Genomic DNA, 112,074 nt, shown 5'->3' on the forward strand with positions numbered 1-112,074 from the left:
GTTGCCCTTGCCGAAGAAGGGGGCGGTGAAGTTGTCGGCGTCGGGGTAGTCGGGTACCCAGCCCTTGACGTACACGCCGTACTTGCCGGCTTCGATGTCCTTCTCGTACTGCTCGAACTCGACCGACTGCACGGTGGCGTCGAACAGGCCGCTGGCGTTGAGCTGTTCGGCGATCGCCTTGAGCTCCTGGTCGGTGGCGGGGCCGTAGCGGCTGGGGGTGGACCAGAGGGTGAGCTTCACCTTGTCGGTGATGCCGGCCTCGCGGAGCGCCTTCTTGGCCTTGGCGGCGTCGGGGCGGCCGCCGTAGGTGTCGAAGAAGGCGGTGTTGTGGCCGGCGATGCCCGCCGGGACGATCGAGTAGAGCGGCGTGGCGGTCGACTTGTAGACGTTCTGGACGAGTGCGTCGCGGTCGACGAGGTGGGCGATGGCCTTGCGGACGCCGAGCTTGCCGACGACGGGGTCGTTGACGTTGAAGACCAGGTGCTGGACTTCGGCGCTGGTGCCCTGGACGACCTCGATGCCCTGGTCTTCCGTGGCGGCGGAGGCTTCGAGGGAGGCGACGTCGTCGGCGGCGAGGCCACGGTAGGCGACGTCGATCTCGTTGTCGGCGAGGGCCTTGGAGAGGGCGGCGCGGTCGCCGCCGTAGAGCTTGAGGGTGACGCCGGCGTTCTTCGTCTCGGCGGTGCCCCGGTAGCCGGAGTTGACGGAGAAGACGGCCTCGGTGTCGGTGATGGACTCCAGCTTGTACGGGCCGGAGCCGACCGCCTTGCCGTCGGTGCGCAGGGCGTCCTCGGCGTACTCGCGGTGGTCGACGATGGAGCCGGCGCCCGAGGCTATCTTGCTGGGGAAGGTGGCGTCGGGGGTCTTGAGGCGGAAGACGACGGTCAGGTCGTCGGGGGTTTCGATGGAGTCGATCGTGGCGAGCAGCGGCGCCGGGCCGGAGGGGTCGGCGATCTTCAGCGCGCGGTCGAAGGAGAACTTGACGTCCTTCGAGGTCAGCGGGTTGCCGTTGGAGAACTCCAGGCCTTCGCGGAGGGTGCAGCGGTAGACCTTGCTGCCTCCCTGGAAGTCGCACTTCTCGGCGGCCTCCGGCGTGGGCTCGGTGCTGCCCTTGGGGAAGCTGAGCAGGGACTGGAAGACGTTGTTGAACAGCAGCCAGGAGCCGGGGTCGTAGCCGGCCGCGGGGTCGGTGCTGAGGACCTCGTCGGACATTCCGACGCGGACATTGTCCCCGGAGCTCGCGGAGCCTCCACCCTGCTCGGCGCCGCAGCCACTGAGCAGGGCGGCGGACAGCCCCGCGGCCAGGGGAGCCGTCAGCCACTTGTTGTGCTTCACAGAACGTGCCTCTTGATCTCTTGCCAGGCCGGCCGCGCGCCTGTGCGCGGCCGGTTGAAACGGAGCTGGTTGAGGGGTCAGGCGGTGCCGCGGCCGAGCTCCCACAGGAGCAGGTCCGAGGAGGTGTTCAGCGCCCATTCGACGCCGGTGACGTCGTCGCGGGCGGCGATGTACTGCTTGCCCTGCCACAGCGGCAGGACGGGCACGTCCTTGGCGACGATCTTCTGGATCTGCCCGAAGGTGGGGCCGGCGGCGGTGCGGTCGGCCGAGCGGCGCGACTGCGGGATCAACTGGTCGCGGACGACCTTGTTGACGTAGGGGGTGTTGAGGAAGTTGTCGGCGTCGAGGAAGGGGGCGACGTAGTTGTCCGGGTCCGGGAAGTCGGGGAACCAGCCCAGGCCGTAGACGGGGTAGTCGCCGCGCTTCTGCGCGGGACGGAACGTGGACCACTCGGCGCCCTGGACGGTGACGTCGAAGAGTCCGGTGGCGTTGAGCTGTCCGCGCAGCGCCTCGAACTCCTTCTTGGTGTCGGAGCCGTAGTGGTCGGTGGTGTAGTGCAGGGTCAGCTTCACCGGGGTGGTGATGCCGGCCTTGCGCAGGAGGCCGCGCGCCCTGGCGGTGCTGGGCTCTCCGTAGGTGTCGAAGAAGGCGGTGGAGTGGCCGGTGACGCTGGAGGGGATCAGCGAGTAGAGCGGCTGGGCGGTGGTGCCGTAGACCTCGCTGACGAGCCGGCCGCGGTCGACGACGGCGGCCATGGCCTGGCGGACCGCCTTGTCCCTGACGGAGGAGTCGGCGGTGTTGAAGGCGAGGTAGCGGATCTCCAGGCCGGGGACCTCGGTGAGCTCGATGCCCTCCTTGGGCTTCTCGGTGAGCTCCTTGACCTGGGCGAGCGACATGGCGCGGGTCATCATGTCGATGCGGCGCTCCTCGAGGGCCTTGTTCATGGCCTCGGCGTCGGCGAAGGAGCGCAGCTCGACCTTGTCGTTGCGCAGGGTGGCGTCGCCCTTGTACTTCTCGTTCCTGGTGAAGACGACCTTGGCGACGCGCTCGCCGTCGCGCTCGGCCTTCATCGTGTACGGGCCGGATCCGTCGACCTCGAAGCCCTCGCGGAGCTTGTCGGCGCTGTACTTGTCCTTGCTGAGGATGCCGGCGACCGGGGTGGAGAGCTTGTACGGGAAGGTCGCGTCGGGCGTCTTGAGGTGGAAGACGATCTCGCGCTCGTTCTTGGTCTCGACGGCGTCGATGTTGGCGAGGAGGGCGGCGGTTCCGTTGTCGGACTTGATGGTCAGCACGCGCTCGACGGAGAACTTGACGTCCTCGGCGGTGACGGGGGTGCCGTCGGCGAAGGTGAGCCCTTCGCGCAGAGTGCAGCGGTAGCTCTCGCTGGCCCGGTCGCTGAAGGCGCAGCTCTCGGCGGCGTCGGGTACGGGTTCGCCGCCGCCGCGCGGGACGTGCATCAGGGTCTGGACGGTCTGCCGGAGGATGTTCCAGGCGCCGGTGTCGTAGGCGAAGGCCGGGTCGAGGGGCGCGGGGGCCTCGCTGGTGGCGAGGAACTGGTCCGTGGTGCCGACGACGATGGCTCTGGTGTCGTCCGATCCGCCACAGGCGACTAGCAGGGGGGCGAGCAGGCCGGCCACGGCCGGCAGCACCAGAGTCTTGCGGTTCATCCTGGACGTTCTCCTCATCCGGCACTGGGATACAGCGGGTACGGACTGCGCCGCGGGCCGCCCGGTCGGGGCGGAGGATCGGGCCGGGATGGTGTGCGATCGGTCCTGTGTGCGCGGCGACTTGGGTGGGGCGCCGGGGCACACGGATGGTGCGGCGAAGTACTCGCGAAAGATTAGTGCGCGGCGCCGTATTGCCCGACCGCGGGCACCCGTACGAGTAATCGCACAGTGATCATGAATGCGGGGCGCTCGATAGTCATGCGCGGGTGCGTTTCGTACGCGATACGGCGAATCGGGACACACGGGGAGGGCGTAACCGCCGCGATCCGGACACCTGACGCGGACCGGCCACCCCCCGACCGGCACGCTGCGTGACCAAGGTCACGTGGCGCCTTTTCGATGGATGGCCGGTTCATTTCGCGGTCGAATGCGGACCGGAAAGGCAAGCTCAGAGAAAGCTCAAAGGCTCAAAGGATCAATGGCTCGAAGATCCGGGCCGTCGACGATTCACGGGCCGGAGATCAGCGTCCGCAGGAAGGGGACGTCCACGTCCTCCAGGGAGCGGACCACGACCCGGCCCGGGGAGGGCGCGATGGGCGCGACGGAGGGCACGGCGACCACCCGGCAGCCGGCCGCCTCGGCGGCCGCCACGCCCGTCGCGGTGTCCTCGATGACGGCGCACAGGGAGGGGTCGGCGCCGACCCCGTCGGCGGCGGTCAGGTAGGGCTCGGGGTCCGGCTTCGTGCGGACCACCTCGTCGCCTGCGACGCTGAGGGCGAAGCGGTCAGGGCCGAGGGAGGCCAGGATCCGGTCGATGATGCGCCGGTGGGAGGCGGAGACCAGGGCGGTCGGGATGTTGTGCCGGGCCAGTTCGGCGAGCAGCCGCTCGGCGCCGGGCATGAGCGGTACGCCTCGCTCGATGCGCTGCTCGAACTTCTCGTTCAGCAGCACCGTGAGTTCGGCGAGGGTGATGTCGGCGCCGGTGGCCTCGATGAGGTAGCCCGCGCTGCGGGTCATGGGGCCGCCGACGACGACGTCCCGCCAGGACTCGTCCAGCCGGTGCCCGAGCGCGGCGAAGGCCTCCACCTCCGCGTCCCACCAGAATCCCTCCGTGTCGACGAGGGTGCCGTCCATGTCGAGGAAGACCGCCTGCAGGGCGGAGCTTCCGTTGGTACGGAACAAGGACGCGGGGACCGTACTGGTCATCCGGCACACCTCCATGGAGGGACGAGAAGGCCGGCCTCTCTCCCCGGTACGGAGAAGGAGACCGGCCTGCACTGGGCCGACAAGTGTACGTCCCGATCGCCCGGGACGCCGGGATTTATCCCTGGTGTGTGCCGGACGCCTCAGCGCGCGTTGAAGTACTTCGCCTCGGGGTGGTGGATGACGATCGCGTCCGTGGACTGCTCCGGGTGGAGCTGGAACTCCTCGGAGAGCTGGACGCCGATCCGCTCGGGCCGGAGCAGGTCGGCGATCTTCGCCCGGTCCTCCAGGTCCGGGCAGGCGCCGTAGCCCAGGGAGAAGCGCGCGCCGCGGTACTTCAGCGCGAACATGTCCTCCACGTCGGCCGGGTCCTCGCCGGCGAAGCCGAGCTCGGCCCGCACGCGCGCGTGCCAGTACTCGGCGAGCGCCTCGGCCAGCTGCACGGACAGGCCGTGCAGCTCCAGGTAGTCGCGGTAGGAGTCGGACTCGAACAGCTTGGCGGTGGCCTCGCCGATCCGGGAGCCGACGGTGACGACCTGCAGGCCGACGACATCGGTCTCGCCGGACTCCTCCGGGCGGAAGAAGTCGGCCAGGCACAGACGCCTGCCGCGACGCTGGCGCGGGAAGGTGAAGCGGGTCCGCTCGTTCCCGGCCTCGTCGAGGATGATCAGGTCGTCGCCCTTGGAGACACAGGGGAAGTAGCCGTGGACGACGGCCGCCTCCAGCAGGTTCTCGGTGTGCAGCCGCTCCAGCCAGCCGCGCAGCCGCGGCCGGCCCTCGCTCTCCACCAGCTCCTCGTACGAGGGTCCGTCACCGGTTCGGTTCTGCTTGAGGCCCCACTGGCCCTTGAAGAGGGCGCCTTCGTCGAGCCAGCTCGCGTACTCCTTGAGCTGGATGCCCTTGACGACCCGGGTGCCCCAGAACGGCGGGGTGGGCACGGGGTTGTCGGTGGCGACGTCCGAGCGGCCGCCCGGCTCCGGCTCGTCGACCTCGAGGGCCGTGGCGCGCTGGGCGACCCGGCGCTGCTTGAGCTCCGGCAGCGCCGCCCCGGGCACACCGCGCTTGACGCCGATGAGGGCGTCCATGAGGCGCAGGCCCTCGAAGGCGTCACGGGCGTAGCGGACCTCGCCCTGATAGATCTCGTGGAGATCCTGCTCGACGTAGGCCCTGGTCAGGGCGGCGCCGCCGAGGATGACCGGGAAGTCTGCGGCCATGCCGCGCTGGTTCAGCTCTTCCAGGTTCTCCTTCATGATCACCGTGGACTTGACGAGCAGACCGGACATGCCGATCACGTCGGCCCGGTGCTCCTCGGCGGCGTCGAGGATCGCGGAGACGGGCTGCTTGATGCCCAGGTTCACGACGTTGTAGCCGTTGTTGGAGAGGATGATGTCGACGAGGTTCTTCCCGATGTCGTGGACATCGCCCCGGACGGTCGCGAGCACGATCGTGCCCTTGCCGTCGTCGTCGGTCTTCTCCATGTGCGGTTCGAGATAGGCCACGGCGGTCTTCATGACCTCGGCGGACTGGAGCACGAACGGCAGCTGCATCTGACCCGAGCCGAACAGCTCGCCCACGACCTTCATGCCCTCCAGGAGGGTGTCGTTGACGATGTCCAGGGCCGCACGGGTCGTGAGGGCCTCGTCGAGGTCGGCCTCCAGGCCGTTCTTCTCGCCGTCGATGATGCGTCGCTGGAGACGCTCGTCGAGCGGGAGGGCCATCAGCTCCTCGGCACGCCCCGCCTTCATCGACTTCATGTTGACGCCCTCGAACAGCGCCATCAGCTTCTGCAGCGGGTCGTAGCCCTCACTCCGCCGGTCGTAGATGAGGTCGAGGGCGGTGGTGACCTGCTCCTCGTCGAAGCGGGCGATCGGCAGGATCTTGCTCGCGTGCACGATCGCCGAGTCCAGACCCGCCTTCACACACTCGTCCAGGAAGACAGAGTTGAGCAGGACCCGGGCGGCCGGGTTGAGACCGAAGGAGATGTTCGACAGACCGAGCGTCGTCTGCACATTCGGGCGGCGGCGCTTGAGCTCGCGGATCGCCTCGATCGTCGCGATGCCGTCCTTGCGGGACTCCTCCTGCCCGGTGCAGATCGTGAAGGTGAGGCAGTCGATCAGGATGTCCGACTCGTCGATACCCCAGTTGCCGGTCAGGTCCTCGATCAGCCGCTCGGCGATGGCGACCTTGTGCTCGACGGTGCGGGCCTGGCCCTCCTCGTCGATGGTCAGCGCGATCAGCGCCGCCCCGTGCTCCTTCGCGAGCGCGGTGACCTTCGCGAAGCGGGACTCCGGGCCGTCGCCGTCCTCGTAGTTGACGGAGTTGATGACCGCCCGGCCGCCGAGCTTCTCCAGACCGGCCTGGATGACGGGCAGTTCGGTGGAGTCCAGCACGATCGGCAGCGTCGAGGCGGTCGCGAAACGGCCCGCCAGCTCCGCCATGTCCGCGACACCGTCACGTCCCACGTAGTCGACGCACAGATCCAGCATGTGCGCGCCCTCACGGATCTGGTCGCGGGCCATCTCCACGCAGTCGTCCCAGCGGCCCTCCAGCATCGCCTCACGGAACTTCTTCGAACCGTTGGCGTTCGTCCGCTCCCCGATCGCCATGTAGGCGGTGTCCTGGCGGAAGGGGACAGCCTGGTAGAGGGAGGCGGCGCCCGGCTCGGGGCGGGGGTCACGCGGTGTCGGGGCGAGGTCGCGGGTCCGCTCGACGACGGCCCGCAGGTGGGCGGGGGTCGTACCGCAGCAGCCGCCGATGAGGGACAGGCCGTAGTCCCGGACGAACGCCTCCTGGGAGTCGGCGAGGCCTTCGGGGCCGAGCGGGAAGTGCGCGCCGTCCTTGGTGAGGACGGGCAGGCCGGCGTTGGGCATGCACATCAGCGGCGTACGGGAGTGGCGGGCGAGATAGCGCAGGTGCTCGCTCATCTCGTCCGGGCCGGTCGAGCAGTTCAGGCCGATCAGGTCGATGCCCAGCGGTTCCAGGGCGGTCAGGGCGGCGCCGATCTCGGAGCCGAGCAGCATCACGCCGGTCGTCTCGAAGGCCAGGGAACAGATCAGCGGTACGTCGACACCGAGGGCGTCCATCGCCCGGCGCGCGCCGATCAGGCTCGACTTTGTCTGGAGCAGGTCCTGTGTGGTCTCCACGATCAGGGCGTCCGCACCACCGGCGAGCAGGCCCTCGGCGTTCCGCTGGTAGCCGTCGCGCAGCACGTCGTACGCGATGTGGCCGAGCGACGGCAGCTTGGTGCCGGGGCCGATCGAGCCCAGCACCCAGCGCTGCCGGCCGTCCTTGGCTCCGAACTCGTCGGCGACCTCGCGGGCGATGCGGGCGCCCGCCTCGGACAGCTCGAAGATCCGGTCCGCGATCTCGTACTCGTTCGCCGCCGAATGGTTCGCGCCGAAGGTGTTCGTCTCGACGCAGTCGACGCCGACGGCGAAGTACTCCTCGTGCACCGAACGGACGATGTCCGGGCGAGTGACGTTCAGGATCTCGTTGCAGCCTTCGAGGTTCTGGAAGTCCTCGAGGGTGGGGTCCTGTGACTGGAGCATGGTGCCCATGGCTCCGTCGGCCACGACCACGCGGGTCGCGAGTGCTTCGCGGAGGGTGGCGGCGCGGTTCCGGCTGTCGGCGGAAGGGGTTGGCGACGAGGCCATGGATGAGCTCCCTGGGATGCGACGGCTGTCGGCTTTGCACCTTCGGAGGAGGGTGCACGGGCCCAGAGTAACCGTGCGGGCGTCGGGGTGGACATGGCGTCCCAAGGGCCGGACGGCATTCTGTGTGCGGAGACTCCCGGTCACGCTCGTTCGTGAACGACACTGTTCAGGTAACGGGTGGTCGGCATCGACCGATAGTGTTCAGCATTGTCGAACAGCATGATCCACGAGATCCTGTCCGTAGGATCCACCGGAACCACCGGGATCATGGAGAGGGAGAAGGGCCGGGCGATGGCGAAGAACATCCAGTCGCTTGAACGAGCGGCGGCGATGCTGCGACTGCTCGCGGGCGGCGAGCGCCGGCTCGGCCTGTCCGACATCGCCTCCTCACTGGGCCTGGCCAAGGGGACGGCGCACGGCATCCTGCGCACGCTGCAGGCCGAGGGCTTCGTGGAGCAGGACGCCCCCTCGGGCCGCTACCAGCTGGGCGCGGAGCTGCTGCGCCTCGGCAACAGCTATCTGGACGTCCACGAGCTGCGGGCGCGGGCGCTGGTCTGGACGGACGACCTGGCGCGCTCCAGCGGGGAGAGCGTCCACCTGGGCGTGCTCCACCAGCAGGGCGTACTGATCGTGCACCACGTCTTCCGGCCGGACGACAGCCGTCAGGTCCTGGAGGTGGGGGCCATGCAGCCGCTGCACTCCACAGCCCTGGGCAAGGTGATCTCGGCGTACGACCCGGTGGCGCACAGCGAGGTCCTGGAGGTCCCGCGGGAGGGGTTCACGCCCCGCACGGTGACCGACCTGACGGAGTTCGAGTCCCTGCTCGACCTGACCCGCGCGCGCGGATGGGCCGCTGACGTGGAGGAGACCTGGGAGGGTGTGGCCTCGGTGGCGGCGCCGATCCACGACCGGCGCCGGATGCCGGTGGGCGCGGTGGCGATCACCGGCGCCGTGGAGCGGGTCTGCGACGACGGCGAGCTGCGCTCCGAGCTGATCGCGGCGGTACGGGACTGTGCCCGGGCCGTCTCCCGGGACCTGGGCGCCCGCCGCTTCTGACCGGACGCCTCCGAACGGCCGCTTCTGACCGGACGCCTCCGAACCCGCCCGCACCCCCTCGACGACCCGGCCCGGCGCCTCACGGCGGCCGGGCCTTCGTGTGTCCGGCGGCGCCCGCGCGACCCGTGGGTAACGATCGGGTCATGCGGAACGGTATCGGCCACAGAACCCTTGACGCGCTGTTAAGCCGGGGGCAAAACTTCCGTGCATCGGTCGGCATTGTCGAACACCTACCGGCAATACACGCTAGGGTATGGCACTGCCAAGGGCCGGCAACGCCCTTACACGAGGGCGCGGACCACCGGAGGGACCCGGGGTTCGCCTTCCCCTGGACGAAGGACAAAGGAGTCGCGGGTGTCCAGCTCCGACATCTTCATCGGCGAGATCATTGGTACCGCCGTACTCATCCTGCTCGGCGGCGGCGTGGTCGCCGCCGTTGTGCTCAAGCGCTCGAAGGCGCAGAACGCCGGCTGGCTCGCCATCACCTTCGGGTGGGGCTTCGCGGTCATGACGGCCGTGTACATGACGGGTACCCTCTCCGGCGCCCACCTCAACCCGGCGGTCACGGTCGGCATCGCGATCAAGGACGGGGACTGGAGCGACGTTCCGGTCTACTTCGCCGGCCAGCTGCTCGGTGCCATGATCGGCGCCGCCCTGGTCTGGATCGCCTACTACGGGCAGTTCCAGGCACACCTCACGGACCCGGAGATCCTCTCCGCGCCGCCGCACGAGGAGGGCATGGTCGACCAGAAGGCCGCCCCGAAGGCCGGGCCCGTGCTCGGCGTCTTCTCCACCGGCCCCGAGGTGCGCAACGTCTGGCAGAACCTGGCCACCGAGATCATCGGCACGGTCGTGCTGGTCCTCGCGGTGCTGACGCAGGGCCTCAACGACAGCGGCAAGGGCCTCGGCGTCATCGGCGCCCTGATCACGGCCTTCGTCGTGGTCTCCATCGGCCTCTCGCTCGGCGGCCCGACCGGCTACGCCATCAACCCGGCCCGCGACCTCGGTCCGCGCATCGTGCACGCTCTGCTGCCGCTGCCGAACAAGGGCGGCTCCGACTGGAGCTACGCCTGGATCCCGGTCGCCGGTCCGCTGATCGGTGGAGCCCTCGCGGCGGGTATCTACAACCTCGCGTTCGCCTGAGCCGTACAGCAGTAGTCGTAGCCGTACACCTGAGACCTCCTTGGAGCACTCCGTGACCGACGCACACACCAGCGGCCCGTTCATCGCCGCCATCGACCAGGGCACGACCTCGTCCCGCTGCATCGTCTTCGACAAGGACGGCCGGATCGTCTCGGTCGACCAGAAGGAGCACGCGCAGATCTTCCCGAAGCCGGGCTGGGTGGAGCACGACGCCGCCGAGATCTGGACCAACGTCCAGGAAGTCGTCGCCGGCGCCATCGAGAAGGGCGGCATCTCCGCCGCCGACGTCAAGGCCATCGGCATCACCAACCAGCGCGAGACCACCGTGCTCTGGGACAAGAACACCGGTGAGCCCGTCCACAACGCCCTCGTCTGGCAGGACACCCGCACCGACTCGCTCTGCAAGGAGCTGGGCCGCAACGTCGGCCAGGACCGCTTCCGCCGCGAGACCGGCCTGCCGCTCGCCTCGTACTTCGCCGGCCCCAAGGTCCGCTGGCTGCTCGACAACGTCGAGGGGCTGCGCGAGCGCGCCGAGCGCGGCGAGATCCTCTTCGGCACCATGGACTCCTGGGTCATCTGGAACCTCACCGGCGGCGTCGACGGCGGCCACCACGTCACCGACGTCACCAACGCCTCGCGCACCATGCTGATGAACCTGCACACCATGGAGTGGGACCAGAAGATCCTCGAGTCCATGGAGGTCCCGGCGGCCGTGCTGCCGGAGATCCGCTCCTCCGCCGAGGTGTACGGCCACGTCAAGGGCGGCGTCCTGGACGGCATCCCGGTCGCCTCCGCACTCGGCGACCAGCAGGCCGCCCTGTTCGGGCAGACGTGTTTCGCCGAGGGCGAGGCCAAGTCCACGTACGGCACCGGCACCTTCCTGCTGATGAACACCGGCGAGAAGATCATCAACTCGTACTCCGGGCTCATCACCACCGTCGGCTACAAGATCGGTGAAGACGCTCCGGTGTACGCCCTGGAGGGCTCCATCGCCGTCACCGGTTCGCTGGTGCAGTGGATGCGCGACCAGATGGGCCTGATCAAGTCCGCCGCCGAGATCGAGACCCTCGCGTCCTCGGTCGAGGACAACGGCGGCGCCTACTTCGTGCCGGCCTTCTCCGGCCTGTTCGCCCCGTACTGGCGCTCCGACGCCCGCGGTGTGATCGCCGGCCTCACCCGGTACGTCACCAAGGCGCACATCGCCCGCGCCGTGCTCGAGGCCACCGCCTGGCAGACCCGTGAGATCACCGACGCCATGACGAAGGACTCCGGCGTCGAGCTGACCGCGCTCAAGGTCGACGGCGGCATGACCTCCAACAACCTGCTGATGCAGACCCTCTCGGACTTCCTGGACGCGCCGGTGGTGCGTCCGATGGTCGCCGAGACCACCTGCCTCGGCGCCGCCTACGCCGCCGGCCTTGCCGTCGGCTTCTGGCCGGACACCGACGCCCTGCGCGCCAACTGGCGCCGGGCCGCCGAGTGGACCCCCCGCATGGACGCCGAGAAGCGTGACGCCGAGTACAAGAACTGGCTGAAGGCCGTCGAGCGTTCCATGGGCTGGCTCGAAGAAGAGAACTGACGAGGAGTTAGCGACATGACCACCCTGCGATGCGTCCCCGCTCTGGGGACGCGCCCGGCAGCCGGTTCCCTGCCGAGCCGTGCCGAGACCCGGGAACAGCTTTCCAAGGCGACGTACGACCTCCTGGTGATCGGCGGCGGCATCCTGGGCATCTCCACCGCCTGGCACGCCGCGCAGTCCGGTCTGCGGGTGGCCCTGGTGGACGCCGGCGACTTCGCCGGCGCCACCTCCTCCGCCTCCTCCAAGCTCCTCCACGGCGGTCTGCGCTACCTGCAGACCGGCGCGGTGAAGCTGGTCGCGGAGAACCACTTCGAGCGGCGTGCGGTCTCCCGTCAGGTGGCGCCGCACCTCGCCAACCCCCTCACCTTCTACCTGCCCGTCTACAAGGGCGGCCCGCACGGCGCGGCCAAGCTCGGAGCGGGCGTCTTCGCCTACTCCGCGCTCTCCGCCTTCGGTGACGGCGTCGGCCACCTGCTCAGCCCCGCCAAGGCCGCGCAGGACGTGCCGGAGCTGCGCACCGACAACCTGAAGGCCGTGGCCGTCTACGGCGACGACCAGATGAACGACGCCCGGATGGCGCTGATGACCGTCCGCGCCGCGGTCGCGGCCGGTGCCACGGTCCTCAACCACGCCGAGGTCACCGGCCTGCGCTTCACCAGGGGCCGGGTCACGGGCGCGGAGCTCAAGGACCGCACCAGCGGCGACGAGTTCGGCGTCACCGCCCGGCTCGTGCTCAACGCGACCGGGCCGTGGGTCGACCACCTGCGCAAGATGGAGGACCCGAACGCGGCCCCCTCCATCCGTCTCTCCAAGGGCGCGCACCTCGTCCTGAAGCGGACCTCCCCGTGGAAGGCGGCGCTGGCCACGCCGATCGACAAGTACCGCATCACCTTCGCCCTCCCCTGGGAGGACATGCTGCTCCTCGGCACCACCGACGAGGAGTACGAGGGTGATCCCGGCCAGGTCGAGGTCACCGAGAAGGACACCGCCCAGATCCTGGACGAGGCCGCCTTCTCCATCCGCGACCAGCAGCTGTCGCGCGATCTGATCACTTACGCCTTCGCGGGTCTGCGGGTGCTGCCGGGCGGCCCCGGCGACACCTCCAAGGCCAAGCGCGAGACGGTCGTCACCGAGGGCCGCGGCGGCATGCTGTCGGTGGCCGGCGGCAAGTGGACGACGTTCCGCCACATCGGCCGTACGGTGATGAGGAAGCTGGAGTCCCTGCCGGGCCACCCGCTCGGCGAGGACTACGAGTCGGTCTCGACGCTGCCGAAGCGGCTGCCGCTGCCCGGCATAGCCAACCCCGACGCGGTCGCGCACCGGCTCCTCGTCGACGGTCCCGCGCCCGGCCCGCGGATGGCCGCCGACACCGCCAAGCACCTGGCGACGCACTACGGTTCGCTCTCCTTCGACATCGCGCGGATGGCGAACGAGAACCCGGAGCTCGGCGAGCGCATCCACCCGGACGCCCCGGAGATCTGGGCCCAGGTGGCCTACGCCCGTGACTACGAGTGGGCCGAGACCGCCGACGACGTGCTGCGGCGGCGTACGACGCTCACGATCCGCGGTCTGGCGACGGACGAGATCCGCGGCAAGGTGGAGGACATGCTCACCCGCTGACGAGCGGTGGGCGGTAAGGAGTAAGCGGTAAGGGGCGGTCTCCCTGGAGGCCGCCCCTTACCGCGTACGCGCGTGCGATCGGGCGGGCCACGCGTCGGCCGCCCGTGTGCCGGGCCGATTTCCTGGGTAGTCGATCAAGGCCGCGAAGGCTCCCGGTGAGGTACGAGGGCTGCGGACGGGCCGCCGGAAAGCCGTAAGGTTGGTCCGTACGACAGGAACTTCGGAAGGAGGCACTGGGTGATCGAGCTCGAGGGCGTGCCCGAGCTGATCGACCCGGTCATGGTGGCGGCGTTCGAGGGCTGGAACGACGCCGGCGACGCCGCCTCCACCGCGGTCGCGCATCTGGACCGGGAATGGAAGGGCGAGGTGTTCGCGGCGCTCGACGCCGAGGACTACTACGACTTCCAGGTCAACCGGCCCACGGTGTGGCTGGACGGCGGCGTCCGGAAGATCACCTGGCCGACGACCAGACTGTCCGTGGTCAGGGTCGGCGGCGAGAAGCCGCGTGACCTGGTCCTGGTGCGCGGGATCGAGCCGTCGATGCGCTGGCGCTCGTTCTGCAACGAGATCCTGGGCTTCGCCCATGAGCTGGGCGTGGAGATGGTGGTGATCCTGGGCGCGCTGCTCGGCGACACCCCGCACACCCGGCCGGTCCCGGTCAGCGGTGTCACCTCCGATCCGGACCTGGCGCGGACGATGGATCTGGAGGAGACGCGCTACGAAGGCCCGACGGGCATCGTCGGCATCCTCCAGGAGGCGTGCACGCACGCGGGCGTGCCCGCGGTCAGCCTGTGGGCGGCGGTGCCGCACTACGTCTCGCAGCCGCCGAACCCCAAGGCCACGCTGGCGCTCCTGAACCGGCTCGAGGACCTCATCGGTCTGCGCATCCCGCTGGGCGAGCTGCCCGAGGACGCGCGGGCGTGGCAGCTGGGCGTGGACCAACTGGCCTCCGAGGACAGCGAGGTGGCGGAGTACGTCCAGACGCTGGAGGAGGCCCGGGACACGGCGGAGCTGCCGGAGGCCTCGGGTGAGGCGATCGCCCGGGAGTTCGAGCGCTATCTGCGGCGCCGTGAGCCCGGGCAGGGCCCCGGTCCCGGGCCGGGCCTCGCGACGGAGGGCGGCGACACCTCGTACCTGCGGGACACCTCCAGCGGCCGGACCCGCCCGCCGAAGCCGGAGCAGCCGGGCCCCGAGTCGGCGCCCGAGGCCGGTCCGGGGGCGCCGTCCGGGCGTTCGGGGCCCGAGGAACCGCCTCAGGAGGGCGACGACGCCGACGAGTAGGACGTACGGCGGCGAAGGACGTACGGAAGGGGGCCGCGCCCGGATCGGCGCGGCCCCCTTCCGCGTGCTCAGACCTTCCTCGTGCTTACACCTTCCGCGTGCTCACACCGCCTGTCGCACCGGTTCAGGAGCAGGCGAAGCGGGCCGCCGCCCAGTCCCCGTGGTCGCCGCTCTTGGAGCCGTTGGTGTCGGTGATCCGCAGACGGACATGGCGGGCGCCGGTGACGTCCACGTCGACGGGTACGGTCGCCGAGGCGCCGGTCAGCTTCGGCGAGGTCCACAGCACCTCGCCGTCGGCCTCCACCGAGAACGCCACCTCCCCGTAGCCGTTGATCTCGTCGTCGATGCCGACGTCGGCGGTGAACGCGGTGCAGCGGCCGCCGAGGTAGACCTCGATGTCGGAGTCGGCGTGGGCGCCGATCCCCTTCTCGTACGTCTTTCCGGCCAGGGTGAGGGTCCGGCCGTCGTTCGCGCCCGACTCGCCGTTGGAGCGGTCGCGTTCGGGCGGGCCCCAGCCGTTGGTGGACTTCAGCCAGACGAGGTCGCTCGCCCAGGACGCGGTGGCCGGCGGCTCGGGCATCACGCCGACGGCGAAGCGCTGGAGGGCGGTGCGGTCCTGTCCTGCGGAGCGGTGCCGGGCGGTCGCGGTGAGCGTGGCCTCCCCCGGCTCGGCCTCCTCGGCGGGGGTGACGGAGACCTCGACCCGCCGGGTGGTGCCGGCCGGGATGCGCTCGACGGGCGCGGCGGGGGTGACCTGCCAGCCCGCCGGGGCCGTCAGGGAGACCTCCACGCCGGTCGCGTCCCTGGTGCCCGCGGTGACGTCGACGGCGACGGTGCCGGGCGCTCCCGCGCCCAGCTCCTGTCCGGGGGCGACGGCGAGGGTGGCGGCGGCCCCGGGTACGGCTCCGCCGACCGCGCTGGTGTCCTTCAGGGTGAGCGTAAGGCCGCGGTCGGTGCGCTGGTCGGCCGTCTTGACCTTCACGACTCCGCCGCGGTCGTCACGGTCGTACCACCAGCCCTGTGTCGCGGCCTCGTAGGCGGACCGGGAGGTGAGCCGGGGCAGCTTCCGCTCGCCGAGCGTCACGCCGCTCGGCGCGTCCCCGGTGTGCACGGTGAACTGGTACGGCCGGGCGGTGGACTTGCCCGCGAACGTGCCCCTGCTCTCCCCGATCCGTACGGTCACGTCGCCCGCGCCCCGCCGCGGCGCCCGGACGTCGGCGCGCTGGGTGGCGTACTGGCCGGTGCGGTGGGCGCGGGTGACGCCGTCGTCCTCGTACAGCTCGAAGGACGAGGTGCCCTGCGGGTAGATGTCCCAGGCGAGCGGGGATCCGGGGGTGCGGTCGGCGTACGAGCGGATGCCGCCCGGCCACATCGGGACGGCGGCGCCGGCCCGGACGAACAGGGGCAGGGTGTCGAGCGGGGCGCTGTAGTCGTCGACGGTGACCGGGCCCTCGTAGGTGCGCCCGCTCCAGTAGTCGATCCAGGTGCCCTGGGGAAGGTAGATGCCATCACGCTCGACGGCGTCCTGGTGGACGGGGGCGACCAGGAATTCCTCGCCGCTGAGGAACTCGTACTTCGCGGCGTCGGTGGCGGCCTTGGGGTCGTCGGGGTACTCGAGGACGAGCGGCCGGGCGAGGCCCACGCCGGTCTTGGTGGCCCGGTGGACGTGCGAGTAGATGTAGGGCAGCAGCGCCTCGTGGAGCTTGAGGTAGTCGCGGTTGACCGAGGTGTACGGCTCGCCGTAGCGGAAGGGCTGCTTGTCGTTGGCCGCCCAGCCGTCCATGGTCATGGTGACGGGCAGGAACATCTTCCACTGCAGGTCACGGGTGTACGTCTTGGCGCTGCCGCCGAAGATGCCGTCGACGTCCCCGGTGGTGTAGGCGAGGCCGGACATGGAGGCGCCGGCGTAGGTCGGGATCTGCCAGCGGATGTACTCCCAGGTGCCGGCCTGGTCGCCGGACCACTGGACGCCGCAGCGCTGGGCGCCCGACCAGCTCTCGGGTGCCCAGGTGAAGCCGCGGGCGTCGCTGTTCGCCTCGATGCCGGCGTAGGCGTCCTTGCAGCCGTCGAGGGCGAACTTGTAGCCCGCGCCGACCCAGGCGACGTCGAGCTTGGCGACCCGCTGGCCCGCCTTGACCTGCTCGGCGAGGGTGTCGAGGCCGTCCTCGGTCCACAGGCCGAGCTGCATCTTGCGCTGCTGGAGGCCGGCGGCGGTCTCGGCGAGGTTCTCGTAGCCGCAGCCGTAGCCGTCGTTGACGAGCATCCAGCCGTTGGGCATGTCGTTCTGGACGTAGCCGTCGGCGACCTTCAGGGCGTCGAGGGTGTGGCGCTCGCCGCGGTTGGCGTTGTGGAGGTAGCAGTCGGCGTCGCCGATCTCCAGGCCGTAGACGGGTGGCAGGAACGGCTTGCCGGTGAGGGCGGTGTACTGGCCGATGACGTCCTTGAGGGCGTCGGAGCCGGAGCCGGCGAAGTAGTAGGCGTCGAAGCGCTGTTCGCGGGCGCTGGTGGTGACCGGCTCGCCGAAGACGTAGGTGCCGGGGGCGTAGGTGTTGCGGTAGACGCCGTAGCCGGCCGAGGAGAGGTAGAACGGGACGGAGTTGGGGTGGCCGCCGTCGTTCCAGTTGTAGTCGACGCCGACCTCGACGGTCTTGCCCCGGTGCGAGGTGTTGCCGCGTCCGTTCTGCATGCCGGCGCCGTAGAACTGTTCGTCGGCGCCCCGGGCGAGGGTCTGCGTGGTGCGGTCCTGATGCCAGGTCAGGCCCTTGGTCTCGGACCACAGCGGGGTGCCGTCGGCGCGGTACGCCTCGAACCGCAGGGGCGCCTTGTAGGCGCGCAGGGTCACCGCGGCGGAGGCGAGTTCGTAGCGGTCGCCGCGGTCGTACCAGCGGGTGGCGGGCGGCGGGCCCTGCGGCAGGACGATGTCCCGGCCCGTGGGGTCGGTGAACGTGCCGTCGGGGGCGAGTTCGATGCGGAAGGTCTCCGCCGTGACGAAGCTGACGCGGGCCCGGGCGGGGCCGGCGGTCAGCTCGTAGACGGAGCCTTCGGCGGTGAAGCCGGTGACGTCCCCGACGGTGGTCGGGGGCGGTTCGGCGGACTGGGCGCTTCCGGGTCCCGCGAAGACCGCGAGGAGCCCGAGCAGAGCGCCGGCGACTGCAGCTCTCGTGCGCATTCCTGATTGCATGGAGCCTCTTTAGCGCAGAAACAAGCATGAGCACAGGGGCAGAACGGAACCGCCCTCGGACTTCGCGGGGAAGTCCGAGGGCGGCCGCGTGAAAGGGGGTTGCGCGGAGGTGCTCGTTACAGCGCGACGCCGAGCAGTGCGTCGACGGCGCGGGAGACGAGGCCGGGCGCGGACTCGTCCTCGCCGCCCTCGGCGGTCTGCCGCTCGGCCCAGCGGTCGACCGCGGCGAGCGCGGCCGGCGCGTCGAGGTCGTCGGCGAGCGCCTCGCGGATCTCCTCGACGAGCGCGTCGGCGGACGGGCCGTCGGGACGGGAGACCGCGGCGCGCCAGCGGTCCAGGCGGGCCAGGGCGTCCTGGAGGACCTGGTCGGTCCACTCCCAGTCGGCGCGGTAGTGGTGGGAGAGCAGCGCGAGCCGGATGGCGGCCGGGTCGACGCCCTGGCGGCGGAGCGTGGAGACGAAGACCAGGTTGCCCTTGGACTTCGACATCTTCTGGCCGTGCAGGGCGACCATGCCGGCGTGGACGTACGCCTTGGCCATGGGGAACTCGCCGGTCAGCGCCTGGGCGTGGGAGGCGCCCATCTCGTGGTGCGGGAAGATCAGGTCGGAGCCGCCGCCCTGCACGTCGAAGCCCATGCCGAGGTGGTCGAGGGCGATGGCGACGCACTCGATGTGCCAGCCGGGGCGCCCCGGGCCGAGGCTTCCGCCGTCCCAGCTGGGCTCGCCGTCGCGGGCGGCCATCCACAGCATCGGGTCGAGCGGGTTCTTCTTGCCCGGACGGTCGGGGTCGCCGCCGCGCTCGGCGGAGAGGTGGCGCATCAGCTCGGTGTCGTAGTGCGACACCTGGCCGAAGTGCGGGTCGGCCTCGACGGAGAAGTAGATGTCGCCTTCCAGCTCGTAGGCCGCGCCGGAGTCCCGCAGCCGCTCGACGAGCGGCACGATGCCCGGTATGGCCTCGACCGCGCCGATGTAGTGCTGCGGGGGCAGCATCCGCAGGGCGGTCATGTCCTCGCGGAACAGGGCGGTCTCGCGCTCGGCGAGGCCGACCCAGTCGATCCCGTCGCGGATCGCCCGTTCGAGGAGAGGGTCGTCGACGTCGGTGACGTTCTGGACGTAGTGGACCTGCCGCTTGGTGTCGAGCCACACGCGCTGAACGAGGTCGAACGCGTTGTAGGTCGCCGCGTGACCCAGATGGGTCGCGTCGTACGGCGTGATGCCGCAGACGTAGATACGGGCGACGGGGCCGGGGGCGAGGGTCACTCGTCCGCCGGTCGCGGTGTCGTGGATCCGGAGGTCGCGGCCCTTGCCGGGCAGGGCGGGGACCTCAGAAGCGGGCCAGGCATGCATGACCTGAGCGTAACCGGACAGCTGTTCCGGATACGAACCGGATGCGGGATCTTGACCGAATAGGCGGTCTTGCGGGTCAGCGCCGTCCGTGCATACCCCCAGGGGGTGCGGGCGGTCGGCCGAGAGGTGGCCGGATCCCGACGGTCAGACCGACGCGAGCTCAGACCGGCGGCCAGGGGATGGCGGGCCACTGTCCGGAGGGCTCGGGGTGCCGTCCGGTCGTGCGCAGCCGGGTGACGCGGCCGCGCAGCGCGTCCACCTCGGCCGCCGTGAGCAGCTCCGCCAGCCGGGTGGTGAGCGGGGTGCCGGGCGCGAGGGAGGCGTCGAGCCGGTCCAGCACCTCGGTGGCCTCGGCGGGCAGCTCCTCGCCCGCCCAGCCCCACAGCAGGGTGCGCAGCTTGTCGTCCACGTTGAAGGTCACGCCGTGGTCGATGGCGTAGAGCCGCCCGTCCGGGGCGGGCAGCAGATGTCCGCCCTTGCGGTCGCCGTTGTTGATGACGGCGTCCAGGACGGCCAGGCGGCGCAGATCCGGGGTGTCGGCGTGGACGAGGAGCGCGGTGCGGTCCTCGCCGACCTGGGCCGGGCCGACGGCCTTCCAGCCCTCCCCCGCCTCCTCGTCCTCGGTGAGGGCGAGGAGGTTCACGCCGGGGTCGGCCTCGACCCACAGCTGGACCATGCCCTCGCCGTACGGTCCGTCGCGCAGCACGGTGGGCGGTACGAGCCCCCAGCCGGTCGCCTCGGAGAGTGCGTAGGCGGCGACCTCGCGCTGAGCGAGGGTGCCGTCGGGGAAGTCCCACAGCGGGCGCTCGCCCGCGACGGGCTTGTAGACGCAGAAGGCTTCCGCGCCCTCGTGGGCGACGGAGCAGTAGAGCACCGCGTTCGACGCCTCGCGGACCTGACCGCGGACGGTCAGCTCGCCCTTGGCGAGCAGGTCGACGACCGGAACGGACGGCGCGGTCGCCGCGCTGGGGGCGGTCGCCACATGCGGCGCCGTCGGCACGCTCGGCAGCTCCGTCATGCTCCCCGCCGGTATCCGTTCTGGCGCGGGCACACATGGCCCTCGGGGTCGAGCGGCAGGCTGCACAGCGGGCACGGCGGCCGGCCGGCGTTGACCACGTCGAGGGCGCGCTTGGCGAAGGCCCTGGCCTGGGCGCCGGTGAGGCGGACCCGCAGCATCGGCGGGCCGTTCTCCTCGTCCTGCAGCAGCCGCTCCTCGGCCTCGGCGAGGTCCTCCTCGGACTCCGCGTCGAGCTCCACGAGCGCCTGGGCCTCGACGATCATGCGCTGTTCCTCGCCGTCCCAGGCCAGCGCCATGGTGCCGACCCGGAACTCCTCCTCGACGGGGGCGTCGAGCGGCGCGGTGTCCGCGATGTCGGCGGGCGCGACCGCGGGGACGGGGGCGTTGCCGCCGGTGCGGCGCACGACCTCGTCGAGGAGTTCGTCGATGCGTTCGGCGAGCGCGGCGACCTGGGTCTTCTCCAGGGCCACACTGGTGACCCGGCCCGCCGCGGACGCCTGAAGGAAGAACGTACGGCGGCCAGGCAGCCCGACCGTGCCGGCCACGAAACGCTCCGGTGGGTCGTAGAGGAACACCTGACGGGACACGTCCCTGACTCCTTGAGTCTCGACAGTGGTGAAGGCCCGCGCTACAGCGGCCCGTCCACCCTACTGCGCGGATGGATCACGGTGCGCCCGCACCGCCCCCGACCTCCGCGGCCCCGCCGTTCCCGCCGTTCTCCCGGGCGGCGAGGGCGGCGAAGTCGCCGGTGTCGCCGAGGCGTACGAGGAAGGGACGCAGCCGTGTGTAGCGGATGACGGTGAGGGAGCAGGGGTCGACGTGGATGCGCTGGAAGAGGTCCAGGTGCATGCCGAGGGCGTCCGCGACGACCGACTTGATGATGTCGCCGTGCGAGCACATGGCGTAGACGGCGTCCTCGCCGTGCTCGGCCTCGATCCGGGCGTTCCAGTCCTGTACGGCGTCGACGGCCCGCGCCTGCATGGCGCGCATCGACTCGCCGCCGGGGAAGGCCGCGGCGGAGGCGTGGGTCTGGACGATCTCCATGAGCGGCTCGTCGTTGAGCTCGGCGAGCTTGCGGCCCGACCAGTCGCCGTAGTCGCACTCGCTGATCCGCTCGTCGGTGTGGAACGGCAGGCCGGGCCGGGCGTCGAGGAGCGGTCGCAGCGTCTCGAGGCAGCGCTGCAGCGGGCTGCTGACGACGGCGGCGAGCGGTACCCCGGCCAGCCGCCCGGGCAGCGCGGCGGCCTGGGCGGCTCCTCGTTCGTCGAGGGCGACTCCCGGGGTCCGTCCGGCGAGGACCCCTGAGGTGTTGGCGGTGGAGCGTCCGTGGCGGACGAGGATCAGCGTGGCCATGGCGGCAAGCGTAGGCGGCCGCACGCGCGCGTGGGGGCGGTCAGGGTCTACGGGTGCGGCCGGGCCTGTCCGAGCGGCGGGCGGCCGGCCGGCTGGGCCGGTCCGATTTCTCGTGTGCGTGGACCGGGCGGTCCGGGGAAGAATACGGCGCGTGATCGTGGACTCTGCCATCTACCGGGACGGGCGCCGTACGGACGGCCCCGCCGACCTGTCCGACGCCCTGGAGGAGGCGAGGGCGACCGGCGACGCGTTTCTGTGGGTCGGACTGCACGAGCCGACCGAGGACGAGTTCGACCATGTGACGGCCGAATTCGCGCTGCACCCGCTGGCCGTCGAGGACGCGCTCAAAGCCCATCAGCGCCCCAAGTTGGAGGTCTACGACGACTCCCTCTTCGTCGTCCTCAAGCCGGTGCTGTACGAGCCGGAGAGCGACCGGGTCTCCTCCGGCGAGGTCATGGTCTTCATGGGCGACTCGTTCGTGGTGACGGTCCGGCACGGCGAGGGCGCGCCGCTCGCGGCGGTACGGCGTCGGCTGGAGGCCGAGCCGGAGGTGCTGCGGCAGGGCCCGACGGCCGTGCTGTACGCGATCAGCGACGAGGTCGTGGACCACTACATCGACGTGGCGGCCGAGCTTCAGATCGACCTGGAGGAGCTGGAGGCCGAGGTGTTCGCCCCGGCCGGCGTGAGCGCGGGGAACACGGCGGCGCGGATCTACACGGCCAAGCGGCAGGTGCTGGAGTTCCGCCGGGCCAGCAGTCCGCTGTCGGCGCCGATGGAGCGGCTCGCGGCGGGGACCGTGCCGTTCGTGAACGAGGAGGCGAAACCGTTCTTCCGGGACGTCGCGGACCACCTGATCCGGGCCACCGAACAGGTGGAGGGCCTGGACCGGCTCCTCTCGGACGTGCTGTCGGCGCACCTGGCCCAGATGGGTGTGCGGCAGAACGACGACATGCGGAAGATCTCGGCGTGGGCGGCCATGGCAGCGGTCCCCACGATGGTCGCGGGGGTCTACGGCATGAATTTCGACCACATGCCGGAGCTGCGCTGGGCGTGGTCGTACCCGGCGGTGATCGCGCTGATGGCGGGGGCCGTACTGGGCCTGTACCGGCTCTTCAAGCGCCGGGGCTGGATGTGACGCGCTTGCGCCCCTGAGCGGAGGCCGGGGTCAGAAAGCGGGGGCCGCGGTCGGGGGGCCGCCGAGCGCGTCGCGCCGCTCGGGCATCTTGAGGTCGACCATCCTGCGCCAGCCGCCCGCCCGCTCGTACGCGTACATGGCGTGGATCCCCGCCGCCAACGCGAGCGACTTGACCCTGGGCCAGCGCAGGATGCGGCCCATGTGGCTCATCACGGCGAGGCTGACGTCACGGTAGACCTGGATCTCGGCGAGCGCGGACTCGCGCAGGGTGCGCTGGATGAGCGGGCCGTGTCCGGCGTACGCGAGGCGCAGCAGTTCCTCGTGACAGTAGGCGAGGTGGTTCTCCTCGTCGTTGTCGATCATGCGGATGGCCTTGCCCAGCTCGGGGTGGTCCCCGAAGTGCTTGACCAGCATGTCCATCTGATCGGCCGCCCGCTGCTCCGTGACCCGGCTGTGCGCGAGGTAGACGATGATGTCCCGCTCGCTGAGGGGTTCGTCGCGCCGGAGTTTGTCGTGGGCGAGACCGATCCCGCGCCGTTCGAGGAGCATGGTGTAGTCGGTGTCGGGCGGCACGGGGACGGGTTCGACTCCGCGCTTCTTCATCAACGCGTTGAAGATCCGGCCGTGCTTGTCCTCGTCGGCACCGTGCCGGGTGATCTTGGGCGCCAGGTCTTGCATGCCCGGGGCGACGAGCGCAGCGATCCGGCCGTTCTCCCAGCCGCCCTGGGTCTCGCCGCTGGCGGCGATGGAGCAGAAGAGCCGGAAGGACTCGTCGTTGTCGATGATCTCCTGGAACAGGCTCTTGGCCGAGAGCATTGCAGCCACCACCTCCACGCGGCCGTCCGCACACCGCACGCCGCAGAGCACGAGTGAAGTGCGGCACGGCCCCGTGGGCAAGACGACAGTCCGCCGACTCCGCCGAAAGAGTGAGCCCGGCGTCCGTAACCGCCGAGCCGCGTGGAGCGTTGTGCTGCGTGACGGCCGTGGCGGGGAAGACCCCCGAGCCCCCACCACGGCCGCAGGCTTTTCTCCGCTACGCCAGACCGGCCCGCTCCAGGGCCTCCGTGCCCGCCCGCAGCGCCGCCACCCGCTCGTCCAGGGTGAAGCCGGCCGGGGCGAGGGTCAGCGTGGTGACACCCGCCTCGGCGTAGGCCTTCATCCGGTCGGCGATCCGGTCGACGGAGCCGAGCAGGGTCGTCTGGTCGATCAGCTGCCGCGGTACGGCCGCCGCTGCGCCGGTCTTGTCGCCGGACAGGTACTTGTCCTGGATCTCGGCGGCTTCCTTCTCGTATCCCATGCGCCGGGCGAGCTGGTTGTAGAAGTTCTGCTTACGGCTGCCCATGCCGCCGACGTACAGCGCGGTGTACGGGCGGAAGAGGTCGGCGAGGGCGCCGATGTCGTCGCCGAGGGCGATCGGCAGGGTCGGGTGGACATCGAAGCCCTCCATGGTCAGCCCGGCCTTCTCACGGCCGGCCCGCAGCGGGCGCAGCGCCGTCTCCTCCAGGTGCTCGGCGGAGGGGAAGATCAGCAGCGCGCCGTCGGCGATCTCGCCGGTCTGCTCCAGGTTCTTCGGGCCGATCGCGGCGATGTAGAGCGGGATGTGCTCGCGCTGCGGGTGGACGGTGAGCTTGATGGGCTTGCCCGGGCCGTCCGGCAGCGGGAGCGTCCAGTGCTCGCCCTCGTAGGTGAGGCGCTCTCGGGACATGGCCTTGCGGACGATCTCGACGTATTCGCGGGTGCGGGCCAGCGGCTTGTCGAACTTGACGCCGTACCAGCCCTCGGAGACCTGCGGTCCTGAGACGCCGAGGCCGAGGCGGAAGCGGCCGCCGGAGAGCGAGTCGAGGGTGGCGGCGGTCATCGCCGTCATGGCGGGCTGGCGCGCCGGGATCTGCATGATCGCGGAGCCGACGTCGATCCGCTCGGTCTTGGCGGCCACCCAGGAGAGCACCGTGGGGGCGTCGGAGCCGTAGGCCTCGGCGGCCCAGCAGACGTCGTATCCGAGGCGGTCCGCCTCCTGCGCGACGGCGAGGTTGTCGCCGTCCATTCCGGCGCCCCAGTAGCCGAGGTTGATGCCGAGCCGCATATCCGCACCCTCTTTACTGATCAGTAACGTCCCTTGGGCCGGACTCTAGCGCGCGGGTGCGGGATCCGTCAGGGGCACGTTGTCCACAGGCTCTCTCCGCGTGGGGTCTTGGCCAGTAATCTCGCGCCCATGGAGCAGAGGCATCTCGGACGTACCGGCCTGCGCGTGTCCCGCATCGGGCTCGGCACCCTCACCTGGGGCCGGGACACCGACGAGCACGACGCCGCCGAGCAGTTGAAGGCGTTCTGGGAAGCGGGCGGCACGCTGGTCGACACCGCGGACGTGTACGGCGGCGGCGAGGCGGAGTATCTGCTGGGGCAGCTCGTCGAGCGGCTGGTGCCGCGCCGGGATCTGGTCATCTCCACGAAGGCGGGCAGCGTGCCGGACCCCGACCGGCGGACGGACGGCTCGCGCGGCCATCTCCTGGCGGCGCTCGACGCCTCCCTGGAGCGTCTCGGCACCGACCACGTGGACCTGTGGCAACTGCACGCCTTCGATCCGTACACACCTCTGGAGGAGTCTCTCCAGGCCCTGGACATCGCGGTGAGCACCGGACGGGCCCGCTATGTGGGGGTGTCGAACTTCTGCGGGTGGCAGCTGGCGAAGGCGGGGACCTGGCAGCTCGGCACGGCGGGCGGGGCGCGGACCCGGCTGGCGGCGACGCAGATGGAGTACTCCCTGCTGCAGCGCGGCATCGAGCGGGAGGTCCTGCCCGCCGCGCTCGACCTGGGAATAGGCCTGTTGCCCTCCTCGCCGCTGGGCCGCGGGGTGCTGACGGGGAAGTACCGGCACGGTACGCCGACGGACTCGCGGGGCGGCTCGGAGACCATGGCGCCCTTCGTGGAGCCGTATCTGGACGAGGCCGCGAGCCGGATCGTGGACGCGGTGACGACGGCCGCGGACGGCCTGGCGACGACCCCGCTCCAGGTGGCGCTCGCGTGGGTGCGGGACCGGCCGGGGGTGGTCGCCCCGATCGTCGGCGCGCGTACCGCGCAGCAGCTCACGGCCGCGTTGTCAGTGGAGAGCCTTAGTCTTCCTGACGAGATCTGTCGGGCGCTCGACGATGTGTCGGCGCCCGTGCACCGCTATCCGGATCAGGACTGGAGCACCCTGTGACCGAGCCTTCCCGGGAGACCACTCCCGAGGCCGCCGAGCCCGTGCGGGGCGAGAACGACGAGGCCCTCGTGGAGCCGGCCGCCGCGGGACCGGTGGCGGACGAGGCGACGCCGGAGACGGCCGAAGGGGACGCTCCACCGGCCGCCACGGAGGCGGACGCCGATACGGACGGGGACGCGGACCCCGACGCGGACGCCCCCGCCGACGGGGGCACCGACGTGTCACCGGTCGGTGAGGCGAGTGACGGGGGCGCCGCCGGGGCGCCCGCCGCCGACGCGAGCGGCGATGAGGCGGCGAAGGCCGCCGAGCTCTCCGAGGCGCAGGCCGAGCTGGTCGCGCAGCGTGAGCTGCGGGCCCGGATCGAGCAGCGCAAGGCCGAGAAGGAAGCCCCCATCGAGGCGGGCACCAAGCTCAGCGGCACGGCGGCCGACCTGCTCGCGGCGGTACGGGCCGTGGAGAGCGGTACGACGTCGGGCACCGCGTTCTTCGAGACGCCCGAGCCCCCGCGCCGGCCCGCGCCGGCGCCGGTCACCGCGCCGGTCACGCCGGTGCGTCCACCGGCTGGGGCACCGACCGCGGGGCCCGAGACGCTGACGGCCGTGCGCGAGGTCCTCGCGAGCGGCGGGGCGCCCGAGACGCTGGCGGGGCCGGTCGCGGCCACGCTCGGCGAGAGCGCCGCCCAGGCGCTGCGCGAGGACCCCTGGCGGCTGCTCTCGGTCGCCGGGGTGCAGCCCGAGCACGCGGACGCGTTCGCCCGGGCGCTGCTCGGCCCGGAGTGCGGCCCCGGCGATCCACGCCGCGCCGTCGCGCTGGTGACCTGGCTCCTCGAACGGGCCGCGGTGAAGGGGCACACGGCCCTCGAGGACGCGGCCGTCCGGTCCGGGCTCGCCAAGCTGTCGGTCCCGGATCCGGACGAGGCGGTCAAGGAGGCGGTCTCCGAGGGCGCGGTGCTGGTCTTCCAGGAGGAGACCGAGGAAGGCGCGGAAGACCTCGAAGCCGACGAGACGGCTGAGGGCGCCGAGGGGGCCGAGGCGGAGGAGTCCCGGCCGGAGGGGCCCGACACCGGCCTGGACGTTCCCGTGCTGCTCGGGCTCGACCGGTACGCCCTCGCCGAGGAGAGCCTGGCCGACGGCCTGGCCCGGCTGGTCAAGACCGTCTCTCCCGAGGTCTGGGAGGGGCCGGAGCTGGTCCGGGCCGCCGGCGCGCACGGCCTGGTTCTGCACACCGGTGGCGAGGCGGCCCGCAGCGAGCCGGTGGCGCTCGCCGAGGCCGCCCGCGACCGGGGCCTGAGAGTGGCGATCGCTGCGCACAGCGAGAACGGCGTCCGCCGCCTCGGTGCCCCGGCGCTCACGGTCGCCGCCCTGCTCTCCGGGGCGGCGGGCCCCGGCCGCGACGAGGAGGGCGCTCTCGCCCTCGACCTACTGGTCGTCCTCGACGCGCCGCAGCTGGACGTCGAGAGCGCCGCGATGCTCGTGGAGTCGCTGCCCGACGGCTGCCGTCTGGTCCTTAGCGGCGACCCCGCCGTCCTCGGTTCCGCGGGCGCGGGCCGGGTCTTCGGCGATCTGCTGGCGGCCCGGGTGTGCCCCCAGATCGCGTCCCGCGTCCCCGACCCCGGCCCGATCGGGGAGCTCGTCTCGGGGATCGGCATCGGCGAGCTGAACCAGGTCGAGGCCCCCGGCAAGGAGGTCGTGATCGTCCCGGCCCGGGACGCGGGCGAGGCCGTCCACCGCACGGTCCAGCTGGTCGCCGACTCCGTCCCCCGGGCGATCGGCGTGCCGTCCGAGCGGACGCAGGTGATCACGGTCGGCCACGGCGGCTCGGCCGGCACCCGCGCGCTGAACGCGGCCCTGAAGGAACGGCTCAACCCCGGCCCCGGCCGCTTCGGCGGCTTCGACCCGGGCGACCGGGTGGCGTACGTACCGGCGCCGGGACGGACGGTGACCGGGACGGTCCTCTCGGCCGACGCGGAGGGGCTGCGCCTGGAGTGCGAGGGCGAGAAGCTCCTCGTACCGAAGGAGCGGGTCGAGGCGGCGCTGCGGCACGGCTGGGCGCTGACCGCGCACCAGGCGGCCGGGATGCGGTGGCCCGCTGCGGTCGTCGTCCTGCCGGGCGACGCGGCCCAGGGCCTGAGCCGGGCCTGGGTCTACACGGCCTTCGGCCGCGGCGAGCGCCATCTGTCGGTGGTCCACGGCGTGGACCAGGCGCTGCCCCGGGCGGTGGCCGAGGGGGTCGCCGAGGAGCGTACGACCCGGCTGCGACCGCTTCTGGAAGCACTGCTGGCCGCCGCGGAGGACTGACGGCGGAGGACTGACGTAAGAGGGCGCAGGGGGGCAAGAGGGAGGGCGGGGCGCCACGCACGGTGCCCCGCCCTCCCCCGTCAGCCCCGTACTCCCGGCCGAGGCGTACCCCGGGTCCGTCAGGCCTCCTGCTCCTCCAGGTCGTCGTCCAGCTCGTCGTCGAAGACCGCGCTCACGTCGAAGCGGCAGACGATCCGCTCGGGGTCGGCCTGCTCGAAGGGCGCGTTCAGCCACTCCCCCGGCTCCGGCAGGTCCTCGGCCGCGGAGACCCAGAGCGTGGAGTCGCCCTCCTCCAGGCCGAACTCCTTGTGCCGGGAGGCGATTTCGTCCGGTTCGTACTCGCCGAAGAGCACACCCAGCGCCGCGTGCGTGCTGGCCCCGACCACGGCGGCGGACTCCGCGCGCTCCTCGCCGCCCTCCACGTCGGCGATGCGCTGGGCCTGGGCGAGCAGGCGCTCGGGTTCCACCACTGCGTAGTCGCGACGGATCAGCACGCTGAGGGCGTGCGGCTCCTCGGGCCCGGTGTACGGCGGCAGGGAGTCGTCGGCGCCCGGGATCTCGAAGGGGGTGACCTCGTCGTACCGGTCGTAGAGCCGCTCGTCGTACGCCTCGGCCGCCGCGGCGAGGGCATTGAAGGCTTCGTAGACGGCCGGGTCGTCGTCCCCGGTGCGGCGTTCGACCGCCTCGAGGTGACGGTCCAGTGCGGCCTTGACCGCCTCGGCGGCGGCACGTACCTCGGCAGCCGTGGGCTGCGCAGCATCAGACATAGGACAGACGCTATCCGTACCTGGCCCGTGCCCGCACAATAGATGCGATGCCGGAATACGAATTTGTCGACGTGTACGTGCCGCGCGGCGTCTCCCGCAAGGAGGCGACGCGGCTCCTGACCGACCATGCCGAGTACGGACACTGGGAGTTGGACCGTCTCACCCTCCACCGGGACGGCAGCCGGAGGGTGCGCCTGCGCAGGCGCATCATTCGTCAGGTCCGCGCCACCTGGTGACAGGAAAGGGGCCCCGCCGTGCGGGGCCCCTGTGCGTCGCGCCTGCGTCCTAGGTCGTGTCCGGAAAGTCTCGCCTGGTGCGCGACGCCCTGCACGCACGCTCGCCGCGTTGTCGTCGGTCGCCATGGCTCCGCCATTGTCTCCCTCCTCCGCCTTGCGATCGCACGCACCGGACGCCGCGCACCCCGCCCTCCGGGCGGACGGCGATACTTTCCGGACACTCCCTAGGCGGACCGGCGGGCGCGGCGGTAGATCACGGAACCGGCGAGCAGCAGCCCCGCGCCGGCCGGGATGATCATCCCGAGCGGGCCTGAGCCGGTCTCCGCGAGCTCCTCGGTGGCGTCCGACTCCGCGATGGTGTCGGTGTCCGGCTGGTTCGGCCCCTGCGGGGTGGCGGGGCCGCCCGGGTGCTCGCTTCCGCCGCCCGGGCTGACCGGCGTCCCGGGGGTTCCGGGGTTCTCCGGCGTCCCCGGGTTGCCCGGGTTCTCCGGATTGCCGGGGTTGCTCGGGTTACCGGGGTTGCCCGGCTGCTCCGGGTGGCCCGGGTGCGTCGGCTCGATGCCGTTGTCGCACTCGTTGCCGAACGTCGGGTTGATGGCGCCGACGCCCGTGACGCTGTTCCCGCACACGTTCACGGGGACGTGGACCGGCGCCTGCACGTTGTTGCCCGATCCGATACCGGGCGAGTCGCTCGTGGACCCCTCGGCCGACGAACCGCCGCCGCCCGGCTCCGAGACGTTGGCGCACTTGTTGCCGAACGACGGATTGATCAACCCGACGACACTGACGGTGTTTCCGCAGATGTTCACCGGGGCGTGCACCGGCGCCTGGACGGAGTTTCCGGACGCGATGCCCGGAGAGTTCGAGGCCGTACCGTTCGCACCCGCTTCGGCGTGCGCGTACCCGCCCCCGAGGGCGATGACGCCGCCCGCGGCCGCAACGGTGATCAGTCCCTTACGCGTGACCTGTCGCATAGCTTGTCCTGCCTTCTGGGCTTCTTGCCTTCTCGGCTTCAGAAGAGGGCCTCCGGGCACGGTGCCCGGGGCGGAAATGCCCACCGGCCCCGGAGTGCATGGCACGCACTCCGGGGCCGGCCGGGGCTCAGACCCTCACGGGTCGAGGCACAACGTCAGGCGTTGACGCAGGTGTTGCCGAAGGCGGGGTTCAGCAGCCCGATCACGTTGACCGTGTTGCCGCAGACGTTCACAGGGAGATGAATCGGCACCTGGATGACGTTGCCGGAGACCGCGCCGGGGGAATCGAGGGCGGCACCCTGGGCACCCGTGTTGGCAACGGCCATGCCCGCACCCGCGAGAACGAGACCGCCAGTGGCAGCCGCAGCAGCGACGACCTTCTTGATCATTATTCCTCCTTGTTGGCAATGCGGTCCTAACCGCGGACCGCATCACCTGTAACGAGAAGGAAGTTATGGGGCTACGAACCGATGAGTGCATTCACTCTTTCCGGTCACATGCGCACGCGTGGGCGATTACCGGAACGGGCGAAATCAGGACGCGTCGATGAACCGGTCGAGGACCCGGACGCCGAACTTCAGGCCGTCCACCGGCACCCGCTCGTCCACTCCGTGGAACATCCCGGCGAAGTCGAGCTCCGGCGGAAGCTTCAGCGGGGCGAAGCCGAAGCAGCGGATGCCGAGGTCGTCGAACGACTTGGCGTCGGTGCCGCCGGAGAGCATGTACGGCACGGCCCGGGCGATCGGGTCCTCGGCCTTGAGGGCCAGCTGCATCGCGTCGACGAGGTCGCCGTCGAAGCTGGTCTCCAGGGCCTTGTCCCCGTGCACGTCCTCCCGCTTGACCCGCGGGCCGAGGATGCGGTCGAGATCGGCCAGGAACTCCTCCTCGTAACCGGGCAGGAACCGTCCGTCGACATGCGCGGTGGCCTGCCCGGGGATGACGTTCACCTTGTACCCGGCGCCGAGCATGGTGGGGGCGGCCGAGTTACGGAGCGTGGCGCCGATCATCTTGGCGATGCCGCCGAGCTTGGCGAGGGTGGCGTCCATGTCCTCGGGGTCGAGGGGGGTGCCGAGCGCGTCCGAGAGTTCGTCCAGGAAGGACCGTACGGTCTTGGTCATCCGTACCGGCCACTGGTGGCGGCCGAGGCGGCCCACGGCCTCGCAGAGCTCCGTGATCGCGTTGTCCTTGTTGGTCATGGAACCGTGACCGGCCGTGCCCTCGACCGTCAGACGCATCCAGTGCATGCCCTTCTGGGCCGTCTCGACGAGGTAGAGCCGCAGGTTCTCGTTGACGGTGAAGGAGAAGCCGCCGACCTCCCCGATCGCCTCGGTGACGCCCTCGAACAGGTCCCGGTGCTTGTCGACCAGGTGCCGGGCGCCGTAGGTGCCGCCGGCCTCCTCGTCGGCGAGGAAGGCGAGGACGATGTCCCGCGGGGGCTTGCGGCCGCTGCGCAGCCGGTCCCGTACGACCGCGAGGGTCATCGCGTCCATGTCCTTCATGTCGACCGCGCCCCGGCCCCAGACGCAGCCGTCGGCGACCTCACCGGAGAAGGGGTGGTGGGTCCAGTCCTCGGCGTTGGCCGGGACGACGTCGGTGTGCCCGTGGATGAGCAGCGCCGGCCGGGACGGGTCCTCTCCCTCGATACGGGCGACGGTGGAGGCCCGGCCCTTGTGCGACTCGATGATCTTCGGCTCGAGTCCGACCTCCGCGAGCTTCTCGGCGACGTACTCCGCCGCCGCGCGCTCGCCGGGGCCGGAGTGGTCGCCGTAGTTGCTGGTGTCGATGCGGATGAGGTCACGACAGAGGTCCACGACCTCGTCCTCGCCCGTGACGCTCCGGGCCGTGTTCGACTCGCTCACGCTGCTTCCTCCCACTACGTGCCCCACGTGATTGCTGGTGCTCGCCCCATCCTCCCGCGCCCGGCCCCCGAGACCCAAGGGCGCCCGTCGGCGGACATGCGGCCGTCACACGGTTCTCACCCCGGGGAGGGTGGTGATCGGCCACTCCGAATGTTTGCTATGGTTTTCCACGTCGGAACGGCCCAGCGGGCCAGGAAGACAGACACCTTGTCCGGGTGGCGGAATGGCAGACGCGCTAGCTTGAGGTGCTAGTGCCCTTTATCGGGCGTGGGGGTTCAAGTCCCCCCTCGGACACCAGCGAAAGACCCCACATCACGTGGGGTCTTTCTTGTTTTGAGTGCTCCTGACGGCGGTGGAACCGGTGAGACGCAGAACGAAGGCCGTGGCCGCTCCCCTGCCGCAGCGGGAGGGGGTGGATCCGGTGATGGTGCGGTTGCCCGGGGATCCGGGGCGGGTGTGGGGGACCGTCGGGGAGCATCTGCGGGCGCGGTTCGGGGGTGCGATCGGGGTCGGGCGGGTCGAGGAGATGTTGCGGGACGGCCGGTTCGTGGGGGTGGACGGGCCGGTGAGCGGGGGTGAGCCGTACGCCGCCGGGATGCGGGTGTGGTTCCACCGGGACTTTCCGCCGGAGGAGCGGGTGCCGTTCGAGATCGGGGTCGTGTACCGCGACGAGCGGATCGTGGTCGCCGACAAGCCGCACTTCATGGCGACGATGCCGCGGGGGCGGCATGTGACCGAGACCGCGCTCGCCCGGCTGCGGCGGGAGCTGGGGATGGCGGAGTTGCAGCCGGCGCACCGGCTCGACCGGATGACGGCCGGCCTGGTGCTGTTCGTCGTGCGGCCGCGGGACCGGGGGGCGTACCAGACGCTGTTCCGGGACCGGCTGGTGCGCAAGGAGTACGAGGCGGTGGCGGCGTACGATCCGGGGCTCGCGCTGCCGGTGACCGTGCGCAGCCGGATCGTGAAGGAGCGCGGGGTGATGGCCGCCCGGGAGGAGCCGGGTGAGCCGAACAGCGAGAGCCGGATCGAGCTGGTGGAGCACCGGGGCCCTCTGGGGCGGTACCGGCTGCTGCCGGCGACCGGGCAGACCCATCAGCTGCGGGTCCACATGAACGCCCTGGGGCTGCCGATCCTGAACGATCCGCTCTATCCCGTGGTCCGTGAGGACGGGCCGGAGGACTTCGGCCGTCCGCTGCAACTTCTCGCGCGGAGGCTGGAGTTCACCGACCCGGTCACGGGTGAGGGGATGCGTTTCGAGAGCCGGCTGCGCCTCAGTGGCCTCGGGTGAGCCACTCCTGAAGGTGGGGGGCCTCCGCGCCGATGGTCGTGGAGTCGCCGTGTCCGGTGCGGACGACCGTCTCCGGCGGGAGGGTGAGGAGGCGGTCGCGGATCGAGTCGATGATCGTCGGGAAGTGGGAGAAGGACCGGCCCGTCGCGCCGGGGCCGCCCTGGAAGAGGGTGTCGCCCGTGAAGACGGTGCCGAGGTCGGGGGCGTAGAGGCTGACCGCGCCGGGGGCGTGGCCGGGGGTGTGGAGGACCTGGAGGTCCGTGCCGGCGATGGTCAGGATCTGGCCGTCGGTGAGTTCCCCGTCCGGGGTGTGGTCGGGGTGGGTCTGCTTCCAGAGCGGCTGGTCGTCGGCGTGCAGCAGGATGCGGGCGCCGGTGGCGGCGGCGAGGGCCGGCGCGGCGTCGATGTGGTCGTTGTGGGCGTGGGTGCAGACGATCGCGCGGAGGGTGCGGCCGTCGAGGGCGGCGAGGATGGCCGGGGCGTCATGGGCGGCGTCGATGACGATCGCCTCCGAGTCGTCGCCGACGATCCAGACGTTGTTGTCGACGTCCCAGGTGCCGCCGTCGAGCGAGAAGGTGCCGGAGGTGACGAGGTGTTCGATGCGGGCGGTCATCAGAGGACCACCACCGAGCGCAGGACTTCGCCCTCGTGCATGCGGGCGAAGGCCTTCTCGACGTCGCCGAGCCCGATGGTCTCGGTGACGAACGCGCCGAGGTCGATGCGGCCCTGCTGGTGCAGGTCGACGAGCATGGGGAAGTCCCGGGAGGGCAGGCAGTCGCCGTACCAGGAGGACTTGAGCGCGCCGCCGCGTCCGAAGACGTCGAGGAGCGGGAGTTCGAGCGTCATCTCGGGGGTGGGCACGCCGACGAGGACGACGGTGCCTGCGAGGTCGCGGGCGTAGAAGGCCTGCTTGTACGTCTCCGGGCGGCCGACCGCCTCGATGACGACATCGGCGCCGAAGCCGCCGGTGAGCTCGCGGATCGCGTCGACGGGGTCGGTGGAGCGGGAGTTGACGGCGTGGGTGGCGCCCATCGTCCGGGCGGTCTCCAGTTTGCGGTCGTCGATGTCGACGGCGATGATCCGGGCGGCCCCCGCCAGGCGGGAGCCCACGATCGCCGCGTCGCCGACGCCGCCGCAGCCGATGACGGCGACGGTGTCGCCGCGGCCGACGTTTCCGGTGTTGAGGGCGGCGCCGATGCCCGCCATGACGCCGCAGCCGAGGAGTCCGGCGACCTCGGGGGCGACGGACGGGTCGACCTTGGTGCACTGGCCCGCGGCGACCAGGGTCTTCTCGGCGAAGGCGCCGATGCCGAGGGCCGGAGAGAGTTCCTGTCCGGTGGCGGCCAGGGTCATCCGCTGCCGCGCGTTGTGGGTGTCGAAGCAGTACCAGGGGCGGCCGCGCAGACAGGCCCGGCAGGCGCCGCACACGGCGCGCCAGTTGAGGATCACGAAGTCGCCGGGGGCGACGTCGGTGACGTCGGCGCCGACCGCCTCGACGACGCCCGCCGCCTCGTGGCCGAGGAGAAAGGGGAAGTCGTCGTTGATGCCGCCCTGTTTGTAGTGGAGGTCGGTGTGGCAGACCCCGCACGCCTGGATCCGCACGACGGCTTCGCCCGGGCCCGGGTCGGGGATCACGATCGTCTCGACCCGGGCGGGCTCGTTCCTGCCGGGGGCGATGACCCCCTGGACTTGCTGCGGCATGGCAGACACCCCTTCGCTGTAAGGCTCTTGGGTATCACTATCTCCTGACACAGCGCGAGACCCCCGCAGAGCGCGCCTGCGGGGGTCTCGTCACCCGTGGGGGGTGCGGAGGCGGATTCAGCCCTTGTACGCGGCCGCGGTCGCGCGGACCCGCTTGCGGACCAGGAACCAGCCGCCGACCAGCATCAGGGCGATGAGCGGGAGGCAGTTCACCGTGGTACGGCTGATGCCGCCGTCCATCCACATCAGGACCAGGACCGAGCCGAGGAAGACCAGCGTGACGATCTGGGTGTACGGGGCCCAGGGCAGCCGGTAGCCGGGGCGGGTGACCCGGCCGTCCTTGGAGCGGTTCACGAACAGCAGCGAGCAGACCATGATCATGGCCCAGGTGCCGATGATGCCGATGGAGGCGAAGTTCAGCACGAGCTCGAAGGCCTCGCCGGGCATGACGTAGTTCAGGCCGACGCCGAGGACACCGAAGGCGGCGGTCAGCAGGATGCCGCCGTAGGGGACGCCGCCCTTGTTCATGACGCCGGTGAACTTGGGCGCGGAGCCCGACAGCGACATGGAGCGCAGGATCCGGCCGGTCGAGTAGAGACCCGAGTTGAGGCTGGAGAGCGCGGCGGTGAGGACGACCAGGTTCATCACGCCGGCGGCGCCGGGGACGCCGAGCTTGTCGAAGACGGTGACGAAGGGGCTCTGGTCGCCGGAGTACGCGGTGTACGGGAGCAGCAGCGCGAGCAGGACGACGGAACCGACGTAGAAGAGGCCCACGCGCCACATGATCGAGTTGATCGCCTTCGGCATGATCTTCTCGGGGTTCTCGGTCTCACCGGCGGCGACGCCGCACAGCTCGACGGAGGCGTACGCGAAGACGACACCCTGGATCAGCAGCAGCATCGGCATGACACCGCTGGGGAAGATGCCGCCGTTGTCGCTGATGGTGGACAGGCCCGGGGTGTGGCCGCCGACGTCGTGCGAGGTGGCGATCAGGAAGATGCCGATCAGCATGAAGGCGACCAGGGCGCCCACCTTGATGATCGCGAACCAGAACTCCATCTCGCCGAAGTACTTCACGGAGATGAGGTTGGCGGCGAGGACGACCGCGAGGGCGATCAGCGCCAGGATCCACTGCGGGACGTCGCTGAACATGGCCCAGAAGTGGGCGTAGGTGGCGGCCGCGGTGATGTCGGCGATGGCGGTGGTCGACCAGTTCAGGAAGTACAGCCAGCCGGCCGTGTAGGCGCCCTTCTCGCCCATGAACTCACGGGCGTAGGAGACGAAGGCTCCCGAGGAGGGGCGGTACAGGACCAGCTCGCCCAGGGCCCGCACCACGAAGAAGGCGAAGACGCCGCAGACCGCGTAGGCGATGAAGAGGGACGGTCCGGCGTTCGCCATGCGGCCACCGGCGCCGAGGAAGAGTCCGGTGCCGATCGCGCCACCGATGGCGATCATGTTGATGTGCCGGGACTTCAGGTCCTTGCGGTACCCGGCGTCACCGGCGTCGACGTGGGGGGAGCCCGGCGCCACGGACGCCGGTGGCGTGGCGGACAGCGTGTCGGCCGCAGGGAAGGTGCGGTCACTCATGGAGTTGTTCGCCTTCGTGAGGGGGAGGGTCTGTGCGGTACCCGGCCGCGCGCGCGTGGAGGTCTTCCATCGCACGGCCAGCGGACATACTCACGGCAAGCGGGGTTCTGAGCAGTGGCCAATGTCACTGAACGCCCATATTTGAGCTACTTCTGAGGTTGCGCGGGGGTGTACGGGGGGTGGTCGGGCCCGGTCCGGGTGCTTACGGGGCGAGGACGTCCAGCTCCTTGAGGGCGCCGACCGCGATCTGACGGGTCAGCTCCTCCGCCCGTACCGCGTCCCTCTCCCGCACCGCCTCGGCGACCTGCACATGGAGGGTGACGGCGGCGGGGTCCGGGTCCTCGAACATCACCTGGTGGTGCGTACGGCCGGTGAGGACCTCGGCGACGACGTCGCCGAGGCGGGCGAACATCTCGTTGCCCGAGGCGTTGAGGACGACGCGGTGGAAGGCGATGTCGTGGACGAGGTACGCCTCCAGCTGCCGGCCGCGCGAGGTGGCGACCATGCCTAGGGCCTGCTCGGTGAGCTCGCGGCACTGCTCGGGGGTGGCGTGGACGGCGGCGAGACCGGCCGCGACCGGCTCGACCGCGGAGCGCAGGACGGTCAGCGAGCGCAGCTGGCGGGGGCGGTCGGCGCCGGCCAGGCGCCAGCGGATGACCTGGGGGTCGTAGACGTTCCAGCTGGCCGCCGGCAGCACAATCACGCCGACCCGGCGCCGGGACTCGACCAGGTGCATGGACTCCAGGACGCGGACGACCTCGCGGACGACCGTCCGGGAGACGTCGAAGCGCTGGGAGAGCTCGTCGGTCCGCAGCACGCTGCCGGGCGGGTACTCCCCCGCGGTGATCGCGAGGCCCAGGGTGGCGAGGACGTGCGGATGGAGCCCCTGGGCCGGTGTCGTCATGGGGTCAGCCTATGCGGGGACGAAGATCGGTAACAAAAAGTATGACTTTTATGTCACAGGCTCTTGAATACGTCGTACCCAATGGGTTTCATGAGCGCGACGGAATCGCGCGATCGCCGTCGCCATCGAGATCGAGATCGAGATCGAGATCGAGATCGAGATCGAGCCGATGTCGATGTCGATGGCGATGGCGATGTCACGTCATGTCATGTCGAAGAAGACAGCGAGGCAGCAGCCATGAGCACCACCCCTCGGACGGCACCGCCGGCCCCCCGGGTCGTCGTCGTGATGGGCGTCGCCGGCACCGGCAAGACGACCATCGGTCCGCTGGTCGCCGAGGCGCTCGGCGTGCCCTACGCCGAGGGCGACGACTTCCACCCGGCGGCGAACGTCGCCAAGATGTCGGCCGGCATCCCCCTGGACGACGCCGACCGCGGGCCCTGGCTCGACGCGATCGGGCGCTGGGCCCAGAGCCGGGCAGGACGCGGCGGTGTGGTGAGCAGCTCCGCGCTCAAGCGGATCTACCGGGACCGGCTGCGGGCGGCCGCCCCGGGCGTGGTCTTCCTCCATCTGACCGGTGACCGCGAGCTGATCGAGCGGCGGATGGCCGAGCGCAAGGGGCACTTCATGCCGACCGCGCTGCTCGACTCGCAGTTCGCCGCCTTGCAGCCGCTGCAGGACGACGAGGCCGGCGTGGCCGTCGACGTCTCCGGCACGCCCGAGGAGATCGCCGCACGGGCCGCCGCCGCGCTGGGCCGGCTCACCGGCTGATCCCGTACGCCCGTGCGCCCGTACGGCCGGGGGTCTTCAGGGCCCTTCGGATCCTTCGTAACGCCCGTAACGCCCGTAACGCCGATCTTCGTACCGCCGAGATTCGCACCTGTGCGGACCCCGACGTACGCGTTCCCCCTCCCGCCCCCACCCGTCGTCCCCTAAGGAACCCACCGTGACCAGTCTCAGCGTCGAGATGCTGGCAGCGGACGCCGTCGAGCCGATCACCTCGGCCGGCAACGCCCAGCTCGGCATCGCCGTGCTCGCGGGCATCGCCGTCATCGTCCTGCTCATCACCAAGTTCAAGCTGCACGCCTTCCTGGCCCTGACGATCGGGTCGCTCGCCCTGGGCGCGTTCGCCGGGGCGCCGCTCGCGGCGACCATCGACTCCTTCACCGCCGGGCTCGGCAAGACCGTCGCCGGCGTGGGCGTGCTGATCGCGCTGGGTGCGATCCTCGGCAAGCTGCTCGCCGACTCCGGCGGTGCGGACCAGATCGTGGACACGATCCTCGCCAAGGCGAGCGGCCGGGCGATGCCCTGGGCCATGGTGCTGATCGCCTCCGTCATCGGTCTGCCGCTCTTCTTCGAGGTCGGCATCGTGCTGCTGATCCCGGTGGTCCTCCTGGTGGCCAAGCGCGGCAACTACTCGCTGATGCGGATCGGCGTCCCCGCGCTCGCCGGTCTGTCGGTGATGCACGGACTGATCCCGCCGCACCCCGGCCCGCTCGTCGCCATCGACGCGCTGGGCGCGAACCTCGGCGTCACGCTCGCGCTGGGTGTCCTGGTCGCCATCCCGACGGTGATCATCGCCGGTCCGCTCTTCTCCCGGTACGCCGCCCGCTGGGTGGACATCCCGGCCCCGGAGAAGATGATCCCGGTGCGCCCCTCGGAGGACCTGGAGAGGCGTCCCGGCTTCGTGGCGACGGTCTCCACCGTGCTGCTGCCGGTCGTCCTGATGCTGATCAAGGCGCTGGTCGACATCGTCGTGGACAACCCGGACAACGGTCTGCAGAAGGTCACCGACGTCATAGGCTCGCCGCTGATCGCGCTGCTCGCGGCCGTCCTCGTCGGTCTGTTCACGCTGGGCCGCGCGGCCGGCTTCACCAAGCAGCGGCTCTCCTCGACCGTCGAGAAGTCCCTCGCCCCGATCGCCGGCGTGCTGATGATCGTCGGCGCGGGCGGCGGCTTCAAGCAGACCCTGATCGACGCCGGCGTGGGCCAGATGATCCTGGACTTCTCCAAGGACTGGTCGATCCCCGCCCTGCTGCTCGGCTGGCTGATCGCGGTGGCGATCCGGCTCGCGACGGGTTCGGCGACGGTGGCGACGATCTCGGCGGCCGGCCTGGTGGCCCCGCTCGCCGAGGGCATGGGGACGAGCGAGACGGCTCTGCTGGTGCTCGCGATCGGCGCCGGATCGCTCTTCTTCAGCCATGTGAACGACGCCGGGTTCTGGCTGGTGAAGGAGTACTTCGGGATGAACGTCGGCCAGACGATCAAGACCTGGTCGGTGATGGAGACGATCATCTCGGTCGTCGGCATCGTCTTCGTCCTGCTGCTGTCCCTGGTGTTGTAGGGGAGCGGGAAAACGTGCCGTGAGGGCCGGGCGTGGCTGACAGACTGTCGGCCATGACCGGCCCTCACGCGCTCAAACCGTTTCTGCTCGCCTTCCCCGGACCGCTGCGGGACCAGCTCGTCGCCGCGGTGCTCCGCGGCGAGAAGGTCTCCACGACCGGCCTGCTGGCCGAGTACGAGGTGGAGAGGGAGGAGTTGCCGGAGGTGGGCGAGCGCTCGGCGCTCATCGACTCGGACGGGCGCGAGGTCGCGGTCGTGGAGGTGACGGAGGTCCGGGTCCTGCCGCTCGGCGAGGTCGACCTCCAGCACGCGCTCGACGAGGGCGAGGGGTACGGGTCGGTCGCGCAGTGGCGAGCGGCCCATGAGCGCTTCTGGCACAGCGAGGAGATGCAGGAGGCGCTCGGCGACCCGCACTTCATCGTCGACGACTCGACGGTGGTGGTGGCGGAGCGCTTCCAGGTGGTGGAGAGGCTCGCCTGACGGGTCCGGGCGGCCGGGCTCGGCCGGGAGGCCTCCGGACACGACTAGGGCCCCGGCCTCCCCGAACCCCCGGCCGTCCCGGCCCCCTGACCCGTCAGGACACCGCCCGTGCCGCCGCGCGGCCCGCCGTGCGGCCGGAGAAGAGGCAGCCGCCGAGGAAGGTGCCCTCCAGGGAGCGGTAGCCGTGGACGCCGCCGCCGCCGAAGCCGGCTGCTTCGCCTGCCGCGTATACGCCGGGCAGGGGGTCGCCGGCCTCGGTCAGGACGCGGGAGGACAGGTCGGTCTCGAGGCCGCCGAGCGACTTACGCGTGAGGATGTTCAGGCGTACGGCGATCAGCGGACCGGCCTTGGGGTCGAGGATCCGGTGCGGGGCGACCGTACGGATCAGTCTGTCGCCCAGGTAGCCGCGGGCGCCCCGGATCGCCGTGATCTGGAGGTCCTTGGTGAAGGGGTTGGCGATCTCGCGGTCCCGGGCGGTGATCTCGCGGCGCAGCCGCGCCTCGTCGATGAGCGGCTCGTCGGTCAGCGCGTTCATGCCCCGGACCAGCGCGGAGAGGTCCTTCTCGACGACGAAGTCCACGCCCTTGTCCATGAACGCCTTCACCGGGCCGGGCACGTCCGCCCGGGCCCGGCCGATGACGTCCCGGATCGACTTGCCGGTCAGGTCGGGGTTCTGCTCCGAGCCCGAGAGCGCGAACTCCTTGCCGATGATCCGCTGGTCGAGGACGAACCAGGTGTGGTCGTGGCCGGTCCGCATGATGTGTTCGAGGGTGCCGAGGGTGTCGAAGCCGGGGAAGAGGGGGACGGGCAGCCGTCTGCCGCGCGCGTCCAGCCAGAGCGAGGACGGGCCGGGCAGGATGCGGATGCCGTGCCGGGCCCAGATCGGGTTCCAGTTCTCGATGCCCTCGGTGTAGTGCCACATCCGGTCGCGGTTGATGTGGTGGGCCCCGGCCTCCTCCGCGATCCCGAGCATCAGCCCGTCGACGTGGGCGGGCACTCCGGAGAGCATCTTCGCGGGCGGGGTGCCGAGCCGGTCCGGCCACTGCGCGCGGACGAGGTCGTGGTTGCCGCCGATCCCGCCGGAGGTGACGATCACGGCCTGGGCCCGGTAGGCGAAGGCGCCCGTGACCTCGCGGCTGCTCGCGGTGCCGCGTTCGGCGGCGGAGGGTTCCAGGATCTCGCCGCTGACGGTGTCCACGGTCCCGGCCGTGCGGCCGAGGGCGGTCACCCGGTGCCGGAAGCGCAGCTGGACCCGGCCGGCGGCGACGCCCTCGCGGACCAGGCGTTCGAAGGGGGCGACGAGGCCGGGGCCGGTGCCCCAGGTGATGTGGAAGCGGGGCACCGAGTTGCCGTGCCCGTTCGCGTCGTACCCGCCGCGCTCGGCCCAGCCGACGACGGGGAAGAACCGCACCCCGCGCGCGTGCAGCCAGGACCGCTTCTCGCCGGCCGCGAAGTCGACGTACGCCTCGGCCCAGCGCCGCGGCCAGTGGTCCTCCGCGCGGTCGAAGCCGGCGGTGCCGAGCCAGTCCTGGAGGGCGAGGTCGTGGCTGTCCTTGATCCGCATCCGGCGCTGCTCGGGCGAGTCGACGAGGAAGAGTCCGCCGAAGGACCAGTGCGCCTGGCCGCCGAGCGACTGTTCGGGCTCCTGGTCGAGGAGGATCACGCTCCGCCCGGCGTCGACCAGTTCGGCGGTGGCCACGAGCCCGGCGAGGCCGGCTCCGATCACGATCACATCAGCGTCGTACGACATGGACCGAATATTGGATACACGAATGTATCGAGTCAACCTTTCGGGGCGCCCTCAACCCCTCCCGTTTTCTAATGTCGAACATTAATGTGGGCGGATGGCACGGACCTCGGGACCCGAGACACGCGAGAAGCTGATCCGTGCGGCGGAGGAGATCTTCGCCGCGCAGGGCGTCCACGGCGCCCAGTTGCGCGACATCGTCGCGCTCGCGGGCCAGAGCAACCCCTCGGCCGTGCAGTACCACTTCGGCTCGCGCGCCGGACTGCTCGACGCGGTGATGGCCGGCCGCCAACGCCGTACGGAACGGGTGTTGGGTCCTCTCGTCGCGACCGCACCGGACGACGTGCGCGCGCTGCTCGCCGCCCTGATCGGCGCGGAGGCGAGCGAGCTGCGCACCGAGCGCGGTCGGCGCTGCCTGCGGATCTCCGCCCAGCTCAGCCACGAGAGCGGGGTCCGCGGCCGTACGCCCCGTCCGACGCTCGACGGCACCGTCTACTGGCGGCTGATCGAGCGGGTCGAGGCCTGCCTGACCCGGGCCGGGCTGCCGGAGCCGTTGCGGCTCGAACGGCTGGACCTCGTGCTCACCGTCGTCGGCGCCGCGATGGCCGACCGGGCCCGGCAGTACCTCGACGGCACTCCCCCGCTCACGAGCGAGGCGCTCTTCCTCGCCGACCTCGTCGAGACCACGACGGCTCTGCTCCGGGCACCCGCGCCCCACCGAGACGACCCCGCATGCCGAAAGGACCCCACATGAACGACCTCACCGGCAAGACCGTCCTCGTCACCGGAGGCGCCCGCGGCCTTGGCGCCGAGGCCGCCCGGCAGGCCGTCGCCGCCGGCGCGAACGTCGTGATCACCGACGTCCTGGACGAGGAGGGCGGCGCCACCGCCGCCGAACTGGGCGAGCGGGCGCGCTTCCTGCGGCACGACGTGACCTCCGAGGAGGAGTGGGCCGCCGCCGTCGCGTACACGGTCGCCGAGTTCGGCGGGCTGCACGGACTGGTGAACAACGCCGGGATCGCCACCGGCGCGTTCCTGGAGACCGAGTCCGTCGAGCACTTCCGCAAGGTCCTCGACACCAATCTCACCGGTGTCTTCATCGGCATGAAGGCCGCGATCCCGGCGATGAAGGAGGCCGGCGGCGGCTCGATCGTCAACATCTCCTCGGCGGCAGGCCTGATGGGTCTGGCGCTGACCGCCGGCTACGGCGCCTCCAAGTGGGGTGTGCGGGGCCTGACGAAGATCGGCGCGGTGGAGCTGGGTACGGCGGGGATCCGGGTCAACTCGGTCCACCCGGGCATGACGTACACACCGATGACGGCGGCCGTCGGCATCGAGCGCGGCGCGGGCAAGTACCCGAACACGCCGATGGGGCGGGTCGGTGAGGCGCCCGAGATAGCGGGCGCGGTCGTGTTCCTGCTGTCGGACGCGGCCTCCTACATGACCGGCGCCGAACTGGCGGTGGACGGCGGCTGGACGACCGGTCCGACGGTGAAGTACGTCATGGGTGGGTGAGGTCGGTGAGGTCGGTGAGGTCGGTGAGGTCGGTGAGGCGGGTGGTTTGATGGCGGGGTGACCCAGCCCGCCGAAGAGATCCTGGACGTCGTCGACGAGAACGACGAGGTGATCGGACAGTCCCCGCGCGCCGAGGTGTACGCGCGGGGACTGATCCACCGCTGCGTCTTCGTCCTGGTACGAGACGCCGAGGACCGGATCTTCGTCCACCGCCGCACGCCGACGAAGCTGCTCTTCCCGTCCCTGTACGACATGTTCGTCGGCGGCGTGGTCGGCGCCGGCGAGTCGTACGACCGGGCCGCGCTGCGCGAGGCCGAGGAGGAGCTGGGCGTGAGCGGCCTGCCCGCCCCCGAGCCGCTCTTCCGCTTCCTGTACGACTCCGGGGGCGTGGCGGGGAAGTGGTGGTCGGCCGTCTACCAGGTGCGCTGCGTGCTGCCGGTGAACCCGCAGGCGGAGGAGGTCGCCTGGCACGCCTTCCTGCCCGAGGAGGAGCTGACGGCACGACTCGACGCATGGGACTGGGTGCCGGACGGCCTCGACGCGTACCGACGGCTGAGGGAGTACCGGGCGGGCTGAGTACGGGGCGGGCCGAGTACGGGGCGGGCTGATCACCCGGCGGATAGGGTGCCCGCGTGAGCGACTTCGTACAGAGCCTGCGGTTGTGGTTCGCGCCGCAGCGGATCCGGGACGAGGGCGAGACGCCCGACTACCGCTTCTCGCTGGCCAACGAGCGCACCTTCCTCGCCTGGATCCGGACCGCGCTCGCGCTGGTCGGCGGCGGGTTCGCCGTCGACCAGTTCCTGCCGGACCTGCGCTGGGGGGTACGGGTCGGACTCGCGCTTGCCCTGCTCGGGGCGGGTGTGCTGTGCGCGCTGCGCGCGGTGAACCACTGGGTGCGGTGCGAGCGGGCGATGCGGCACGGGGAGGACCTGCCGGTCTCGCGGTTCCCGACGGTGCTCAGCCTGGCCGTGGCCGTGGTGGCGCTGGCGATGGTGGTGGTCATCGTCTTCGGTTGGGCCGGCCGGTGACGCAGACCCGGGACCCGGGGCTGCAGCCGGAGCGGACCCGGCTCGCGTGGCGGCGTACGACGCTGACCTGCACGGTCGTGGCGATCCTCGCCGGGAAGCAGGCGATCGAGGACGACATCACGGCGGCGGGGGTGGCGGGCGCGTCCCTGTCGGCGCTGGTCTGGGTGGGGTTCCTGGCCGTCGGTCACCGCCGCATCCGGGCCCTGGAGTCGCCCCGGCCGACAGCGCTGTCGCACCGGGGTGCGCTGCTCGCGGCGGCCTGCACGGTCGCGCTGGCGGCGTTCGCCGTCGCGGTGGTGCTCTGAGACGGGCGTACGCGGGTACGGGCTTGTGGGCTTACGGGCCGATGGCGGCCTCCGGCGGTCCGGCGGACCGCCGGAGGCCGGCGCGGTGGGCGGAATCGATCAGGTCGGCCACTCCACCGTGACCACGACCTTGCCGTTCAGGCCGCCCTCCGCGTTGGCGCGCTGGGCCTCCGCCGCCTGGTCGAGCGGGAAGGTCTTCGCGACCTGGACGGACAGCACGCCCTCCTCGACCAGAGCGGCGAGCGCGGCCAGGCCGTCGGAGTCGGGGCGGACCCAGAAGTAGCGGCCGCCGAGGCCGATGACCTCGCCGTCGGCGATCGACGCCAGGCGTCCCTCGGGCGCCAGCACCTCCGGGGTGGCCTTGAGGAAGGGGCCGCCGACGGTGTCGAAGGCCGCGTCCACGCCCTGCGGGGCCAGGGCGCGGACCTGGGAGGCGAAGGTGTGCTCGTCGTAGAGCACCGGCTCGGCGCCGAGCTCCCTGATCCGGTCCTGGCCCCCCTCGCGCGCCGCGCCGATGACCCGGCAGCCGAGGTGGCGGGCGATCTGGACGGCCATGGAGCCGACCCCGCCGGCGGCCGCGTGCACCAGGACGGTCTCGCCCTCGCGGACGGCCAGGGCCTGGTGGAGCACCTGATAGGCCGTGAGACCGGCGAGCGGCAGGGCCGCGGACTCCTCGAACCCCAGGGTCCGGGGCTTGCGGGCGAGGGTGCGGACCGGGGCGGCGACGTACTCGGCGAAGGTCCCGTGGCAGAGGAAGTCCTCGCGGACGTAGCCCATGACCTCGTCGCCGACGGCGAACTCGGTGACGGAGACGCCGGGCTGGACGACGACCCCGGAGACGTCCCAGCCCGGGACGACTGGAAAGACGACGTCCATCATCCCGTCGAGGTACCCGGCCTGGGCCTTCCGGTCGACCGGGTTCACGGCGGCGGCGCGCACCTTCACGAGTACGTCGTCGGGGCCGACCTTCGGGTCGGGCCGCTCGCCGTACTCGAGTACCTCTGGTCCCCCGTACCGGCTGTAGCTGATCGCCTTCATACCCCGAACCATCGGTGTGCTCCGCACCCGTCGCAAGCCGGATTCACCCGACAGGGCGTCAGCCGCCCAGCGCCGAGGGCGGCGGCAGCAGGGTGCGCGGGTCGTGGCCGGAGTGCCACAGGCCGATGAGGAAGGCGGTGGTCGCCTCCAGCAGATCGGCGCGGGCGAGCGGTCCGGTGACGAGCGGCGCGTAGCCCATGTCCTCGGCCAGCGTGGCGACGAGGGCGAGGGCCCGCTCGTCGTCGCCGCAGAGCGGGACGGTGAGCGGCGCGGCCGAGGGGGCGGCCGACGGGGAGGTCGGCCGGCCGGTCGGCAGGTCGGCGGCGGCGGCGACGACCGGTGGGGTACGGCTCCAGACGGCGGGGGTGACGTGGTTGAACGCCTTCACCACCCGGGCGCCGGTGGCGGCGGCGATCCGGCGGGCCGCGCCGGGCCCTTCGCCGGTGGTGAGGGTGAACCCGGGCCCGATGGCGTTGGTGCAGTCGATCAGGATCCGGCCGCGCAGCTCGCCCACGGCGTCCAGTACGTCGAGGACGGCGTCGTACGGGAGGGCGAGCAGCGCCGCGTCGCCGAAGCGGGCCACCTCGGCGAGGGAGCCCGCACGAGCGCCGATCCGTCCGGCGAGCGCGCCTGCCCGCTCCGGGGCCCGGCCGCCGACGAGTATCTCGTGGCCGGCGCGGGCCCACTGCCCGCCGAGCGCCTCGGCCATGTCGCCCGTGCCGAGAATTCCGATCCTCATGTCCGCTCCCTGTGATGGTGTGGGGTGATGCGAACGACGTTAGGGAGGGCCATGGTTACCGAACGGTGTGTGAACGGTGTGAACGCCGGTGCGTGACCGTCTGCTCGCGGACTGCCGGGCCCGGCTCGGCTTCGATCTGCTCGCGAACACGTGGAACGCCGTGGTGCTGTACGCCTTGGCGGAAGGTCCGCGCCGGCCACGTGAACTGCGCTCCGGGATCGGTGGGATCAGCGCGAAGGTGCTCACCGAGACGCTGCGCCGCCTGGAGGGGTACGCCCTGGTCGAACGGCAGGTCTACGCCGAGTCGCCGCCGCGCGTCGAGTACGCGCTCACCGCTCTGGGCCGTACGCTGCTCGGCCCGATCGAGGCGCTGGGGCGCTGGTCGGCCGAGTACGGCGACGCGTTCGCCGACGCCCAGGGATGGAACGAGGACGAGCGGGGCGTTCGGGGCTAATCTGCCCTGCGATGGCGCCGGCGGCACCCCTCCCGTCGCTCGCCGTTCCGTCGCTCGCTGCTCTGTCGCTCGTCTCTGTCGCTCGTCGCTCCGTCCCGTCCGGGGGTCCCTTGTCCGTCACCGATCCGTACGTCGTCGCCCTCGCGCCGGGTGTCCATGCCTTCGTCCAGCCCGACGGCGGCTGGTGCCTGAACAACGCCGGGTTCGTCGGCGACGCGGGTGAGACCTTGCTGGTGGACACGGCCGCCACCGAGCGGCGGGCCCGGCTGCTGCGCGAGGCGGTGCTCGCCGAGGGGCTGCCGCTGCCGCGGACGATCGTCTCCACCCACCACCACGGCGACCACACCTACGGCAACGGGGTCTTCCTGCCCGAGGCGCGGATCGTCGGTCACGAGAACTGCCGGGCCGAGCAGCTCGCGGCCGGACGCCAGCTCCATCTGCTCTGGCCGCAGACCGACTTCGGCGACATCGAGGTGACCCCGCCGACCCTCACGTACCGCGAGCGGCTGACGCTGTACGTCGGTGAGGTGGAGGTACGCGTGCTGCATCCCGGGCCCGCGCACACCACGGGTGACTCGATCGTCCATCTGCCGGGCCAGGGCGTCGTGTTCACCGGGGATCTGGTCTTCCACGGCGGGACACCGTTCCTGCCGATGGGCTCGCTCGCCGGTTCGCTGCGGGCGCTCGACCTGCTGCGGTCGCTGGACGCCCCGACGGTGGTGCCGGGCCACGGCCCGGTCACCGACCCGTCGGCGTACGACGCGACGGAGCGGTATCTGCGCTGGGTCGCCGCTCTCGCCCGCGAGGGGTACGCCAAGGGTGAGCCTCCGCTGGAGGTGGCGCGCCGGGCTGACCTCGGGGAGTTCGCGGCCTGGCGGGAGGCCGAGCGCCTGGTGGCCAACCTGCACCGGGCCTACGCCGAGCTGGACGGGCTCCCGGAGGGCTCGGCCCTGGACGGGGTGACGGTCTTCGGCGACATGGCGGCGATGAACGGCGGGGCGCCGGTGCCCTGCCACGCCTGAGCCGCCCCGCTGAGCGAACCCGCTGAGCCACCCGGAGCCGCCCCGCCCGAGGGGCGGCCGGGCGGCTCCGGCTACCAGCGCGGCACCTCCGGCGTGCGCCACCCCGGGTCCGCCACGCGCATCGCCGCCGCGTCGTCGCGGTCCCGCATCGTGCCGTCGTCCTCCACCCAGCGGCGGTGCAGTGCCGCGAGCCGGTCGCGGTCCAGTTCGACGCCGAGACCGGGCGCGTCGGAGACGGTGAGCCGGCCGTCCTCGAAGGCGGGGCGGGTGGTGACGACGTCCTCGCTCTGCCAGGGGTGGTGGGTGTCGCAGGCGTGGTCGAGGTGGGGCAGGGTCGCGGCGACGTGGGTCATCGCGGCGAGGCTGATGCCGAGGTGGGTGTTGGAGTGCATGGAGAGCCCGACGCCGTACGTCCGGCAGAGCGCGGCGAGTTCGCGGGTGCGGTGCAGGCCGCCCCAGTAGTGGTGGTCGCAGAGCACGATCCGTACCGCGCCCCTGGCGAAGGCCTCCGGCACCTCCTCGAAGGCCGTCACGCACATGTTCGTCGCGAGCGGCACGTCGGCGCGGGCGGCGATCTCGGCCATGGCGTCCGTACCGCTCGCGGGGTCCTCCAGGTACTCCAGGACGTCCTTCAGCTCGCGCGCCACGGCCAGGGAGGTCTCGACGGACCAGGCGCCGTTCGGGTCGAGCCGGAGCGGCCGGCCGGGGAACTCCTCGGCCAGGGCGCGGATCGCGGCGATCTCCTGCTCGGGCGGGAAGACCCCTCCCTTGAGCTTGAAGGAGCGGAAGCCGTACGTACGGTCGAAGCGGCGGGCCTGTTCGACGATGCCGGCGGGGTCGAGCGCCGCTCCCCAGTCGTCGCCCTCGTCGGCCCGGCCGCCTTCCGGGTGGGCGTCCCAGCGGTAGAAGAGGTACGCGCTGTACTCGACCCGGTCGCGGACCTTGCCGCCCAGGAGGGCGTGGACGGGGAGGCCGAGGGTCTTGCCGAGGGCGTCCAGGCAGGCCACCTCGAAGGCGGAGACGACGGAGAGACGGAGCTTGTCCGCGGTCTGGACGCCGCGCAGGCCGCCCGCGTCCACCCGCCCGTCCACGGCCCGCGAGTCGCCGCACACCCGCTCGGCGAGCGAGAACAAGCCGTTCACGTCCGTGACCGGCCGCCCGGGCAGTGCCTCCGCGAGCGGCCGGGCGAGGGCCAGGTACTTCCCGTCGCCGTAGGTCTCCCCCAGACCCGTGACGCCTCCCCGCGTGACCACTTCGACCACGAGCCGTGGCGTGTACGGCTGGTGCACCCCCTGGGTGTTCAGGAGCGGTGGGTCGGAGATGAGGATCGGGGTCAGCCGGACGTCTTCGACGATCAACGCGGAATCCATATGTGAACCCTATTCAGGGGAGCGATCGGCGACCAGACCGCCGACAGCGCTTTTCCGGCGGGACCCTGGACGACATACCGACTGGTCGGTCATCATGAACGCCGACACGCCGCAGCCCCGGCTGCCGGACAGCCACCCGGAGGTACGCACGATGAGCTCAGCCCAGCCGCCAGGTCTCGACCTCGAGCAGGTGCGCGGATTCCTCGACCGCGAGCGGCCCGGGCTGGTGGGCGGCCCGCTCGACGCCCGGCTCATCGAGGGCGGCCGGTCGAACCTCACCTACGTCGTCACGGACGGCGCCGGCCGGTGGGTGGTCCGCAGGCCCCCGCTGGGCCACGTGCTGGCCACGGCGCACGACATGAAGCGCGAGCACCGCGTGATCAGCGCCCTGCACCGGACGGCCGTGCCCGTCCCCGAGCCGGTGCTGCTCTGCGAGGACGACACGGTGACCGGGGCGCCCTTCTACGTCATGGAGTTCGTCGCCGGCACCCCGTACCGCTCGGCCGAACAGCTCGCCCCGCTGGGCGCCGAGCGGACTCGCGAGGCCGTCCTCGGCCTGGTCGACACGCTCGTCGACCTGCACGCCGTGGACCCCGCCGAGGTCGGCCTCGCCGACTTCGGGCGGCCCGAGGGCTTCCTCGACCGGCAGCTGCGCCGCTGGGGCAAGCAGCTCGCGGCCTCCCGGGGCCGCGAGCTCGCGGGCATCGACGAGCTGCACGCCGCCCTCGGGCGGGCGCTCCCGGTCTCCCCCGCGGCCACCGTCGTCCACGGCGACTACCGCCTGGACAACGTCCTGATCGGCGAGGACGACCGCATCAAGGCCGTCCTGGACTGGGAGATGTCGACACTCGGCGACCCGCTGACCGACCTCGGCCTGCTGGCGATGTACAGCGCCAGGCTGGACGTCCCGCACTCCCCTGTCAGCACCACCGCCGCGGCCGCCGGCCATCCCACCCCCGCCGAGCTGATCGAGCGCTACGCCGCCCGCTCGGGCCGGGACGTCTCCTCCCTCTCCTGGTACACGGCCTTCGCGTGGTTCAAGCTCGCCGTGATCCTCGAGGGCATCCACTACCGCTACACCCTCGGACAGACCGTCGGCGCCGGCTTCGACCGCATCGGCGAACTGGTCCCCGTCTTCATCGAGCACGGCCTCACCACCCTCCAGGAAGGCTGAACCCCCATGGACTTCGGATTCGACGCGCGCACCGAGGAGCTGCGGGCGAAGCTGCTCGCCTTCATGGACGAGCACGTGTACCCCGCCGAGCCGGTCGCCGACGAACAGCGTGCGCTGCTCGCCTCCCCGTGGGACACCCCGCAGATCGTCGAGGACCTCAAGGCCGAGGCCAAGCGGCAGGGGCTGTGGAACCTCTTCCTGCCGGACGCGGAGTACGGAGCGGGCCTGACGAACCTCCAGTACGCGCCGCTGGCCGAGATCACCGGCCGCAGCCCGCACCTGGCGCCCACGGCCCTCAACTGCGCGGCGCCCGACACCGGCAACATGGAGGTGCTCGCGCAGTTCGGCGACGAGGCGCAGCGCAAGCAGTGGCTGGAGCCGCTCCTCGCGGGCGAGATCCGCTCGGCGTTCGCCATGACGGAGCCCGAGGTGGCCTCGTCGGACGCGACGAACATCGAGACCCGGATCGAGCGCGCCTCCGACGGCGCGGACGAGTACGTCGTCAACGGCCGCAAGTGGTACATCTCCGGGGCGATGAACCCCGACTGCAAGATCTTCATCGTGATGGGCAAGACCGACCCCGAGGGCGCGGACGTCCGCCGCCAGCAGTCGATGATCCTCGTCCCGCGCGACACCCCGGGGGTCGAGGTGCGGCGCGCGATGCGGGTGTACGGCTACGAGGACCACTCCCACGGCGGCCACGCCGAGGTGCTCTTCCACGACGTCCGCGTCCCGGCCTCGAACCTGATCGGCGAGGAGGGCGGCGGGTTCGCCATCGCGCAGGCCCGGCTCGGTCCCGGCCGGATCCACCACTGCATGCGGCTGATCGGCATGGCCGAGCGGGCGATCGAGCTGATGTGCCGCCGGGCCGTGTCCCGTACGGCCTTCGGCAAGCCGATCGCCCAGCAGGGGGTCGTGCAGAACTGGATCGCGGACGCCCGGGTGACGGTCGAGCAGCTGCGGCTCCTGGTCCTGAAGACGGCGTGGCTGATGGACACCGTCGGCAACCGCGGCGCGCACACGGAGATCCAGGCCATCAAGATCGCGACCCCGCGCGCGGTGGTGGACATCCTCGACCGGGCGGTCCAGGTGCACGGCGCCGGCGGCGTCTCGCAGGACTTCCCGCTGGCCGAGCTGTGGGCGGCGGCGCGGACCCTGAAGCTGGCGGACGGCCCCGACGAGGTGCACCAGCGGTCGCTGGCGCGGCGGGAGCTGAAGAAGTACCTGTAGCCGGGCGCGGGGCGGCCGGAGGGGAGCCGTGACGGCTCGCCTCCGGCCGGGGGTCGCTACGGTCGCAGCGCCCGCAGCAGCAGGTCGGCCAGCTGGTCGGCGACCTGCTGCGGGGTGAGCGGGCCGTCCGGGCGGTACCAGGTCGACAGGTGGTGGACGGAGCCGAAGTGGTAGTCGACCACCAGGTCGGCCGGGGTCGCCGAGGAGAACACGCCGGCCTGCTGGCCCTCCTCGATCAGGGCCCTGAAGCGCTCGTGGTAGCGCCGCCGCTCGGCCCGTACCTGCTTGTTCTTCTCCGGGCTGAGGTGGTGCATGGAGCGGAAGAAGATCGAGGCGTCGTCGAGGTTCTCGATCGTGGTCACGACGACGTCGGCGGCGGCGTCGCGCAGCCGCCGCTCGACCGGGGCGTCCGCGTCGGCGAAGGCGTCGAGCCGCTCCTGCTGGAGCCGGAGCACCCGGGAGTAGACCTCCTGCAGGAGGTCCTCCTTGGAGCCGAAGTAGTGGTAGAGCGCGCCCTTGGTGACGCCGGCCGCCTCCACGATCTCCTGGACGGAGGTGCGGTCGTAGCCCCGCTCCGCGAAGAGCCGGGTGGCGGCGGCCAGCAGCCTCTGGGGGACGGGGGTACCGCTCCCGTCCGTCGTCCTGGCCATGCGCCGCCGCCTTTCACTCGTGAGGGTTCTTACCGGTGGAAGAGGGTCCCTACCGGTGGGAACGGAGTTCCCGTCTGAGGATCTTCCCACTTGTCGTCTTGGGCAGCTCCGGCAGGATCTCGACCTCCCGCGGGTATTTGTACGCCGCGAGGCGCCGCTCGCAGTACGCGGAGAGCTCGACGGGCTCGACGACCGCTCCCGGGCGCAGGCTGACGTAGGCCTTCACCGTCTCCCCCCGGTAGGGGTCGGGGACGCCGACGACGGCGGCCTCGCGGACCGCCGGGTGGGTGTAGAGGACGTCCTCCACCTCCCGGGGCCAGACCTTGAAGCCGGAGGCGTTGATCATGTCCTTCTTGCGGTCGACGACGTAGAGCCAGCCGTCCTCGTCCATGAAGCCGATGTCGCCGGTCCGCAGCTCCCCGTCGGGGAAGGTCTGGGCGGTGGCCTCGGGCAGCCCCCAGTAGCCGGGGACGACCTGGGGGCCGCGCACGGCGATCTCGCCCTGCTCGCCGAAGGGGACCTCCGCGCCGGTCTCGTCGAGGATGCGGACGACCGTGTCGGGCCCGGGGACGCCCACCGACAGGGTGCCGGAGGCGGGATCGACCGGCGCCTCCTTCTCGGGCGGTACGGAGGCGCAGGGCGCCGTGCACTCGGTGAGGCCGTAGCCGTTGCGGATGTACGGGCCGAAGCCGGCGCGGAACTTCTCCACCAGGGCGGGCGGGACCGGGGCGCCTCCGGAGGAGATGACCCGGAACGAGGAGAAGTGGTCGCGGCCGGCCCCCGGGTGCGCGGCGAGTGCCATGAACGCGGTGGACGGGCCGACGGTGTAGGCCGGGCGGTGCTCCAGGAAGGCGTCGAGGACGACGCCGGGATCGAAGCGGTAGGCGAGGACGAGGGTGCCGGCGTTGGCGAAGCAGGCGGACAGCTCGCAGACCAGGCCGGTGATGTGGAAGAGCGGGGCGAGCGCGAAGTAGCCGGCGCCCTCGGGGACCGGGTGTCCGGTGCGCTGGCGCTCGGCGTTGTGGATGATCCCCCGGTGCAGGTTGAGGGCGCCCTTGGGGGTGCCGCTGGTGCCGGAGGTGTAGCTGATCAGCGCCACGTCGTCGCCGTCGAGCTCGCGACCGAGGGGGGCGGGATGCCCGGCGCGGGCGACGGTGAGCAGGTCGTCGACCTCGGTGGGGACAGGCTCGAAACCGAGGACGCGGGGGTCGTCGCGGGTCTGGAGCTCGCGTTCGCAGGCGGTGAGCGCGACCCGGACGCGGGAGTCGGCGACGGTGTCGCGCAGGTACGCCTCCCAGGCCCGGTCGGAGCAGATCAGGGCGGCGGCGCCGGAGTCCCGCAGGGCGTGTCCGACCTCGGCCGACTTGTACATCGGGTTGAGCGGGACGACGGTCGCGCCGGCCTTCCAGGCGCCGAGCAGGGCGAGGACGAAGTGCGGGCTGTTCTGGAGCATGATCGCGACCCGGTCGCCGTGCTCGACGCCCCGGGCGGCGAGATGGCCGGCGACCGAGTCGGAGAGCGCGTCCGTCTCGCGGTAGTCGAGGCGGCCGTCGAAGTAGGCGAGCGCCGGGTGTTCGGGGGCGCGGGCGGCGGCGGCGCGGAAGGCGTGCAGCACGGTGGGCGGCGGGGCGATGGGCGCCCGCTGGGCCTCGGTGAGCTGGGCCAGCCAGGGCCTGGCGGCGTAGATCGACTCCCGTGTGGTCACGCGCCCGCCCCTTCCCACTTCCGCTGGATGTGGTTCATGTTGCCCAGCCACCGCTCGGGGTCGGTGGCGCGGGCGCGGTAGTAGTCGGCGACCTCGGGGTGCGACAGGACGAGGAAGCGGTCGGACGCGATGGCGTCGAAGAGGGAGTCGGCGACGTCCTCGGGTTCGATCGCGGTGGGGGCCAGGACGAGCTCGCCGGCCGATCCGGCGGCGGTCAGCATGTCCGTACGCACGCCCTGCGGGCAGATGGCGTGGACCTTGACCCCGCGGTGGCGGTAGGTGAGGGAGAGCCATTCGGCGAAGGCGTACGCGCCGTGCTTGGAGACGCTGTAGGGCGCGGCGCCGACCATGGTGAGCAGGCCGGCGGCGGAGACGGTGGAGACGAAGCGGCCACTGCCGCGCTCCAGCCAGTCGGGCAGCAGCGCACGGGCCGCGCGGACGTGGGCCATGACGTTGACGTCCCAGGCGGCCGCCCAGACGGCCTCGTCGGCGAAGGCGTCGCCGGGCGAGGCGAGTCCGGCGTTGGCGCACCACACGTCGACGGTGCCGCCGAGGGCCTCGCGGGCCTCCTCGACGATCGCGGAGGCGTCTCCGGCCACGGCGGTGGCGCCGATCTCCTCGGCGACGGCCTTGGTACGACCGGGGTCCAGGTCGTTGACGACGACCCGCGCGCCCTCGGCGGCGAACCTGCGGGCCAGCGCGGCGCCGATCCCGCCTCCCGCGCCCGTGACGACCACTCCAGCGCCCTGCACCGTACTCATCGAGACCCGCCTCTCCGTGACGACCGTCCGGGCAGACTAACCAGTCGGTATGTCACAGGGGAAGCCCTCCGGCGCACGCCTCGTTCCCTGGGGGCGTCAGGAGCGCTAGCGTGCGGGCGCATGTCAGGGAAGGCGATCAAGGAGGTTTCCGTATGAACCCGTCCGACCCGTCCGACCCGTCCGACCCCTCCCACGCGTCCGACCCCTCCCACGCGTCCCGCGCGGCCGGTCTTTCGAGACGCGGTCTGCTGGCCGCCGGCGGCGCGCTCGGGGTGGGAGCCGTGACCGCGCCCACCGCCCTCGCCCACGACAAGCCGCCGCGTCCGGTCCGTACCGGTTTCGCACGGCTGGCCGCCGACGGATACGCGGCGCTCGCCGGGCAGCGGGTAGGCGTCGTCACCAACCCCACCGGGATCGCCTCCGACGTCCGGCACATCGTCGACGTCATGCACGCCGACGACCGGGTCGACCTGACGGCCGTCTTCGGCCCCGAGCACGGCTTCCGGGGGACGGCCCAGGCGGGCGGCTCCGAGGGCCGCCACGACGACCCGGCGACCGGACTCCCCGTCTACGACACGTACCTCAAGAGCGGGCAGCCGCTCGCCGACGTCTTCACCGCTTCGGGCGTGGACACGGTCGTCTTCGACATCCAGGACGTGGGCGCCCGTTTCTACACGTACATCTGGACACTCTACGACTGCATGGTCGCCGCTTCGCTGGCCGGGAAGCGGTTCGTGGTCCTGGACCGGCCGAACCCGGTGACCGGGCGGGCCGCGCTCGGCCCGGTCCTCGACCGCGCCTTCGCCACCTTCGTGGGCCGTGAGCCGATCGCGCAGGCGCACGGGATGACGGTGGCGGAGCTGGCCCGGCTGTTCAACGGCGAGTTCCTGGCGAGGCCGGTGGCCCTGGAGACGGTACGGATGTCGGGCTGGAAGCGATCGGACTTCTTCGACGCCACCGGGCTGCCGTGGGTGCCGCCGAGCCCCAACATGCCCACGCCCGACACCGCGCTCGTCTACTCCGGCACCTGCCTGTTCGAGGGCACCAACCTCTCCGAGGGGCGCGGCACCACCCGCCCCTTCGAACTGCTCGGCGCGGAGGGCATCGACCGGCGGTGGGCGGAGGCGGCGAACGCCCTCGAACTGCCCGGAGTGCGGTTCCGCGAGGCGTACTTCGCCCCGACCTTCTCCAAGTTCCAGGGCAGGACGGTCGGCGGCGTGCAGGTCCAGGTGCACGACCGGTCGGCCTTTGATCCCGTACGTACCGGCATCGGCCTCCTTGTCTGCGCCAAGCGGTCGTGGAGCGGCTTCGCCTGGCGCCCGGACCGCTGGATCGACAAGCTGACCGGTTCGACGCGGGTGCGGACACTGATCGACGCGGGCGCGGACACCGACGAGGTGGTGGGGGCCTGGGCCGAGGACCTGGGCGCCTTCCGTGCCGTGCGCGAGGAGTACCTGATGTACCGCTGACCGGTGGGGCTAACCCCCCGTACGGACGGGTGTGGGCAGGTTGGCGGGACGGGCGGGCCGGTCGGCAGGCTTGATCCATGACGAAGCTGACACGACATCGGTTACCGCTGGTGGGGACGGTCGTGGCGCTCTGCCTCGCCGCCCTCGCCCCCGCCGCACAGGCGGACCCCCCGGCGCTGGATCCCGCCCGTGAACTCGCCCGCACCGCCCGCCCCTTCGACGACCTGCGGGCGCTGGACCGGGTGGTCGGCCCGGCCAAGGTCGTCGGGATCGGCGAGGCGACGCACAGCTCGGCCGAGTTCTTCGAGGCCAAGCACCGGATCTTCGAGCACCTGGTCGAGAAGCGGGGGTTCACCACCTTCGCCCTGGAGGCCAACTGGTCCACGGGCGTGCTCATCGACGACTACGTCCGCTTCGGCAGGGGCGACATCCGGAAGATCATGCGCGAGGAGTTCCAGAACGCCTACGGCTTCTGGAACACCGAGGAGTACCTCGACCTGTTCACCTGGATGCGCCGGCACAACGTGCGCCATCCCGGGCATCCGGTGCGATTCATGGGCAACGACATCGGCTACGCCGGCGCCCACCTCTTCGACACCGTGACCGGGTACGTGGGCCGTACGTACCCGCGGCTGCTGCCCCGCTTCGAGGAGCTGTACCGCGCCTCGCGGCCGGTGGGCACGGTCGACGCCTGGATGAACGCCTATCTGGGCAAGCCGCGCGAGGAGCGGCGTCGGATGGCCTCGGAGGTCGGGCAGGCCCTGGCGCTGCTTGAGCGGCAGAAGCCCGGCACCGGCCCCGACCGCGAGGAGCACACCTGGATGGTCCAGCACGCGCGGGCCATCGCCCAGGTCGGCACGGAGTACGCCCACGACCTGACGGGCGACGGGGTGGCCGAGGCGATGCTCTACCGCGACCGGATCATGGCCGACAACACCGTGTGGTGGCAGCGGATGACGGGCGACCGGATGGTGCTGTCCGCGCACAACGGCCACGTCGGCTACGAGACGACCGAGCCGGACCACTACCCCCGCCTTCAGGGCGCCTTCCTGCGCGACGCGCTGGGACGCGACTACGTCAGCGTGGGCGCCTCCTTCGGGCGCGGCTCGTTCAACGCGCACGACACGGAGGCGGTGGGTGAGCCCGTCCGGCGCTTCACGGTCGGCCTGCCGGGCGAGGGCAGCAACGCCGAGACCCTGGACCGGGTGTCGCCGCGGCCGTTCCTGCTGGATGTGCGGACGGCGACCCCGGCGGCCAGGAACTGGCTGAACACGCACCGGCCCAGCTGGCTGATCGGTACCGCCTATCCGTGGCCGGGCAGTCGGGCACCCGTCCGCCTCGCCACGGCGTACGACGCCGTCCTGCACTTCCCGGAGGTCTCCGCGGCGCGTCTGCGCTGAAAGCCTGGCCGTCCCCCCGCGCCCGCAGGATGCTGTCGCGAGCAGAGCTTCCTCGACGCGGAGGGACGGGCAGTCCATGGCCGGGATGAGTGTGGAGCCGTACCGGGAGATCAGGTTCGACAAGGACGGCGACGGGGCGGCCGGGCAGCGCGAGGCGCTGTCGGCGATGGCCGGGCGGGGAGTCACGGATCTGGTGATGTTCGCCCACGGGTGGAACAACTCGCCGTCGGTCGCCGCCCGGCTGTACTCGGCGTTCTTCGCCCCGTTCCCCGGCCTGGTGCGGCCGGGCGTCCGGGTCGGGTACGTGGGGGTGGTCTGGCCCTCGATGATGTTCTCCGACGAGCCGATCCCCGACTTCGCGTCCGTGGCGGCCGTCCACCCGGGCAAGGAGACGGTGGTGGAGCGACTTGCCGTACTGCTGCGGGAACAGCCGGAGGACGAGGCCGCCTTCACCGAGTTCGGCGAGCTGCTGCGGGTGCTGACGGACACGAACGGATCGGCCGCCTTCACGGCGGGAGCGGAGGGCGCGGCGGCGGGCCTCGCGGAAGGGTCGGCGGGCCCGCCGGTGCCGGACTTCCTGCTCGGGGACCCGGTGGCGGTCTGCGCGATGTTCGCCGACGCGCTGGAGGAGGCGGCCGGCCCGGGAAGCGTGCCCACCCCCCGGGACGCGTTCGGCGGCAGCAGGCTCGGTCGGTACTGGAAGGGCGCGCGGGAGGCGCTGCGCCAGGCCACGTACTACACGATGAAGCGCCGGGCCGGAATCGTCGGCGAGCGCGGTCTCGGTCCGCTGCTCGGCGGGGTCGCCCGCTCCTCCCCCGGGCTGCGGATCCACCTCGTCGGGCACAGCATGGGCGCCCGGCTCGTCGCGTACGCGCTGCGCGGGTTGCCCGAGGGGGTGCGCACGGTCCGCTCGCTGACACTCCTTCAGGGCTCCTTCTCGCACTACGCCTTCGCGGCGAGCCTGCCGCACGAGCCGGGCAGGGGCGGCGCGCTGCGTGATCTGCAGCGGCGGGTCGACGGGCCCGTGGTCGGCTGCTACTCCCGGCACGACACCGCGCTCCGGGTGTTCTATCCGCTGGCGTCGCGACTCGCCCGGGACGCCGATTCGCTGCTCGGCAGCGACAAGCGGTGGGGCGCGATCGGCCACGACGGCATCCAGGCGGTGCCGGGCACGGCGGCGCTGACGCTGGCCGGGGCGCTGCGGGGCGGGATTCCGGCGGCGGGGTGCGTCAGCGTCGACGCGGCGGAGGTGGTGGGGGAGCACAGTGACATCTGTCATGCGCAATTGGCGCGGGTGGTGACCTCCGCCGGCCGGATCGGCCGCTGAGCCGCTGACCTCGGCGGACGGGGCGCTCGTCCGGGCGTGCGTCGCCCATCGGAGGTGTCTCGCGGGTCACTCGCGCCCCTTTGATGGCCCCCATCGAATTTTGGATGGAACACGACGGGGCAGTCGTTCGTCCATTCCATAACGTCCTTGACGCCGAAGTACAGCAGCGACGGAGGTGCGGAGCGATGGCGGGTTTCCGGAGTCTCGCGAGACAGGTACGTGATCCAGGGTGCGACACGGCGCTGCGGAGGTATTCGCTGCGCAAGTGCCTGGAGCGGTTCGCCCCTTACGGGCACCGCGCGACCTGGGACCACCTGTGCCGCAGGCACAGGTTCGGGCCCGAGGACCGGGAGCTCGATCCCCGGCGGCTGGTGGCCGCGCTGGAGGAGCTGGAGGAGGCGCGGGCGGTGTGGCTCGCGTACGAGAGGGAGTTCGCCGCCCGGCGCCGACGCGAGAAGCATGAGGGGCTGCGCAGGCCCGGCGCGCTCGACGACTGGCACCGGCGGACGTGGGGCGGCAACGGAGTGGCGCGGTGCGACGATCCGGCGCTCCATCCGTCGGAGCCGCTGGCCGTGGTGCTGCGCCGGCTGATCGCGGCGCTGGAGTCGGGGCCCGGGGAGCGCTGTCCGGTCTGCTCGGGGCCCCGGATCGAGTGGCGGCCGGACCTGGAGGACGAGCCGTGGTTCGGGCCGGTGTGCGGGGACTGCGGCGTGGTGGTGCCGCGGGCGGTCCTGACCTCGGGGGCGCTGGCCCGGGCACGGGGAGAGGCGTTCCCGCGCCTGGCGTCGGTCGCCTGAGGCACGGAGGCGCGTCGTGCTCCAGGTCTGTCTGAACGGGCGGCGCGGCCCGGGGGATTCGGCGGCCGTGCCGATGTCGCCGGCCGCCATGGCGGAGGAGGCGGCGCGAGCGGTCGCGGCCGGGGCGACGGACGTGCACGTCCACCCCAGGACGCCGTGCGGGGGCGACACGCTCTCGCCCCGGGTGCTCGCGGAGACGCTGACGGCGGTCCGGGCGGCCGTGGACGTCCCGGTGGGGGTGACGACCGGTGCGTGGGCGGAGCCGGATCCGGTACGGCGGGTGGAGCGCGTCCGTGCCTGGACGGTCCTGCCGGACCATGCCTCGGTGAACTGGCACGAGCCGGGCGCCGAGGAGCTCGCGGCCGCGCTCCTGGACCGGGGCGTGGGGGTGGAGGCGGGGCTCTGGTCGGGTACGGAAGGCCCGGCGCGGTTTCTCCGTTCGCCGCTGGCCCCGCGGGTGCTGCGGATCCTGGCGGAGGTCACGGACCCGGACCCGGCCACGGCCGGGACGACCGCCCTGGACCTGCTGGCCACACTCGACGCGGCGCCCGCCGTACCGGTCCTTCTGCACGGTGAGGACGGCGGCGCGTGGCCGGTGGTACGCCTCGCCCGCCGCCTCGGTCTGTCGACCCGGATCGGTCTGGAGGACACGCTGCTCCTGCCGGACGGCAGTCCGGCGACCTCCAACGCATCGCTGGTCGCGGCGGCGGTCTCGGCGTGAGGAGCGACGCTAGCAGAGCGTAAATCCCCTGGCCCAAGGGATTTTCGGATGGGCACAGTGTCCGGCGACGAGAACGCCGTCCGAATCACCGGAGAGTTGATCATGTCGACGCTGCGCGTCACCGCCGAATCGCTGACCGTCCACGCCCATCCCAACGCCGACGCGCTCGAACTGGCGCAGGTGGGGCTCTATCGGGCCGTCGTCGCCAAGGGTGCGTACCGCAGCGGGGACATCGCCGTCTACATCCCGGAGCAGGCCGTGCTGCCCGCCGCGCTCGTCGACGAGCTGGGCCTTACGGGCCGGCTCGCCGGGAAGGCGTCGGACCGCGTCAAGGCGGTGCGGCTGCGGGGCGAGTTGTCGCAGGGGATCGTGTGCCGGCCGAAGGCGCTGGCGGACGTCGATCTGGCCGAGGCGGCCGCCGAGGGGACCGACTTCGCCGAGGTGCTGGGGATCACCAAGTGGGTGCCGCCCATACCGCCGACGATGAGCGGGGACGTGGAGGCGGCGCCCGACCTGCTGCCGTGGGTCGACATCGAGAACCTCCAGCGGTATCCGGGGATCTTCGAGCCCGGCGAGCCCGTCGTCCTGACGGAGAAGCTGCACGGCTCGGCCTGCCTGGTGACGTACCTCGCGGAGGACGGACGGGTCCAGGTCTCCTCCAAGGGCTTCGGCGCGAAGGGGCTGGCCCTCCGGGAGGACCCGCGCAATCTGTACTGGCGGGCCGTCCTCGGCCATGACGTCCCGGCGGTCGCGGCGCGCCTCGCCGCGCGCCTCGGCGCCCGCCGGGTCGGGCTGTTCGGCGAGGTGTACGGGGCCGGTGTGCAGGACCTCGGCTACGGCGCCGATGCCCGCGGCGAGACGCTGGGGTACGCCGTCTTCGACGTGTCGGCCGAGATCGACGGCGAGGTGCGGTGGCTGGACCCGGCCGAGGTCCTGGAGCCGGGCGAACTGCCGCTCGTACCGCGGCTGTTCACGGGGCCGTACGAGCCGGCGAAGGTGCTGGAGCTGGCGAGCGGCCGGGAGACCGTGTCCGGGCGCGAGCTGCATCTGCGCGAGGGCGTCGTGATCCGCCCGGTGACGGAGCGGTACAGCCCCGTGGTGGGCGGCCGCGCCATCGCCAAGGCGGTCAGTCCGGCGTATCTGACCCGCAAGGGCGGCACCGAGTACGAGTGATCCGGCGCGGGGGAGGGACATGAGAGGCCCCCCGCCCGCGCACAGTGACCGAGGGGCCCGTCCACGGGGGTGGCGGGCCCCTCTCTCCTGACGTGACGACGCCCCGTCAACCGCCCCGGCGCTCGGGCAGCAGCCGGGAGCCCGTCATCCGCTCGCCGATCACGTCGTCCGGGTTGGACAGGACGCAGGTCTCCAGCGACAGGCACCCGCAGCCGATGCAGTCCGTCAGATGGTCCCGCAGCCGCCCGAGCTGCTTGATCCGCTCGTCCAGCTCCGTTCGCCAGGCCTCCGAGAGCCGGGCCCAGTCCTCGTTGGTGGGCGTGCGCTCCTCGGGGAGTTCGGCGAGTGCGTCGCGGATGGTCGCGAGCGGGATGCCGACGCGCTGGGCCGCGCGGATGAAGGCCACGCGGCGCAGGATGTCCCTGCCGTAGCGGCGCTGGTTGCCGCTGGTGCGGCGGCTGGTGATCAGGCCCTTGGACTCGTAGAAGTGCAGGGCGGACACCGCGGCGCCGCTGCGCGCGGACAGCTGGCCGACGGTGAGTTCGTGGATGGTCTCTGGAATCTGCGGCACTCCTCGAACCCTACTGTCGGGCCCCGCCGACCCGTTGACACGGGCCCCGGTCCCCGTCAGACTAAGCAGTCGCTTAGATCGAGCGAAACCGGGTGAGAGGCAGGGAGCAGGGACATGGCTGAGCCGAGGATCTTCACATCCGCCGAGGAACTGCGCGCCGGGGTCGGCGAGCAGCTGGGCCACAGCGACTGGCTGGAGATCGACCAGAAGCGGATCGACCTGTTCGCCGACGCGACCGGCGATCACCAGTGGATCCACGTGGACCCGGAGCGGGCGGCCGCCGGGCCGTTCGGGAAGACCATCGCGCACGGCTATCTGACGCTGTCGCTGCTGCCGGCCCTGGTTCCGCAGGTCATGCGCGTCGAGGGCATGAAGATGGGCATCAACTACGGCACCGAGAAGGTCCGCTTCCCCTCCCCCGTCCCCGTCGGCTCGCGGCTGCGCGCGAGCGCGGTGCTGACGAAGGTCGAGGAGGCCGGCGGCGGCGTGCAGGTGACGGCGACCGTGACGGTGGAGCGCGAGGGCGGCGACAAGCCGGTCTGCGTCGCCGAGTCGGTCTCGCGCTACTACTTCTGAGCGCCGACCATCCGCAGCACGAGGTCGGCGTAGAGCGCGCCGACCTCGTCCGGCGTCCGGCGGCCCTGGGTGTTGAACCAGCGGGACACGTCGATGCAGAGCGAGAGGACCGCGACGGTGGTTCCGGCCACGTCCGGGACGTCGAACTCCCCGGACGCCACCCCCTCGTTGATGATCCCGCGCACGGCCGCGTCGGACTCGCGGCGCAGCGCCACGATCTCGGTGCGGTGCTCGGGGCCGAGCGCGTCGAGTTCGTACTGGACGACCCGCGCGGTCGTATGGCGCTCGGCGTGCCAGCGCACGAAGGACCGTACGGCGTCGGCGAGCCGCTCCCCCGCCGTGCCCTCGCCGGCGGCCGCGGCCCGGAGGATCTCCAGGGCCTTGTCGTGACCGATGCGACTGATCCGGTGGAGCAGCTCTTCCTTGGTCTTGTAGTGGATGTAGAGCGCCGCCGGGCTCATCCCCGCCCGGCCGGCGATGTCCCGGGTCGTGGTGGCGTGGTAGCCGCGCTCGGCGAACGCCTCGACGGCCGCGACAAGCAGCCGTCTGGCCGCCTCGGGCGTGACCTCGCCCCACGGCATGTCTTCCTCGCCGCCGGGCGTCTCCTCCGCCGCGTCCGCCGCGCTCATCGCTCGCCCCTTCTCCAGCCGTCAGGACGAACACCATACAACGAAGCTGAGCAAGCGCTTAGAGGCGCGGGGCGCGCACCGTCCGCGCTCAGAAGGCGGAGACGCCCGTCAGTGCCCGTCCGATGATCAGCTTCTGGATCTGGCTGGTGCCCTCGTAGAGCGTCATCACGCGGGCGTCGCGCAGCAGCTTCCCCACCGGGTACTCGTCGATGTAACCGTAGCCGCCGAAGACCTGCAGGGCGTTGTTGGCGGCCCGTACGGCGGCCTCGGAGGCGTACAGCTTGGCCTTCGAGGCGGCGGTGGCGAAGTCCTGGCCTCGGTCGATCAGGTCCGCGACCCGCCAGGTCAGCAGCCGGGCCGCGTCCACGTCGACGGCGATGTCGCTGATCAGCTCCTGTACGAGCTGGTACGAGGCGATGGGCTTGCCGAACTGCTCGCGCTCGCCCGCGTAGCGCACGGCCGCGTCGAGCGCCGCCTGCGCGATGCCGACACAGCCGGCGGCGACCGACATCCTGCCCTTGGCGAGGGCGGACATGGCGAGGGAGAAGCCCTTGCCCTCCGGCCCCATCATGGCGGCGGCGGGCACGCGTACATCCTGAAGGACCAGTTCGGCGGTCGCCTGGCCGCGCAGGCCGAGCTTGCCGTGGATGGTGCGGCGCGTGAGCCCCGGTGCGTCGGTGGGGACGAGGAAGGCGGAGACGCCCTTGTGGCCGGGGGCGTCGCCGGTCCGGGCGAAGAGCAGGACGACATCGGCCCAGGTGCCGTTGGTGATGAACATCTTCGAGCCGTTGATCACATACGCGTCCCCGTCCCGGACGGCCCGGGTGGTGAGGCTTCCGGCGTCGGACCCGGTGCCCGGTTCGGTGAGGCCGAAGCAGCCGACGGCGTCGCCGGAGGCGAGCCGGGGCAGCCACCGCCGCTTCTGGTCCTCGCTGCCCCAGGAGGCGATGGTCTTGGCGACCAGGCCGAGCGAGACGGAGACGATGCCGCGCACGGAGGAGTCGCCGCGCCCGAGCTCCTCGGTGACGAGGCAGTAGGAGAGGTGGTCGCCGCCCGATCCGCCGTACTCCTCCGGGATCGTGAGGCCGAGGAAGCCGACGGCACCGAGCTTCTTCACGATCGCCTTGTCGACGTTCTCGGCGCGGTCCCACTCCACGACGTGCGGGGCGACCTCGCGCGCGACGAACTCCTCGGCGAGCCGTCGCACGGCTTCCTGCTCCTCGCTCAGCTCCAGATTCACTGCGACACCGACCTTCGGACGACATTAAATTAGCACTGCTAGTTTCCAGTGCGCAGGCCTACTATGTGCGCCATGGCCCGACCGCGCAAGCCCCTCCTCAGCCGAGACCGGATCGTCGAGACGGCGAGCGCGCTCGTGGACGCGGAAGGGCTCGCCGCCGTCTCGACGCGGCGGCTCGCGGCCGAGCTCGGGGTCAGCGGGCCGTCCCTCTACAACCACTTCCGGACCAAGGACGAGATCCTCGACGCCGTGGCCGACGCGGTCAGCGCGAAGGTCGACCTGTCGATGTTCGAGGAGGGCGACGCGCGCGACTGGCGTACGGCGCTGCACGACTGGGCCGCCTCCTACCGCGCCGCCCTCGCCGACCACCCGAACATCGTCCCGGTCCTGGCCCAGGGGCCGGGCCGCCGCCCGGCGGGCCTTCGCGTGGCGGACGCCGTCTTCGGCGCGATGGTCCGCGCGGGCTGGCCCCCGGCCCAGGCCACCTACATCGGCGCCCTGATGCGGTACTTCGTCACCGGCTCGGCGCTGGGCTCCTTCGCCCGCGGCTTCGTCGACGACGAGACGGCCTACGACCCCGCCGACTATCCCCACCTCGGCCAGGCACACCTGCTGGCGGAGCACCGGCAGAAGGTCGACGAGGGCGCGTTCGACACGGGACTGCGGGCGCTGCTCGACGGGTTGGCGATGCAGTACGAGACGGAGGTACGGGGAGCGGTACGGGGGAAGTGGGCGCGGCAGGACTCGTAGCGGAGCAGTAGGGGCCGGCGGCGCGGGAGAGGTCCTCGGGGCAGGCGGGGGCCGTGGAGGACCGTTCGGCCGTCGCCGACACGTGCGTCCGGCACCCTGGTCCCATGGCACCCAGAGACCTCGCCGCCCTCGCCGCCCTCTTCGCCGACGAGACCCGCGCCGCCTTCCTCCTCGCCCTGCTCGACGGGCGGGCCTGGACCGCCGGGGAGCTGGCCCGGCACGCTGGCGTGGCTCCGTCGACCGCCAGTGAGCACCTGGGCAGGCTCGTCACCGGCGGGATCCTCGCCGAGGAGCGACAGGGCAGGCACCGTTACGTACGCCTCGCCGATCCCGGCATCGCGCACCTGGTCGAGGATCTCGCCGCCCGCGCCGAGCCCGCCGTCAAGGAGGCGCCGCGGGGCCTGCGGGCCGCGAGCGCGGGGCACGCCATGACGCGCGGGCGGACCTGCTACGACCACCTGGCGGGGCGGCTCGGCATCACGATCACCGAGGCGATGACCGTACGCGGACTGCTGCGCCAGGACACCGGGTTCGCGCTCACGGACGCGGGCGTCGCGTGGTTCGGGGAGCTGGGGATCGCCCTCGCGCCCACGGGCAGGCGGCCCGTCGCCCGGGGCTGCCTCGACTGGACCGAGCGCAGGCCGCACCTCGCGGGGATCGCGGGCGCCGCCCTGTGCCGGCACGCGATGGACGCCGGCTGGTGCGTACGGATCGGCTCCGAGCGGGCCGTGAAGGTGACGCCCGAAGGGGAGCGGGCCCTCCAGCGGGCGCTGGGCATCGAGCCGGCGATAATTCGGTGAGCGCCGAACAGTCCAGGGCCTACGGTCGCCCCATGAGCAACTCCCCCGCGAGCTCCCGGCTCGCCCTCGCCGCCGCCGGTGTCACCGTCGTCCTCTGGGCCTCCGCCTTCGTCTCGATCCGCAGCGCCGGAGCGGCCTACTCCCCCGGCGCCCTCGCCCTCGGGCGGCTGCTCGCCGGGGCGCTCGTCCTGGGGGCCGTCCTGCTGATCCGGCGCGAGGGGCTGCCGGCCCGAGGGGCCTGGCCCGGGATCCTGGTCTCCGGACTGCTCTGGTTCGGCGCGTACATGGTGGTGCTCAACTGGGGAGAGCAGGAGGTCGACGCGGGCACGGCGGCGATGGTCGTGAACATCGGACCGATCCTGATCGCCCTGCTCGGTGCCCGCTTCCTCGGAGAGAGGCTGCCGCCGCGACTGATCGCGGGCATGGGGGTGTCGTTCGCCGGAGCGGTGGCCGTGGGCCTGTCCATGTCGGGCGAGGGTCACGCCTCGGTCCTCGGCGTGGTGCTCTGTCTGCTCGCCGCCATCGCGTACGCCGGCGGTGTCGTCGCCCAGAAGCCCGCGCTCGCCCACGGGAGTGCCCTTCAGGTCACGACGTTCGGGTGCCTGGTCGGCACGGTGGCCTGTCTGCCGTTCGCCGGGCGGCTGATCGACGAGGCGGGCCGCGCCCCGCTCTCGGCGACCCTGAACATGGTCTACCTCGGGGTGTTCCCGACCGCGCTGGCCTTCACGACCTGGGCCTACGCCCTGGCCCGGACGACCGCGGGCCGGATGGGCGCGACGACGTACGCCGTGCCGGCCCTCGTGGTCGTCATGGCGTGGGTCCTCCTGGGCGAGCTGCCGGGGCTGCTGACGCTCGCGGGCGGTGCGCTGTGCCTCGCGGGCGTGGCCGTCTCGCGCTCCCGGCCGAAGCCGGTGAAGGCGACGGCCGAGACGGCTCCGGCTCCGGTCCTCGGGTCCCGCCGGACCCGAGGCCGAGGCTGAGGCTGAGGCCGGGATCCCGGACAAGGGCAAGGTCTAGAAGACCACCAGGGCCCGGCCGCCCTTGCCGGCGAGCATGTTGTCGAAGGCACCCGGAATGCCGTCCAGGGTGATCCGCTCGGTCACCAGGGTGCTCAGGTCGAGGCGGCCGGCCCGGATGTGCTCGGCGAGGACGGGCAGGTCCTTCGCCGGGTCGGAGTTGCCGTACACGCAGCCGGACAGGGTGCGGCCCCAGTGGAAGAGCTCCAGCGCGTGGAAGGAGACCTGCTGGTCCTTACCGCCGATGCCGACGACCGTGGTGCGGCCGCCGCGCCGGGTGGAGTCCCAGGCGGTACGGATGGTGACGGCGCGGCCGACGCACTCGACGGCCACGTCGGCGCCCTGGCCGCCGGTGAGCTTCCGGATCTCCCTGGCGGTGTTCTCGGACGCGACGACGTACTCGGTGGCTCCGGCGGCCCGGGCCAGCGCCTCCTTCTCGGGTGACACGTCGACCGCGACGATCGTCGAGGCGCCGGCGATCCGGGCGGCCTGGAGCGTGGCGAGGCCCACGCCCCCGACGCCGAAGACGGCGACGGATTCGCCCTGACGTACCCGCGCGGAGTGGTGGATCGCGCCCCAGCCGGTCAGGACGGCGCAGCCCAGCAGGGCGGCGTCGGTGAGCGGCACTCCGTCCGGCGCGGGCAGCACGCAGCCGGCCGCGACGACGGTCTCCTCGGCGAAGGCGCCGACGTTCAGGCCCGGGTGGAGCTCGGTGCCGTCCTCGGTCACGGCGTGCACGTTCGCCGCGCCCGTGAGGGCGTTGGCACAGAGCCAGATCTCGCCGATCGAGCAGGGGTGGCAGGTGCCGCAGGAAGGCGCCCAGTTGAGGACGACCGGGTCGCCGGGAGCGACATGGGTGACGCCCTCGCCGACGGAGAGGACCGTCCCGGCGCCCTCGTGGCCGAGGACGGCGGGGACGGGCAGGCGCATGGTCCCGTTGGAGAGGGACAGGTCGGAGTGGCAGACCCCGGCGGCGGCGAGGCGGATGCGGACCTGGCCGGGTCCGGGCTCGGGCAGTTCGATGCCGGCGATCTCCAGGGGGGAGCCGACGGCGGGCAGTATCGCGGCGCGGATCACGCTCACAACTCCTCGGGCGGTCAGAACTGGAGGGACTTGGTCTGGAGGTACTCGGCGAGGCCGTGCGCGCCCAATTCGCGTCCTACGCCCGACTGCTTGTAGCCGCCGAACGGAGCCAGCGGGTTGAACCGGCCGCCGTTGATGTCGACCTGGCCGGTGTCCATGCGGCGGGCGAAGGCGACGGCCGCCTCCGGCTCGCCCCAGACGGCGCCGGAGAGGCCGTAGACCGTCCCGTTGGCGATGGCGAGGGCGTCCTCCTCGTCCTCGTACCGCAGGATCGAGACGACCGGGCCGAAGATCTCCTCCTGGGCGATGGTCATCTGCGGGGTGACGTCGGCGAAGACGGTCGGCGACACGTAGTAGCCGGTCTCCAGCGGGGCCTCGGGGCCGCCGGCGACGAGCCGGGCGCCCTCCTCGACGCCCTTCTCGATGTAGCCGCGCACCCGCTGCTGCTGCCTGGCGTTGACGAGGGGGCCGACGCGCTCGCCGGGGACGTACTTGGCGACGGCCTCGGCGGCGAGCCGCACGGCCTCGTCGTACTGGTCGGTGTGGACCAGCATCCGGGTCCACGCGCTGCACGTCTGGCCCGAGTTGGACATGACGTTGGCGATGCCGACGGCGACCGCCTTGCCGAGGTCCGCGCCGGGCAGGATGACGTTCGCCGACTTGCCGCCGAGTTCCAGGGCGACCCGCTTGACGGCGCCCCCGGCGATGGCGCCGATGCGCCTGCCGACGGCGGTCGAGCCGGTGAAGGAGACGAGGTCGACGTCCTCGTGCTCGGCGAGCGCCTGCCCGGCGACCGGGCCGAGGCCGGTGACCAGGTTGAAGACTCCGGCCGGGACGCCGGCCGCGTGGACGGCCTCGGCGAAGAGCTGGGCGGTCAGCGGGGTGTCCTCGGCGGGCTTGAGGACGACGGTGCAGCCGGCGGCCAGGGCGGGGGCGACCTTGGCGACGATCTGGTGGAGCGGGTAGTTCCACGGGGTGATCGCGCCGACGACGCCGACGGGCTCGGCGTGGACGACGGAGTTGCCGACCTTCTCCTCGAAGGGGTGGGTCGCGGCGAGTTCGGCGTACGAGCCGGCGATGGCGATCGGCAGGCCGGTGTGGACGCCGGCGGCGAGCGGGGGCGGGGCACCGAGCTCGGCGGTGACCGTGGCGGCGATGTCCCCCGCGCGGGCGGCGAGGGCGTCGCGCACCGCTCCGATCAGCGCGGCTCGCTCGGCGGGCGGGGTGGCGGCCCAGGCGGGGAAGGCGGCGCGGGCGGCCCGTACGGCGGCGTCGATGTCCTCGGCGGTGCCGGCCGGGACATGGCCGATGACCTGCTCGTCGGCGGGGTTGATCACCGCGATGGTGTCGGAGGAGGCGGCCGGGCGCCACTCCCCGCCGATGTACATCCCGTCGTGGCACTTCATCCGCTGCTCCTTCATTACCGGCCGGTTCGTCGCGGGACCCAAACTAGCGCTGATAGTTTTCTGGCGCCAGGGCCTGCGACCGCCCGAGCCGCGCGGCTCAGAAGTCGGCGCGGGTCGGCTCGTCGAGCCGGGCCACGGACTCCTGCCCGAAGCCCCGCTCGTACGCCTCCCTGATCCGCTCGATCAGCGGGTCGCGGACCCTCGCCTCGGTCGCCGGGTAAAGAAGGATCAGCTCGTACGATCGCTCCCGCTCGATGGTGCCGTTCCGGTCCCGCCACTGTCCACGACCGTCCTGCACCGTCAGGCCGTCGGGGAAGTGCGGCGTCACCTCCGTGTCGACGAAGGCCATGAACTGCGGGTCGGTGACGTCGGGGCCGCCGTCCGGCCGCTCGGTCCCGAAGAAGAGCCGGGTCTCCACATACGCCGTGCCCCGGGCCTGCGTCACGGCGGCGGCGGTCTCCGGCGCCTGCTCCCCGAGCGTGGCGTACGCGGCGGGCGCGCCGAGGACGACGAGCAGCGCGGTGGCGGCGGTGACGAGTCGGGTGCGGGTGGCATGCGGGCGGGCGTGGGGCACGTACGTCTCCTCGGGGTGCGGCGGGCCGGCGTGCTGACCACCCCGGGGCGCGGCGGACATGACGGGGCGTCGGCTCGATCCGTACGGGCGAGGAAGGAGCCGCTCACGGGGGAGGGGCACGGAGGGACGCACTCCGTACGGTCCGCTCGCCGGGGCATGGGGGACCGGCTGGCCGGGCCGGTCGACCACCGGCGAGCGGGCCCGTACGGGCACCGAAGGTCCGGACGCGGCCCCGAGGAGGAGCGGGACCGGCTGTTCCGGGCGACGGCCGGACTGCTCGGAGAGGTGGCGACCGAGCGGCCCGTCATGGTGGCGCCGGACGACCTCCACGCGGGGGACGCGAGGCCGTTCCAACTCCTCAGCCATCTTCCGCGCCCGGCACCGGACTTGGGAAGCGGTTGGCGATATCTCGCCACCGTGAGGGAGGCGGGCGGAGAAACGCCCCGCCCGGCGGGCGCGCCGGGCGGGGCGACAGAACTCCGGTCGGACCGGTCAGATCTTCTCGGCGACGTCCGTGAGGTGGGCGAAGACGACGACGTTCGACTCGTAACCCGTCTTGCGGTCGAAGCTGCCACCGCAGGTGAGCAACCGCAGTTCGGGGCGGCCCGTGGAGCCGTACACCTCCTTGTCGGGGAACTCGGCCTTCGTGTACGTACGGACCTTGTCGACCGTGAAGACGGCGACGCGGCCGTCGGCGCGGGCGACCCGGACGGTGTTCCCCGGGTTGAGCGAGTTGAGGTTGAGGAAGATGGCGGGCCCGGAGCGGGTGTCGCGGTGGCCGACGACGACCGCCGTGCCGCGCTCGCCCGGCGCGGGCCCGCCCTCGTACCAGCCGACGACCCGGGGGTTGTCGACCGGCGGAGTGCCGAGCTGTCCCGACCGGTCCAGGCCCAGGCCCGTGACCGGCGCCTCGATGGTGATCGCCGGGATGGCCAGGCTGGTGGCGCGCGAACGCGCCAGCGGCGGGGGCGGCGGCTGGGACGTGGCCGGAGCCGGCCTCGGTCTCGGCTCGGACGTGGGCTTGGGCGGGGGCTTCGGCAGGGACGGAGGCGGGGGCGGAGGCGGCGGCGGGGGCGGCGGGGGCTTCGGCTCGGACGGAGGCGGCGCCTTCGGCGTCCCGTCGGGGTGCTGCCCGGGATCGACCGGGGCGGCGGCGGGCATCGCCGCCACCCCGTGCGCGTCCGGGGCGGCGGCGACCGGCGGGCCCGCCGGCTCCTCGTCCTGGGCCCACCAGATGCCGCCGACGACCAGGGACAGGGTCACCGCCACCGTCCGGGCGAGCCGGCGAAGGCGCCGCTGCCGGCGCGTGGAGCGGTACCTACGCGGCGCCATCGGTGCGGCGGCGCGACCGGCGGATGAGGATCAGTCCGGCCGTACCGGCGACGCCGGCGACGACGGCCGTCCCGATACCGAAGGCGGAGCTGTCGTCGCTCGCCAGCTCGGCACTGCCGCCGCCACCCGCTCCGACCGGGCCGTGAGGCGGCTTGCCGTTTCCGCCGTTGTCACCGTTCCCGCCGTTGCTGTTCCCGCCGTTCTCCTTTCCTCCGTTCTCGCCGTCGCCCTTCCCGCCGTTGCCGTTGTCCCCGTTCTCGCCGTTGCCGCCGTGCGACGGGTTGTTGAAGCCCTTGCAGTCGACCTTCAAGTCCTTGCTCTTCTTGGCCCCTGTCGCGCCTTCCCAGGTCCACTCGACCTTGTAGACGCCGTCGGGAAGCTCCAGGTCCGGCGTGAACCCGTTACCCGCGGAATCGATGCTGATGACGCCGGGCGGCACCACCAGGCCGCTCTTCGGCGGCTGCGGCGAGATCGTGTAGTTGAGCGCCCGCAGCCCGTCGAAGTTGAGGGCTGCGAGGTAGAAGGTGCAGACCTTGGGCTCGTTGTGCTGGTCGGTCTCACCGGTGCGGGGCGCCTCGTCGGGGCGGCCCGCGTGGTGGATCTTGAGGTCGCCGTCCTCGGGGGCTGCGACAGCGGCGGGCGCACCGGCCAGGGCCACGGCACCGAGGGCGAGGGTCGCGACGGCGGTGGACAGAAGGGGACGGACAGCCAGAGCGGTCATGCGGGGTTCCTCCAGTCATGAAGACGTCGGATGGATCAACCGATAATCTGACTATCAGTCATGACGTGAGTGCGGAGGGTGGTAGAAACGCCGCGACACCCTCCACATTCACTCCCCCGGCCGCCTGCCCGTCACCCTGGGCGACCGCGAACCTAGATGATCCCGAAGAGGATCCCCGCCGCCAGCACCACCAGCGAGGTGAGCGCGGCCCACTTCACCGTGAATTTCGTGTGGTCGCCGAACTCGACCTTCGCCATGCCGACGAGGACGTACACGGCCGGCACCAGCGGGCTCGACATGTGCAGGGCCTGGCCTACGAGCGAGGCGCGGGCGATCTCCAGCGGCGAGACGCCGTGGGCCGCGCCCGCCTCGGCCAGGACCGGCAGCACACCGAAGTAGAAGCCGTCGTTCGACATGAAGTACGTGAGCGGGAGGCTGAGCACGCCGGTGACCAGGGCCATGTGCGGGCCCATTCCCGCCGGGATCGCGTCCACGAGCCAGTCGGCCATGTGCTTGACCATCCCCGTACCGGTGAGGACGCCGGTGAACACCGCGGCGGCGAAGACCATGCCGGCGACGTTGAGGACGTTCTCCGCGTGGGAGGCGATCCGGGCCTTCTGCTCGGACATCTTCGGGTAGTTGACGGTGAGCGCGAGCGCGGCGCCGAGCAGGAAGAGGACGGGGATCGGCAGCAGTTCGAGGATCATCGCGGCGAGCAGCGCCACGGTCAGGCCCGCGTTGAACCAGTACAGCCTGGGCCTCAGCGTCGGCCGGTCCGGGTCGAGGCCCTGGAAGCCGCCGGCGTGGCTCACGTCGGCGCCCTCGGGCGACTCCGGCACGTCTGCGCCGGACGCGCCGGACGCGCCGGACGCCGCGGGGCGCTCCGTACCGCCGCCTGCACCGACACCGCCACCCGCCTTGACCAGGACGGTCTCCGTCTCCGGCGCCAGGATCTCGTCCAGGGTGAGGTAGCCGATGCGCTTGCGCTCGCGGCGGCCGAGGACGTACGCGAGGACGAAGACGAAGAGCAGGCCCACGGCGAGCGCCGGGATCATCGGGACGAAGATGTCGGCCGCGTCCAGTTTGAGCGCGGTCGCGGCGCGGGCGGTGGGACCGCCCCAGGGCAGGGTGTTCATGACACCGTTGGCCGTGGCGGCCACACCGGTCATGACGACCAGACTCATCCCGAGCCGCTTGTAGAGCGGATACATCGCCGAGACGGTGATCATGAAGGTGGTCGAGCCGTCGCCGTCGAGCGAGACGATCGCGGCGAGCACCGCCGTACCCACCACCACACGCACCGGGTCGGCCTTGCAGAAGCGCAGGATGCCCCGGACGATCGGGTCGAAGAGGCCGACGTCGATCATCACGCCGAAGTAGACGATGGCGAACATCAGCATCGCCGCGGTGGGCGCGAGCTTGCCGACGCCTTCGATGACGTAGTCGCCGAGCTGGGCGCCCTGTCCGACGAAGACGCAGAAGAGCGCCGGTATCAGCACGAGCGCCGCGATCGGCGACATCTTCTTCGTCATGATCAGGACCAGGAAGGTCGCGATCATGGCGAAGCCGAGGATGGTCAGCATCGAGGACACCTCACGTTCACCCTTGAACTCCCACCGGGGAGGCTCCCGCCAGAGCGGCGGTGGCGACGACGTTAGGTGCCCTCTTCAGCCGTTAACAAGGTGTTGACGCGTGAGCAATACGAGCAAAACACCAGGTCACAGAAGGGGTGACACGTCCACGGGGAAACCGTTGAGCACGGCGGTGCCGGAGAGCGGGTCGAGCCGGGAGCCGTCGAGGAGCTGGTTGACGTTGACTCCGGGGCGGGCGGCGGCGACCGTCAGACGGGTTCCCGGCCGGTCGTGACCCCAGCCGTGGGGAAGGCTCACCACACCGCTCCGTACGGCGTCGGTGATCTCCACCTCCACGTCCAGTTCGCCTCCGTCGGCCGAGATCCGGGCGGGCTTTCCGTCGGCGAGGCCGAGCCGGTCGGCGTCGTCCGGGTGGACCTGGAGGGTGCACCGGTTGGAACCGCCGTTCAGGGACGGGGCGTTGTGGAGCCAGCTGTTGTTGGAGCGCAGATGGCGGCGGCCGACGAGTACGAGCGCCTCGGGGCGGGTGTCCAGGGCGGCGCGCAGCCGGGGCAGATCGGCGGCCAAGGGGGCGGGGAGCAGTTCGACGCGCCCGCTGCGGGTCTTCAGGAGCTGGAGAAGGCGAGGCCTCAGCGGTCCCAGATCGACGCCGTGGGGCTGCTCGCGCAGGGCGTTGAGGGTGAGACCGTACGGACCGAGGCGCAGCATCAGGTCGAGGCGGCGCTCGGCGCCCGTCGCCCCGGTGAGGGCGGCGGCGAAGGCGCGGGGGTCGGCGCCGTGGGCCGGTGAGTGCTCCTGGGTGACGGCCTTGGCGAGGGTGGTGTCGATGGCGAGGTCGTCGACGGCCGAGGGCGGCGCGCCGTGCATGCCGGAGACGGCGAGGATCAGCCGGGCGTGGATCTCGCACTCGTCCATGCGTCCCTCTTCCAGAGGGACGGCGGCCGGGGTGAAGCGTGCCTGGTTGTGGACGGCGAAGCCGTTGAAGGCGAAGTCGAAGTGGGCGCTCTGGGAGGGCGGCGGCGGGGGCAGGACGACATCGGCGTGCCGGGTGGTCTCGTTGAGGTAGGGGTCGACGGCCACCATGAAGTCGAGGGTGTCCAGGGCCGCGTCGAGGCGCCGGCCGTCGGGGGCGGAGAGGACGGGGTTGCCGGCGATCGTGATCAGGGCGCGGACGCGGCCTTCGCCCTCGGTCTCGATCTCCTCGGCGAGGGCGGCCATGGGGAGCTCGCCCTTCGCCTCGGGGTGGCCGGAGACCCTGCTGGTCCAGCGGCCGAGGGCGAAGCCCTTGCCCGGGCCGGCGGGGCGGGGCGCGGGCGTGGTGGCGGAGAGCGGGAAGAGGGCGCCCCCGGGACGGTCCAGGTTGCCGGTGAGGACGTTGAGGACGTCGACGAGCCAGCTGGCGAGGGTGCCGTGGCTGACGGTGGAGCTGCCGATGCGTCCGTAGACGGCGGCCGAGGGGGCGGCGGCGAGTTCGCGGGCGACCGTACGGATGGTGGAGGCGTCCAGGTCGCAGGCGGCGGCCACGGCCTCGGGGGTGAACTCCCGTACCGCTTCACGTATCTCCTCCACGCCCTCGACGTGACCGTCGAGGGCGCCGAGATCGGTGAGGTCCTCGTCGAAGAGGGTGTGGGTGAGCGCGGCGAGGAAGAGGGCGTCGGCGCCGGGCCGGATGGGGAGGTGCCGGTCGGCGAGGCGCGCCGTACGGGTGCGGCGCGGGTCGACGACGGTGAGGGTGCCGCCGCGCTTGCGCAGCGCCTTGAGTCTGCCGGGGAAGTCGGGGGCGGTGCAGAGGCTTCCGTTGGACTCCAGCGGGTTGGCGCCGAGCATGAGCAGGTGCGCGGTGCGGTCCAGGTCCGGTACGGGGACGGCGAAGGGGTCGCCGAAGAGCAGCCCGCTGGAGACGTGCTTGGGCATCTGGTCGAGCGTGGAGGCGGTGAAGAGGTTACGGGTCCCCAGGGCACCGATCAGGAGGGGCGGGTAGAGAGCGCCGGCCATCGTGTGGACGTTCGGGTTGCCGAGGACGATGGCCACCGCGTTCGGACCGTGCTCCTCGACGAGGGGCCGGATCCGGGCGGCGACGGTGTCGAACGCCTCGGCCCAGGTGGCTTCCCGCAGTTCGCCGTCCTTGCGGATCAGGGGTGTCCTCAGCCGGTCGGGGTCGGAGTCGACCTCGCCGAAGGAGGCGCCTTTGGGGCAGATGAATCCCTGGCTGAAGACGTCGTCGCGGTCGCCTCGGGCGCCGGTGACCTGGGTGCCTTCGATGGTCAGGGTCAGCCCGCAGGTCGCTTCGCAGAGCGGGCAGATGCGCGGGGCGGTGGGCATGACGGCTCCCTGGGGCGGCGACGGAGGCACGCGGGCACCAGCGAGCATACCGACCGGTAGGCACGGTGGGGAGGGGCGTGGGGGTTACGCGCCGCCCGGGGCGGGCGGGCCTGCGGTTTCCCGGCTGACGGGCTTCGGGCACCGGGTTCCGGGTTCCGCGCTACGCCCCTTGTGGCTTACGGGCTCAGGGAGGGCGCCAGGTAGGCGTAGAGGAGCTCGCGGGTCTCGGCGACGAGGGCGGGGTCCCCGGCCGGTGCGGTACGGAAGGCGAGTTGGAGCAGCGCGTCGGCCGCCTCGACACCGACGAGGACCTTGCGGCGCAGGACGTCGTCGGCGGGGCGGTCGAGGTGGGTGGCGAGCAGACCGCAGAGGCGGTCGGCGACGAGGTCGTTGGGGTCGTCGTCGGCGCCTTCGCCGGCGGCGGGCGCGGGAACGCCGAAGTCGACGAGCGCGAAGCCGGGAACGGTGCGTTTCATGGCGATGTACTCGTCCAGGACGCTGTCGATCGCCCGGTACGCGTCGGGGCGCGGGGCCGCGGCGAGGCGAGCGGTGACGCGCTCGGCGTAGCGGTCGAGGTTGCGGTGGGCGAGGGCGGCGGCCATGGCGCGCTTGTTGCCGAAGAAGCGGTAGACGGAGCCGATGGGGACGCCCGCTCGGAGGGCGACGGCGCGGGTGCTCAGCCGCTCGTAGCCGCTCTCGTCGAGGAGTTCGGCGCAGGCGTCGAGGATGCGGGCGAGGCGCTCGGCGCTGCGCTGCTGGACGGGGGTGCGGCGGAGGGCGTGCCGGGCGACGGGGCGGGGCGGATCGGGCTGGGGCACGGGGACCATGATGCCGCTCCCGCCGGTTTTCGGGGGGTGCGGGGCGGGGGCGGGACGGTGACGGGTGGCGCCGAGGGCGGCGGTGAGCGCCGCGAGCACGGTTCGCCTCTGGAACCCCCCGTGCGCCCACCACGTCGAAGCGGAGCCCCGTTGACGCGAGCGGTCGCGGAATCCTACGGTCATGCATAGGATTCCATTGGGCTCAGGACAGGAGCGGGCGATGACCACGGACCACACGACGGCGCAGGCGAGAAAGACCGCGGAGGCGCTGACGTACCACACCGGATTCGGCAACGAGCACAGCTCGGAGGCCGTGCCGGGCGCCCTGCCGCACGGCCGCAACTCGCCGCAGCGCGCCCCGCTGGGCCTGTACGCCGAGCAGCTGAGCGGCAGCGCGTTCACCGAGCCGCGCGCCCACAACCGCCGCTCGTGGCTCTACCGCATCCGCCCTTCGGCCGCGCACCCGCCGTTCACCCGGATCGACAACGGCGCCGTCCGCTCCGCCCCCTTCACCGAGACCGTCCCGGACCCCAACCGGCTCCGCTGGAACCCCCTGCCGGACCCGGCGCCGGGCACCGACTGGCTCGGCGGCCTGTGGACCCTCGGCGGCAACGGTGACGCGACCCAGCGCACCGGCATGGCCGTGCACCTCTACCACGCCAACGCCTCCATGGAGCGGGTCTTCAGCGACGCCGACGGCGAACTGCTGATCGTCCCCGAGCGCGGCGGCCTCCTCCTCCGCACGGAGCTCGGCCTGCTCGCCGCCCGCCCCGGCGAGGTGGCCCTGATCCCGCGCGGAGTCCGCTTCCGCGTCGAGCTCCTGGACGAGAGCGCCCGGGGGTACGTCTGCGAGAACTACGGCGCGCCCTTCCAGCTGCCCGACCTCGGCCCGATCGGCGCCAACGGCCTGGCCAACGCGCGCGACTTCCGCGCCCCCGTCGCCGCGTACGAGGACGTCGAGGGCCCGGTCGAGGTCGTCAACAAGTACTGCGGCAACCTCTGGTCGGCGACGTACGGCCACTCCCCCCTCGACGTCGTCGCCTGGCACGGCAACCACACCCCGTACGTCTACGACCTGCACCGCTTCAACGTGATCGGGACGATCTCGTACGACCACCCGGACCCGTCGATCTTCACGGTCCTCACCTCGCCGTCCGACACCCCCGGCCTCGCGGGCGTCGACTTCGTGGTCTTCGCCCCGCGCTGGCTGGTCGGCGAGGACACCTTCCGCCCGCCGTACTTCCACCGCAACGTGATGAGCGAGTACATGGGCCTGATCGAGGGGGCCTACGACGCGAAGGCCGAGGGCTTCGTGCCGGGCGGCGGCTCGCTGCACAACATGATGTCCGCGCACGGACCGGACCGGGAGACCTTCGACCGCGCCAGCGCCGCCGAGCTGAAGCCGCAGAAGGTCGACGACGGTCTGGCGTTCATGTTCGAGACCCGCTGGCCCGTCACCGCCACCGGTCAGGCGGCGAACGCCGACCATCTGCAGAAGGGGTACGACGACGTGTGGCAGGGTCTTGAGCGCCACTTCCGGTCGTAGTACGGAGAACGCCGTGACCGCCTTCGCTCCCGACTCGCTGATCCTGAACCGCAAGCTGCCGCTCTGGTATCAGGTCTCGCAGTCGCTGCGCGCCTCGATACTGGGCCGCACGCCCGACGCCTCGCTGCGGCTGCCCACCGAGGAGCAGCTCGCCACGCACTACGGCGTCAGCGTGCTGACGATGCGCCAGGCCCTCAAGGAGTTGGAGGAGGAGGGCCTGATCAGCAGGCACCGGAGGCGGGGCACGTTCATCGAGCCCGGAGCCCGGCGGTCCGCCCCGCGCCGGCTGCTCGGCTCGATCGACGCGATCGTGGCCCAGCAGTCGGGCGAGCGGACGACCGTCCTCGGCCACGGCTCCGGGCCGGTGCCCGGCGAGCTGGCCGAGTACTTCCCGGACGAGACGGAGGTGGTCGCGTACCGCCGGCTGCGCTCCGACGGGGAGAGCGGGGAGCCCACGAACTGGGCGGAGAACGCGGTCCGGCCCGACATCGCGGCCGGACTGGACCCGGCCGATCTGGAGCGCTGGCCGATGACGAAGGTGCTGCGGGACGTCGTCGGGGTCCGGATCAGCCGGATCACGGACACGGTGGAGGCGCGGCTCGCGGACCCCGAGACGGCGGCGCTGCTCCAGGTGCCGCTGCTCTCGCCGATCCTGCACTACACCGGCGTGACCTACGACGCCGACAGCCGGGTGGTGGACGTGGCGCGCATCCGCTACCGCGGCGACCGGTTCTCCTTCTCGGTGACGGTGGAGGCCGACCGGTAACGGTGGTGGCTCGCCGGTGACGGTGGAGGCGCACTGAGGAGGCTCGTTAGCATGCGGGGCGTGACGACCGAAGACCCGCGGCCGGACGACGACGCGCCCCTCCTCGACGAGCTCATGCCGTGGTCCGTGGCGCCGCTGCGGCTCGGCAGGTCCTGGATCGTGGCTCCCGACGTCCGCACGCTGCGGATCCGCTGGGACCGCCTGATGAAGGCGGAGGGAGCCGAGCGTGAGGCGCTGTTCCGGTCCAGCCGGGCGCGTACGCCCAGGAGTTCGGTGGCCGCGCTGCCGGGGCAGCGGACCGGCACCGGCCGGTTCGCCCGCGAGTCCGGGCCGTGCCCCGATCCCGTACGGCTCGCACACGGGCCGTTCGACGAGCAGTGGCTGATCCCCGACCACCGGCTGATCGACAGCGCCCGGCCCGAGCTGTGGCGGGTGTGGGACGAGCAGCAGCTGTTCGCCGTCGAGCAGGGGTACGTGCCCGGTGCGGCCGGGCCCGCGCTGCTGGTGACCGCCGCGCTGCCCGACGGCCGGTCCCCGGCCGGACGCCCGGGCCGGATCCGTCCGCTGTTCCGGCGCCCCGGCGGCCTGGAGCCGAACCTCGCGCCGGGACTCACGGCCCTGCTGGGCGAGCGGTACGGACAGGAGGTCGCCGCCGAGGACGTGCTGGCGTGGGCCGTGGCCGCCGCCCGCCCCTCCCCCGCCGGCTGCCGGGTCCCGCTGCCGGCGGACCCGGTGCTGTGGTCCTCGGGCGTGGAGCTCGGCCGGTGGCTGACCGGCATCCAGCTGCGCGGAGCCCGGGGCGGGGAGCGGCCCCGGCTGCCCGGCGGCCGGCGCCCCTATGTGCGGGCGCCGATCCCGGCCCGGCCCCGGACCCTCTCGTACGACTCCGAGGAGGAGACGCTCGCCCTCGATGCGGGGAGGATCTCCCCCGTGCCCCGCGAGGCGTGGGAGTACCGCGTCGGCGGTGTGCGGATGCTCGAACAGTGGTTCACGCACCGGACCGCGCCCGCCGAGCCCGGCACCCTTGAGGCGACCGGCCCGGCGGCCTGGCCGCAGGAGTGGACCTCGGAGCTCCTGGAGCTGATCACCGTCCTCGCGCTCCTCGCCCAGCGCGAGCCGGAGCGGGCTCCGCTCGCCGAGGGCGCCCGGCTGACCCGTACCGCGCTGCGGGAGGCGGGCGTCCTGCCCGCCCCGGAGACCGCGCGGCGCCCCGCTTCCGTACTGGACCACCAGGAGGAGGGCCCGGAGGGCCAGTTCGCGCTCCTCTAGCCGTACGGTCCCCTCGGGCGCGGCGCACGGCCTGTTCCGTGAGAGCGGGTGAGAAGGGCCGCAGTGACAAGGGGGGTGCTCAGCGGGTAGGCAGGGCGGTCATGAGCACTCAGCCACTTCCTCTGGAAGGCGTCACGGTCGTGGCGGTCGAACAGGCCGTCGCCGCCCCCTTCGCCACCCGCCAGCTCGCCGACCTCGGCGCCCGGGTCGTCAAGATCGAGCGGCCGGACGGCGGGGACTTCGCCCGCGGCTACGACACGGCGGCCCGGGGTCTCGCCTCGCACTTCGTGTGGTGCAACCGCGGCAAGGAGTCGGTGGCCGTCGACCTCAAGGACGGGCGCGGGCGCGAGCTGGTCCACCGGCTGGTGGCCGGGGCCGACGTCTTCGTACAGAACCTGGCGCAGGGGGCGGCGGCCCGCCTCGGCCTGGACGCCGCCGGCCTCTGCGCCGCGCATCCACGTCTGATCGCGGTGGACATCTCGGGGTACGGGCCGGGCGGACCGTACGCGCACAGGCGGGCGTACGACATGCTCGTGCAGTGCGAGGCGGGGCTCGTGTCGGTGACCGGGACGGAGGAGCGGCCGGTCAAGTCGGGGATCCCCGCGGCCGACATCGCGGCGGGGATGTACGCGTACGCGGGTGTGCTGGCCGCGCTCGTGCGGAGGGGGACGACAGGGCGGGGCGGCCCCGTGGAGGTGTCGCTGCTGGACGCGCTGGCGGAGTGGATGGGGCATCCGCTGCACCATGTGATGCACGGGGGCACGGCTCCGGCGCGCACCGGTCTGGCGCACGCCGTCATCGCGCCGTACGACGCCTACCCGACGGCGGACGGAGGCATGGTGCTGCTGTCCGTCCAGAACGACCGCGAATGGCGGCGGCTCGCCGAACAGGTCCTGGGCCGGCCGGAGCTCGCGGACGATCCGGCCTTCGCCACCAACACGGCCCGGGTGGCGGGGCGCGCCGCGACGGACGCGGTGGTCGCGGCGGCCCTGGCACCGCTGACGGCGGCCGAGGCGCTGGTACGGCTGGACGCGGCGGGGGTCGCCTGCGCCCGGCTCAACACGGTCGCGGACCTCGCCGAACACCCGCAGCTCGGAGCACGCGACCGCTGGCGCTCGGTGGACTCGCCGGTGGGACCGCTGCGCTCCCTGCTCCCCCCGGTCACCTTCCCGGACGGCCCCGAACCCCGCATGGACCGGATCCCGGCCCTGGGTCAGGACACGGACGCGATCCTCGAGGAACTGGGCGTGCCGGCCCATGAGCGTGTTTCCCTGCGGGAGGCGGGAGTGATCGCCTGACGCTCCGGCGACGGCGCCCCCTGCCCCGGCGCGAGCCGTCCGACAGATGGCGCCGCCGGACGGGATGACGCCGTCGGGCGGGCGAACTGCCGGACACGGTGATGCCGCCGGACGGGGCGGTGACGCCGACTGGGTTGCAGCACGCCGGCCGGCCGCCGAGCCGGGCGGCTGCCCGAACGAGCCGGACGACTGGCCGAGCGGACCGGACGGAGGGTTACCGGGCCGGACGGTCGGCGGCCGGAGTGGCGGTCGTCGGGCCGGGCGCGCGGCTGTCATGGACGGCGCGGGCGGCGGGATGCGGCGGCGCCGGACGGGTGGGGACTGGTCCGGCGGAGCGTCGGCGGGCACGGTCGGGCCGAGCGAGGAGCGGGCGGGTGCGCGTGGCACGCGGGGGCCGGCCCGACCGGTTGGGTGGCGGTGGGCCCCCGGCTTAGCGGTGGCTGCCGAAGAGCGAGCGGCGCAGTCGGCGCAGAGGCGCGAAGAGCGAGACGCGCGCGCTCTTGCTGCGACGGCTGTGCGTGATGTCGCGCGACGTGAGTTCGCGCATCAGGAGCGTCGCCTCGGCCGCCTCGCGCTGCGGCACGGCAGGGCCGCCCAGCACCGCGAGATGGCGGTCGAGCCGCGAACTGGTCGCGCTGCTCCCGCACGTGATGGCAGGCACTCGCGGCCTGCTCCGCATTGCTATCTGTTCCATGACACTCCCCACCCTGACGAGGGCACCCGGCCCGGGCAGGTTAACCCTATCGCCCCGCTGTGACACCCGTGTATCCCGGCGGCAGGATTCACCGCACTCGTACGGGGGTTGACGACTACTGTCCGAATACGGCTGATTCCAGGGTGAGTTGGACACCGCTCGAACACCAGCCGAACCGCCACGAACCATCCTGCACATCAAGCGCTCCTCTGCGAAGATCTGACGGAGTGTGATCTCCACCACCAAGATCACCCGGGCTCGCGCCACGCGGAGTTCGAAGTGCCCGCGAGGGGGGCAGGAATGCCCCACCTGCCGGCGGCTGACGGGAGACGCGCCATGACCGTGATCGCGGGGCGGTACCGGCTCCTCGACGTCCTGGGCGAGGGCGGCATGGGCACCGTCTGGCGCGCCAGGGACGAGACGCTGGGCCGCGACGTCGCCGTCAAGGAGGTCCGCGCCCCGGCCGGCCTCCCCGCGGCGGACGAGCGCCGGCTCTACGCCCGCCTGGAGCGGGAGGCGTGGGCGGCCGCCCGGATCACCCACCGCAACGTGGTGACGGTCTACGACGTGGTCACGGAGGACGGCCGTCCCTGGATCGTGATGGAGCTGGTCCCCGGACTCACGCTCTCCGAGGTGCTGGACGCGGAGGGCCCGATGCCGCCGCGACGGGCCGCGCTGATCGGGGCCGACGTGCTGGCCGGGCTGCGCGCCGCGCACGAGGCGGGGGTCCTGCACCGCGACGTGAAGCCGGGCAACGTCCTGCTCGCCAACGACGGGCGGGCCGTCCTGACCGACTTCGGCATCGCCGCCGTGGAGGGCACCTCCCCGCTCACGATGACCGGAGAGCTGGTCGGCTCCCCCGAATTCCTGGCTCCCGAACGGGCGTTGGGCCGCACACCGGGTCCGCCGTCGGACCTGTGGTCGCTCGGAGTGCTGCTGTACGCGGCGGTGGAGGGCAACTCCCCCTTCCGACAGGACACTCCGCTGAGCACGCTGCGCGCCGTGGTGGACGAGGAGCTTCCGCCGCCGCGCAGAGCCGGGCCGCTGGCCCCGGTGATCGAGGGGCTGCTGCGGAAGGATCCGGTCGAGCGCCTGTCGGCCGCGGCGGCGGAGGAGGCCCTGCGGCTGGTGGGCGCGGGCGGGGCGCCGCGCTCGGGGCCGGTGTCGGCGGATCCGTACGGACCCGGCCGGCCGGCGGTGGCCCCGATCCCGCTCGGGCCCTCGGCTCCCGGGTCCGGCTCCGGCTCCGGCTCCGGGTCCGGCTCCGGGGCGACCTCGCCGCTGCCCGGTGCGTACGACGAGGACCGGCGGGAGCGCGCGGGGCGACGCGCCGTGACGGTGCTCGCCGTCGGGGTCGTCCTTCTGCTGCTGGCCGTGGGAGCGCTGACGTACGCCCTGCTGAGGGACGATGAGCCGGGCGGCGGCAGGGATCCCGGCGGCGGGCCCACGAGCGGCGCCCCCGCGACGGGCACCACCGGCACCACGAGCGGTCCACCCGCCACGGCCACCACCACGAGCGGTCCGACCCCGACCGCGACACGCACCACCACGGCGCCGCCGGCCCATACGGTCCTGGTGTACGTGAGGGCCGTGCGCGGCAGTTACTCGGGACCGTGCCCGCCGCCGGAGGCCGAGGCGCCCGCCTTCGCCGCCACGCTCACGGTGGGGCGCACGCCCGCCTCGGTGGAGTACCGCTGGGTCACGGAGAGCGGCGAGGGCCCGGACGACGACTGGCGGACCCTGGAGTTCGCGGCGGGCGGCCCTCAGGAGAAGCGGGTCGAGCTCACGCGGGCGGCGTACCGCGCGGGCGACACGCGTCGCGACCGGATCCGGATGGAGGTCCGGGCTCCGGTCGAGGCGCGCTCGAACTGGGTGGGCTTCTCGGTCACCTGTGAGCAGGCGACCCCGACGGGCGGGGCCACCTCCCCGGGTGGATCGCCTACGGCCGGATCGCCTACGCCACGGCCTTGAAACTGGGCAGGTAGCCACCGGACTGTCCGGCGGCGGTGGGGTGGTAGGACTCGCCGATGTTGCCCCAGTTGACGCTGTGGAGCCAGGACGCACCGGAGCAGATCTCGTGTCCGGTGAAGGCGGGGACGACGCTCCCGAAGGTGTAGCCGTGGTCGGCGGCGCGCTTGGCGGTGGCCGTGTTGAGGTGGTCGGAACCGCCGTTGATGGCACGGCGCTCGTTCTCGCTCAGCCCGGCGACGCAGCTGCCGCCGATCTTGTAGAAGCGGGGGTAGCCGAGGACGACGACCCGGGCGTTGGGAGCCTTGGATCTGATCGCCGAGTACACCGCGTCGAGCTTTCCGGGCAGCGTGGTGTCGACGTACGCCTTGGCCTGATTCACGCGCTCGATGCACGCGGCCTCCGACTGGAGGACACAGGTGGTCATGACGTCCGCGAATCCGGCGTCGTTGCCTCCGACGGTGATCGAGACCAGGTCGGTGGCGGCGGAGAGGGGTCCGAGCTGTCCGCTCGTCACATCACCCGTACGAGCGCCCGAGCAAGCGGTGAAAGCGAACGAGGAAGGCGAATTGGCGTTCGCCCACAGGACGGGGAAGGCGCGGGTGGAGCGCTTGCAGTTGCCGCTGGCGCTGTCGTAGTTCCCGGCGCCGACGCCGGAGGAGTACGAGTCACCGAGCGCCACGTAGTCGAGGGCGGCGGTTTCGGCTGCCTGAGCGGTTCCCGCCCCGGTGAGGGCGAGGACGGCGCCGAGCAGGAGCGAGGACGAGAAGGCCGCGAATCGGGACAGTTTCATGGAACCTCCCTGAAGCAGGATCTCTGCGTTACTAGGTAGTAGCAGCGGACCCCGCCTGCTGGAAGTGTCCATGCCAAGAAGATTTGGCGAGAACCTGCCGACGCTCCGTCAGGACAGGTCGATTTCCGGCCAGCTGATGGATCATCCGGCACCACAGCCTCGGCGGAAGAGGTATGCGGGCTCGTCCCCTTCAAAACACTGTGCACGCAATGCCCGATTGCCGGATCATGGTCGCCATGTCTGCCACCCCATCGGAGCCCGCCGCGCCGTCCGAACCGCAGCGGGCGCTGCCGATCCGGCTCAACGTCGACGACAGCGACTCGCCCGCCGACGTCGTCGACGCGCTCTTCCTCGGCCGCTTCACGACGGGCGAGCAGCCGCACTCGCAGAGCACCACCCTTGACCGGGTGAAGCCGGCCGCGACCCTGCTGCCGGCCGGGGCGAAGGTGCTGCGCGCGGCCAAGGACGACGACCGCAGCGCCGTGCTCGCCGAGGGCGAGGGCTGGACGCTGCTGATCTCCCGCTGGAACCGGGGCGCGGACGTCACCGTGACCGCGACGGGCCCGGAGCTCGCGGAGCGAGTCCTCAAGGAGGCGACGGACGGGGCGAAGGACGAACCCGAGCCGCAGCCGGAGAACGTGACGATGGGCTTCTGGTACGTGTCGCCCCGGCGCGGCCCGCACCGTACGACCCGTCAGATCAGCGCGGGCACGTGGGAGGAGATCCGGCCCAACTACACGGCGCCGGTCGCCGACGCGATGGACCGGCTGATGAAGGTCACCCCGGACGACATCGCGGGGCGGCTGCTCCTGCTCCACGGGCCGCCGGGGACGGGCAAGACGTCCGCGCTGCGCACGCTCGCCCGGTCCTGGCGCGACTGGTGCCAGGTGGACTGTGTCCTGGACCCGGAGCGGCTCTTCAACGACGTCGGCTATCTGATGGACATCGCGATCGGCGAGGACGAGGGCACGGCGAAGGGCCGGTGGCGGCTGCTGCTCCTGGAGGACTGCGACGAGCTGATCCGCGGCGAGGCGAAGCACACGGCGGGCCAGGCGCTGTCCCGGCTCCTGAACCTGACGGACGGGCTCCTCGGCCAGGGCCGCAACGTCCTCGTCGGCGTCACCACCAACGAGGACCTGGAGCGCCTCCACCCGGCGGTGGTCCGCCCGGGACGGTGCCTGGCGCGCATCGAGGTGGGCGGCCTGACGCGCAACGAGGCCGTGGCGTGGCTCGGCACGGAGGAGGGCGTCTCCCACGACGGGGCGACGCTGGCGGAGCTGTACGCGCTGCGCCGGGGCACGCAGGCCCCGGGCCTGCCGGAGCCCAGGACCCCGGACGCGGGCCTGTACCTGTAGCCGCCCTTCGCCTCAAGGCTCCGCGAGGCCGGAAACCCGCACGGGTCCGCACCGTAGCCCTTCGCACCGGCCGGACGACCGCGCAGGGCGGGGGGGGATCAGCTTCCGTACGCCGCCCGGAGGGCGTCGGTCACCGCCGCGGTCGCCGCCTCGCGGGTCAGGCCCAGGCGACGGGCCTCGCCCGCGTAGGCCGCCGCGGCCGTCGCGGCCAGGCGGGAGGCCGCGTCGCCCGCCGCCGCGACGAACGTGCCGTTGCGGCCGCGCGTCTCGATCACCCCGTCGGCCTCCAGCGACTTGTACGCCTTGGCGACCGTGTTCGCCGCGAGACCCAGCTCCTCCGCCAGGCCCCGTACCGTCGGAAGTTTGTAGCCGACCGGCAGGGCCCCGGAGCGGGCGCGCTCCGCGATCTGGGCGCGCAGCTGTTCGTACGGGGCGGTCGGGGAGTCCGTGTCCACGGTGATTCGCAATGTCACGGCTCCGATTCTGCCTCCGCTCCCCCCGCCCCCGCTCCCCCGACCTCCGCTCCCCCGGAAAATGAGAGGCGGCCCGGCACCGCCCGCACGTAGCGTGCGACAGCATGACTGTGATCGTCCGTGACGTACGGCCCGAGGACCCCGAGGACGCGGCGGGTTTCGCCCGGGTCCGGCGCGCCGCGCTCCCGTTCATGCTCGCAAGTCCCGAGCAGACGGCCTTCGACTGGGCCCACGCCCATCCCGACGCCCATGCGCGCCCGTTGGTCGCCGAGGTCGACGGGGAGATCGTCGGCACCTCGCAGCTCAGCATCGCGCACGAGGCGCCCGAGCCCGGAGTCGGCTCCGTCAACGTCTACGTGCACCCGGACAGGCGGGGCCTCGGCGCGGGGACGCTCCTGCTGCGCGCCTCCGAGGAGCACCTCGCGGAGCGCGGGGCGACGACGCTCTACAGCTGGGTTCTCGACGAGCCGGCGTTCCGGGACTTCGCCGCGCGCCGCGGCTACACGGCCCGCCGCCCCGCGCACTTCCTCCGCCTCGATCTGACGGCCGCCGCGCTGCCGCCGCTCCAGGAGGCGCCGGCCGGTGTGGAGCTGCGTACCGGCGCCGACTTCGCCGCCGATCCACGCCCGCTGTTCGCGCTCGACGCGCTGACCACGGCCGACGAACCGGGCGATGTCGGCGCCGAGCTGACGGACTACGAGCACTGGCTGGCGACCACCTGGAACCATCCGCTCTTCGACCGCGAGCTGACGATGGTCGCCGTCGTCGACGGCCGCCCGGCCGCGTTCAGCGCGGCCCAGACCGACGGGCGGGGCCGCTACTTCACGGGCATGACGGGCACCGCCCCGGAGTTCCGGGGGCGGGGCCTCGCCAAGCTCGCCAAGAACCACTCCCTGCACCGGGCGCGCGCCGCCGGCTGTACGGAGGCGTTCACCGGGAACGACGCCGGCAACGAGCCGATGCTGGCGATCAACACGTGGTTCGGCTACACGATCTGCGCCACGGAGGTACGTCATGTCCGCACGCTCGGTTGAGGTGAAGCTGGTGAAGGCGGGCCGGACGAAGATCCGCTACCCCGCCGAGGTCGTCGCCGACGACGGGACCCGGCTCACCGTCCGGGCCCCCTGGGCCGCCGAGGGGGTACGGGACTTCGGCTTCGTACGGTTCGAGCCGGGTGACGTCTTCGTCGAGCACTACTGGCGCGACCGGTGGTACGCGGTGAAGGAGGTCCGCTCCGCCGGCGGGGCGCTCAAGGGCTGGTACTGCGACATCACCCGGCCCGCGCGGGTCGACGGCTCCGAGGTGGCGGTCGAGGACCTGGACCTTGATCTGTGGGTGTCGGCGGACGGCAGTGAGGTGCTGCGGCTCGACGAGGACGAGTTCGAGGCGAGCGGCCTCGCGGTCGTCGACCCGGAGGCGGCCGCCCGCGCCGTCGTCGCCCTCGACGAGCTCGAACGCCTCGGCCGCGAGGGCCTGGTGGAGCTGCTGCGTCAGCCGGTCGCTCCTACCCGCTTGCGGTAATGGACGCGGTCGTACGGCCCCTCCACGCGCCGCTCCACGACCTCGTAGCCGTACCGCTCGTACAGCTTCTGGTTCTCCCACATCATCGCGTTGGTGAGAAGCCGCACCTCGGGCAGTCCGAGTGCGCGTGCGCGGGGTCGCCGACGACGAAGACCCGCCCCGCCGCCACGTTCGCCGCGTGGTCGTACTCCATCGGGGCCGGTACGAGGCCGATCCGTTCGATGTAGTGGTGGAAGGCCGCGTCGGTCACGGCCTTCACGGCGGGCACGTCGGTGGCAAGGGCGGGGCGGGGAACGCTGCTTGTCATGCCGGTACGTTACGGCGGCGGATGATCACCTTTCTCAGCAGGGGCCAGGCCAGCAGGAGCGCGATCACGGCGTACACGGTGACGGAGAACGGGGTGTTCACCAGGCCGGTCAGCGACCCGTCGCTGATCTGCAGGGCGCGGCGCAGCTGCTGTTCGGCGGCCGGGCCGAGGATGACTCCGATGACGGCGGGCAGGACCGGGAGTCCGTAGCGCCGCATGCCGAGGCCGATCAGGCCGATGATCAGCAGGATGACCAGGTCGAGCGCCTCGCCGCCCACCGCGTACGCGCCGACGGCGGCGAAGAAGAGGATGCCGGCGTAGAGGTAGGGGCGCGGGATCCGCAGCAGCTTGGCCCAGACGGGGGCGAGCGGCAGGTTCAGCGCGAGCAGCAGGACCATGCCGACGAAGAGTGAGGCGATCAGGCCCCAGACCAGGTCGGGTTCGCGCTCGAAGAGCAGCGGTCCGGGCTGGATGCCGTACTGCTGGAAGGCGGCGAGCATGACGGCCGCGACGGCGGTCGTCGGCAGGCCGAGCGTCAGCATGGAGACGAGGGTGCCGGCGGCGGAGGCGGAGGCGGCGGACTCGGGGCCGGCGACGCCCTCGATGGCGCCCTTGCCGAACTGCTCCTTGTGCTTCGAGAGCCGCTTCTCGGTGACGTACGAGAGGAAGGTCGGGATCTCCGCGCCGCCGGCCGGGATCGCGCCGAACGGGAAGCCGATGACGGGGCCGCGCAGCCAGGACTTCCAGGTGCGCCTCACGTCGTCCCTGCCGAGCCACGGCCGTCCGACCGGCAGTGCCTCGCCCGTCGTGCGGCGCAGGTGGGCGGCGACCCAGAGGGCTTCGCCGATCGCGAAGAGGCCGACCGCGACGATGACGACGTCGATGCCGTCGGCGAGCTGGAGCGAGCCGAAGGTGAGGCGCTGCTGGCCGGTCATCTGGTCGAGGCCGACGAGGCCGAGGGTGAGTCCGATGAGGAGCGATGCGAGGCCCCGGATGCGGGAGGAGCCGAGGACGGAGGTCACCGCGATGAAGGCGAGGACCATGATGGCGAAGTAGTCGGGTGCGCCGATGTCGACGGCGAGCGCGGCGACGGTCGGGGCGAGGGCGACGAGCAGCAGCGTGCCGATCATGCCGCCGGTGAAGTGGCCGATGGCGGCCGCCGCGAGCGCCTGCGCGCCGCGCCCGGCCTTGGCCATGGGGTTGCCTTCGATGGCGGCGACGACGGCGGCGCTCTCGCCGGGGGTGTTGAGCAGGATGGAGGTGGTGGAGCCGCCGAACATGGCTCCGTAGTAGATGCCGGCGAACATGATGAAGGCGCCGGTCGGTTCGAGGCCGTAGGTCACCGGGAGCAGCAGGGCGACGGCCATGGCGGGGCCGATGCCGGGCAGCACGCCGATGGCGGTGCCGAGGAGCACGCCGATGGCGGCCCACAGCAGGTTCATCGGGGTGAGGGCCGTACCGAAGCCGTCGATGAGCGAGTTGAGTGAGTCCATGGGTCAGAGCACTCCCATCAGCGGGCCGCCGGGCAGCGGGACTCCGAGCAGGTTGTCGAAGACGACGTAGGTGAGCAGGGAGAGGCCGGCCGCGATGAGGGGGTCGCGGTGGAGGTGGCGGCTGCCGAGCGCGTACGCCGCGCCCCAGAAGAGGAGGGCTCCGGCGACGGGGAAGCCGACGGGGCCGATGAGGACGGCGAAGGCGAGGAGGACGCCGGCCAGGAGGAGGACGGTGCGCCAGTCGCTCGGCTCGGAGAGGTCGACGTCCTCGCCGCCCTCGGCCTCGCCCCGGCCGCCGCGCAGGACGTCGATCGCGAGGAGGACGGCGACGACGAGGAGGCCGGCGCCGACGACGACCGGGACGGTCCTGGGGCCGACGGGGCCGCGCTGGGTGATGTCGACGGTCATGGTGAGGGCGTCGGTGAGGACGAGGACGCCGATGACGAGGAGCAGGAGGCCGACGCCGAGTTCGGAGTGCTCGCGCAGCCAGGACTTCCTCGCCGTCGCCGTCACCGTGGTCGCCGGCGTGTCTGCTGTCGTGTCTTCCGGCGTGTCTGCTGTCGTGTCTTCTGGCGTCGTCACAGTCCCAGCTCCTTCAGTACCGCGCCGACGCGCCGGTCCTGTTCGTCGAGGAAGGCGCCGAACTCCTCCCCGGCCAGGAAGGCGTCGTTCCAGCCGTTCTTCTTCAGCGACTCCCGCCACTGCGGGGAGTCGTGCAGCTTCCGCACCAGGACGACGAGCTTGTCGCGTTCGGCGTCCGAGAGGCCGGGCGGGGCGACGATCCCGCGCCAGTTGGTGAACTCGGTGTCGAGCCCGGCCTCGCGCAGGGTGGGGGCGTCGAGCCCGGGGACTCGCTTCGGGCCTGTGACGGCGAGCAGCCGCAGCTCGCCCGACTTGATCTGGTCGAGGTACTCGCCGACGCCGGAGACGCCGAAGGCGACCTTGTCGCCGAGGATGGAGGCGAGGAGTTCGCCGCCGCCGTCGAAGGGGATGTAGTTGACGCGCGACGGCGCGATCCCGGCGGCCTGGGCCATCAGCATCGGGGCGAGGTGGTCGGGCCCGCCGGGCGAGGAGCCGCCGCCGACGGGCAGCTTCCCGGGGTCCTTCTTCCAGGCCGCGAGAAGGTCCTGGATGGTCTTGTACGGGGAGTTCTTGCCGACCACGACGATGTCCTGCTCCTCGGTGAGCCGGGCGATCGGGGTGGTGTCGGCGAGGGTCTTCGGGGTCTTGTTGGTGTGGACGGCTCCGACGACGCCGAGGCCCATGGACATGGCGAGCCGGCCGTTGCCGTGCTCGCCGACGAGCCGGGTGAGGCCGACGGTGCCGCCGGCACCGGGCAGGTTGAAGACCTCGATGTCGGTGGTGAGACCGGCGTCCTCGGCGTTCTTGGCCGCGGTGCGGGCGGTGATGTCGTATCCGCCGCCGGGTGTGTTGGGAACCATGAACCGCAGGCCGGGGATCTGGGTGCCGGTGTCGGAGCCGCTGCCGGTGGAGAGCAGCGGCGGCCCCACCAGCACCAGCAGCGCCGCCCCGAGCAGGGCGAGGGGAGTGCGCAGACGCAACGGTGCCGCCTCTCGGTAGGTGAAGGGAAGTGGCCCACATGTTGCCTGCGCGTTAAGAAGCTGTCTCTCTTCCGCAATCAACGGACGTTGTGGTCCTTGTGGTCGCGACCTAGCGTGGCGGCGTGACGAAGGTGCTGGTGGTGGACGACGACTTCATGGTCGCGAAGCTGCACAGCCGTTATGTGTCGACCGTGGACGGTTTCTCCGTCGTCGGTGTCGCGCACAGCGGCGCCGAGGCGCTGCGCGCCGCCGACCTGTTGCGTCCCGATCTGGTCCTGCTCGACATCTTTCTTCCCGACATGGACGGGATCAGCGTGCTGCGGGAGCTGCGCGGGGCGGGCCTGGGGGTCGACGCGCTGTTCATCACGGCGGCGCGGGACGCGGGCATGATCCGCTCGGCGCTGCGCGCGGGGGCGCTGCACTATCTGATCAAGCCCTTCAACCAGGCGGCCCTGCAGGAGCAGCTGCGGCACGTGGCCTCGCTGCGCAGCCGGCTCGACGAGCTGGACGAGGCCCGCCAGGAGGACGTGGACCAGATCTTCGGCGCCCGCCCGCCCGGGTCCCGCGAGCTCCCCAAGGGCCTCGCGGCCCCGACGGCGGACCTGGTGGACGGCATCCTGCGGGCCCATCCGGAGGGCCTGTCGGCGACGGAGTGCGCGGAGGCGGGCTCCCTGTCCCGGGTGAGCGCCCGCCGCTATCTGGAGTACTTCGCGGAGACGGGCCGGGCGGAGATCACCCTGCGCTACGGGGGGACGGGACGCCCGGAACGGCGCTACCGGCGGCTCGGGGGCTGACTCCCGGTCGCGGGCTGACCGCCGGTCGAAGCCTTACGGGTCCCGGTCGTCGCCGGGCCAGGGTTCACGGCCGTACGGCTCACGGTCCGGCCGAGCGCGGTCACCGCGCGGGCGAAGTGGACGGCGTCGGCGATCGCCGCGCCGCCGGTGTCGTTGTTGAAGTACGCGTACACCTCGGCCTCGTCCGGCCAGGCGTCGGCGAGGCGTCCGGCCCAGGAGGCGAGCGCCTGCCGGCCGTAGCGCGGCGGCGGCTGGGCGAGGCCGGCGTGGAACCGTACGTACCCCCAGGACGCGGTCCGCCACAGCGGCGTCACCGGGCGCGACCAGCGGTCGGCCCAGCACAGCGCGCTGCCGTGCCGCTCGAGCACCGTGCGCAGCGCGCGTTCCGCCTCCCACCAGGAGGGGTGGCGCAGCTCCACGGCGACGCGGACGTGCGGCGGGAAGCAGCGCAGGCAGGCGTCCAGCGCCTCGACGTTCTCGCGGAACCGGCCGGACAGCTGGAGCAGCACGGGCCCGAGCCGGTCCCCGAGCCCGGCCGCGCGGTCGAGAAGCCGCTCCACCGGCTCCTCGGGGTCGTGCAGCTGCTTCAGATGCGTCAGGTAGCGGCTGGCCTTCACCGCCATGACGAAGCCCTCCGGCGTGCGGTCCCGCCAGGCCCGGAAGGTCTCGGTGGTGGGCAGCCGGTAGAAGGCGTTGTTGTTCTCGACGGTGGCGAAGGCCCGGGCGTACTCCTCCAGCCAGAGCCGCTGCGGGGTCGCGGGCGGGTAGAGCACCCCGCGCCAGTCCCGGTACTGCCACCCCGAGGTTCCGACGAGTACGGGCATGCTCCGGTCCACCTCTCGGGACGGCCGCGCCGATCTTTCTATTGTGCCGCTTAGCGGCTTCTTAAAGCGACCATAAGGATCGCCGTCGCCCCCTCTCCCCGGCCGGTTTCGCGGTTTTCGGCGGCTAGCTTGCTGAGCGACCCCACGTCCCCCCTCGAAGGAGTTGCTCACCATGACCGTTCGCCGCACGGCCTCCGCCGTACTCGCCCTCGGGGTGGCGCCGCTCGCGATGGCGGGTCTGGCCGCCGGGCCGGCCGTCGCGCACGGGTCGATGACGGATCCGGTGAGCCGGGTCTCGGCCTGTTACGCGGAGGGGCCGGAGAGCCCCGATTCGGCGGCGTGCAGGGCCGCGGTCGCGGCGAGCGGGGTGCAGGCGTTCTACGACTGGAACGCGGTGAACATCGCCAACGCCGCCGGGAAGCACCGCGAGCTGATCCCGGACGGCGAGCTGTGCAGCGCCGGCAACGACAAGTACCGGGGACTGGATCTGGCGCGCGGTGACTGGCCGACGAGCCGGCTCGACTCCGGGAAGCACACCTTCCGCTACAAGGGGACCGCTCCGCACCGGGGGTCCTTCGAGCTGTACGTCACCAAGGACGGCTACGACCCGTCGAAGCCGCTGACGTGGGCGGACCTGGAGGAGAAGCCGTTCGCCACGGTGACCGACCCCCGGATGGAGGGCGGTGACTACGTCTTCGACGGGACCGTGCCGAACAGGTCCGGCCGGCACCTGATCTACTCGATCTGGCAGCGCTCGGACTCCCCCGAGGCGTTCTACACCTGCTCCGACGTCGTCTTCGGCGCGGACAACGCGGGCGGCGGGGGCGCGTCTCCGGCTCCCACCGCGACGCCGCCGACCGACGGTCAGATCGAGGACGGCAGGGACGAGTCGTCCGTCGAGCACGGCGGGCACGGGGACGACAAGGCGGAGACCGGGGCGAAGGAGACCGCGGCGCCGGCGACGGCGTCCGCGACCACCGCGCCGACCGGGTCGGCGCCCTCCGCCGAGGCCACAGCGCCGGCGGCGCCGAACGAGCCCGCCGCCGCCGGCTCCGGAAGCGAGAGCCTCGCCGAGACCGGTGGCGACGCCGCGACCCCGTACCTCGCGATCGGCGGCGCCGCCGTGCTGGCGCTCGGTGCGGCCGTGCTCTTCGCGACGGTCCGCCGCAGGACGCTGCCCGGGTCGACGGGCCGCCACAGCCGCTAGCCGATCCGTCGGCCGTCGCGCCGGCCGATCCGCTAGTCGATCGCGGACAGGCAGGTGGTCGGGGTCGCGTGGGCCGGGTCGAGGGCGTTGGCCACCTCGTGGAACGTGACCCGGTCCACCGTCCCGATCGCCACGTGCTCCGAGAGGTTCAGCGCGCACTTGTCCTGGATGAGGACGTTGGTGACGTCGTCGCCGGAGAGGAACTGCGAGCGGTACGGGGTGACGACCTGGTCGTACTTGGTCGCGATGACCGTGTACGTGACGCCCGGCACCGTGTCCCCGCCCTCGTTGAGCTTGGTGAGGAACGGGGATCCCGCCACCTGGTCGGCGAGGCCGGGGGTCTTCTCACTGAGCAGCTCCGCCGCGCCGGGGAAGTACGGCAGCAGCTCGGTGAGGCCGAGGAGGGTGGTGCCGTGGTTGTCGGGGGCGATCCCGACGAGTGCGCGCACCTTCTCGGCCCCGCCGAGGAACTTGAGGTAGTACCGCGGCATCATGCCGCCCTGCGAGTGGCCGACGAGGTCGGCCTCGGCGGCTCCGGTGGCCGCGAGCACCCTGTCCACGTACGCGTCGAGCTGTTCGGCCGACTTGTCGATCGGGCCGAGGCCGTGGAAGAAGGGCACGTTCGGGAGCTGGCCGTAGTCGAGCGAGAAGACGCAGTACCCCCGGTCGACCAGGTAGGGAGCGAGGCCCAGCCAGTTGTCCCAGGAGTTCCCGAAGGTGCCGTGGACGAGGACGATCGGGCGGGGGTGGGCGGCGGAGGGCTTGCAGGAGAAGTCGTTCCAGCCCCGGCTCGGGGCGGTGGCAGTGGCGGCGGCGTCCTGGGCCGAGGCGGAGGCGGTGGGGGCGAGGGTGGCGGCGGCGGTCAGCAGGAGGACGGACAGCGCTCTGACGGCGCGTCGCTTCCAGGGCAGCATCGGGCGATCTCCTTGCGGCTCAAGGGGAGTCTGGGACGAACGAATGCAGTACGCCCTGCGGTCCGGACCACAAGTGGGGATGCGCTCCCGACAAGCTACGCACGGGTAGCGCGCACGGGGAAGTTACGCGTCGGTAAAATTTGACTTCTCGTCAATAAGGAGTAAGGGCAGGCCGGTCAGGCCGCCAGCGAGCCGGGCAGCACCGCTCGCGGGCCGAACTTCGCCCGCGCCCGGTCCGCCACCGCCTCGATCCGCCGGGCCTTCTCGTCCGCCGGGTCGAAGGTCAGCTGGTGCGCGGCCCCCTCCGCGGGCGTGAGCCCCTCGGCGCGCAGCGCGATCCCCCGCACCCGGGCCCGCTGCAGCCCGAACGACGCGTGGATCGCGTACGCGAGGGCGGTGAGCGCCGCCGTGTGCGCGGTCGGCTCGGGCAGCGTCCGGGTGCGGACGGTGGTGGACCGGTCCGCGTACCGCACGGTTACCGTCAGGGACCGGCACACCTGCTCCTCCGTCCGCATCCGGAGGCCCAGCTCCTCGGTGAGCGAGAGCAGCGCCCTGCGGTGGGCCGAGGGGTCCAGCTCGTCGCGGAGGAAGGAGCGTTCGGCCGCCATCGAGCGGGAGAGGGCGTTCGGGACGACCGGGGTGCGGTCGACGCCCCGCGCCCGCTCCGCCAGTTCGCGTCCGGTCTTCGCCCCGACCAGCCGCTGGAGGACGGCGAGCGGCGCGTCCGCGACCCGGCCGATGGAGTCGAGTCCGTACGCGCCGAGGGTACGGGCGGTGGTGCGGCCGACCCCGTCGAGGGCGTCGACCGGGCGGTCCCGCAGGAAGTCCGCCGGGTCGTCGACGACCAGGGTGGCGCCGGGGCGTGCCTCGCGGGCCGCCATCCGGGCCAGCATCGGGTTCGGTCCGGCTCCGACGACGCAGTCGACGCCGTACAGGGCGAGCGCCCTGACCCGTACCACCGAGGCCAGTTCCGTCGGGCTCCAGCCGAAGTAGCGCAGCGCGCCGCGCACGTCGGCGAGCAGGGTGTCGGGCAGAGCGGCCTCGACGACCGGGGTGAACTCGCCGAGCAGGTCCACCAGTCGCGGCAGCGACGGCTCGGCCCCTCCGCTTTCGAAAGGCGCGGGTTCAAGGCGGAACCGTACACAGAGGATCATCCCGCGCTCCCCGGACTGCTGTGCCAGAGCTTCCGCGACGGGGTCGCCGCGCCCTCGCCGGCCGGCTGGAGGTCGGCCCAGGGGTTCAGCTCGTACCCGGTCGACATCCTGATCCGGCGGCCGCCGTCACCGGCTCCGGAGGGCCCGGAGGGCAGGGGCGCCGCGAGCCGCTCCCCCACCGCCTCCAGGCCTCCGGTGGCCCGCAGTTCCACCAGGTCGGCGAGGTTCCAGGCCGCGGATCCGACCACGCTGAGGCTGCGCGGGCCGCGCCGCTGCACCACGCCCCGGACGAGCAGCAGCCAGGAGTGGAAGACGGTGTGGGCGCAGGCCTCGTGGGAGTCGTCGAAGAAGGCGAGGTCGACCAGGCCGGTGCCGTCGTCGAGGGTGGTGAAGATGACCCGCCTGCCGGAGCGGATCGGCGGGGTCTGGGTGGCCGCCTTGGCGCCGGCGACCAGGACGGTCTGCCCGTGCGGGGTCTCGCGCAGCCGCTTGGCCGAGACCACGCCGAGTTCGCGCAGGAAGGCGTGGTGGTCGCTCATGAGGTGGCGCGAGGCGTCCATGCCGAGGACGCCCAGCTCGGCGCTGAGCCGCTCCGACTCGTCGAGGTCGGGCAGCCCGACGGGCGCGGTCTTCCGGCCCTGGGCGAGCGGGAGTTGACCGCCGTAGGAGGCGGCTCCGCGCTGGAGGCGGTGGAGTTCGGTCAGGTGCAGCAGCAGATCGCGGCGGTTGGCACCGAAGGCGTCCAACGCGCCCACCTGCGCGAGCCGTTCGGCCACCGGCTTCCGCGGCCGGGCCCGCTCCCAGAAGTCGAGCAGCGAGGCGTAGGGCTGCTCCGCCTCGATCCGCGCGCTCTCCGCCTCGCTGATGCCGTGGACGTCGGCGAGGGCGAGCCGGAGCCCCCACACCCGAGGTTTCTCGGACACCAGTTCGATCCGATGAGCGGCCCCGGACCGGTTCACGTCCAACGGCAGCACGGGCACCCCGCGCCGCCGCGCGTCCGCGAGCAGCAGCCGCTTCGGGTACATCCCGGGGTCGTGGGTGAGCAGCCCGGCGTAGAAGGCCGCCGGGTGATGGGTCTTGAGCCAGGCCGACTGGTACGTCGGTACGGCGAAGGCCACCGCGTGCGCCTTGCAGAAGCCGTACGAGCCGAAGGCCTGCACGATCTCCCAGGTGCGGGCGATCGTCTCGGGGTCGTACCCCCGCTGTGCGGCCCGCTGAGCGAACCAGACCTTGATCCGCCCCTCCGACTCGGGGTACGACAGTCCGCGCCGCGCCTGGTCGGCCTCGCCCCGGCCGCAGCCGGTCATGATCCGTACGATCTCGATGATCTGCTCGTGGAAGACGACGACGCCGTACGTCTCCTTCAGCGCCTCCTCCAGGTCCGGGTGCGGGTAGCGGGCGGGGACCCGGCCGTGGCGCGCCTCGATGAACGGGCGGACCATGTCGGCCGCGACCGGTCCCGGGCGGAAGAGCGAGATGTCGACGACGAGGTCGTGGAAGGTGGCGGGCTGGAGCCGGCCGACCAGGTCGCGCTGGCCGGGCGACTCGATCTGGAAGCAGCCGAGGGTCTCGGTCGACTGGATGAGCCGGTACGTCTTCGGGTCGCCGGGCTCCACCTGCTTCGGGTCGTCGAGGTCCACCTTCTCGCCGGTCGCCCGCTCGATCTCGGCGACGGCGTGGGCCATCGCGGACTGCATCCGCACCCCGAGCACGTCGAGCTTGAGCAGTCCGAGGTCCTCCACGTCGTCCTTGTCGAACTGGGACATGGGGAATCCCTCGCCGCTGGTGGGCACGACGGGGGTACGGGTGAGCAGCGAGGCGTCCGAGAGCAGCACCCCGCACGGGTGCATGGCGATTCCGCGCGGCAGCTTGTCGAGGGCCTCGACCAGCTCCCAGAGCCTGCCGTACTTCTGCCGCTCGCCCGCGAGCGCGCGCAGTTCGGGCAGTTCGTCGAGGGCGGCGAGCGCGTCCCGGGCCCGGATGTGCGGGAAGGCCTTGGCGAGCCGGTCGATCTCGGCCGGGTCCATGGACAGGGCCGCGCCCACGTCCCGTATCGCGTGGCGCACCCGGTAGGTCTCGGGCATGGCGACGGTGGCCACCCGCTCGGTGCCGAAGCGGTCGATGATCGCCCGGTAGACCTCCAGGCGGCGGGCGGACTCGACGTCGATGTCGATGTCGGGCAGGGCGGTGCGGTTCTTGGAGAGGAAGCGTTCCATCAGCAGCCCGTTCCCGACCGGGTCGGCGTGGGCGATGCCGAGGAGGTGGTTGACGAGCGAGCCGGCGCCGGAGCCGCGCGCGGCCACCCTGATCCCCATCCGCTTCACGTCGTCCACGACCTGAGCCACCGTCAGAAAGTAGGTGGCGAAGCCGTGGTGGTCGATGATGTCGAGCTCGCGGTGCATCCGGTCCCAGTACACCCGCCGGTCGGAGCGCCTGTCGTACCCGCGCAGCACCATTCCGGCGGCGGCCCGGGAGGCCAGCACGCGCTGGGCGGTGCGGCGCTCGGCGCCGACGAGATACGGCTCGGGAAAATGGGCGGAGCCCATGCCGAGGTCGTCCTGGGGGTCGACCAGGCAGTCGGCGGCGACCGCCTGGGTCTGTTCGAGCAGCCGGTGCGCGGTGTCCCGGCGGAATCCGGCGGCCTCGACGATCCGCTCGGCGGCGGCCAGCATGTCACCGGCGTCCTTGAGCCAGGCCTCGCCGCTGTCGAGCTCCTTGCGGGGGTCGACGGGGACCAGGCGGCGGGCGGAATCGAGGACGTCGGCGACGGGGCCCTGGCCGGGGTCGGCGTAGCGGACGGCGTTGCCGAGGACCGGGCGGACGCCCTGCTCGGCGGCGAAGCCGACGGTACGGGCGGCGAGCCGCAGGGAGCCGGGGCCCGAGCCGGAGCGGCCGTGGTGGACGGCCTCCAGGCGCAGCGCGTCGCCGTACCGCTCGCGCCAGGGGACGAGCAGCCGGGCGGCCCGGTCGGGGCGGCCGGCGGCGAGGGCGCGGCCGACGTCGGAGGCGGGTCCGAGCAGCACGGTCAGGCCGTCGCCGTGGTTGGCCTCCCAGGGCAGCAGCGGGGAGCTGTCGGCCGTGCCGCCTCTCGCCGTCCCCGCGCCCTCGTCCCGGGCGTGGGCGGCGCTGATCATCCGGCAGAGCGCGGCCCAGCCCGCCCGGGAGCGGGCGAGGTAGACGACACGGGGCGCGGACTCGTCGACGAAGGCGCCACCGCGGACGGGGACGCGGCGCGCGGAGGTCCGGCCCGGACCGCTCTCACCGAGGCCGGATCCGAGCCCGGAGCCCGAGCCCGAGCCCGAGCCCGGGCCGGGGCCGGCCGGGTCGGTCGCGAGGTCGACGCCGAACAGGGGGCGTACCCCCGCCTCGGCGCACGCCTTCGCGAACCGGACCACGCCCGCGACCGTGTCCCGGTCGGTGAGGGCGAGGGCGTCCATGCCCCGCTCGGCGGCGCGCTCGGCCAGCCGCCCGGGGTGCGAGGCGCCGTAGCGCAGGGAGAAGCCCGACGCGGTGTGCAGATGCGTGAACCCCGGCATGCGCACCTCCCGCCTCGATTCGTACGTACGTTCCCACCCCCCTCTTCTTCACCATAGACCATTTCGAACGCCCGTACGATACGTCGGGCGCGCGCCTCCGCCTCATCCGTTCGGCCCCGGCCCACCTGCGGGAACACCTCCCGCCCCGGAGCGTGGGGGCATGAGTCTCGTCGAGGAACTGAAGAGCGCCGTCACCCCCCGAGCAGCCCTGCTCGTCGTCGGCGTGCTCGCCCTGCAGCTGCTGTTCATCGCCTCGTACGTCGGGGCGCTGCACAACCCGAAGCCGAAGGACGTGCCCTTCGGCGTGGTCGCTCCGCAGCAGGTCTCCGCCCAGCTCCTCGGGCGGCTGGAGAGACTCCCCGGCGATCCGCTCGCCCCCCGGACGGTCGCGGACGAGGCCGAGGCACGAAAACTGATCATGAACCGGGACCTCGACGGCGCCCTGGTGGTGAACCCCGGCGGGACCACCGACACCCTGCTCGTCGCCTCCGGCGGCGGAACGGTGCTCTCCTCCGCCCTGGAGACGCTCTTCACCCGGGTCGAGGCCGCCAACGGGCGCACGATCAGGACCGTCGACATCGCCCCGGCGTCGAGGCAGGACTTCGACGGTCTCTCGGCGTTCTACCTGGTCGTCGGCTGGTGCGTCGGCGGCTACATCTGCGCCGCGATCCTCGCCATCAGCGCCGGCTCCCGGCCCGCGAACCGCGAGCGCGCGATCATCCGGCTCGGGGTGCTGGCGCTCTACGCGGTCCTCGGCGGCCTCGGCGGCGCGATCGTCGTCGGCCCGATCCTGGGGGCGCTGCCCGGCAGCATCGCGGCCCTGTGGGGCCTGGGCGCCCTGGTCGTCTTCGCGGTCGGCGCGGCCACCCTGGCCCTGCAGTCGGTCTTCGGCATCGTGGGCATCGGCCTGGCGATCCTGCTGATCGTGATCGCGGGCAATCCGAGCGCGGGCGGCGCCTTCCCGCTGCCGATGCTGCCCCCGTTCTGGAACGCGATCGGCCCCGCCCTGCCGCCGGGCGCGGGCACCTGGGCGGCGCGCTCGATCGCCTACTTCAAGGGCAACGACCTCACCGGCTCCCTCCTTGTCCTGTCCGCCTGGGCCCTCGTCGGCAGCGTGGTCACGCTGGTGATGTCCTCCCTGAAGCGCACACCGGAGTCGGAGCGGACCGCCGGCGGCGGTGCGTGATCCGCTCGTGTCCACGCGCCGGGTCCCCCGGCCGCGGCGGCGGCCGGGGGACCTGACGTCCGCTCGGGTCACGGTGTGACGGAGGTACGGCCTGACGGCTAGTACACGCTGACCCCGTACGCGCTCAGCGCCTCGGTGACGGGCTGGAAGAAGGTCGTACCGCCCGAGGAGCAGTTGCCGCTGCCGCCGGAGGTGAGACCGATGGCACGGCTGCCGGAGTAGAGCGGGCCGCCGGAGTCGCCCGGCTCGGCGCACACATTGGTGCGGATCATGCCGTAGACGATGTCGCCGCCGCCGTAGTTGACCGTGGCGTTGAGGCCGGTGACGGAGCCGCTGTGGGTGCCGGTGGTGGAGCCGCGGCGCGTCACGGACATGCCGACGGTGGCGTTGGCGGCGCTGGTGATGTCCACGCTGCCGACGGTGCCGGGCTTGCTGACCGTGCTGTTGGTGTACCGGACGATGCCGTAGTCGTTGTTCGGGAAGCTGGATCCCGAGGTGGAGCCGAGGACGGTGGTCCGGCCGGAGTTGGAGTACCAGGTGCCCGCGCCGTCGGTGCAGTGCCCGGCGGTCAGGAAGTAGTAGGTGCCCGCGCTGTCACGGACGTTGAAGCCGAGGGAGCAGCGCCAGCTGGTGGCGTAGATGGCGTCTCCGCCGGAGATCAGCTTGTTGAACTTCCCGGGCGTCCGCTCGATGCGGATCGCGCCGGCGTTGGCGCCGGCCTGTCGCTTGATCTTGGCTATCTCGGCCTGCGACACGGTGGAGTCGGCGGTGACGACCAGGGTCTTGGTCGCCTGGTCGACGTGCCAGGCGGTGCCGGCCACATCGGCGGTCAGGACGGCGTCGCTCGCGGCGGAGAGCTGCGTCGCGCTGAACGTCCGGGCGGTGTCGGCGCTCGCGGTGGGGACGGCGAGCGCCGCGGCGGCGACGAGACCGGTGGTGACGGCGAGGAGACGGATCCGTCTCGTGGCGCTGCCGCGGGGGGTGGTGGGGGTGGTGCGCTTGATCCTCACTTCTCGTTCCTCCAGAGGGGAATCGGGGGTCCGCAGTGGGGTGTCGGACCCGTGAGGCGCGGCCGGGGGCCGGCGCTGTGGGGGAGTCTCGGGCCGCCCGGGCCGGCGCCGCAAGGGCGCCTTTCGGCCGTACGACGCTCAACTACCGGGCGCCCGAGGGTCATTGGGGTCAGTAGAGGCTGACGCGGTACTTGGCGAGCGCCTCGGGCACCGGCTGGTAGAAGGTCGTGCCGCCGGTGGAGCAGTTTCCGCTGCCGCCGGAGGTGATGCCGAGCGCCTTGGTGCCGTCGTAGAGCGCGCCGCCGGAGTCGCCCGGCTCGGCGCAGACGTTCGTCTGGATCATGCCGCGAACGGTGCCGCCGCCGGAGTAGTGCACCGTGGTGTCCAGACCGGTGACGGTGCCGCTGCGGGTGCCGGTGGTGGAGCCCGAGCGCTTGACGGGCTCACCGACGTAGGCGTCGGCGGCCGTGAAGCCTCCGGGGTGGCTCAGCGAGGCGTTGTCGTAGCGGACCAGGGCGTAGTCGTTGCCGGGGAAGCTGGACCCGGTGGTGGGGCCGATCAGCGTGGACTGGGCCGAGTTGGCGTACCAGGTCTTGACGACGTTGCCGCAGTGGCCGGCGGTGAGGAAGTAGTACGTGGAACCGCTCCGGACGTTGAAGCCGAGGGAGCAGCGGTAGCCGCTGCCGTAGATGGCGTCGCCGGGGCCGAGCAGGGGCTTGAAGACGCCGGGGGTGCGCTGGACGGTGAGCGCGCCGGCGTCGGCGCCCGCGGTGCGCCGGATCTTGGCGATGCCGGCGTCGGTGACGGTGGAGTCGGCGGTGACGACGACCCGGCCGGCGGCCCGGTCGACGTACCACGCGGTGCCTCCGACGTCGGCCTTGAGCACGGCGGCGTCGGCGCGGGCGAGCTGGGCGGCACCGGCGGGCCCGGGGGTGGGTGCCGCGTGGGCGCCGGGGAGTCCGAGGGCGGTGACGGCCGCCAGGCCGGCCGCGACGGCGAGCAGTCGGGTGCGCTTGATCCTCACTGGTCTCACGGGTCTCCTCATGGGAAAGCGGAGGGGCCCGTGGGTGGCGGGCCCGTGAGGCGCCATCAGGTGACGTGTTCCTGACATGCACCGCTGCGATAGTGGCCCCCGAATGCCGGACGCACAAGACCGCACACCGAACGGGCGCCGTACGACTCCATGGCCGTCGGCGCCCGTGCCGGAAGAAGCCCAGGTCAGCCCTGGACGACCCGCCGCTCCCCGGCCAGCACCGCGGTGTCGAGGGTGTTCCCGGGCGGCGGGAAGGGGCAGATGAAGTGGTCCACGAAGGCGCACGGCGGCAGCAGCGCGCGGTTGAAGTCGACCGTCACCGAGCCGTCCGCCGCCGGCGGGGCGGTGCGCAGGAAGCGGAAGCGGTAGCTGTCCCGGCCACTCGTGGCGTCCGCGAAGACCGCCCACAGCGTGCCGTCCTCCTCGACCGCCACCTGGAGGGTGTGCTCGACGCCGCGGAGTTCGAAGGAGAGTTCGCCGGACAGGCTCAGCCCGCGTTCCCTGCCGTCCGCGTTCTCCACCCGGACGACGCGGACCTCGTCGTACGGGCGGAAGGTGCCGGGCACCACCCAGCGCTCGTCGTACGGCGTGGCCTCGATGCCCCGGAAGTTCCGGCGCGCCGCGGACTCGGGGTCGAAGTCCCGTACCGCCCACTGCCCTTCGCGACGCAGCAGGACGAGCCGCCGCCCGGCCGACTCGGCCCGGGACTCGTGGATCGGGGGATGGTCGGCGGTCAGCCGGACGCTGCCCATCAGGGGCTTTCCGTCGACGGTGATCGCGTCCTCGGCGCCCGCCGTCAGGACCACCTCGTCGCCTTCCTCCCGCCACAGCCCGGGAACGGCCGGAATTCGACCCTCCGGGTGGTCCGAGAGCCAGTAGGTGCCGGTGAGGGAGAGCGGGCCGTACGACGAGGCGACCGCGGCCACACGCTGCTCGTGCCAGTGCTGCCAGTCCTGTTGCGCGTCCCGGGGCGCGTCCTGGGACGGGTCCCGCTGAGGTTCCGTGCTCATGGTGTTCCACCATTCCACACGGGCTCGGGAAGCCGGGGGTACGACCACGGCGTCGTGCCGGAGTACTCCGTACGGAAGACGCCGCGCTCCCGCGGGAGCGGGAACGAGGCGGCCGGATCGGACGGACCGTCAGCAGCCGTCGCAGGGGCAGCAGCAACCGCAGTCGCCGCCGCCGCAGTCGTCGCAGTCCCGGCAGCAGCCCTCGCGCTTCTTCCGGGACCAGGGGCCCTCGTACTCCTTCGCGCAGCAGATCTGGCAGGTGCAGAACAGCCAGGTGAAGGCGGCGCATCCGGCCAGGAAACCGCGCGGCTTGGGCTGCTGGGGGCCGCCACCACCGAACTGCGGGGGCAGCCCGCCCGGCCCACCGGGGCCTCCGGCCCCGCCGCCGTAAGGGACACCGGCCCCGCCGCCGTAGGGCCCGCCGTACGGGTTGCCGGGGGCGCCCCCGTACGGGTTGCCGCCCCCGTAGGGATTCTGGGATCCGTACGGCCCGGGGGCTCCGCCCTGGTACGGGTTGCCCTGCCCCGCCCCGGCCGCACCGTGCGCACCGAACGCACCGTGCGCGCACGTCGTCGTGCCGAACGCCCGGTCCACCGAGGCGCGCAACTCGTGCGCGAGCAGGACGTGGACCAGCTTGCCGTCGGCGAACTCGGCGTCCCGCAGCGCGAGCCGGATCCCGTGCAGCGCGTCGTCCGCCAGCCTGCGGGCCTCCGCCAGGGAGGTGCCCGTCGCGGTGAGCGGGTTCCACGCGCCCGACGCGGCGTCGGCCCCCTGGTCCTCGACGGCGTCCAGCAGATGCGCGAGCCGGCCGAAGAGCCGCCCCGCCTCGGCCAGCGGCGCCGCGTTCCCCGGCCGTCCCGCCAGGACCGCCGTGTGCGCGAAGGCGGCCGCCGTCGCCGTCTCGGTCGGCTCCGTCACGGCGAGGAGAGGCGTGCCGGGCCCGGCGAGCGCCTCGATCCCGGTCTGCCGGTCGACCGCGTCCACCAGGACCGCCGTGTCGAAGCCGAGCTCCCGCCCCGTGCGGGCGCCCGCCCGGTCCCAGGACCTGGCGACCCGGCGGGCCGCCGCGGCGACCGGGCGGCGGGCCAACAGCCCGTCCCCGTCGGCGACGTGGTCGCGTATCTTCGCGGAGGCGAGCACCAGCGACACCGTCGCGGCGAGGCGCGCGCCCTCCCCCCGGGCGACGGGCGCGGTCCGCATCTGACGCAGCGGGCAGGGGCCCGCCGTACGCCGTGTGCCGGAGACGACCCCGGCCTGAGCCTCCGTCAGAACCGAGACGATGAGGCCGTCGTAGTTGGTGACCACCCGGGCGAACTGCCCGTGATCGGCCCGAAGTGCCAGACAGAGTCCGCAGAGATGGGCCATCCACTCCGTCTTGAGACTGTCGGTCAGCCGGTGCGTGCAGGGCCTGACGATTCCGAACATGAAGACTCCCCCGTGAGTCGCGCGTACACCGTCACCGTGCCGGTGCCGCGCCGGGGCTTTCCGGTGCCCGCGCCGGCGGTGCGGCAGGCATCGTATCGAGCCCGTCGTTCACCCGTACGCCCCGACAGTCACCCTTCTGGCCCGACTTTCATATTTTAAGTTGCGCAATCCCTGGCGACCCCCCGTCAGGCCCCGCATACCGCAAGTTTCCTGACGAATCGCCAGAAACCCGCCCTCACGTTCTGCACCAGTACCGTCACGAAACCCTCGCGCGCCGACTATCCACTTGGCGCGCGATCCGCATCATGGACGACGATAGGGACATGCGGAACCACAAGTGACCGCGTTGAAAGGAGGCGTCCATGGGATCGGTGCGCAAGGCCAGTGCCTGGCTGGGACTCGTCGAGGACAGCGACGATCGTTACTACGACGACGAGTACGCCGAGGGTGCCGAGAACGGCGACGCCTGGGTGACGGACCCGCGCGTCCGGGTCGCGTCCGACTCGGCGCAGGAGCGGGGCCGCCGGATCGCGACCGTCTCCCCCGACGGCTTCCGCGACGCCCGGGGCATCGGCGAGCTCTTCCGGGACGGCGTCCCGGTCATCGTGAACCTCACCGCCATGGAGCCCTCCGACGCCAAGCGTGTGGTGGACTTCGCCGCCGGCCTCGCCTTCGGCCTGCGCGGATCGATCGAGCGGGTGGCGACGCGGGTCTTCCTGCTGACCCCGGCCGACACGCAGATCATCAGCGGAGACTCCGCGGGCCGTTCGCAGGACGGTTTCTTCAACCAGAGCTGACGCCGGGGGGCCGCGCGGCCGGCACCCCGCCGTCGTCGGACCGCGCGGCTCAGCGCGCCGGGCGCCCGTAGCCGGCCGGCTCGACCGACTCGCACGCGGCCTGGTCACGTCCGGCCGGGTCACGGGTGGACGGCTCCCGGGTGGCCGACCCGCGGGTGAGCGGCTCGCGCGAGGCCGGAAGGCGTACCGGTTCGGAGGGGGCGACCAGGTCTGCCGGATCCACCGGGCACTCCATCACGCGCGGCAGCCGCAGCGCCATCAGCGCACCGAGGAGCAGCAGGCCGGCGCTGACGAAGAGAGTCAGGTGCAGTCCGCCGACGAAGGCGTGCCGGGCCGCGTGGTAGAGCGCCCCGCCGGCCGCGCCGCCGAGCTGGTCGGCCACCTGGTACGCCTCGCCGAGCGAGTTCGCGGCGGCCTCGCCCGCGGCGGCCGGCACGCCGGGGACGGAGGAGAGACCGGGGGCGTACGCCGCGTTCATCACGCTGCCGAGCAGGGCGATGCCCATGCCGGCGCCGAGCTGGTACGAGGTCTCGCCGATGGCCGCGGCGCCGCCCGCGCTCTCCGGCGGGGCCTCGCTGAGCATCGACTCGTACGCGGCGAAGAGGGTGGTCTGCAGCCCGAAGCCGAGCAGCACGAAGCCGACGGTGAGCAGCAGCGGCCGGTCGTGCTGTCCCATGAACACCAGGAGCAGCACGGCGGCGGCGGTGAGCACGAAGCCCCAGCCGACCATCCGGCGGGGTCCGATCCGGCGCAGCGTGTACGAGCCGGTGGCGCCCGCCGCCATGGCGGCGAAGGTGAGCGGCAGCAGCCGGAGCCCGGTCTCCAGGGGCGTGAGGCCGAGGACCAGCTGGAGGTACTGGACCGCGATCAGCTCCAGGCCGACCAGGGCCAGCATGGCGAGGACGATGCAGCCGACGGAGGTGGTGAAGGCGGGGCGGGAGAAGAGCCGCATGTCGATCAGCGGCTGCGCCCGGCGCCTCTGCCGGCGCACGAAGACGATGAGCAGCGCGGCTCCGAGGAGCAGTGGTATCGCGGTCTGCGGGGCCAGTATGTTCTCGCCGGCGCCGATCCGCTTCACCCCGAGGACGACGCCGAGCACGCCGGCCGCGGCCATCAGCGCCCCGAGGACGTCCCAGGGGCCGTCGCCGCCGCCCTTGGACTCGGGGAGCAGCCAGCGGCCGAGCGGCAGGATCATCGCCATCAGCGGGATGTTGATCAGGAAGACGGAGCCCCACCAGTAGTGCTCGACCAGGAAGCCGCCGAGCACGGGGCCGGTGGCGGCGCCGACCGCGGCGACCGCCGTCCAGATGCCGATGGCGGTGGCCCGCTCGCGCCGGTCGGGGAAGACGGCCCGGAGGATCGAGAGGGTGGCGGGCATGATCATCGCGCCGCCGACGCCGAGCAGGGCGCGGGCCCCGATCAGTACCTCGGGGACGGTGGCGAGCGCGGCGACCGCGGAGGCGACGCCGAACAGGGCGTAGCCGAGGAGCAGCACCCGGCGCCGTCCCACCCGGTCGCCGAGCGTGCCGAAGAGGATCAGCAGCGAGGCGCAGATCAGCGGGTAGGCGTCGACGATCCAGAGCAGCGCGGTGGAGCTGGGGCGCAGGTCCTCGGTGAGGGAGGGCACGGCGACGTGGAGCACGGTCGCGTCCAGCGCGACCAGCAGCAGGCTGACGCAGAGGACGACTAGGACGACCCAGCGGTTGGCGCCGCCGCCGGCGGCGCGGAGCCGTGCCCCGGCCGTGATCGTCCGCTGCATGTACGTACCTCCCAGTGAAGCCCTCGCGCTCGGCGGGCACCGGCCGGGGGTCGCGCCCTCGGGGCGGCCCGGCATCGACGGGCGAGTGAGCCGTCAGCGTACGCGAGTCCAGGGCCCGAGCGCGTGGCGCAGCTCTCACCCCGGCGGACGACGGAGTGTGGCGTACGCCACTCCGTCCGCTCCGCGCGTCGCATGGAATTCCACCCGGACAACCGTTTGAAGCATTTCCGCGGCGTACAAACAGACTTCCGGAAAGTCACCCGCCGGCAATAGGGCTGAAGGTCATCGGATTCTCCGACAGACGCCATGAATAACTTCGGGACTGAGACCTGTTCCACATCACATCGTCATCACGAAGAGACCGGATCGACGTGGGTCGCTACTCACTCCCTGTAACGTCGATTGGGTGCGTACCGACATCTTTGCCCGGCTGGACCGGGAGCCGGAACCGCCGAAGATAGAGGTCCCGCGGATGACCCGCACGCGTCTCGCCCTCTTCGGCGGGACGCTGGCGTTCTATCTGGCCATCGTCGTGGCCGTGCTGCTCTCGACGTGGCTGGTGACCCTCGACTGGAAGATCATGCTCTTCCGGCCCTATCAGCAGTGGCCGGAGCTGCACGCCTTCCTCGACTACTACGTCGTCCTCGGCCAGCGCGGTCCTACGGCCGTGATGGTGGCGGCCTGGCTGGGCTGGCGCTCCTGGCGCCAGCACACCCTCCGGCCGCTGCTCACACTCGGCGCCGCGCTGCTCCTGCTCAACGTCACGGTCGGCGCGGTCAAGCTCGGACTGGGCCGTCTCGGTCCCCACTACGCGACGCGGATCGGCTCTGCCGAGCTCTTCGCGGGCGGCGATATATTTCCGTCGGGCCATACCGCGAACGCGGTCGTGACCTGGGGAATCCTGGCCTATCTGGCGACCACGCCGAGGGCCCGGCGCTATCTGTCGGCCCTCTCGGCCGTGGTCGCGCTCGGCGTCGGCCTCACCACGGTCTACCTCGGTACGCACTGGCTGAGCGATGTGCTGCTCGGCTGGGCCGCGGGGCTGCTGATCCTGCTCGCCCTGCCGTGGTGCGAGCCGCTGATCGGCCGCGCGGAGGCGATGATCCTCAGCCTGCGCGACCGGCTGCGCGAGCAGCTGCGGGCCCGCCGCCGGCTGGTGCCCTCGCTGCCCGTCGCGAGCGGCGGCCCCCGTCCGGTGCTGATCCCGCAGCCCCCGTTGGGGCCCGAGGAGCCGGTCCGGGAACCCGTCGGCGCCGGCAGCGGCCGGACTCCGTCCGTACGGAGCGAGGCCCGGCCGGGCTCGGAGGGCCGGCTGGCCGCGCCGCTCACCGCACCCCGCGCGCACTCCACGCACGCGACGCACGCCGGACACGGCGGGCACGCGGGGCACCCCGCGCACGCCGGGCACGGAACGCATGGAGTGCGCTCGGAGCGGACGCCGGTCACCCCGGCAGGCAGTCGCCGTCCGCCGCACTCGCGGCCGCTCACGGGCGGCTGAGCACCCCGGCACCACGACCCGCGAGGAAGGGCCCCGGCCATGCGGCCGGGGCCCTTCCCATGTCCGGACCGGCCGCTCGCCGCTCGCCGTCAGCCGAGCCAGCAGCGGGTGACGGTGCCGTCCTTCACCTCGAAGTTGATGCGCCCCTCCAGGTACTCCATCGTGATGATCGAGCCGGGCGGCAGCGACCGCACCACACGCCAGCCGCGATCCCTGGCCAGTTGCTCGGCGCGCCCCGAGGGCAGTCCCACATACGACTCATCGGAGGCGTCCTCGGGCGGTACGGAAGAGCTCGGCATCGGTGTCATGTGCTTCACGTTAGGCGGCCCCGGACGGTGACGGAAGCGGAGAGCGAAGAGATCTCCCAGCAAGCCCATGTACCTCACCGGTCACGCTTGTGTCACAGCTTCTCGACATATGTTTGGCGCGCGGACCGTCACCCGGAAGGGCAGTTTCCGGTCGAATCTCCAGCAATTCCCGGCCTCTTCCGGCGGTTCCGACAACCCCTATCGGAATTCCGTCGCGCGCACCACTCCGGGGAATTGACGGACATGGCACGACCGCCCGGCATTCACCATTCCCCCGCAGAACGCACACATACGTCAATCGCCCCGGCGCTCCCCAGGCCGGTCGGCCGCCCCCGCGGCACTCCGGTCCAGGGCGCGGGCCCGACGACCCGCGCGGCCTCGGTGATCGGGACATGGAGGCGGAGCGTCGCCTCCGCCGCGTAGGCGCGGGTCGAGACGCCCTGGGAGACGTAGGCGGCCAGATCCGGGGCGGGCGGCTCGCGGGGCGGGAAACGGGGGCCGTGCGGCGGTCGGGGCACGATCCGGTCGGCTCGGAACGTACGCCAGTCCGCGCGGTCCAGATCCCACGCCACCAGGTACCAGCGGTTCTCCGTGCAGACCAGGCGGTGCGGTTCGACCGTGCGACGGCTGGCGGCGCCGTCGTGGTCGCGGTAGGCGAAGCGGAGCCGCTCGCTGTCCCGGCAGGCGTTCGCCAGCTCGGTCAGGACCGCCGGGTCGACCCGGTCGCGAGGGGCGCGCAGCATCGGCACCGTGAAGGCGTTCAGGGTGCTCACCCGTCGCCGCAGCCGGCCCGGCAGCACCTGCTCCAGCTTGGCGAGCGCGCGTACGGAGCTCTCGCCGATGCCCTCCACACCGTGGCCGGCCGCCGTGCGCAGCCCCACCGCCACCGCGACGGCCTCCTCGTCGTCGAGCAGCAGCGGGGGCAGCTCCGCACCGGCGCTGAGCTGGTACCCGCCTCCGGTGCCGGGGCTGGCGTTGACCGGGTACCCCAGTTCGCGCAGCCGGTCGACGTCCCGCCGCACGGTCCTCGGCGTGACCCCGAGCCTCCCCCAGCCTTCGGCCGGGGGGACCCCCATCTCGCTTCGCTCGGCGAGGTCGGCCCCGGACCATTCGCGGTGGGCCTGGAGCAGTGAGAGCAGACGCAGCAGTCGTGCGGAGGTCTCCAACATGGCGCCGAGTCTGCCGGCGGTCGAGGACAGCTACGGTCCTCGATACCGCTCCCACCCCGGGCCGGCGCGGGGTCAGCGGAAGCGGCGCACCAGGACCCCGATCCGGCGCTTCAGTTCGTAGCCGGCGTCGACGGCGGACCCGACG

Annotated in this window: 99 protein-coding genes, 1 tRNA gene and 2 pseudogenes (2 of these 102 cut by a window edge); 46 read left to right on the plus strand and 56 right to left on the minus strand. The window is 72.3% G+C overall.

Features of this window, described 5'->3' with window-relative positions:
• From ACF06X_RS25725 to metH, 4 genes are all read right to left on the minus strand, one after another.
• Nucleotides 1–1,335, minus strand: partial view of an ABC transporter substrate-binding protein gene (locus tag ACF06X_RS25725; RefSeq protein ID WP_392289652.1) — the 5' portion only. 249 nt of this gene lie to the left of the window's left edge; 1,335 of the gene's 1,584 nt are visible here — the first part of the coding sequence; it begins with the start codon at nucleotides 1,333–1,335; its stop codon lies beyond the left edge, outside the window.
• Between the two features lie 77 nt (nucleotides 1,336–1,412).
• Complete coding sequence (locus tag ACF06X_RS25730) at nucleotides 1,413–3,002, minus strand: ABC transporter substrate-binding protein (RefSeq protein WP_392289653.1); 1,590 nt, start codon at nucleotides 3,000–3,002, stop codon at nucleotides 1,413–1,415.
• 507 nt (nucleotides 3,003–3,509) lie between these two features.
• On the minus strand, nucleotides 3,510–4,208 hold the full coding sequence (locus tag ACF06X_RS25735) for an HAD family hydrolase (RefSeq protein ID WP_392289654.1): 699 nt from the start codon (nucleotides 4,206–4,208) through the stop codon (nucleotides 3,510–3,512).
• A 140-nt stretch (nucleotides 4,209–4,348) separates the two neighbouring features.
• Nucleotides 4,349–7,858 (minus strand): methionine synthase, encoded by a 3,510-nt coding sequence (gene metH, locus ACF06X_RS25740; RefSeq protein WP_392289655.1) that lies wholly within the window; start codon nucleotides 7,856–7,858, stop codon nucleotides 4,349–4,351.
• 291 nt (nucleotides 7,859–8,149) lie between these two features.
• On the opposite strand from metH, the gene ACF06X_RS25745 reads away from it, so the two are divergent.
• The 5 genes from ACF06X_RS25745 (at nucleotide 8,150) to ACF06X_RS25765 (ending at nucleotide 14,537) form a co-directional block, all read left to right on the plus strand.
• Entirely contained in the window at nucleotides 8,150–8,914 is a 765-nt protein-coding gene (locus ACF06X_RS25745) for an IclR family transcriptional regulator (protein ID WP_392289787.1), read from the plus strand.
• A gap of 354 nt (nucleotides 8,915–9,268) precedes the next feature.
• Nucleotides 9,269–10,057 (plus strand): MIP/aquaporin family protein, encoded by a 789-nt coding sequence (locus ACF06X_RS25750; protein ID WP_392289656.1) that lies wholly within the window; start codon nucleotides 9,269–9,271, stop codon nucleotides 10,055–10,057.
• Between the two features lie 52 nt (nucleotides 10,058–10,109).
• Entirely contained in the window at nucleotides 10,110–11,636 is a 1,527-nt protein-coding gene (glpK, locus tag ACF06X_RS25755; RefSeq protein ID WP_392289657.1) for a glycerol kinase GlpK, read from the plus strand.
• 15 nt (nucleotides 11,637–11,651) lie between these two features.
• Nucleotides 11,652–13,256: an FAD-dependent oxidoreductase gene (locus ACF06X_RS25760; protein WP_392289658.1), complete on the plus strand. Its 1,605-nt coding sequence runs from the start codon at nucleotides 11,652–11,654 to the stop codon at nucleotides 13,254–13,256.
• A 237-nt stretch (nucleotides 13,257–13,493) separates the two neighbouring features.
• The gene (locus tag ACF06X_RS25765) at nucleotides 13,494–14,537 is read left to right on the plus strand and encodes a PAC2 family protein (RefSeq protein ID WP_392289659.1); all 1,044 of its coding nucleotides are present in this window, start codon (nucleotides 13,494–13,496) and stop codon (nucleotides 14,535–14,537) included.
• Nucleotides 14,538–14,661: 124 nt separating this feature from the next.
• On the opposite strand, the gene ACF06X_RS25770 is transcribed toward ACF06X_RS25765, so the two are convergent.
• From ACF06X_RS25770 to ACF06X_RS25790, 5 genes are all read right to left on the minus strand, one after another.
• Nucleotides 14,662–17,718 (minus strand): NPCBM/NEW2 domain-containing protein, encoded by a 3,057-nt coding sequence (locus tag ACF06X_RS25770; protein ID WP_392289660.1) that lies wholly within the window; start codon nucleotides 17,716–17,718, stop codon nucleotides 14,662–14,664.
• A 116-nt stretch (nucleotides 17,719–17,834) separates the two neighbouring features.
• Nucleotides 17,835–19,064 carry a cysteine--1-D-myo-inosityl 2-amino-2-deoxy-alpha-D-glucopyranoside ligase gene (gene mshC, locus ACF06X_RS25775; RefSeq protein ID WP_392289661.1) on the minus strand — a complete coding sequence of 410 codons (1,230 nt, stop codon included), beginning with the start codon at nucleotides 19,062–19,064 and terminating at the stop codon, nucleotides 17,835–17,837.
• Between the two features lie 160 nt (nucleotides 19,065–19,224).
• Nucleotides 19,225–20,115: an SCO1664 family protein gene (locus ACF06X_RS25780; protein ID WP_392289662.1), complete on the minus strand. Its 891-nt coding sequence runs from the start codon at nucleotides 20,113–20,115 to the stop codon at nucleotides 19,225–19,227.
• Nucleotides 20,079–20,669 carry a DUF3090 domain-containing protein gene (locus ACF06X_RS25785; RefSeq protein ID WP_215073599.1) on the minus strand — a complete coding sequence of 197 codons (591 nt, stop codon included), beginning with the start codon at nucleotides 20,667–20,669 and terminating at the stop codon, nucleotides 20,079–20,081. Before ACF06X_RS25785 ends, ACF06X_RS25780 begins: the two co-directional genes overlap by 37 nt.
• Before the next feature lie 76 nt (nucleotides 20,670–20,745).
• Complete coding sequence (locus ACF06X_RS25790; RefSeq protein WP_392289663.1) at nucleotides 20,746–21,435, minus strand: histidine phosphatase family protein; 690 nt, start codon at nucleotides 21,433–21,435, stop codon at nucleotides 20,746–20,748.
• A 142-nt stretch (nucleotides 21,436–21,577) separates the two neighbouring features.
• On the opposite strand from ACF06X_RS25790, the gene corA reads away from it, so the two are divergent.
• Nucleotides 21,578–22,570, plus strand: coding sequence for a magnesium/cobalt transporter CorA (corA, locus tag ACF06X_RS25795; protein WP_392289788.1), 993 nt, complete (start codon nucleotides 21,578–21,580; stop codon nucleotides 22,568–22,570).
• Between the two features lie 30 nt (nucleotides 22,571–22,600).
• Here the strand turns inward: corA and ACF06X_RS25800 are convergent, their stop codons facing one another.
• Nucleotides 22,601–23,386, minus strand: a complete 786-nt coding sequence (locus ACF06X_RS25800) for a ferritin-like domain-containing protein (protein ID WP_392289789.1) — start codon at nucleotides 23,384–23,386, stop codon at nucleotides 22,601–22,603.
• 217 nt (nucleotides 23,387–23,603) lie between these two features.
• Nucleotides 23,604–24,653 carry an LLM class F420-dependent oxidoreductase gene (locus tag ACF06X_RS25805; RefSeq protein ID WP_392289664.1) on the minus strand — a complete coding sequence of 350 codons (1,050 nt, stop codon included), beginning with the start codon at nucleotides 24,651–24,653 and terminating at the stop codon, nucleotides 23,604–23,606.
• Nucleotides 24,654–24,782: 129 nt separating this feature from the next.
• Between ACF06X_RS25805 and ACF06X_RS25810 the strand changes: the two genes are divergently transcribed.
• Together ACF06X_RS25810 and ACF06X_RS25815 are read left to right on the plus strand one after the other, a co-directional pair.
• Nucleotides 24,783–25,769, plus strand: a complete 987-nt coding sequence (locus ACF06X_RS25810) for an aldo/keto reductase (RefSeq protein ID WP_392289665.1) — start codon at nucleotides 24,783–24,785, stop codon at nucleotides 25,767–25,769.
• The gene (locus ACF06X_RS25815) at nucleotides 25,766–28,066 is read left to right on the plus strand and encodes a helix-hairpin-helix domain-containing protein (RefSeq protein WP_392289666.1); all 2,301 of its coding nucleotides are present in this window, start codon (nucleotides 25,766–25,768) and stop codon (nucleotides 28,064–28,066) included. The genes ACF06X_RS25810 and ACF06X_RS25815 overlap by 4 nt, the downstream gene beginning before the upstream one ends.
• Before the next feature lie 119 nt (nucleotides 28,067–28,185).
• On the opposite strand, the gene ACF06X_RS25820 is transcribed toward ACF06X_RS25815, so the two are convergent.
• A complete protein-coding gene (locus ACF06X_RS25820) occupies nucleotides 28,186–28,833 on the minus strand; it encodes a hypothetical protein (protein WP_392289667.1) in 648 nt (215 codons plus the stop codon).
• Between the two features lie 47 nt (nucleotides 28,834–28,880).
• On the opposite strand from ACF06X_RS25820, the gene ACF06X_RS25825 reads away from it, so the two are divergent.
• Nucleotides 28,881–29,069, plus strand: coding sequence for a DUF5703 family protein (locus ACF06X_RS25825; RefSeq protein WP_100106356.1), 189 nt, complete (start codon nucleotides 28,881–28,883; stop codon nucleotides 29,067–29,069).
• A gap of 224 nt (nucleotides 29,070–29,293) precedes the next feature.
• Here ACF06X_RS25825 and ACF06X_RS25830 read toward each other — a convergent pair whose 3' ends face one another.
• The 3 genes from ACF06X_RS25830 to ACF06X_RS25840 form a co-directional block, all read right to left on the minus strand.
• Nucleotides 29,294–30,043, minus strand: a complete 750-nt coding sequence (locus tag ACF06X_RS25830) for a chaplin family protein (protein WP_392289668.1) — start codon at nucleotides 30,041–30,043, stop codon at nucleotides 29,294–29,296.
• Between the two features lie 155 nt (nucleotides 30,044–30,198).
• Complete coding sequence (locus ACF06X_RS25835; protein ID WP_392289669.1) at nucleotides 30,199–30,432, minus strand: chaplin; 234 nt, start codon at nucleotides 30,430–30,432, stop codon at nucleotides 30,199–30,201.
• A 144-nt stretch (nucleotides 30,433–30,576) separates the two neighbouring features.
• Nucleotides 30,577–31,902 carry a M20/M25/M40 family metallo-hydrolase gene (locus ACF06X_RS25840; RefSeq protein WP_392289670.1) on the minus strand — a complete coding sequence of 442 codons (1,326 nt, stop codon included), beginning with the start codon at nucleotides 31,900–31,902 and terminating at the stop codon, nucleotides 30,577–30,579.
• Nucleotides 31,903–32,111: 209 nt separating this feature from the next.
• Here ACF06X_RS25840 and ACF06X_RS25845 point away from each other — a divergent pair.
• Nucleotides 32,112–32,199, plus strand: a tRNA-Leu gene (locus ACF06X_RS25845).
• 64 nt (nucleotides 32,200–32,263) lie between these two features.
• Nucleotides 32,264–33,190 (plus strand): RluA family pseudouridine synthase, encoded by a 927-nt coding sequence (locus ACF06X_RS25850; RefSeq protein ID WP_392289671.1) that lies wholly within the window; start codon nucleotides 32,264–32,266, stop codon nucleotides 33,188–33,190.
• Here ACF06X_RS25850 and ACF06X_RS25855 read toward each other — a convergent pair.
• The 4 genes from ACF06X_RS25855 to ACF06X_RS25870 form a co-directional block, all read right to left on the minus strand.
• Nucleotides 33,174–33,803 carry an MBL fold metallo-hydrolase gene (locus ACF06X_RS25855; protein WP_392289672.1) on the minus strand — a complete coding sequence of 210 codons (630 nt, stop codon included), beginning with the start codon at nucleotides 33,801–33,803 and terminating at the stop codon, nucleotides 33,174–33,176. The genes ACF06X_RS25850 and ACF06X_RS25855 overlap by 17 nt on opposite strands.
• The gene (locus ACF06X_RS25860; protein ID WP_392289673.1) at nucleotides 33,803–34,891 is read right to left on the minus strand and encodes an S-(hydroxymethyl)mycothiol dehydrogenase; all 1,089 of its coding nucleotides are present in this window, start codon (nucleotides 34,889–34,891) and stop codon (nucleotides 33,803–33,805) included. Before ACF06X_RS25860 ends, ACF06X_RS25855 begins: the two co-directional genes overlap by 1 nt.
• Before the next feature lie 117 nt (nucleotides 34,892–35,008).
• Nucleotides 35,009–36,478 carry an amino acid permease gene (locus ACF06X_RS25865; protein WP_392289674.1) on the minus strand — a complete coding sequence of 490 codons (1,470 nt, stop codon included), beginning with the start codon at nucleotides 36,476–36,478 and terminating at the stop codon, nucleotides 35,009–35,011.
• A gap of 202 nt (nucleotides 36,479–36,680) precedes the next feature.
• A complete protein-coding gene (locus ACF06X_RS25870) occupies nucleotides 36,681–37,382 on the minus strand; it encodes a FadR/GntR family transcriptional regulator (protein WP_392289675.1) in 702 nt (233 codons plus the stop codon).
• A gap of 237 nt (nucleotides 37,383–37,619) precedes the next feature.
• On the opposite strand from ACF06X_RS25870, the gene ACF06X_RS25875 reads away from it, so the two are divergent.
• The 3 genes from ACF06X_RS25875 (at nucleotide 37,620) to ACF06X_RS25885 (ending at nucleotide 40,205) form a co-directional block, all read left to right on the plus strand.
• A complete protein-coding gene (locus ACF06X_RS25875) occupies nucleotides 37,620–38,153 on the plus strand; it encodes a gluconokinase (RefSeq protein WP_392289676.1) in 534 nt (177 codons plus the stop codon).
• Nucleotides 38,154–38,328: 175 nt separating this feature from the next.
• Nucleotides 38,329–39,726 carry a GntP family permease gene (locus tag ACF06X_RS25880; RefSeq protein WP_392289677.1) on the plus strand — a complete coding sequence of 466 codons (1,398 nt, stop codon included), beginning with the start codon at nucleotides 38,329–38,331 and terminating at the stop codon, nucleotides 39,724–39,726.
• 53 nt (nucleotides 39,727–39,779) lie between these two features.
• On the plus strand, nucleotides 39,780–40,205 hold the full coding sequence (locus ACF06X_RS25885; protein ID WP_392289678.1) for an ASCH domain-containing protein: 426 nt from the start codon (nucleotides 39,780–39,782) through the stop codon (nucleotides 40,203–40,205).
• Between the two features lie 94 nt (nucleotides 40,206–40,299).
• Here the strand turns inward: ACF06X_RS25885 and ACF06X_RS25890 are convergent, their stop codons facing one another.
• Nucleotides 40,300–41,955: an FAD-binding dehydrogenase gene (locus ACF06X_RS25890; protein WP_392289679.1), complete on the minus strand. Its 1,656-nt coding sequence runs from the start codon at nucleotides 41,953–41,955 to the stop codon at nucleotides 40,300–40,302.
• Between the two features lie 94 nt (nucleotides 41,956–42,049).
• Between ACF06X_RS25890 and ACF06X_RS25895 the strand changes: the two genes are divergently transcribed.
• From ACF06X_RS25895 to ACF06X_RS25915, 5 genes are read left to right on the plus strand one after another with little or no spacing between them, the layout of a single operon-like run.
• Nucleotides 42,050–42,706, plus strand: coding sequence for a TetR family transcriptional regulator (locus tag ACF06X_RS25895; RefSeq protein WP_392289680.1), 657 nt, complete (start codon nucleotides 42,050–42,052; stop codon nucleotides 42,704–42,706).
• Nucleotides 42,703–43,467, plus strand: coding sequence for a glucose 1-dehydrogenase (locus ACF06X_RS25900; RefSeq protein ID WP_392289681.1), 765 nt, complete (start codon nucleotides 42,703–42,705; stop codon nucleotides 43,465–43,467). The genes ACF06X_RS25895 and ACF06X_RS25900 overlap by 4 nt, the downstream gene beginning before the upstream one ends.
• A 57-nt stretch (nucleotides 43,468–43,524) precedes the next feature.
• The gene (locus ACF06X_RS25905) at nucleotides 43,525–44,043 is read left to right on the plus strand and encodes an NUDIX hydrolase (protein ID WP_392289682.1); all 519 of its coding nucleotides are present in this window, start codon (nucleotides 43,525–43,527) and stop codon (nucleotides 44,041–44,043) included.
• 56 nt (nucleotides 44,044–44,099) lie between these two features.
• Nucleotides 44,100–44,495 (plus strand): YidH family protein, encoded by a 396-nt coding sequence (locus ACF06X_RS25910; protein WP_392289683.1) that lies wholly within the window; start codon nucleotides 44,100–44,102, stop codon nucleotides 44,493–44,495.
• Nucleotides 44,492–44,800: a DUF202 domain-containing protein gene (locus tag ACF06X_RS25915; RefSeq protein ID WP_392289684.1), complete on the plus strand. Its 309-nt coding sequence runs from the start codon at nucleotides 44,492–44,494 to the stop codon at nucleotides 44,798–44,800. Before ACF06X_RS25910 ends, ACF06X_RS25915 begins: the two co-directional genes overlap by 4 nt.
• Nucleotides 44,801–44,899: 99 nt before the next feature.
• Here ACF06X_RS25915 and ACF06X_RS25920 read toward each other — a convergent pair whose 3' ends face one another.
• Together ACF06X_RS25920 and ACF06X_RS25925 are read right to left on the minus strand one after the other, a co-directional pair.
• On the minus strand, nucleotides 44,900–45,838 hold the full coding sequence (locus ACF06X_RS25920; RefSeq protein WP_392289685.1) for an NADP-dependent oxidoreductase: 939 nt from the start codon (nucleotides 45,836–45,838) through the stop codon (nucleotides 44,900–44,902).
• Nucleotides 45,839–45,896: 58 nt separating this feature from the next.
• A complete protein-coding gene (locus ACF06X_RS25925; RefSeq protein WP_392289686.1) occupies nucleotides 45,897–46,577 on the minus strand; it encodes an NADPH-dependent F420 reductase in 681 nt (226 codons plus the stop codon).
• Between the two features lie 88 nt (nucleotides 46,578–46,665).
• On the opposite strand from ACF06X_RS25925, the gene ACF06X_RS25930 reads away from it, so the two are divergent.
• Entirely contained in the window at nucleotides 46,666–47,031 is a 366-nt protein-coding gene (locus tag ACF06X_RS25930) for a winged helix-turn-helix transcriptional regulator (protein ID WP_392289687.1), read from the plus strand.
• Between the two features lie 110 nt (nucleotides 47,032–47,141).
• On the plus strand, nucleotides 47,142–48,053 hold the full coding sequence (locus ACF06X_RS25935; protein ID WP_392289688.1) for an MBL fold metallo-hydrolase: 912 nt from the start codon (nucleotides 47,142–47,144) through the stop codon (nucleotides 48,051–48,053).
• A gap of 71 nt (nucleotides 48,054–48,124) precedes the next feature.
• Here ACF06X_RS25935 and ACF06X_RS25940 read toward each other — a convergent pair whose 3' ends face one another.
• A complete protein-coding gene (locus ACF06X_RS25940; RefSeq protein ID WP_392289689.1) occupies nucleotides 48,125–49,423 on the minus strand; it encodes a glucarate dehydratase family protein in 1,299 nt (432 codons plus the stop codon).
• A 151-nt stretch (nucleotides 49,424–49,574) separates the two neighbouring features.
• Here ACF06X_RS25940 and ACF06X_RS25945 point away from each other — a divergent pair, with 151 nt between their 5' ends.
• Nucleotides 49,575–50,597: a phosphotransferase family protein gene (locus ACF06X_RS25945; RefSeq protein WP_392289790.1), complete on the plus strand. Its 1,023-nt coding sequence runs from the start codon at nucleotides 49,575–49,577 to the stop codon at nucleotides 50,595–50,597.
• Between the two features lie 6 nt (nucleotides 50,598–50,603).
• The gene (locus tag ACF06X_RS25950) at nucleotides 50,604–51,827 is read left to right on the plus strand and encodes an acyl-CoA dehydrogenase family protein (RefSeq protein ID WP_392289690.1); all 1,224 of its coding nucleotides are present in this window, start codon (nucleotides 50,604–50,606) and stop codon (nucleotides 51,825–51,827) included.
• Nucleotides 51,828–51,883: 56 nt separating this feature from the next.
• Here the strand turns inward: ACF06X_RS25950 and ACF06X_RS25955 are convergent, their stop codons facing one another.
• The 3 genes from ACF06X_RS25955 to ACF06X_RS25965 are packed head-to-tail and all read right to left on the minus strand — an operon-like array spanning nucleotide 51,884 to nucleotide 54,943.
• Nucleotides 51,884–52,477: a TetR/AcrR family transcriptional regulator gene (locus tag ACF06X_RS25955; protein WP_392289691.1), complete on the minus strand. Its 594-nt coding sequence runs from the start codon at nucleotides 52,475–52,477 to the stop codon at nucleotides 51,884–51,886.
• A gap of 49 nt (nucleotides 52,478–52,526) precedes the next feature.
• Entirely contained in the window at nucleotides 52,527–54,182 is a 1,656-nt protein-coding gene (locus ACF06X_RS25960; RefSeq protein ID WP_392289692.1) for an AMP-binding protein, read from the minus strand.
• A complete protein-coding gene (locus tag ACF06X_RS25965; RefSeq protein ID WP_392289693.1) occupies nucleotides 54,179–54,943 on the minus strand; it encodes an SDR family oxidoreductase in 765 nt (254 codons plus the stop codon). Before ACF06X_RS25965 ends, ACF06X_RS25960 begins: the two co-directional genes overlap by 4 nt.
• A gap of 152 nt (nucleotides 54,944–55,095) precedes the next feature.
• Here ACF06X_RS25965 and ACF06X_RS25970 point away from each other — a divergent pair, with 152 nt between their 5' ends.
• From ACF06X_RS25970 to ACF06X_RS25995, 6 genes are all read left to right on the plus strand, one after another.
• Nucleotides 55,096–56,412 carry an exo-beta-N-acetylmuramidase NamZ domain-containing protein gene (locus tag ACF06X_RS25970; protein ID WP_392289694.1) on the plus strand — a complete coding sequence of 439 codons (1,317 nt, stop codon included), beginning with the start codon at nucleotides 55,096–55,098 and terminating at the stop codon, nucleotides 56,410–56,412.
• 77 nt (nucleotides 56,413–56,489) lie between these two features.
• Complete coding sequence (locus ACF06X_RS25975) at nucleotides 56,490–57,812, plus strand: erythromycin esterase family protein (protein ID WP_392289695.1); 1,323 nt, start codon at nucleotides 56,490–56,492, stop codon at nucleotides 57,810–57,812.
• A 76-nt stretch (nucleotides 57,813–57,888) separates the two neighbouring features.
• Nucleotides 57,889–59,139, plus strand: coding sequence for a serine-threonine protein kinase (locus tag ACF06X_RS25980; protein ID WP_392289696.1), 1,251 nt, complete (start codon nucleotides 57,889–57,891; stop codon nucleotides 59,137–59,139).
• A 185-nt stretch (nucleotides 59,140–59,324) separates the two neighbouring features.
• Nucleotides 59,325–59,936, plus strand: a complete 612-nt coding sequence (locus ACF06X_RS25985) for a hypothetical protein (RefSeq protein ID WP_392289697.1) — start codon at nucleotides 59,325–59,327, stop codon at nucleotides 59,934–59,936.
• Between the two features lie 16 nt (nucleotides 59,937–59,952).
• The gene (locus ACF06X_RS25990) at nucleotides 59,953–60,657 is read left to right on the plus strand and encodes a 3-keto-5-aminohexanoate cleavage protein (RefSeq protein ID WP_392289698.1); all 705 of its coding nucleotides are present in this window, start codon (nucleotides 59,953–59,955) and stop codon (nucleotides 60,655–60,657) included.
• 102 nt (nucleotides 60,658–60,759) lie between these two features.
• Complete coding sequence (locus ACF06X_RS25995; protein WP_392289791.1) at nucleotides 60,760–61,830, plus strand: RNA ligase (ATP); 1,071 nt, start codon at nucleotides 60,760–60,762, stop codon at nucleotides 61,828–61,830.
• 106 nt (nucleotides 61,831–61,936) lie between these two features.
• Here ACF06X_RS25995 and soxR read toward each other — a convergent pair whose 3' ends face one another.
• Entirely contained in the window at nucleotides 61,937–62,401 is a 465-nt protein-coding gene (gene soxR / locus ACF06X_RS26000) for a redox-sensitive transcriptional activator SoxR (RefSeq protein WP_392289699.1), read from the minus strand.
• A 114-nt stretch (nucleotides 62,402–62,515) separates the two neighbouring features.
• On the opposite strand from soxR, the gene ACF06X_RS26005 reads away from it, so the two are divergent.
• The gene (locus tag ACF06X_RS26005; protein WP_392289700.1) at nucleotides 62,516–62,977 is read left to right on the plus strand and encodes a MaoC family dehydratase; all 462 of its coding nucleotides are present in this window, start codon (nucleotides 62,516–62,518) and stop codon (nucleotides 62,975–62,977) included.
• Here ACF06X_RS26005 and ACF06X_RS26010 read toward each other — a convergent pair.
• Together ACF06X_RS26010 and ACF06X_RS26015 are read right to left on the minus strand one after the other, a co-directional pair.
• Complete coding sequence (locus ACF06X_RS26010; RefSeq protein WP_392289701.1) at nucleotides 62,968–63,606, minus strand: TetR/AcrR family transcriptional regulator; 639 nt, start codon at nucleotides 63,604–63,606, stop codon at nucleotides 62,968–62,970. The genes ACF06X_RS26005 and ACF06X_RS26010 overlap by 10 nt on opposite strands.
• A gap of 88 nt (nucleotides 63,607–63,694) precedes the next feature.
• The gene (locus tag ACF06X_RS26015; RefSeq protein ID WP_392289702.1) at nucleotides 63,695–64,846 is read right to left on the minus strand and encodes an acyl-CoA dehydrogenase family protein; all 1,152 of its coding nucleotides are present in this window, start codon (nucleotides 64,844–64,846) and stop codon (nucleotides 63,695–63,697) included.
• Nucleotides 64,847–64,918: 72 nt separating this feature from the next.
• Here ACF06X_RS26015 and ACF06X_RS26020 point away from each other — a divergent pair, with 72 nt between their 5' ends.
• The 3 genes from ACF06X_RS26020 to ACF06X_RS26030 all read left to right on the plus strand — a co-directional run bounded on the left by ACF06X_RS26020 (nucleotide 64,919) and on the right by ACF06X_RS26030 (nucleotide 67,376).
• On the plus strand, nucleotides 64,919–65,596 hold the full coding sequence (locus tag ACF06X_RS26020; RefSeq protein WP_392289703.1) for a TetR/AcrR family transcriptional regulator: 678 nt from the start codon (nucleotides 64,919–64,921) through the stop codon (nucleotides 65,594–65,596).
• A gap of 104 nt (nucleotides 65,597–65,700) precedes the next feature.
• On the plus strand, nucleotides 65,701–66,396 hold the full coding sequence (locus ACF06X_RS26025; protein ID WP_392289704.1) for an ArsR/SmtB family transcription factor: 696 nt from the start codon (nucleotides 65,701–65,703) through the stop codon (nucleotides 66,394–66,396).
• 32 nt (nucleotides 66,397–66,428) lie between these two features.
• Entirely contained in the window at nucleotides 66,429–67,376 is a 948-nt protein-coding gene (locus tag ACF06X_RS26030; RefSeq protein WP_392289705.1) for a DMT family transporter, read from the plus strand.
• A gap of 33 nt (nucleotides 67,377–67,409) precedes the next feature.
• Here the strand turns inward: ACF06X_RS26030 and ACF06X_RS26035 are convergent, their stop codons facing one another.
• The 8 genes from ACF06X_RS26035 to ACF06X_RS26070 all read right to left on the minus strand — a co-directional run bounded on the left by ACF06X_RS26035 (nucleotide 67,410) and on the right by ACF06X_RS26070 (nucleotide 77,269).
• Complete coding sequence (locus tag ACF06X_RS26035) at nucleotides 67,410–68,489, minus strand: Zn-dependent alcohol dehydrogenase (RefSeq protein WP_392289792.1); 1,080 nt, start codon at nucleotides 68,487–68,489, stop codon at nucleotides 67,410–67,412.
• 20 nt (nucleotides 68,490–68,509) lie between these two features.
• The gene (locus ACF06X_RS26040) at nucleotides 68,510–69,901 is read right to left on the minus strand and encodes an aldehyde dehydrogenase family protein (protein WP_392289706.1); all 1,392 of its coding nucleotides are present in this window, start codon (nucleotides 69,899–69,901) and stop codon (nucleotides 68,510–68,512) included.
• A gap of 97 nt (nucleotides 69,902–69,998) precedes the next feature.
• Nucleotides 69,999–70,535 carry a DUF3574 domain-containing protein gene (locus ACF06X_RS26045; protein WP_392289793.1) on the minus strand — a complete coding sequence of 179 codons (537 nt, stop codon included), beginning with the start codon at nucleotides 70,533–70,535 and terminating at the stop codon, nucleotides 69,999–70,001.
• Nucleotides 70,536–70,967: 432 nt separating this feature from the next.
• Nucleotides 70,968–71,738 carry a class F sortase gene (locus ACF06X_RS26050; RefSeq protein WP_392289707.1) on the minus strand — a complete coding sequence of 257 codons (771 nt, stop codon included), beginning with the start codon at nucleotides 71,736–71,738 and terminating at the stop codon, nucleotides 70,968–70,970.
• Nucleotides 71,739–71,793: 55 nt separating this feature from the next.
• Nucleotides 71,794–72,528 carry a hypothetical protein gene (locus ACF06X_RS26055; RefSeq protein WP_392289708.1) on the minus strand — a complete coding sequence of 245 codons (735 nt, stop codon included), beginning with the start codon at nucleotides 72,526–72,528 and terminating at the stop codon, nucleotides 71,794–71,796.
• Between the two features lie 152 nt (nucleotides 72,529–72,680).
• Nucleotides 72,681–74,111 (minus strand): CitMHS family transporter, encoded by a 1,431-nt coding sequence (locus tag ACF06X_RS26060; protein ID WP_392289709.1) that lies wholly within the window; start codon nucleotides 74,109–74,111, stop codon nucleotides 72,681–72,683.
• 135 nt (nucleotides 74,112–74,246) lie between these two features.
• The gene (locus tag ACF06X_RS26065; protein ID WP_392289710.1) at nucleotides 74,247–76,442 is read right to left on the minus strand and encodes a molybdopterin oxidoreductase family protein; all 2,196 of its coding nucleotides are present in this window, start codon (nucleotides 76,440–76,442) and stop codon (nucleotides 74,247–74,249) included.
• A gap of 176 nt (nucleotides 76,443–76,618) precedes the next feature.
• The gene (locus tag ACF06X_RS26070; protein ID WP_392289711.1) at nucleotides 76,619–77,269 is read right to left on the minus strand and encodes a TetR family transcriptional regulator; all 651 of its coding nucleotides are present in this window, start codon (nucleotides 77,267–77,269) and stop codon (nucleotides 76,619–76,621) included.
• Between the two features lie 211 nt (nucleotides 77,270–77,480).
• On the opposite strand from ACF06X_RS26070, the gene hmgA reads away from it, so the two are divergent.
• The 4 genes from hmgA (at nucleotide 77,481) to ACF06X_RS26090 (ending at nucleotide 82,139) form a co-directional block, all read left to right on the plus strand.
• Entirely contained in the window at nucleotides 77,481–78,806 is a 1,326-nt protein-coding gene (gene hmgA / locus ACF06X_RS26075) for a homogentisate 1,2-dioxygenase (RefSeq protein ID WP_392289712.1), read from the plus strand.
• Nucleotides 78,807–78,819: 13 nt separating this feature from the next.
• Nucleotides 78,820–79,572, plus strand: a complete 753-nt coding sequence (locus ACF06X_RS26080; RefSeq protein WP_392289713.1) for a GntR family transcriptional regulator — start codon at nucleotides 78,820–78,822, stop codon at nucleotides 79,570–79,572.
• A 51-nt stretch (nucleotides 79,573–79,623) separates the two neighbouring features.
• Nucleotides 79,624–80,841: a type ISP restriction/modification enzyme gene (locus ACF06X_RS26085; RefSeq protein WP_392289714.1), complete on the plus strand. Its 1,218-nt coding sequence runs from the start codon at nucleotides 79,624–79,626 to the stop codon at nucleotides 80,839–80,841.
• Between the two features lie 101 nt (nucleotides 80,842–80,942).
• Nucleotides 80,943–82,139, plus strand: a complete 1,197-nt coding sequence (locus ACF06X_RS26090; protein ID WP_392289715.1) for a CaiB/BaiF CoA transferase family protein — start codon at nucleotides 80,943–80,945, stop codon at nucleotides 82,137–82,139.
• Nucleotides 82,140–82,569: 430 nt separating this feature from the next.
• Here ACF06X_RS26090 and ACF06X_RS26095 read toward each other — a convergent pair whose 3' ends face one another.
• On the minus strand, nucleotides 82,570–82,833 hold the full coding sequence (locus tag ACF06X_RS26095) for a hypothetical protein (RefSeq protein WP_158985828.1): 264 nt from the start codon (nucleotides 82,831–82,833) through the stop codon (nucleotides 82,570–82,572).
• A 336-nt stretch (nucleotides 82,834–83,169) separates the two neighbouring features.
• On the opposite strand from ACF06X_RS26095, the gene ACF06X_RS26100 reads away from it, so the two are divergent.
• A complete protein-coding gene (locus tag ACF06X_RS26100) occupies nucleotides 83,170–84,804 on the plus strand; it encodes a serine/threonine-protein kinase (protein WP_392289716.1) in 1,635 nt (544 codons plus the stop codon).
• Here the strand turns inward: ACF06X_RS26100 and ACF06X_RS26105 are convergent.
• The gene (locus tag ACF06X_RS26105; RefSeq protein WP_392289717.1) at nucleotides 84,788–85,594 is read right to left on the minus strand and encodes an SGNH/GDSL hydrolase family protein; all 807 of its coding nucleotides are present in this window, start codon (nucleotides 85,592–85,594) and stop codon (nucleotides 84,788–84,790) included. The genes ACF06X_RS26100 and ACF06X_RS26105 overlap by 17 nt on opposite strands.
• Nucleotides 85,595–85,803: 209 nt before the next feature.
• Between ACF06X_RS26105 and ACF06X_RS26110 the strand changes: the two genes are divergently transcribed.
• The gene (locus ACF06X_RS26110; protein ID WP_392289718.1) at nucleotides 85,804–86,949 is read left to right on the plus strand and encodes a DUF5925 domain-containing protein; all 1,146 of its coding nucleotides are present in this window, start codon (nucleotides 85,804–85,806) and stop codon (nucleotides 86,947–86,949) included.
• Nucleotides 86,950–87,047: 98 nt separating this feature from the next.
• Here the strand turns inward: ACF06X_RS26110 and ACF06X_RS26115 are convergent, their stop codons facing one another.
• Nucleotides 87,048–87,422, minus strand: a complete 375-nt coding sequence (locus ACF06X_RS26115; RefSeq protein WP_392289719.1) for a GntR family transcriptional regulator — start codon at nucleotides 87,420–87,422, stop codon at nucleotides 87,048–87,050.
• A gap of 104 nt (nucleotides 87,423–87,526) precedes the next feature.
• On the opposite strand from ACF06X_RS26115, the gene ACF06X_RS26120 reads away from it, so the two are divergent.
• The gene (locus tag ACF06X_RS26120; protein WP_392289720.1) at nucleotides 87,527–88,456 is read left to right on the plus strand and encodes a GNAT family N-acetyltransferase; all 930 of its coding nucleotides are present in this window, start codon (nucleotides 87,527–87,529) and stop codon (nucleotides 88,454–88,456) included.
• On the plus strand, nucleotides 88,437–88,943 hold the full coding sequence (locus ACF06X_RS26125; RefSeq protein WP_392289721.1) for a DUF402 domain-containing protein: 507 nt from the start codon (nucleotides 88,437–88,439) through the stop codon (nucleotides 88,941–88,943). Before ACF06X_RS26120 ends, ACF06X_RS26125 begins: the two co-directional genes overlap by 20 nt.
• On the opposite strand, the pseudogene ACF06X_RS26130 reads toward ACF06X_RS26125, so the two are convergent.
• From ACF06X_RS26130 to ACF06X_RS26145, 4 genes and pseudogenes are all read right to left on the minus strand, one after another.
• Nucleotides 88,913–89,250, minus strand: a pseudogene (locus ACF06X_RS26130) (GNAT family N-acetyltransferase). The gene ACF06X_RS26125 and the pseudogene ACF06X_RS26130 overlap by 31 nt on opposite strands.
• Nucleotides 89,247–90,743 (minus strand): tripartite tricarboxylate transporter permease, encoded by a 1,497-nt coding sequence (locus ACF06X_RS26135; RefSeq protein ID WP_392289722.1) that lies wholly within the window; start codon nucleotides 90,741–90,743, stop codon nucleotides 89,247–89,249. Before ACF06X_RS26135 ends, ACF06X_RS26130 begins: the two are co-directional and overlap by 4 nt.
• A 3-nt stretch (nucleotides 90,744–90,746) precedes the next feature.
• On the minus strand, nucleotides 90,747–91,256 hold the full coding sequence (locus tag ACF06X_RS26140; RefSeq protein ID WP_392289794.1) for a tripartite tricarboxylate transporter TctB family protein: 510 nt from the start codon (nucleotides 91,254–91,256) through the stop codon (nucleotides 90,747–90,749).
• 65 nt (nucleotides 91,257–91,321) lie between these two features.
• Nucleotides 91,322–92,305, minus strand: coding sequence for a Bug family tripartite tricarboxylate transporter substrate binding protein (locus ACF06X_RS26145; RefSeq protein WP_392289723.1), 984 nt, complete (start codon nucleotides 92,303–92,305; stop codon nucleotides 91,322–91,324).
• A 122-nt stretch (nucleotides 92,306–92,427) separates the two neighbouring features.
• Between ACF06X_RS26145 and ACF06X_RS26150 the strand changes: the two genes are divergently transcribed.
• The gene (locus ACF06X_RS26150; protein WP_392289724.1) at nucleotides 92,428–93,099 is read left to right on the plus strand and encodes a response regulator; all 672 of its coding nucleotides are present in this window, start codon (nucleotides 92,428–92,430) and stop codon (nucleotides 93,097–93,099) included.
• On the opposite strand, the gene ACF06X_RS26155 is transcribed toward ACF06X_RS26150, so the two are convergent.
• Nucleotides 93,078–93,923, minus strand: coding sequence for a DUF72 domain-containing protein (locus ACF06X_RS26155; protein WP_392289725.1), 846 nt, complete (start codon nucleotides 93,921–93,923; stop codon nucleotides 93,078–93,080). The two genes, ACF06X_RS26150 and ACF06X_RS26155, sit on opposite strands and share 22 nt — an antisense overlap.
• Before the next feature lie 172 nt (nucleotides 93,924–94,095).
• On the opposite strand from ACF06X_RS26155, the gene ACF06X_RS26160 reads away from it, so the two are divergent.
• Nucleotides 94,096–95,130, plus strand: a complete 1,035-nt coding sequence (locus ACF06X_RS26160; protein ID WP_392289726.1) for a lytic polysaccharide monooxygenase — start codon at nucleotides 94,096–94,098, stop codon at nucleotides 95,128–95,130.
• A 32-nt stretch (nucleotides 95,131–95,162) separates the two neighbouring features.
• Here ACF06X_RS26160 and ACF06X_RS26165 read toward each other — a convergent pair whose 3' ends face one another.
• The 3 genes from ACF06X_RS26165 to ACF06X_RS26175 form a co-directional block, all read right to left on the minus strand.
• On the minus strand, nucleotides 95,163–96,044 hold the full coding sequence (locus tag ACF06X_RS26165) for an esterase/lipase family protein (protein ID WP_392289727.1): 882 nt from the start codon (nucleotides 96,042–96,044) through the stop codon (nucleotides 95,163–95,165).
• A gap of 176 nt (nucleotides 96,045–96,220) precedes the next feature.
• A complete protein-coding gene (locus ACF06X_RS26170) occupies nucleotides 96,221–97,198 on the minus strand; it encodes a hypothetical protein (protein ID WP_392289728.1) in 978 nt (325 codons plus the stop codon).
• On the minus strand, nucleotides 97,195–100,734 hold the full coding sequence (locus tag ACF06X_RS26175; RefSeq protein ID WP_392289729.1) for a DNA polymerase III subunit alpha: 3,540 nt from the start codon (nucleotides 100,732–100,734) through the stop codon (nucleotides 97,195–97,197). The genes ACF06X_RS26170 and ACF06X_RS26175 overlap by 4 nt, the downstream gene beginning before the upstream one ends.
• Nucleotides 100,735–100,894: 160 nt before the next feature.
• Between ACF06X_RS26175 and ACF06X_RS26180 the strand changes: the two genes are divergently transcribed.
• Nucleotides 100,895–101,920 (plus strand): DUF3533 domain-containing protein, encoded by a 1,026-nt coding sequence (locus ACF06X_RS26180; RefSeq protein WP_392289730.1) that lies wholly within the window; start codon nucleotides 100,895–100,897, stop codon nucleotides 101,918–101,920.
• Between the two features lie 98 nt (nucleotides 101,921–102,018).
• On the opposite strand, the gene ACF06X_RS26185 is transcribed toward ACF06X_RS26180, so the two are convergent.
• From ACF06X_RS26185 to ACF06X_RS26200, 4 genes are all read right to left on the minus strand, one after another.
• On the minus strand, nucleotides 102,019–102,930 hold the full coding sequence (locus ACF06X_RS26185) for a S1 family peptidase (protein WP_392289731.1): 912 nt from the start codon (nucleotides 102,928–102,930) through the stop codon (nucleotides 102,019–102,021).
• A gap of 169 nt (nucleotides 102,931–103,099) precedes the next feature.
• Nucleotides 103,100–103,975, minus strand: coding sequence for a S1 family peptidase (locus tag ACF06X_RS26190; RefSeq protein WP_392289732.1), 876 nt, complete (start codon nucleotides 103,973–103,975; stop codon nucleotides 103,100–103,102).
• A gap of 173 nt (nucleotides 103,976–104,148) precedes the next feature.
• On the minus strand, nucleotides 104,149–104,973 hold the full coding sequence (locus tag ACF06X_RS26195) for a DUF1684 domain-containing protein (protein WP_392289733.1): 825 nt from the start codon (nucleotides 104,971–104,973) through the stop codon (nucleotides 104,149–104,151).
• 129 nt (nucleotides 104,974–105,102) lie between these two features.
• A complete protein-coding gene (locus tag ACF06X_RS26200) occupies nucleotides 105,103–106,398 on the minus strand; it encodes a DUF5685 family protein (protein ID WP_392289734.1) in 1,296 nt (431 codons plus the stop codon).
• 362 nt (nucleotides 106,399–106,760) lie between these two features.
• On the opposite strand from ACF06X_RS26200, the gene ACF06X_RS26205 reads away from it, so the two are divergent.
• Nucleotides 106,761–107,195 (plus strand): cell division protein SepF, encoded by a 435-nt coding sequence (locus ACF06X_RS26205; RefSeq protein ID WP_392289735.1) that lies wholly within the window; start codon nucleotides 106,761–106,763, stop codon nucleotides 107,193–107,195.
• A 49-nt stretch (nucleotides 107,196–107,244) separates the two neighbouring features.
• On the opposite strand, the gene ACF06X_RS26210 is transcribed toward ACF06X_RS26205, so the two are convergent.
• Nucleotides 107,245–108,954, minus strand: coding sequence for an MFS transporter (locus ACF06X_RS26210; protein WP_392289736.1), 1,710 nt, complete (start codon nucleotides 108,952–108,954; stop codon nucleotides 107,245–107,247).
• 406 nt (nucleotides 108,955–109,360) lie between these two features.
• On the opposite strand from ACF06X_RS26210, the gene ACF06X_RS26215 reads away from it, so the two are divergent.
• The gene (locus tag ACF06X_RS26215) at nucleotides 109,361–110,452 is read left to right on the plus strand and encodes a phosphatase PAP2 family protein (RefSeq protein WP_392289737.1); all 1,092 of its coding nucleotides are present in this window, start codon (nucleotides 109,361–109,363) and stop codon (nucleotides 110,450–110,452) included.
• 89 nt (nucleotides 110,453–110,541) lie between these two features.
• Here the strand turns inward: ACF06X_RS26215 and ACF06X_RS26220 are convergent, their stop codons facing one another.
• The 3 genes and pseudogenes from ACF06X_RS26220 to ACF06X_RS26230 form a co-directional block, all read right to left on the minus strand.
• A complete protein-coding gene (locus tag ACF06X_RS26220; RefSeq protein WP_392289738.1) occupies nucleotides 110,542–110,760 on the minus strand; it encodes a proteinase inhibitor I78 in 219 nt (72 codons plus the stop codon).
• A 284-nt stretch (nucleotides 110,761–111,044) separates the two neighbouring features.
• A pseudogene (locus tag ACF06X_RS26225) lies at nucleotides 111,045–111,929 on the minus strand (helix-turn-helix transcriptional regulator); the annotation flags it as partial.
• A gap of 72 nt (nucleotides 111,930–112,001) precedes the next feature.
• A protein-coding gene (locus ACF06X_RS26230) for a glycosyltransferase (RefSeq protein ID WP_392289739.1) crosses the window boundary here: on the minus strand, nucleotides 112,002–112,074 show its 3' portion. 1,199 nt of this gene lie beyond the right edge of the window; only the last 73 of its 1,272 coding nucleotides appear in the window; the start codon falls outside the window, past its right edge; its stop codon occupies nucleotides 112,002–112,004.

It is taken from the genome of Streptomyces sp. NPDC015346 (assembly GCF_043078785.1).
Lineage (GTDB): Bacteria > Actinomycetota > Actinomycetes > Streptomycetales > Streptomycetaceae > Streptomyces.

Bases quoted from the DNA above. Each gene is read 5' to 3' on its own strand.
- ACF06X_RS25885 (WP_392289678.1), top strand. From the start codon at position 39,780: ATGACCGGCCCTCACGCGCTCAAACCGTTTCTGCTCGCCTTCCCCGGA.
- ACF06X_RS25875 (WP_392289676.1), top strand. From the start codon at position 37,620: ATGAGCACCACCCCTCGGACGGCACCGCCGGCCCCCCGGGTCGTCGTC.
- ACF06X_RS26205 (WP_392289735.1), top strand. From the start codon at position 106,761: ATGGGATCGGTGCGCAAGGCCAGTGCCTGGCTGGGACTCGTCGAGGAC.
- ACF06X_RS26180 (WP_392289730.1), top strand. From the start codon at position 100,895: ATGAGTCTCGTCGAGGAACTGAAGAGCGCCGTCACCCCCCGAGCAGCC.
- ACF06X_RS26200 (WP_392289734.1), bottom strand. From the start codon at position 106,398: ATGTTCGGAATCGTCAGGCCCTGCACGCACCGGCTGACCGACAGTCTC.
- ACF06X_RS25940 (WP_392289689.1), bottom strand. From the start codon at position 49,423: ATGGATTCCGCGTTGATCGTCGAAGACGTCCGGCTGACCCCGATCCTC.
- ACF06X_RS26095 (WP_158985828.1), bottom strand. From the start codon at position 82,833: ATGGAACAGATAGCAATGCGGAGCAGGCCGCGAGTGCCTGCCATCACG.
- ACF06X_RS25950 (WP_392289690.1), top strand. From the start codon at position 50,604: ATGGACTTCGGATTCGACGCGCGCACCGAGGAGCTGCGGGCGAAGCTG.
- ACF06X_RS25855 (WP_392289672.1), bottom strand. From the start codon at position 33,803: ATGACCGCCCGCATCGAACACCTCGTCACCTCCGGCACCTTCTCGCTC.
- ACF06X_RS26165 (WP_392289727.1), bottom strand. From the start codon at position 96,044: ATGCTGCCCTGGAAGCGACGCGCCGTCAGAGCGCTGTCCGTCCTCCTG.
- ACF06X_RS25985 (WP_392289697.1), top strand. From the start codon at position 59,325: ATGGCGGGTTTCCGGAGTCTCGCGAGACAGGTACGTGATCCAGGGTGC.
- ACF06X_RS25805 (WP_392289664.1), bottom strand. From the start codon at position 24,653: ATGCGGCTCGGCATCAACCTCGGCTACTGGGGCGCCGGAATGGACGGC.
- ACF06X_RS25925 (WP_392289686.1), bottom strand. From the start codon at position 46,577: ATGAGGATCGGAATTCTCGGCACGGGCGACATGGCCGAGGCGCTCGGC.
- mshC (WP_392289661.1), bottom strand. From the start codon at position 19,064: ATGCATGCCTGGCCCGCTTCTGAGGTCCCCGCCCTGCCCGGCAAGGGC.
- ACF06X_RS26155 (WP_392289725.1), bottom strand. From the start codon at position 93,923: ATGCCCGTACTCGTCGGAACCTCGGGGTGGCAGTACCGGGACTGGCGC.
- ACF06X_RS26110 (WP_392289718.1), top strand. From the start codon at position 85,804: ATGCCCGATTGCCGGATCATGGTCGCCATGTCTGCCACCCCATCGGAG.
- ACF06X_RS26160 (WP_392289726.1), top strand. From the start codon at position 94,096: ATGACCGTTCGCCGCACGGCCTCCGCCGTACTCGCCCTCGGGGTGGCG.
- ACF06X_RS26065 (WP_392289710.1), bottom strand. From the start codon at position 76,442: ATGCCCACCGCCCCGCGCATCTGCCCGCTCTGCGAAGCGACCTGCGGG.
- ACF06X_RS26005 (WP_392289700.1), top strand. From the start codon at position 62,516: ATGGCTGAGCCGAGGATCTTCACATCCGCCGAGGAACTGCGCGCCGGG.
- ACF06X_RS26135 (WP_392289722.1), bottom strand. From the start codon at position 90,743: ATGGACTCACTCAACTCGCTCATCGACGGCTTCGGTACGGCCCTCACC.
- ACF06X_RS25800 (WP_392289789.1), bottom strand. From the start codon at position 23,386: ATGCTCTCGGCCAAGAGCCTGTTCCAGGAGATCATCGACAACGACGAG.
- ACF06X_RS26175 (WP_392289729.1), bottom strand. From the start codon at position 100,734: ATGCCGGGGTTCACGCATCTGCACACCGCGTCGGGCTTCTCCCTGCGC.
- ACF06X_RS25860 (WP_392289673.1), bottom strand. From the start codon at position 34,891: ATGCCGCAGCAAGTCCAGGGGGTCATCGCCCCCGGCAGGAACGAGCCC.
- ACF06X_RS25820 (WP_392289667.1), bottom strand. From the start codon at position 28,833: ATGTCTGATGCTGCGCAGCCCACGGCTGCCGAGGTACGTGCCGCCGCC.
- ACF06X_RS26210 (WP_392289736.1), bottom strand. From the start codon at position 108,954: ATGCAGCGGACGATCACGGCCGGGGCACGGCTCCGCGCCGCCGGCGGC.
- ACF06X_RS25730 (WP_392289653.1), bottom strand. From the start codon at position 3,002: ATGAACCGCAAGACTCTGGTGCTGCCGGCCGTGGCCGGCCTGCTCGCC.
- ACF06X_RS25735 (WP_392289654.1), bottom strand. From the start codon at position 4,208: ATGACCAGTACGGTCCCCGCGTCCTTGTTCCGTACCAACGGAAGCTCC.
- metH (WP_392289655.1), bottom strand. From the start codon at position 7,858: ATGGCCTCGTCGCCAACCCCTTCCGCCGACAGCCGGAACCGCGCCGCC.
- hmgA (WP_392289712.1), top strand. From the start codon at position 77,481: ATGACCACGGACCACACGACGGCGCAGGCGAGAAAGACCGCGGAGGCG.
- ACF06X_RS26045 (WP_392289793.1), bottom strand. From the start codon at position 70,535: ATGTCCGCCGCGCCCCGGGGTGGTCAGCACGCCGGCCCGCCGCACCCC.
- ACF06X_RS26055 (WP_392289708.1), bottom strand. From the start codon at position 72,528: ATGACCGCTCTGGCTGTCCGTCCCCTTCTGTCCACCGCCGTCGCGACC.
- ACF06X_RS26040 (WP_392289706.1), bottom strand. From the start codon at position 69,901: ATGAAGTGCCACGACGGGATGTACATCGGCGGGGAGTGGCGCCCGGCC.
- ACF06X_RS25895 (WP_392289680.1), top strand. From the start codon at position 42,050: ATGGCACGGACCTCGGGACCCGAGACACGCGAGAAGCTGATCCGTGCG.
- ACF06X_RS26100 (WP_392289716.1), top strand. From the start codon at position 83,170: ATGACCGTGATCGCGGGGCGGTACCGGCTCCTCGACGTCCTGGGCGAG.
- ACF06X_RS26105 (WP_392289717.1), bottom strand. From the start codon at position 85,594: ATGAAACTGTCCCGATTCGCGGCCTTCTCGTCCTCGCTCCTGCTCGGC.
- ACF06X_RS25900 (WP_392289681.1), top strand. From the start codon at position 42,703: ATGAACGACCTCACCGGCAAGACCGTCCTCGTCACCGGAGGCGCCCGC.
- ACF06X_RS25835 (WP_392289669.1), bottom strand. From the start codon at position 30,432: ATGATCAAGAAGGTCGTCGCTGCTGCGGCTGCCACTGGCGGTCTCGTT.
- ACF06X_RS25920 (WP_392289685.1), bottom strand. From the start codon at position 45,838: ATGAAGGCGATCAGCTACAGCCGGTACGGGGGACCAGAGGTACTCGAG.
- ACF06X_RS25770 (WP_392289660.1), bottom strand. From the start codon at position 17,718: ATGCAATCAGGAATGCGCACGAGAGCTGCAGTCGCCGGCGCTCTGCTC.
- ACF06X_RS25890 (WP_392289679.1), bottom strand. From the start codon at position 41,955: ATGTCGTACGACGCTGATGTGATCGTGATCGGAGCCGGCCTCGCCGGG.
- ACF06X_RS26090 (WP_392289715.1), top strand. From the start codon at position 80,943: ATGAGCACTCAGCCACTTCCTCTGGAAGGCGTCACGGTCGTGGCGGTC.
- ACF06X_RS25760 (WP_392289658.1), top strand. From the start codon at position 11,652: ATGACCACCCTGCGATGCGTCCCCGCTCTGGGGACGCGCCCGGCAGCC.
- ACF06X_RS25955 (WP_392289691.1), bottom strand. From the start codon at position 52,477: ATGGCCAGGACGACGGACGGGAGCGGTACCCCCGTCCCCCAGAGGCTG.
- ACF06X_RS25965 (WP_392289693.1), bottom strand. From the start codon at position 54,943: ATGAGTACGGTGCAGGGCGCTGGAGTGGTCGTCACGGGCGCGGGAGGC.
- ACF06X_RS25810 (WP_392289665.1), top strand. From the start codon at position 24,783: ATGGAGCAGAGGCATCTCGGACGTACCGGCCTGCGCGTGTCCCGCATC.
- ACF06X_RS26220 (WP_392289738.1), bottom strand. From the start codon at position 110,760: ATGACACCGATGCCGAGCTCTTCCGTACCGCCCGAGGACGCCTCCGAT.
- ACF06X_RS25945 (WP_392289790.1), top strand. From the start codon at position 49,575: ATGAGCTCAGCCCAGCCGCCAGGTCTCGACCTCGAGCAGGTGCGCGGA.
- ACF06X_RS25995 (WP_392289791.1), top strand. From the start codon at position 60,760: ATGTCGACGCTGCGCGTCACCGCCGAATCGCTGACCGTCCACGCCCAT.
- ACF06X_RS26125 (WP_392289721.1), top strand. From the start codon at position 88,437: ATGTCCGCACGCTCGGTTGAGGTGAAGCTGGTGAAGGCGGGCCGGACG.
- ACF06X_RS25980 (WP_392289696.1), top strand. From the start codon at position 57,889: ATGGCCGGGATGAGTGTGGAGCCGTACCGGGAGATCAGGTTCGACAAG.
- ACF06X_RS26170 (WP_392289728.1), bottom strand. From the start codon at position 97,198: ATGATCCTCTGTGTACGGTTCCGCCTTGAACCCGCGCCTTTCGAAAGC.
- ACF06X_RS26120 (WP_392289720.1), top strand. From the start codon at position 87,527: ATGACTGTGATCGTCCGTGACGTACGGCCCGAGGACCCCGAGGACGCG.
- ACF06X_RS25870 (WP_392289675.1), bottom strand. From the start codon at position 37,382: ATGACGACACCGGCCCAGGGGCTCCATCCGCACGTCCTCGCCACCCTG.
- ACF06X_RS26010 (WP_392289701.1), bottom strand. From the start codon at position 63,606: ATGAGCGCGGCGGACGCGGCGGAGGAGACGCCCGGCGGCGAGGAAGAC.
- ACF06X_RS26030 (WP_392289705.1), top strand. From the start codon at position 66,429: ATGAGCAACTCCCCCGCGAGCTCCCGGCTCGCCCTCGCCGCCGCCGGT.
- ACF06X_RS26020 (WP_392289703.1), top strand. From the start codon at position 64,919: ATGGCCCGACCGCGCAAGCCCCTCCTCAGCCGAGACCGGATCGTCGAG.
- ACF06X_RS25865 (WP_392289674.1), bottom strand. From the start codon at position 36,478: ATGAGTGACCGCACCTTCCCTGCGGCCGACACGCTGTCCGCCACGCCA.
- ACF06X_RS25745 (WP_392289787.1), top strand. From the start codon at position 8,150: ATGGCGAAGAACATCCAGTCGCTTGAACGAGCGGCGGCGATGCTGCGA.
- ACF06X_RS26085 (WP_392289714.1), top strand. From the start codon at position 79,624: ATGCGGGGCGTGACGACCGAAGACCCGCGGCCGGACGACGACGCGCCC.
- ACF06X_RS25975 (WP_392289695.1), top strand. From the start codon at position 56,490: ATGACGAAGCTGACACGACATCGGTTACCGCTGGTGGGGACGGTCGTG.
- ACF06X_RS26070 (WP_392289711.1), bottom strand. From the start codon at position 77,269: ATGGTCCCCGTGCCCCAGCCCGATCCGCCCCGCCCCGTCGCCCGGCAC.
- ACF06X_RS25790 (WP_392289663.1), bottom strand. From the start codon at position 21,435: ATGGCCACGCTGATCCTCGTCCGCCACGGACGCTCCACCGCCAACACC.
- ACF06X_RS25830 (WP_392289668.1), bottom strand. From the start codon at position 30,043: ATGCGACAGGTCACGCGTAAGGGACTGATCACCGTTGCGGCCGCGGGC.
- ACF06X_RS26195 (WP_392289733.1), bottom strand. From the start codon at position 104,973: ATGAGCACGGAACCTCAGCGGGACCCGTCCCAGGACGCGCCCCGGGAC.
- ACF06X_RS25825 (WP_100106356.1), top strand. From the start codon at position 28,881: ATGCCGGAATACGAATTTGTCGACGTGTACGTGCCGCGCGGCGTCTCC.
- ACF06X_RS26190 (WP_392289732.1), bottom strand. From the start codon at position 103,975: ATGAGGAGACCCGTGAGACCAGTGAGGATCAAGCGCACCCGACTGCTC.
- ACF06X_RS26025 (WP_392289704.1), top strand. From the start codon at position 65,701: ATGGCACCCAGAGACCTCGCCGCCCTCGCCGCCCTCTTCGCCGACGAG.
- ACF06X_RS25970 (WP_392289694.1), top strand. From the start codon at position 55,096: ATGAACCCGTCCGACCCGTCCGACCCGTCCGACCCCTCCCACGCGTCC.
- ACF06X_RS26060 (WP_392289709.1), bottom strand. From the start codon at position 74,111: ATGCTGACCATCCTCGGCTTCGCCATGATCGCGACCTTCCTGGTCCTG.